Here is a 115,343-nt window from a genome sequence, read left to right on the forward strand (position 1 = left end):
AGGCATTAACCGGATCGCTGTGCTGCGCTTTTGCTTCACGCCACAGTTTGATCAGGCGTTTACGCATCAGGGGGTATTTCAGGCGGTTCGCACTATAGAGGTACCAGGAGTAGCTGGCGCCACGCGGGCAGCCACGCGGTTCGTGGTTCGGCATGTCCGGGCGGGTGCGTGGGTAGTCAGTCTGCTGGGTTTCCCAGGTGACCAGACCGTTCTTCACGAAGATCTGCCAGCTGCACGAGCCCGTGCAGTTTACGCCATGGGTAGAACGCACGATTTTGTCGTGCTGCCAGCGGTTACGGTATCCATCCTCCCAGTCCCGGTTGGTGTTTAAGAGCTGGCCGTGCCCATCGGCAAAGGTTTCGCCTTTCTGTTTGAAGTAGCGAAACCGGTCCAGGAATTTACTCATCGGGGGTTCTCCTGTTGGAGCCTGTCAGGCTCTCTTGGTAAATCGACATTGCTGCAATTGCGGCGAAGGTAACCCCCACAAAGACAAAGAGAATTGATGGTGATCAAGCTGCTCAAGCTTCGTTTCTGCACGCATCTGACGGAGTACCCACAAAGAGTTAGGGATTTCTATTTTTTAAGGCATTGATAAATAATGTTTTTATATGAACTCGCAGCGGCACAAGCAGATAATTCCGCGTTCCGGGGTATTAAGGGGTAGATGAACCTGCAAAGTGATGTCTGTCACAGAGGTTTCCGCAGCACGGCTGCAGTGATAATTTATAGTATGTTGTAACTAAGGTAGATGTAAAAAAAGCGCGGCTTTCACCGCGCAAGGATAATCAACATTTACTGAGTGTTATTGTTTTTTACGCCCGTATATCGCCCAGGTGATGACCACGCAGGCGATATAGAACACGAGAAACACTTTCATCGCGCCTGCCGGTGAGCCGGTCAACGCCAGTGAAGTGCCGAATGCTTTCGGAATAAAGAAACCGCCAATCGCGCCAATTGCCGAGATAAAGCCCAGCGCTGCGGCTGTTTCGGTGGCGGCTTCACGCATTGCTTCGCTTTCACTGCCGCCACGTTGTTGTACGCGTTCCATGGTTTTTTTACGGAAAATCACCGAAATCATCTGGAATGTCGAACCACTACCCAGCCCGGCCGTCAGGAACAGCACGAGGAAGACGCAGAAGAACGCGGTGAAATTGCCGCCAGTGCCGCCCGAAGGCAGGGTCAGGAACAGTAAGGCGCTGAAAATGGCCATCACCACGAAGTTCACCAGCGTTACGCGAGTTCCGCCCAGACGGTCAGAAATCGCACCGCCTGCGGAGCGTGCCAGTGCGCCCACCAGCGGGCCGAAGAAGGCGAAATGCAGGATCTGCACTTCCGGGAACTGGGTTTTCGACAGCATCGCAAAACCGGCAGAAAAGCCGATAAACGAGCCGAAAGTTGCCAGATAAAGGAAGCTCATGATCCACAGGTGCGAACGCTTGAGTACCGGAAGTTGCGCGCTAAGCGAGGCTTTAGAGGTCGCCAGCTCATTCATCCCGAACCAGGCAGCCAGGGTAAACACCGCCAGTAACGGTACCCATATCCAGGCGGCGTTTTCGAGGTACAACAACGAACCATCAGGTTGTGCAACACCGGTACCGCCAAAGGCGGCAAAAATGGAAAACGACACCGCCAGCGGTGCAATCAACTGCATCACACTCACGCCGAGGTTGCCAAAGCCACCGTTGATGCCGAGCGCGCCGCCCTGCTTCTGTTTCGGAAAAAAGAAGCTGATATTTGCCATGCTGGAAGCAAAGTTCGCACCCGCGAAACCGCACAGCAAAGAGATAATGATAAACGTGCTAAACGGCGTGCTCAGATCCTGTACGGCAAAACCCAACCACACACACGGAATGATTAAGATCCCGGTACTGAAAGCTGTCCAGCGACGACCGCCGAACACCGGCACCATAAAAGAGTACGGTACGCGTAACAGTGCGCCGGACACGGATGGCAACGCTGTCAGCATAAAGAGCTGGTCGGTGGTAAACTGAAAACCCACTTTCGGGAGATTGACGGCGACTGCGCTAAAAAGCATCCAGACGCAGAAAGCCAGAAGAAGACAAGGCACGGAGATCCACAAGTTGCGGCTCGCAATCTTATGGCCCTGCTGTTGCCAGAATGCCGGTTCTTCAGGACGCCAGTCGGTAATAACCCGCGCTGACGAACTTTTTTCCGGGATGGTTGAGTGCTGCATATACACCTCTGCTGATCGGTTTGATGCCTGCCACCTTAGTTTTTATAGCGGTAGTTAAGTTGATATAAATCAAAGGAAAAGCAGCCCATTTCACGAGCGAAAAATCACCATGCTCATTTATGAGTAGCGTTTACTGGCAAAAAAGGTGTGGTTTTTCACGGTTCTGACCTTCTCTACTCAGATTGTTCCCACTCTTGTCGGCTCGCTGGCAATAAAGGGGTAATCCTTTAGAGGTATGGGTATACCCCAGGCGATGGCTGACAATAGCACCATCCGCACCGCACGCGGCCGAGGAGCCTTAATCACGTATGCTAAAACGCCTTTTTTCACCGATCTCGCTGGTTAACCAACTGGCGTTGTTGATGCTGCTGTCGACCGCTATCGGTGTGACGGGCATGGCGATATCCGGCTGGCTGGTACAAGGCGTTCAGGGCAGCGCACATGCGATCAACAAAGCCGGTTCACTGCGTATGCAGAGCTACCGCTTGTTGTCCGCCATTCCGCTGCATGAAGACGAGCAATATTTGCTCGACGAAATGGAGTACACCGCATTCAGCCCGGAACTGGCGCAGGCGGCACAGCGCGACGGCCAGCAAGCGCAGCTCGCTGCCTTGCAAAACTACTGGCGCAGCGACGTCGTCCCGGCGATAAAACAGGCGCAACAACCAGCGCAAGCGGCGGAAATTATTGCGATTTTCGTTGGACGAATCGACCGGCTGGTGACCTCGTTTGACCGCAGCACCGAACACCGTATTGAACAAGTGGTGGTGATGCACCGGCTCATGGCGATAGTGATGGGCCTGTTATTGCTGTTTGCCGTGGTCTGGCTGCGGGCGCGTCTACTCCGTCCGTGGCAGCAATTACTGAGCATGGCGCGTGCGGTCAGTCAGCGTGATTTTACCCAGCGCGCGCGTATCAGCGGGCGTAACGAGATGGCGACACTTGGCGAGGCGTTAAATAACATGTCGGCCGAGCTGGGCGAGAGCTACGCGATACTGGAACGCCGCGTTCAGGAGAAAACCGCCGGGCTTGAGCAAAAAAACCAGATCCTGTCTTTTTTATGGCAGGCTAACCACCGGCTGCATTCGCGTATCCCGATGTGCGAGCGCCTGTCGCCGGTATTGAATGGTTTGCAGAATTTAACCCTGCTGCATGATATTGAGCTGCGGGTGTACGATCTGGAAGATGAGGAAAATCATCAGGATTTTACCTGTCAGTCAGATGCCAGTTGCGATGACAAAGGCTGCCATTTATGCCCGCGCAACGGTATTCTCACCGAATCCAGCGGTTTTGGCACCACGCTGAAATGGCGGCTGGCGGATGCGCACATGCAATATGGTTTGCTGCTGGCAACGCTGCCGCCGGGCCGCCATTTAAGTCATGACCAGCAGCAACTGGTCGACACGCTGGTGGAACAACTCACCGCGACGCTGGCGCTCGATCGCCATCAGGACAGGCAGCAGCAGTTGATGGTCATGGAAGAGCGCGCCACCATAGCCCGCGAATTACACGACTCCATCGCGCAGTCCCTCTCCTGCATGAAGATGCAGGTGAGTTGCCTGCAAATGCAGGGCGACGCGCTGCCGGAAAACAGCCAGCAGTTGCTGGGACAGATCCGCAACGAGCTGAATACCTCCTGGGCGCAGCTGCGCGAGTTGCTGACCACGTTTCGTTTACAATTAACCGAACCAGGGCTGCGCCCGGCGCTGGAGTCCAGTTGCCAGGAGTACAGCGGTCGTTTCGGTTTCCAGGTGCGTCTTGATTACCAGCTCCCGCCCCGGCTGGTGCCTGCACATCAGGCAATTCACCTGTTACAGATAGCCCGCGAGGCTCTGAGCAATGCATTAAAACACTCCGGCGCAACCGCGGTCAGCGTCGCAGTGCAACAGCAGGAAAACCGGGTAATATTGCGCATCACCGACAATGGTTGCGGCATCCCGGTCAATGCTGAAAGGACGAACCATTATGGATTGATAATTATGCGTGACCGCGCGCAAAGCCTGCGCGGCGATTGCCAGGTTCGCCCCGGAGCATCCGGCGGCACCGAGGTCGTCGTGACGTTTATACCAGAGACGTTTCTCTCATCCATGCAAGGAGATACCCATGAGTAATCAGGATCCGGCCACCATCCTCCTGATCGACGACCATCCAATGCTGCGAACCGGCGTGAAGCAGTTAATCAGCATGGCTCCCGACATCACCGTGGTCGGCGAAGCCAGCAACGGGGAGCAAGGCATTGAACTGGCGGAATCGCTGGACCCGGATTTGATTTTGCTGGATCTCAATATGCCAGGCATGAACGGGCTGGAAACGCTGGATAAGCTGCGGGAAAAAACCCTGTCAGGCCGCGTTGTCGTGTTTAGCGTTTCCAACCATGAAGAAGACGTGGTGACCGCATTAAAACGCGGCGCAGATGGCTACCTGCTGAAAGATATGGAGCCGGAAGATCTGCTGAAAGCGCTGCAACAAGCCGCAGCGGGCGAGATGGTACTCAGCGAAGCGCTCACCCCGGTGCTGGCCGCCAGCCTGCGCGCCAACCGCGCCACCACTGACCGCGATATCACCCAACTTACGCCACGCGAACGCGACATTCTCAAGCTGATTGCCCAGGGGCTGCCAAATAAAATGATTGCCCGTCGACTGGATATCACCGAAAGCACGGTTAAAGTTCACGTCAAACACATGCTGAAGAAAATGAAACTGAAATCCCGCGTCGAAGCCGCAGTTTGGGTGCATCAGGAACGTATTTTCTGACAGGTTACGGGTCTGGCAGCGTCCAGCCCGTGTTACTGTTTTCCGCTGGCGGGATCACCGGCTCCGTCAGCTGCAGTTCGATAGTGTTCGACTCAACGCGCTGCCCTTTCTCGTCTTCCACCAGTGCCGACAACGTCCAACGGTTAGTCGCACCTTCTGCGCTATCCCAGCGCGGCATAATCAGTGTCCAGCCATCGCCGCTGCGCCCATTGGTCGGCGGCGTGAGGCTTAACGCCTGGGTGTCGCCCTGCCAGGTTATCGAACGTACACCGTGCGTGCTGTTAATTTGCAGTTTCAGCGCCACCGTTTCACCCGGCTGCAAATCCCACGGCGGCGTGGCGAGAAATACCGACAGTGTTTTACGCTGGCGATATTCGAAAACCGGTGCATTGTTGCGCGTCGGGCTGTCGTAGCGGCTACCCCGTAGCGAACGGCTCTCTGCTACCTCGCTGGCAGAAAGTTGCTTCCACAGAGGTACACCAAAGCGATAATTCACTTTCAGGCCCAAATCGTTCTGGCTAACCCCACTCTCCCCTTGCCGGTGTTCGGCGGTCAGCGTCACCAGCGGGACCGGCGTGTAATTCACCCCCAGCTTCACCGCCACCGGGTTGTGATAGCCGGTGCCGGTGTCAAACAGATCAACGCTGTTGCCGAAATATTGCTCGACGCTGACGCTGGTATTGAGCTGCTGATAAAACGGCAATCGCGCCTGCGCCGTGACATCATAGCCCCGCGCCATACGCTGTTGCAGCGTGGCGGTCTGGTACTCCCAGCTGTTTACTGGCTGGTAGTAGTTTGCCGAAAAGCGTAAATATTCGCCCCAGGCCTCAGCGCCCAGCCCGGCGCGACCAAGATTGTCATCAAGTAGATTGTCGTAAAAAGTGTTGTAGCCCAGCAGCCAGTCGCCGGCGATCCAGCGCTGACCGACGCCAACATTTCCCACCAGCCCGGCGTCCTGCTGCGTCAGCCCAAGCTGGCTCCAACTGAGATAGCGATTATTATCCTGCAATGGCACAAACCAGTCGCCGTGGCTGCCGGTGAACCCGCCTTCATTATCCACTTTGAAATCCACGCTGGCGCTGCCCCACGGCGAAAGCCAGGACTCCACTTGCTGATTCACTTCGCCGCTAACGACATCGCGCAATTGTCCGAAAGCAAACTGCCGCGCCTGCTCACCGGTGGTCAGGCCGTTATCGTTCATACTGGCTTCGCCAAATGCTTTTGCCATCTCGGCGAAATGCTTTTCCTGCGCGCCATTTTCCGCAGCCATGCCAAGATCCGGCAAACCGTCGCCGTCATTATCGAAGGGGTTTTCTGCTTGCTGTACGAAGCTATTCTGCCGGGCACTGGCGACGCCGCTTATCAGTGACAGCATCAGAAGTGTAAGGAGAGGATAATTCATACCGTTAAGTTTAACGGTTTTGCCAGGGCTTTACAGCCGCAGACAAAATACCAGGAAAAACCTTATCCCGGCGCTGCGCTGCAGCTACAGTTAATGCACCCCTTACCGGAGAGCTGACATGAACACTAAGCATAAACTTTTGTGTGGTGCGATCCTGTTTTATGCCGCGCAGGCCAGTGCCAGCGAGCTGTTTACCCTGCAATCTTCCGCATTTGCTGATAACGCCTTAATGGAGAAAAAATTCGCCGGCAACGCCAGCAATAACCCGAACTGTACCGGCGAAAACCTGTCGCCGTCACTGGTGTGGAACAACCCGCCAGCCAATACACAGAGTTATGCGCTGGTGGTACACGATCCCGAAGGCGCGACCGGGCTGGGCGTAACGCACCTTGTGGCTTATAACATCGCCCCGTCCAGCACGGGCTTTGCACAAAACGATCTGCGCGATGGCAAAGGCTATACGGGCGGTAAGAACACGCCGGGGAATCTGCGCTGGCATGGCCCATGCCCTCCGCCAGGTAGCGGCGCGCATCATTACACCTTCACCCTCATCGCAACGTCGCTTAAGCCAACGCTTCCTGAAGGGCTTACGCGCGAAGAATTATTCGCGGAACTGAAAGGTCACACACTCGCCGCCACCGGCCTTATCGGTCGCTTTGGTCAGTAATTGTTGTTACTGCCTTTCGCCCGTTGTCCGGCCGCAGTAGCATAAGCGCCACAAGTCTATTTATCGAAGGAGTGAAGATGCAAAAGATTGTGATAATCGCCAATGGCGCGGCGTACGGCAGCGAGTCGCTGTTCAACAGCTTACGGCTGGCCATCGCGCTGCGTGAGCAGAATAGCGACACTGAACTGCGGCTGTTTTTGATGTCCGATGCGGTAACCGCCGGGTTGCGCGGGCAAAAACCTGCCGAGGGCTACAACATCCAGCAGATGCTGGAAATTCTGACGGCGCAAAACGTACCGGTGAAATTGTGTAAAACCTGCACCGACGGGCGTGGCATTACCGCGTTGCCGCTGATTGACGGCGTGGAGATCGGCACGCTGGTGGAACTGGCGCAGTGGACGCTGGCGGCCGATAAAGTGTTAACGTTTTAATATTGCGGCGAGTTTAATATTTTTTTCTTATGGGTGGCGTTACGTCATCAAGTTTGCCTGCTGTGTTGCCGATAGCCCTTTAAGACAACACAGCAGGTACTATAACTATGTTCAGATCGATTAAGTCCCGTATTATTGCAGCAACGGCGGGATGTCTCGCCGGCGCTTTGCTGCTTAACACCATCATTAACTATCAGGTAACCAGCCAGCACAGCCAACAAACCCAGCAGGATATTCTCTCCAGCACCAGCGCCAGTCACAGCATTGCGATTGCCGACTGGGTCGCCAGCAAGATGAACATGATTACCTCCTTGCAGAGCGTGGCGTTAACCGACGATCCCGTGCCGGTTTTCACGCAGATCGCGCGCGCCGGTGGGTTTATCAACGTTTATGTTGGTTACGCCACGAAAACGGCCAAATTCTCCGATCCGGGCGGCGTACCGGCAGATTACGACCCGACAATCCGCCCGTGGTATCAGCAAGTGGTAAAAGCCGACGCGCCTGTCGTTACTGCACCTTATGTTGACGCCAGCACCGGTGCGCTGGTGGTGACGTTCGCCGTTCCGGTCAAAGAGAACGGTATGTTAAAAGCCGTGGTTGCAGGCGATGTATCGATGGACAGCGTGGTGGCTAACGTGCGCGGTATCAGCCCAACACCGAACAGCACCGGTATGTTGCTGGCGAGTGACGGTTCAGTGATTGCCGCCGCCAACGACAAACTGACTATGAAGCCCTTTACTGAAGCCATTAGCGGCGTCAGCTTCGAACAGTTGCGGGCAGGAAAACGGGTGGCAGGTGTGTATGCCGGCGAAGATAAAGCGCTGCTGGCAAGCCCGGTCAAAGGCACAAACTGGTTGCTGGCGGTAGCGCTTGATAGCGCTGACTCGACCGCAGGACTGCGCGCGCAGCTTAAAGCCTCCGCACTGTCGTTGATTGTGCTGGTGCTGATTGCAGGCGCAGTGATGCACTGGATTGTCTCCACCCTGCTTAAACGTCTGCTGACGGTGCGCGATGCGATGAACGCCATCAGCAGCGGCACCAACGATCTCTCGCAGCGCTTACCAGTGGATGGACATGACGAGGTTTCGCAAATAGCTCATGCCTTTAACGCCTTCAGCGACAAGCTTTCCGTTGTGATGGTTAAACTGCGCGATTCCAGCAATTCGGTACAAGTGGCCGCGCAACAGATTGCCGCCGGCAACCAGGATCTCTCCGGTCGAACCGAACAAGCGGCCTCCAGCCTGCGCGAAACGGCCAGTGCAGTTGAGCAAATCACGGCGTCGGTGGCGCAGTCTACAGACGCGGCAGCACAGGCCAACGATCAAGCCCATGTGGCGTCACAAGCGGCATCGCGCGGCGGTCAGGTGGTGACGCAAGCGATCAATACGATGCAGTCGATTGAAGTGGCTTCGGCAAAAATTGGCGATATCACGAGCGTGATTGACGGTATTGCTTTCCAGACCAATATCCTGGCGCTCAACGCCTCGGTTGAAGCTGCCCGCGCGGGCGAACAAGGGCGCGGTTTCGCGGTGGTCGCAGGCGAAGTGCGCAATCTTGCCAGCCGAAGCGCACAAGCGGCGAAAGAGATCAAAACGCTGATCGACTCCACCACCGAAAGCGTGGCGACCGGTTCGCGTTTTGTCCGCCTGGCGGGTGACAGCATGACGGATATTGTCTCCAGTATCGACAGCGTGTCGGTGATCATGCGTGAAATTTCCGTCGCCACCAGCGAGCAGATGAAAGGGATTCAGGAAATTAACCATGCAGTGCTTGATCTTGACCGCATGGTGCAGCAAAACGCGGAACTGGTCGTTGAATCAACGGCCGCCGCTGGTGCGCTGCGCTCCCAGGCGACCGAGCTTGCTGAAACCGCCGGTCATTTCCGCATTTAATCTTTTATCGGCGCGTTTTAACCACGGTTTTACGCGCCGTCCTCTTCCCCTGCCGAATAATGTAATTTTTGTTTAATCGTTACGTCATTATTTGATCAAAATCAGCATTCGAACCCCCTCCGTTTGGTGTTATGCACTGAGTGAATTGTGAACAAAGTCACGCACGGGGATCCTTCCCGCACGGATCGCGTTGTTAAAAAACTACGGGGTTAAAAATGGCGGTGGTAAAAGCAAGTCTGAAGTTGTTTGGTGGGGATACAGTAGTTGTTCGTTGTTCCGAAAGTTGTCACATTCATTTGATGAGCGAGAAGAGCCGAACGCCGAACGCTCAAACAGATATTCTGAGTGTCCAGAATCGCGCAAGCGCCTATCTGGCTGTGCCGTACAGCGGCGTCTGGAGTGTGCTGATCGACAGCCACAGCCAGTCGCTGGAGCACTCAATCAGCTACGTCGCCGCTTAACGGCTGCGGTTAGCAGGCAAAACCAGGCTGCATCTCGGGGCCTGGTTTTTCTCCCTCCAGCAGCAAACGCACTTTCCCCACCAGATCGTTCAGGCAATCATCCTGCATGCCGAGCTTAATCAGCTCCTGTTCCAGTGAAAAAAGATACTGCGCATTCGTGCCGAGCGGGCCGCTGGCGGCGGCAATCAGCGGGGCAATGGTCTGCGCACGCGTATCGGATTCATACAGCGGATGGCGCGGATCCATAATAAACACCAGTGCATTCACCGTGCGGCCATCATCAAGCGCCAGTTTGCACCAGCTTGGCATGTAACAGCCGGTGATCATTTCGCGTTTCCACAGCAGCGTCAGCTCATCGTACAAGGTGTCGTCGGATAAACGGTACGCCACCCCCGTGGTGCGCCCGCCCTCTTTCAGGGCCAGCATGCGTCCCGGCTGGCAGGCGGTGCCGCGACCAGCGGTTAAGCGCAGGCAAAATGCGCGGTGCCAGCCCGTTAGTGTACCGGTGCAGGATTCATCAAACTCCAGCGCCGGGTTCCACATCAGCGAACCATAGCCAAAAATCCACACCGGGCCATCGTCTGGTCGACACGCCAGCGTCGCCGCCAGCGATGCCGCTCGCTGCTCCGCCGACCAAAGTAACGACTCGTCAATATCGCCGAATGCCGTTTTGCAATCTGCTGCTCGCAGAAAATCACGCGTTAACATCTTCTACCTCCGCCACTGCCTGCTTCCGTGCGACTGCTCAACTGCTGCCTTCCCGGCATATGCTGCTTTAAGCGCAGCTTACTACGACCTTATGCAATTCACAGGCCGCTGGCAATAGCGTCAATCCATCGAATAGAGCTATAAATGGCGAAAAGTAATTATTTCAGCGCGTTACTTCTTTTTATGCCATTTGTCATCGTCACCTTTCTGATAATCGTTTTTTACCGCCGCCCAGGCCACGCGGTGCGCCGTCTCCTCGCGGCTGGCGTCACCCTTGCGATCGTCTTTGTCTTTATATTGCTCCCAGGCGCTGTTAAAGGCCTCTTTATAAATTTCCTGCGCATGCGCTGGCAGGACATGTTGCACGCTCTCTGGGAGATCGGACTTCGCTTTATATGGCATTTCACGCTCCTTTTAGCTTAAAGAAGTAAGCCTGGACGACAAACACCGGGTACGCCAGCAGAGGGGATAAAATGCCAGACAGGAATACTTATCCCACTGTAAGATAAATAGAAATTAAACGAGAGTGGATATTTTATTTAGTTGATAACAAAACGAAGCGATGAGGGTAAAACTACGTAAAAAACCCCATAAAAACAGCGATTTTTGTTATTTTATGACCCGTTCTTTTTTTCTCTATAATTCGCAAACACCTGCACTGTGATGGAGCATCATAATGACAACAACGCATGAGGCGGTGAAAACCCGCCACAAGGAGACAACCCTTATTTTCCCGGTGCTGGCGCTGGCAGTGCTGCTTTTCTGGGGAGGTTCGCAGTCACTACCAGCGGTTATCGGCATTAATTTATTAGCACTGGTTGGTATCTTATCCAGCGCGTTTAGCGTGGTACGCCACGCCGACGTGCTTGCCCATCGGCTTGGCGAGCCCTATGGTTCACTGATCCTCAGCTTGTCGGTGGTTATCCTCGAAGTCAGTTTGATTTCCGCACTGATGGCAACGGGTGACGCCGCGCCGACACTAATGCGTGACACGCTCTATTCCATCATCATGATTGTCACCGGCGGTCTGGTGGGCTTTTCGCTGTTGCTGGGCGGGCGTAAGTTCGCCACGCAATATATGAATCTGTTTGGCATAAAACAGTATCTGATAGCGCTGTTTCCGCTGGCGATTATCGTGCTGGTGTTCCCGATGGCGCTGCCAGAAGCCAATTTTACCATTGGTCAGTCGCTGCTGGTGGCGTTGATCTCAGCTGCCATGTACGGCGTGTTTCTGCTTATCCAGACCAAAACGCACCAGAGCTTGTTCGTTTATGAGCATGAAGACGAAAGCGATGATGACGATCCGCACCACGGCAAACCGTCCGCGCACGGTAATCTGTGGCACACGCTGTGGCTGGTTATCCATCTGGTTGCGGTCATTGCCGTGACGAAGATGAATGCGACGCCGCTCGAAGCGCTGCTGACAGAAATGAATGCGCCGGTGGCATTTACCGGTTTCCTGGTGGCGCTGCTGATCCTCTCGCCGGAAGGGTTAGGTGCGTTAAAAGCGGTGCTGAACAATCAGGTACAGCGCGCAATGAACCTGTTCTTTGGCTCGGTACTGGCGACGATTTCCCTCACCGTCCCGGTTGTGACGCTCATTGCGTGGCTAACCGGTAATGACCTGGTATTCGGCCTTGGCGCGCCGGAAATGATTGTCATGGTCGCCTCGCTGCTGCTGTGTCAAATCTCGTTCTCTACCGGGCGAACCAATGTGCTTAATGGCGCGGCGCACCTGGCGCTGTTTGCCGCCTACCTGATGACGATATTTGCCTGACGGGCAGAAACAAAAAACCCCGCGTTCGCGGGGTTTTTTTATGCTTACTCGGTATCGAGTTCGCCGAAGCTTTTCACCAGATCGTCAATCGCTTTGATCTGTTTTAAGAACGGCTCCAGTTTATCCAGCGGCAGTGCGGACGGGCCGTCACATTTGGCGTTATCCGGATCCGGGTGCGCTTCAATAAACAGCCCTGCCAGGCCGGTTGCCATCCCGGCGCGCGCCAGTTCGGTAACCTGAGCACGACGACCGCCAGACGCCGCGCCGAACGGGTCGCGGCACTGTAATGCGTGGGTGACATCGAAAATCACCGGCGAGTTGTTGGAGACTTTCTTCATCACGCCGAAGCCCAGCATGTCGACCACCAGGTTGTCATAACCAAAGTTCGCGCCACGGTCGCAAAGGATCACTTTATCGTTACCCCCTTCGTGGAATTTATCCACGATGTTGCCCATCTGACCGGGGCTGACAAACTGCGGTTTTTTCACGTTGATGACCGCGCCTGTTTTCGCCATCGCTTCAACCAGATCGGTCTGACGCGCGAGGAACGCAGGAAGCTGGATCACATCCACCACATCAGCCACCGGCTGTGCCTGCGAGGCTTCGTGCACGTCGGTGATCACTTTCACGCCAAAGGTCTGTTTCAGTTCCTGAAAGATTTTCATCCCCTCTTCCAGACCCGGTCCACGGTAGGACTTGATGGAAGAACGGTTGGCTTTATCAAAAGAGGCTTTGAACACGTACGGGATACCCAGTTTCTGGGTCACGGTGACGTAGTGTTCGCAAATGCGCATTGCCAAATCGCGGGATTCCAGCACGTTCATACCACCAAACAGTACAAACGGCAGGTCGTTCGCGACGTTAATGTCGCCAATGCTGACCACTTTTTGTTTCATAAAATCGCCTTATCGAGTGTGAATCGGAACAAATCTTTAATGCAGGGTAATCTGCTTGTGCGCAATCGAATTGATTTGCGCACGGATCATTTCGCTTATCGGATCCTCAGGACACTGCTCTACAAAGTAGTTCAAATCATTCAGCGCCACATGGTCACAATCCAGCTGCGCGTAAATCAGACCGCGATCGCGGATCTCATACGGATCTTCGGGATTAAACTGCAACAGCGCTTCACTGGCGCGCAACGCCAGTTCCATCTGCTGCTCTTCCATCAGCGCCGACTTCAATGTATCCAGCAGCTTGCGGATCACTTCGGCGTTGTCGGCTTCATCAAGATCTTCATTAAACAGCTCGGCAACCGGGCTGATATTGCCTTTCAGCCACACTTCCAGCGTGTGTTCGTCCAGCGTGTCGCCGTTAAAAGGGTTAATCAGCCACATTTCGCCATCCAGCCATTCGGCGCGCAGGATGAGCTGAGTCGGGAAAATCACCGGCGTCAGGGGAATATCCAGCTGACCGGCGACCCACAGTAAAATCGCGCCCAGCGATACCGCGCTACCCTGACGGTTTTGCAGCACTTTATCCAGCCACAGCGCGTCAGATAAACGGTACACGCCGCGGGTATCTTTAAAACCCCATTCGCCGTAAAACAGCTCAACGAGTTTTTCCAGTTGCCAGTCCTGAGGCTTTGCCTGACCTATCTCCTCACGTGCCAGACTGAGCAACCGCTCCAGTTCGTCTTGCACATATTGTGAAGGAAAGTCATCGCGAATCAGCTCGGAAACAAGGATCATCCCGTCGCATAACGGCGCTTTGTTAAATTCGAAATCAGCTAACGATCTCATGTCTTACCCCAGTATCGGTACTTTTGTGGCGGCGAGTTTAATGATGATGTACAGCACCACCAGCCCCAGCAAAAAAGCGATAAAACCTGTTTGCTGGCCGCGCGGGCGATGTCGCCCCAGCGCAATAAAACCCAAAACGATGTAGATGATAACGCCAAACAGCTTTTCAGTCAGCCATGCGCCTTTAACCGTAAATGGCAAATAGCCTGTTACCCACATCAACCCTGCGCCGCTTAGCAGCAGCACGGTATCCACCGTGTGCGGCACCACCCGCACCCAGCGGGCGTTAATACGCGGATCACCCGACCAACGCCACCAGTAACGCAAAACAAACAGGCTAATGGTGAGCGCAACAGACGTCAAATGCAATGTAATCAGCAGCTTAAAAGCATTCATTGCCTGTTACTCCTGTAAAGGCCATTGCCCCAGCGTCAGGCGTTCGTTATCACCGTAATCCCGGCACGTTGCCACGTGCTGCCAGCCGTAACGTTCGAAGATAGCGCGAACATCTGCGCCCTGTTGCCAGCCGTGTTCGAGCAGCAGCCAGCCGCCGGGCAACACATGCTGGCGGGCATCGTCAATAAGGGTGTGTAAATCTGCCAGACCGTTGTCGGCCGCTACCAGCGCACTGAGCGGTTCAAAACGCACATCACCCTGCGCAAGATGCGGATCGTGCTCATCGATGTAAGGCGGATTGCTGACAATCATGGCAAATTGCTGCCCTTCAAGCGCGCTGAACCAGCGGCTTTGCAGGATCTCAATATTGGTGAGGTTCAGATGTGCGGCGTTGCGTTGTGCCAGCGCCACCGCATCCGGCATCAGATCGACCGCCGTGACATTGCAGTCCGGGCGCTCGCTCGCCAGCGCCAGCGCGATGGCGCCGCTGCCGGTGCCTAAATCGAGAATGCGACACGGTGAGGAAGGAAGGCGCGCCAGCGCCTGTTCTACCAGACACTCGGTGTCCGGGCGCGGAATAAGGGTTGCCGGAGAGACAAACAGCGGCAGTGACCAGAACTCACGTACGCCAATCAGGTGCGCCACTGGCTCGCCATTTACACGACGAGCCAGTAACGTCGCCAGCTGTTGCTGCTGCCCAGCGTCAAGCATGGTTTCACCAAACGCGAGAATAAACGTACGTGATTTGCCAGTGACAAACCCCAACAGGATCTCCGCATCACGGCGCGGGCTTTCGCTCGCGGCAAGCTCACGTATCGCCTGGCGCAACCACTGTTGATAATCCATTATTCCTGCTCGGAGAGTGCTGCCAGTTGGTCGGCCTGGTATTCCTGCACAATCGGTTCGATCAGCATATCCAGCTTGCCTTCCATCACTTCGTCGAGGCGATAAAGCGTGACGTTGATACGGTGATCGGTCACACGACCCTGCGGGAAGTTATAGGTGCGGTTACGGTCGCTGCGATCGCCGCTGCCCAGCAGGTTACGCCGTGTTGACGCTTCTGCCTGCTGGCGTTTTGCTGTTTCAGCGGCGCGAATGCGCGCACCGAGTACTGACAAGGCTTTCGCTTTGTTTTTATGCTGCGAGCGTTCATCCTGGCACTCGACCACAATCCCGGTCGGCAGGTGGGTAATACGGATCGCGGAATCGGTGGTGTTAACGTGCTGACCGCCCGCGCCGGAAGAGCGGAAGGTATCAATACGCAGATCGGCCGGATTGATATCCGGCATTTCGGCTTCCGGTAGCTCCGGCATTACGGCCACGGTACAGGCAGACGTGTGAATACGACCCTGCGATTCCGTTGCCGGAACGCGCTGGACGCGATGGCCGCCAGACTCAAATTTAAGACGCCCGTAAACGCCCTCACCGCTGATTTTGGCGATCACTTCTTTAAAGCCGCCGTGCTCACCGTCGTTAGCGTTCATGATCTCGACGCGCCAACGGCGGGATTCGGCATAACGGCTGTACATACGGAACAAATCGCCGGCAAACAGCGCCGCTTCGTCGCCACCGGTTCCGGCGCGAACTTCGACAAACGCATTACGCTCATCATCGGGATCTTTTGGCAGCAGCAACAGTTGCAATTGCTGCTCAAGTTGTTCGCCTTTTTCTTTTGCGTCGCGCAGTTCATCCTGCGCCAGGTCGCGCATTTCCGGGTCGTCGAGCATCATCTGCGCGGTTTCGATATCTTCCTGAACCTGTTGCCAGTCAGTAAAACAGCGCGATACATCGCTCAGTTGTGCGTATTCGCGCGACAGCGCACGGAATTTATCCTGGTCGGCGATGGTTTGAGCGTCACCGAGCAGCGCCTGAACTTCTTCATGGCGCTCATGCAGGGCTTCCAGTTTGGCAACGATAGAAGGCTTCATAGGCGTAAATGCACCTTTTAATAATAAGAGAGTGTTGTGCTAATCCAGCCCGAGGCTGTTGCGCAGAATATGCAGACGCTCATCGTCCCCGTCACGGGCGGCCTGCTGAAGAGATTTGGTTGGGGCGTGGATAAGGCGGTTGGTCAGTTTCCACGCCAGGTCTTGCATGATAGCTTGCGGGTCGCCGCCCTGCTCCAGCGCGGCAAGCGCTTTGGCGGTCAGCTCATCACGCGCCGTTTCAGACTGGCTGCGGTATTCGCGAATCGTCTCGCTGGCACTTTGCGCACGCAGCCAGGCCATAAATTCACTGGTTTCCTGGGCGACGATGGTTTCTGCCTGCACCGCAGCGGCTTTACGCTGCGCCAGGTTGTGCTGAATAATACTTTGCAGATCGTCGACGCTATAGAGATAGGCGTTCGCCACTTTGCCCACTTCCGGCTCAACATCGCGCGGCACAGCGATATCCACCAGCAAAACAGGCTGATTACGCCGCGCTTTCATCGCGCGCTCCATCATCCCTTTACCAATAATCGGCAGCGGGCTGGCGGTGGAGCTAATCACGATATCGGCATCTTTCAGGCGCTCATCAATGTCGCTTAAAGAGATGACTTCCGCACCGACTTCATCCGCCAGCACCTGCGCGCGTTCACGCGTGCGGTTGGCGATGATCATTTTCTGCACTTTATGCTCGCGCAGGTGGCGCGCAACCAGCTCAATGGTTTCGCCCGCGCCCACTAACAGCACGGTAACCGACGCAAGGGATTCGAAGATTTGCCGCGCCAGCGTACAGGCGGCGAAAGCGACCGATACCGCACTGGCGCCAATATCGGTTTCCGTGCGCACACGCTTGGCGACGGAGAATGATTTCTGGAACATGCGTTCCAGATCGCTGGCGTTGTCATGACCTCGTTGGGAATCGGCAAAGGCCTTTTTCACCTGGCCTAAGATTTGCGGCTCGCCGAGAACCAGCGAATCCAGCCCGCTCGCCACGCGCATTAAATGGCTGACGGCGTCATTATCCTGGTGCCAGTAGAGGCTCTGAAGCACTTCTTCTTCACGCAAATGGTGATAATCACACAACCAGCGCACCAGCGCTTCTTGCAGGTTATCCCGCTCTTCAACACTCAGATAGAGCTCGGTGCGGTTACAGGTTGACAGCACCACTCCGCCTTGCACCATCGGCTGCGACAGCAGGCTTTCTAAAGCCTGGTCAAGCGTTTCCGGCGAAAATGCAATGCGTTCTCGCAACGAAACGGGAGCCGTTTTGTGATTGATGCCAAGAGCTAAAAGGGTCATGAGCGCGGGAATAGTACCAACGTTGATAAGGTTAGACTGCACGCATCATACAGGATGAGTGAGGTCAATAAAAGAGACACTACCCTTTCGGAGTAATTGGTAATTTAATGATTTAAGACAACTTGAACGTAGACGCTGTTTCAGTGCGGCGCTAGCATTAAGCGTAATACTGCAACCTCGCAAGGATTTCCCCTCGTTATGACTCTGCCAGACTTTCGCTTTATTCGCCTGCTGCCGCTGGCAAGCCTCGTGTTAACCGCTTGTACGCTCAATGCGCCAAAAGGGCCGGGACAAAGCCCGGATTCGCCGCAGTGGCGCCAACATCAGCAACAGGTGCGCAGCTTAAATCAGTATCAAACGCGCGGCGCATTCGCTTATATCTCTGACGAACAAAAAGTGTATGCCCGCTTCTTCTGGCAGCAAACCGGTCAGGATCGCTATCGTCTGTTGCTGACCAACCCGCTGGGCAGCACTGAACTGGAACTGAACGCTCAGCCGGGTAACGTGCAACTGGTGGACAACAAAGGCAAACGCTACACCGCCGATGATGCCGAAGAGATGATTGGCAAACTGACCGGCATGCCGATTCCGCTTAACAGCCTGCGCCAGTGGATCCTTGGTCTGCCCGGCGATGCCACCGACTATAAACTTGATGCGCAATACCGCCTGAGCGAGCTGAATTACAACCAGGGCGGCAAAAACTGGAAAGTGGTATATGGCGGGTATGACAACAGCCAGCCTTCCCTGCCGGCCAATATGGAGTTGAGCGACGGCAAACAGCGCATCAAGCTGAAAATGGACAACTGGATTGCCAAATGACAACGTGGCCCGCTCCGGCGAAACTCAACCTGTTTTTATACATTACCGGCCAGCGCGCCGATGGCTACCACACGCTGCAGACCCTGTTTCAGTTTCTTGATTATGGCGACACGCTGACCATTGAACCGCGCAGCGATGGAGAGATCCGTCTGCTAACACCGGTCGCAGGCGTGCCGGACGAAGAGAATCTGATTGTACGCGCCGCACGTCTGCTTATGCAGCGCGCGGCAGAAAGCGGTCGTCTGCCTGCGGGTAGCGGCGCGGAGATCGCTATCGACAAACGCCTGCCAATGGGCGGCGGGCTCGGCGGCGGGTCGTCGAATGCAGCCACCGTGCTGGTCGCCCTCAACCACTTGTGGGGCTGCAGGCTGAGCGTCGATGAGTTAGCCGCACTCGGCCTGCAACTGGGTGCCGATGTGCCGGTGTTTGTGCGCGGTCACGCGGCTTTCGCCGAAGGGGTTGGCGAAATCCTCACCCCGGCCAATCCGCCGGAAAAATGGTATCTGGTGGCGCACCCAGGTGTGGGCATTCCCACGCCGGTGATTTTCAAGGATCCGGAACTGCCGAGAAATACGCCGCAAAGGTCAATTGATACGTTATTAAAATGTGAATTCGGCAACGATTGCGAGGTTATCGCAAGAAAACGTTTTCGCGAGGTTGATGCCGCGCTTTCCTGGCTGTTAGAATACGCGCCGTCGCGCCTGACTGGCACAGGAGCCTGTGTCTTTTCCGAATTTGACACCGAATCCGCCGCTCGTCAGGTGCTTGAGCAAGCCCCGGAATGGCTGCGCGGTTTTGTCGCGCGAGGCGTCAACCTCTCGCCGCTAGCGCAGACCATCGCCGGGCAAGCTGAGCTCCGGTGACAACGTCACACCTGTTCCAGACGTTGCATCGCGCTCTTTAATACACCGCATGGATAGAATTCAGCCCTGACCGCACATTTTGGCCGATTCTATCCACCACTGGACGCATGCCTGAGGTTCTTCTCGTGCCTGATATGAAGCTTTTTGCTGGTAACGCTACCCCGGAACTAGCACAACGTATTGCCAACCGCCTGTACACTTCTCTCGGCGACGCCGCCGTAGGCCGCTTTAGCGACGGCGAAGTCAGCGTACAAATCAATGAAAATGTACGCGGTGGTGATATTTTCATCATCCAGTCCACTTGTGCCCCTACCAACGACAACCTGATGGAATTGGTTGTGATGGTTGACGCCCTGCGCCGTGCTTCCGCAGGTCGTATCACCGCGGTCATTCCTTACTTTGGCTATGCCCGTCAGGATCGCCGCGTGCGCTCCGCCCGTGTACCGATTACCGCAAAAGTGGTTGCCGATTTCCTCTCAAGCGTCGGCGTTGACCGCGTACTGACCGTTGACCTGCATGCTGAACAGATTCAGGGCTTCTTTGATGTACCGGTAGATAACGTATTCGGTAGCCCGATCCTGCTCGAAGATATGCTGCAACTGAATCTGGACAACCCGATTGTGGTTTCCCCGGATATCGGCGGCGTCGTTCGCGCCCGTGCGATTGCCAAACTGCTGAACGATACAGATATGGCGATCATTGATAAACGCCGTCCGCGCGCTAACGTCTCCCAGGTGATGCACATCATCGGTGACGTGGCAAACCGCGACTGCGTTCTGGTTGACGATATGATCGATACCGGCGGTACTCTGTGCAAAGCAGCAGAAGCGCTGAAAGAGCGTGGTGCGAAACGCGTGTTCGCCTATGCCACTCACCCGATTTTCTCCGGTAATGCGGTAAATAACCTGCGCAACTCTGTGATCGACGAAGTGGTTGTCTGCGACACCATTCCGCTGAGCGATGAGATCAAAGCGCTGCCAAACGTACGTACGCTGACGCTGTCTGGCATGCTGGCTGAAGCTATCCGTCGTATCAGTAACGAAGAATCGATTTCCGCCATGTTCGAACATTAATCGTTGCTGTATAAAAAACCCGCTCAGGCGGGTTTTTTTAGCTTTAAATATTATTTGTATGATTTATTAATTAGTTATCGAATGATTTCCAAGGGACGCCAGACCATTGTGAACAGATTGTTCTCACCTCATGTCATGCCTTTTCGCGCGCTAATCGACGCGTGCTGGAAAGAAAAATACACCACCGCCCGTTTCACCCGGGATCTGATTGCCGGCATAACGGTAGGTATCATCGCCATCCCGCTGGCGATGGCGCTGGCGATCGGCAGCGGCGTGGCACCACAATACGGGCTTTATACCTCGGCGGTTGCCGGGATTGTTATCGCCCTGAGCGGCGGCTCGCGCTACAGCGTTTCCGGCCCGACGGCCGCCTTCGTAGTTATTCTGTATCCGGTGTCGCAGCAGTTTGGTCTGTCGGGCCTGCTGGTAGCAACGTTGATGTCCGGCGTGTTTCTGATCCTCTTCGGGCTGGCGCGCTTTGGACGGCTAATTGAATACATTCCGCTTTCTGTGACGCTCGGCTTCACTTCCGGGATCGGCATCACCATTGCCACCATGCAGATAAAAGATTTCCTCGGCCTGCAAATGCCGCACGTGCCGGAACACTATTTGCAAAAAGTCGGCGCGCTGGTAATGGCGCTGCCCACGGTCAATCCGGGTGATGCGGCGATTGGTATTGTCACCCTCGCCACGCTGGTGCTGTGGCCGCGCCTGCGTTTACGCCTGCCGGGACATTTGCCCGCGCTGCTGGCGGGCTGCGCGGTGATGCTGGTAGTCAATCTGCTCGGCGGTCACGTCGCGACCATCGGTTCACAATTTCACTACGTGCTGGCCGATGGTTCTCAGGGCAACGGCATCCCGCAGCTTCTGCCGCAACTGGTGCTGCCGTGGGATCTGCCCGGTTCTGAATTTACTCTGAGCTGGGATTCGCTGCGCGCGTTGCTGCCTGCGGCATTTTCTATGGCCATGCTCGGCGCTATCGAATCGCTGCTGTGCGCTGTCGTGCTGGACGGTATGACCGGCACTAAACATAAAGCCAACAGCGAGCTGATTGGCCAGGGGCTGGGCAATATCGCCGCGCCGTTCTTCGGTGGGATCACCGCGACCGCTGCAATTGCCCGTTCGGCAGCCAACGTCCGCGCCGGTGCGACATCACCCATTTCGGCAGTGATCCATTCCCTGTTGGTGATCATGGCGCTGCTGGCGCTGGCACCCCTGCTCTCCTGGCTGCCGCTGTCTGCCATGGCGGCGCTGCTGCTGATGGTGGCGTGGAATATGAGTGAAGCGCACAAAGTGATCGATCTGCTGCGCCGCGCGCCGGTGGATGACATTGTGGTGATGCTGATTTGTATGTCACTGACCGTGCTGTTCGATATGGTGATCGCCATCAGCGTGGGGATTGTGCTCGCGTCGCTGCTGTTTATGCGCCGTATCGCGCGGATGACTCGCCTGGCCGTGGTAAACGTCAGCGTACCGGATGATGTGCTGGTGCTGCGCGTGATTGGCCCGCTGTTTTTTGCTGCCGCAGAAAGTGTGTTCAGCGATCTGGAAACCCGTATCGTCGGGAAACGCATTGTGGTGCTGAAATGGGATGCGGTGCCGGTGCTGGATGCGGGCGGGCTTGATGCTTTCCGTCGCTTCGTCAACCGCCTGCCGCAGGGTACTGAGCTGCGCGTCAGCAACCTTGAGTTCCAGCCGCTGCGCACGCTGGCGCGCGCGGGTATACAGCCAATCCCTGGCCGTCTGTCGTTCTTCCCTAACCGCGATGCGGCCTTAGCCGACCTGTAATCATGATGCGCGGCGGCGCATCATCACCTCGATCGCCCGTTGTAGCCATTGCAGCACTTCGGGCGTCATCCAGGTTCCTTTCATCAGATGCGGCTCCTGCTGCATTGCACTGCGGAATTTTTGCTGCGTCCGGGGATCGGTTCCGGCGTAAGACTGGAACAGCTCCAGCCAGTTAGCGGCCAGCCCCTGCGCTTCGTCAGACTCTGGATCGACTGCCTGACGTTGAGCGGTATGCAGTTTCGCCACCAGCGGCGGCCACTCCATCATGCGGTCAAAATAGTGCGCTCGGGTAAACGCCATCTCTTGCGAAGACAAATAACGCTGCCAGATAGCGAGCTTACTTTCCGCAAAACTGCGGGTAATAAAATCGACCGCTTCCTGCGTAATGCCCGTTTGCTCACGCATTTGGGGTTCCACGCGGTGCATCTCATTTAAGCGGGTCAAAAACTCCGGTTTGTTGGCGGTATCCTGCTCCAGCCGCGTCATCCAGCGGGTTGCCAGATCCATCGCACGCGGATTATCCACCGGGCACTTCTGCGCTAAAAGGGTTTGTACTTCGCTCACCATTTGCGCCCAGAACCGTTCGCGAGCCTCATCGCGCGAGGCAAACGGTAATTCCTGTAACTCTTGCGGACTAAACCAACGATCATACATTTTCATCAACTCCAGGGTCTGTAGCCAGGACTCCAGATCAGGCTCCACGCCGCTGGTGAGACCATCACGCAACAGCGCAAGCTGTTCGCGCAGAGTGCCAATATTGCGCATTTGCTTGTCGAGCAGCGTGATTTGGTCATTCAGTAATTCCGCCAGCGGGCGCGTTTCCCGCGCCAGATAATCCCCGATTGCCGCCAGTTCCATGCCCGCTTTCGCCAGCGCCTGGATCATATGCAGGCGTTTGACATCAGCGAGCGCATAAAGCCGGTATCCGGCGGCGCTTCGGGCAGAAGGCAAAAGCAGACCGATTTGCTCATAGTGGTGCAACGTCCGCACACTGATCCCCGCACGTCGCGATAACTCTCCCACCTGAATCAACATAGCTGCTCCTTTCTTGCCCACAGACTGGACTATCGAGCCTCACGTTACGTGAGGGTCAAGAAAAAAGCCAAAAAAAACGGTTCCCGCAGGAACCGTTATCGAAACTGACTTTTTAACTATGATGTTGCCGGTCCCTGCGACAGCGTTTGTCATAATGACGCACCCACCAGTACTTATCGCACACCTGCTCATGACCACTTACGCGGGCGCCAGCGAGCCAGAGAACGGCTCCGAGGAAGATACTCAGCACAGCGCCATGGGCAAAAAACTGCGGCAGGTTAAGTTGCGGCAGCTGGTTTAAAATGGAATAACCAACGCCGACAACCATCACGACCAACCCCAACCCCATAAGCACATTACCGAGCAACGAAGCGTTTTTGCGTTTCATCTGTCACCTCCGGAACGACGGGTTGGATGGGATAACCCCAATCCTTGTGCGTAAAGTATAGACAGCCACCCTTTTAGCGGTTGCGGGCACGATCACAATTACACATCTATGACTAACACAAATTTACAAATAACCTACTGAACTACATGAAATTCGAATGGTTGATGTGAGCAATCATTATCATTTTTCGCGTTTCGCCGGGAGAATTTTGTCTTCGCGTCCCGCACAACGTAAACTACGCGCCGGACATTGATCTGGTCAGGAATAAAAAGTGACGATTAAACTGATTGTCGGGCTGGCGAACCCCGGCGCTGAGTATGCCGCGACGCGCCATAACGCAGGCGCCTGGTATGTTGATTTGTTGGCGGAGAGAGCCCGCGCGCCGCTGCGCGACGAGCCGAAGTTTTTCGGCTATACCTCGCGCATCAATCTGGCGGGTGAAGACGTGCGCCTGCTGGTTCCCACCACGTTTATGAACCTGAGCGGCAAAGCAGTCGCGGCAATGGCAACGTTTTACCGCATCAACCCGGACGAAATCCTTGTCGCCCACGATGAGCTGGATCTGCCGCCCGGCGTGGCAAAATTTAAGCTGGGGGGCGGCCACGGTGGCCACAATGGTCTGAAAGATATCATCAGTAAATTGGGCAATAACCCCAATTTTCACCGTTTACGCGTTGGAATTGGTCATCCGGGTGATAAAAACAAGGTTGTCGGTTTTGTGCTGGGCAAACCACCGGTTTCCGAGCAAAAGCTGATTGACGAAGCCGTAGACGAAGCGGCGCGTTGTACCGAGATCTGGCTGAAAGAAGGTTTAACCAAAGCCACCAATCGCCTGCACGCCTTTAAGGCGCAGTAAGCGGGTTGTGGCGGCATTTTTGCCACGCGTAACAGCGGTTACGTGTATAATAGCCAAAGTTATTCACTTTTCTACAATCTGTTTTTCGCAACAGGTTGATTATCAAGATATTAAGGTAATTACATCATGGGATTCAAATGCGGTATCGTTGGCCTGCCCAACGTAGGTAAATCCACCCTGTTCAATGCGCTCACCAAAGCAGGTATTGAAGCGGCGAACTTCCCGTTCTGTACTATTGAGCCGAACACCGGTGTCGTACCGATGCCCGATCCGCGTCTGGATAAACTTGCGGAAATCGTGAAACCGCAGCGCATTCTGCCGACCACCATGGAATTCGTCGACATCGCCGGTCTGGTAAAAGGCGCGTCCAAAGGCGAAGGTCTGGGCAACCAGTTTTTAACCAACATTCGCGAAACGGAAGCTATCGGCCACGTTGTGCGCTGCTTCGAGAACGACAATATCATCCACGTTGCGGGCAAAGTGAACCCGGCGGAAGATATTGACGTAATCAACACCGAGCTGGCACTTTCTGACCTGGATACCTGCGAGCGCGCTATCCATCGCGTGTCCAAAAAAGCGAAAGGCGGCGATAAAGACGCGAAAGTTGAGCTGGCTGCGCTGGAAAAATGCCTGCCGCAGCTGGAAAATGCCGGTATGCTGCGTGCGCTGGATCTGAGCAAAGAAGAGAAAGAAGCGATTCGTTACCTGAGCTTCCTGACGCTGAAGCCGACCATGTATATCGCTAACGTGAACGAAGACGGCTTCGAAAATAACCCGTACCTCGATCAGGTTCGCGCTATCGCAGAGCAAGAAGGCTCCGTCGTGGTGCCGGTGTGTGCCGCCGTTGAAGCAGATATTGCCGAGCTGGACGACGAAGAGCGAGACGAATTTATGGCCGAACTGGGTCTGGAAGAGCCGGGGCTGAACCGCGTTATCCGCGCCGGTTATTCCCTGCTGAACCTGCAAACTTACTTCACCGCCGGTGTGAAAGAAGTGCGTGCCTGGACCATCCCGGTTGGCGCAACCGCACCGCAAGCGGCGGGTAAAATCCATACCGACTTTGAAAAAGGCTTTATTCGCGCGCAAACCATCGCGTATGAAGATTTCATCGCTTACAAAGGCGAGCAAGGCGCGAAAGAAGCCGGCAAGATGCGTGCAGAAGGCAAAGAGTACATCGTGAAAGATGGCGATGTGATGAACTTCCTGTTCAACGTCTGAGTCTTTTCTGTTGCCTGGTGCGGTGTTATTAAATCGCATGCAGACTGGCAAACTCTATTAAATCCACGCAATTGCGTGGATTTTTCATTCCACATTGTCGCATGTGATCTCATGAAAGCGCAGTCTAAAATGAGTACATAGATGTTTAGGTGAGTACAATAACGGTATAAGAAATAGACAAGAGCCAACTATGCTCACTGATACGCAATGCAGCACTGCCAGGCCATAAGAAAAACTCTATCGTCTCAATGACTTCAACGGTCTCTACCTCGAAGTAAAACCCAATGGCAAAAAAGCATGGCGCTCACACAATTATGAATGTCCGCACCTCGCTCATAGCGGACATGCCACTCTACAGCCCCGTCTGGAACCAGGTGTGAACATTTATTCAGGAGCAGTGACTTTCCTCTCTTTTCCCCCGGAAATGCACATACAGAACAGGTGAAACTTCCCCGTTAACGTTCGCGTTTTTTAATCACCGCAAAGTAACTTAGCCACTGCCTGCCGGGAGCATTCTCCGCTGCATCAATGACCGTTTCGGCCTCAAACTCATGCAATGACTCAACAATAAAGCGTTCGCGGAAGGTGTCAAAAATCTCATCCGCGTTAACACCGCCATCGATCCCCGGTTCTTTTTTGCAGGCCAGAACATAAAGCCGGCCATCGTCGTTGAGTAATTGACTGACAATTTTCAGGTAAGCAGCCTTTCTCACTTCATCACCTGAAAAGATATGAAACAGCCCGCTGTCAATAATGGTCTGAAACTTACGATCCCAGTTGCCAAGAGTAAAAAAGTCCTGAACCATAAAATCAATGTTAAGACCGGCCGCCTTCGTCTTCGCGACAGCTCGCTCTACAGCCTCTTCGACAAAATCAATGCCGGTGACCTGCTCACCACGCCCTGCAAAATATATGGCAAGCGTACCCGTACCACAGCCAATATCCAGTATTGGCCCGCGTATATCAGAGGCGCGTTCAATGAAAGGTTTTTGCGGATGACCGATATCCCACACGGGTCTGGCATTATCAGCATAATGCTCCCTGAACCCTGCGTGATGAGCTTTACTGTCGATGGTGGCCATGATTATTTTCCTTCCTTATAGTCGCTGATATAGGCGTTCGCAGCTTCAGTTCGTGAAGCACGTTCGTCGGTATTGTTTTCCGCCCGGACGTCGTGCTCCCTTGCCTGGTTAGCCCGGTGAATTGCGCCATCTAACGCCCTGCGCAAAACGGCCCCCAAAGGAACATCTATCCCTAATTCGCCCTCTAATTTCTCCTTCCATTCTGTGAAAAATTTCATTTGTTCATCCGTTAACCTTACGGTGACGACATTACTTTTTCTGCTCATGTTTTCCTCAGCATCAATTCGCAATCAACGTATACAATGTATACATTGATTACAAAAGAGGCAATATCTCTTTTTTAGGATGCTCCACGGCTAACCCAGAAGGCATAAAACATGGTGGACGGAGGTGAGATCACGCAGATATGACCTCAGAAGGAGGCATCAACAGCTCGCTGAATGAGAGGATATTTCGACATCCGCTGTCGCTCATTGCGGACCGTATATCTCTGAATTTCATCATCTCCATACCACAAGTCGAGCTTTCTTACGCCCGGGAAGGAATCTGGGTTAGTAAGCCAAGACCTTATATTTTCTACTCTGGGTTATGAATTGACGTGCTCACGGCAATAAAGCCGTTTCCAGCCTGTGGGCGTAAGCCCGGTAAGTTTACGGAAGATCTGCCGAAAGTAACTGGTATCGTTAAATCCACACTGGCTAGCAACTTCGGTGAGCGACAGCGAATTATTGATCAGCAACTTTTCTGCCATCAGTATGCGCTGGCGATGAATGGCCTCCGTCAGCGTCTGGCGAAAAACACGGCGGTAGACGCGGCCAAGATAATCCGCGTTGCAGTGCAACTCCTTTGCCAGCGAAGAAGTGGTGATCTGCAAATGGAACTGGGTACGAATGATCTGGTTAGCCTTCCACGCCAGCGCCATTCCAGGGCTGTCATTTGCGCTTTCCTGCGAACCCGGGGCGGCAATCTGTTGCAAGATCAGCAGCAAAATACACTCAAGCGCCACATTCCGACGAATATTTTCCTGCTCGCTGAGAAACTGGCGAAACAAGGAAATAACATATTGCGGATCGTTCACCCGCGTATATTGGGGGATGCTCAGTAACGCCGCATGTAACCCCTCTTCGGCCACACCTTGCAGCCAGTCAAAATGCAGCCAGTAGAATTTAAGATCGGCTGGAAAAGCGCCCTCCCCTACATGGCGATGCCCCGGGCGCAGCAGTAAGCTCTCGCCCGCCTGTACGATAAACAGGTGATCCTCTTCGCGGATTTGCAGCTCTCCGCGTTCCACAAAAATGACTTCCCATGAAGTCAGCGTGCGTGCGGGATGGCTCCCTATCCCACGAGAAATAAACAATCCACCATTTTGTACACGAACCGGAAACGCTATGGATAATTCGAGCATCGATAATCAACATTCCGCTTTTTAAGTGATATAAATAGAGCTTTCTAACTGATTATTAACCATAAAATATCTTCCCACCCGATCCAGCTCACATTTTCTAAAACAGGTCGGAATCGCTCTCTTTTTATACTTTTCCCTTCTCTTGTTGAACACTGTATTCCGGGCAAAATAAATCCGTACCTGCAAATAAGCCCGTCCTGATACGGGCAATGGACTCTGACCCTGATGAGGAGTTTATTATGACTGCTAGCCCGATTACGCAAACCGAACTGACGCAGCAGGAGGCGAGCGATGCCCTTTCCCTGCGCGAGAAAATTGGTTACGGGCTGGGTGATGCCGGTGGTACGGTAATCACCTGCCTGATCATGAATTTCCTGACATTCTTCTATACCGATGTATTTGGCCTTACCCCGGCGCTGGTCGGAACGCTGTTTATGGCGTTGCGCGTATTTGACGCGGTGTCCGATCCAATTATGGGCATAGTGGCTGACCGCACGCAGAGTCGATGGGGACGTTTCCGTCCGTGGCAACTGTGGATTGCAGTGCCGATCGGCGTGATCGGCGTACTGACCTTTACCACGCCTGACGTCGGCATGAACCTGAAGATCGTCTGGGCGTTCGGCACTTATCTGTTGCTTTCCGTCAGCTATACCGCGATCAATGTGCCCTATTGCGCGCTTATCAACACCATGACCAGCCGCCACAGCGAAGTGATTGCCTGCCAGTCCTGGCGCTTTGTGCTATGCGGCGTGGCGGGTTTTCTGGTCTCGGTGGGCTTGCCCTGGCTGGTATCCGTACTGGGCAAAGGTAACACCGCGCAGGGTTATCAACTGGGGGTTGGGCTTCTGTGTAGCGTGGCGGTGGTGATGTTTCTGTGCTGTTTTTTCTGGGTACGCGAGCGCGTCTCACTCGACAGCCTGGGAAAATTTACCCTGCGAGAGCATTTCGCCGGGTTGCGCCAGAATGATCAGCTACTGCTGATGCTGCTGATGTCATTCCTGTTAATCAACGTGTTCAACATTCGGGGTGGTGGCTATATGTATTTCATCACCTATGTATTGCAGGGCAGTACGGCTTACACCTCGCTGTTTTTTACTATGGTGACGTTTGCCTCGATTCTTGGCTCGGTGCTGGTCAGCCCGCTGTCCAAACGCGTGGATACCGTCAGATTGTATTACTGGACCAACCTCGTCCTGGCCGCGCTGGCACTCTTGATGTGGTTTTTGCCTACAGGCCCGGCATGGCAAACTTTCTGGCTGGCAGCGATCTTTGGCAACGGTATTATTCTTGGCTTCACCCTGCCGCTGCATTTTGCGTTGATGGCCTTCGCCGATGACTATGGCGAGTGGAAAACCCGCGTGCGATCCTCGGGGATGAACTTCGCCTTTAATCTCTTCTGCATCAAACTGGCTTGGGCCTCAAGCGCCGGAATCATCAGCCTGGTGTTTATTTTCGTCGCTTATCACCCAGGCGCGGGGCACCAGACGCCGGCATCGCTGCATGGCATCACCAGTATGGAAACTCTGCTGCCTGCTTTATTCCACTTGCTGCTGGCGTTCACCATTCTCGCCTGCAAACTCAATAACCCACTCATGGCGCGCATCGCCAGCGAGCTGCGTATTCGCCATACTCCGGCCTGAGGAGAATAATATGTCTGTGATGGAAGTCGATCTGCATAAGCTGAAAATTAACGATCCCTTTCTGGGTCAGTACCAGCAACTGGTAAGGGATGTCGTGATCCCTTACCAATGGGATGCACTGAACGATCGGATCGCCGAGGCGGATCCGAGCCATGCGATTGAAAATTTTCGTATCGCCGCCGGGCTACAGCAGGGAGAATTTTACGGCATGGTGTTTCAGGACAGTGATGTGGCGAAGTGGCTGGAAGCCGTCGCCTGGTCGCTATGCCAAAATCCGGATGCGGAACTGGAAAAAACCGCCGATGAGGTGATTGAACTGGTGGCAGCCGCCCAGTGTGACGACGGCTATCTCAATACCTATTTCACCGTTAAAGCGCCCAGCGAGCGCTGGACTAACCTGGCGGAATGCCATGAGCTGTATTGCGCCGGACATATGATCGAGGCCGGCGTGGCCTTCTTTCAGGCCACCGGAAAACGCCGCTTGTTAGAGGTGGTGTGTAAACTTGCCGACCATATCGACAGCGTGTTCGGACCGGGTGAAACACAGTTGCACGGTTATCCAGGGCATCCAGAAATTGAGCTGGCGTTGATGCGCCTGCATGACGTAACGCAGGAACCACGTTATCTGGCGCTGGTGAATTACTTCATTGAGCAGCGCGGAACGCAGCCGCATTTTTACGATATCGAATATGAAAAGCGTGGCAGAACGTCTTACTGGAACACCTATGGCCCGGCATGGATGGTAAAAGACAAAGCCTACAGCCAGGCGCATCAACCCATTGCCGAACAGCAAACCGCTATCGGTCACGCGGTACGTTTTGTCTATCTGATGACCGGCGTGGCGCACCTCGCACGGCTCAGCAAGGATGAGGCAAAACGGCAAGACTGCCTGCGTTTATGGCATAACATGACCCAGCGTCAGCTTTATATTACGGGTGGTATCGGTTCGCAAAGCAGCGGTGAAGCGTTTAGTAGTGATTACAATTTGCCAAACGACAGTGTGTATGCCGAAAGCTGCGCGTCGATTGGCCTGATGATGTTCGCCCGACGTATGCTGGAAATGGAAGCAGACAGCCAGTATGCCGATGTGATGGAGCGAGCGCTGTATAACACCGTGCTGGGCGGCATGGCGCTGGACGGGAAACACTTCTTTTACGTTAACCCGCTGGAGGTTCACCCGAAAACGCTCCGCCTTAATCATATCTATGATCACGTTAAACCGGTGCGCCAGCGCTGGTTCGGTTGCGCCTGCTGCCCCCCTAATATCGCGCGTTTGCTGACATCGCTCGGCCATTATATTTATACCCCACGCCCGGATGCGCTCTATATCAACCTTTATGTGGGCAACAGCATTGAAGTCCCCGTCGGGGATAACGTGTTGCGGCTGCGCGTCAGCGGTAATTTCCCATGGCAGGAGAAAGTAGTAATTGCTATTGATTCGCCGTTACCGGTGCAGCATACCCTTGCTTTACGCATGCCTGACTGGTGCGATGCGCCGCAGGTCATGCTCAACGGCATAGAGGTAGAAAAATCGGTTCGCAAAGGTTACCTGCATATTCCCGGGGTCTGGCAGGAAGGCGATACCTTAACCCTGACTTTGCCTATGCCGGTGCGAAGAATCTACGGCAATCCGCTGGTACGCCACGTTGCCGGAAAGGTGGCGATTCAGCGCGGGCCTCTGGTGTATTGCCTTGAGCAGGCCGATAACGGTGCGGAGTTGCATAACCTGTGGTTACCGCAAAGCGCGACCTTCAAAACGTTCGAAGGCAAGGGCCTGTTCTCGCATAAAGTTTTAATTCAGGCCGAGGGTATTAAACGCACGTCGGCGAATCCTGAGCAACAATTGCTCTGGCACTATGACCATGCGCCATCAGCCAGGGAGTCGCAGATATTAACCTTTATCCCGTGGTTTTGCTGGGCCAACCGGGGAGAGGGTGAAATGCGGATTTGGGTTAACGAAGAGTAAGTCGTCTTTTCGTCGCCAGATGCTGCGCGATTAGCCTGGCGCGAACACAGGAATCGCAACACCTTTCCTGCACGACCAAAATCGAGACTTTATCCGGCGCCAGGCGCCTGAAAGATGCCATGTATGCCCGCGTTGCCCAACCCGGTGAAGAGAAAAACACCGCTTTCACCGGGTTGACCGCTGGCTTTTCCGGCCAAAGAAATCGCATTATCCCGCGCTTAGAATATGTACCGTTAAAGACGCCGTGAGTTTTTACCGACGCGAATAATCCACATCGTTAAGGCATCTTTTTTCCATTCGGGATAAACGAAAACGCGTCGTTCGACGATAAGGAAATTAAGAAAGCGTTTTGTGTTACGTTTTTTCGTGAATATTTAACGGCCCGCTGTGGATTTATCCCGCCAAAGAGTTAACCCATTACCTTTTCACCGTGATGATATAAACGAACGTTCCTGTGCGCACCGAGGAAATTTGCTCGGCATCCCAGGCTATTAGCGATAGCGCTGATACTTTCACTATATAACTATCTGGCGCTTGCACATGGTCATCGCGCTTCATTACTGAATAAAGCTCCTCTCTCCTTTCGCCAATACCAGACACATTCCGTTACTTCCCGGGCGGATATTTCACGCGTGATCGCGTGTTTTTTGATTAGTCTTTATTTACGCACCTTTACATTCGGGGCTTGTATGATAAAGAGCAAATGGTCATTTCTGACACTTTTTAGCGGCGTACTTGTTTGCCTGTGTGGCATAGCGTTCCTGACACTCGGCGGTTGGCTACTTATCGAAGGCGGAACGGCAGGGTATCTGCTCACAGGTGCCGGTTTTCTGGCGTCCGGTATTCTTATACTGCTCAAACGTCCCGCGGGTTTTCTGCTTTATCTGTTGACCTTTATCCTCTGCATCGTCCAGGCACTAAAAGAGGTGCACATGGATGGCTGGCAACTCATGCCCCGGTTGTTTGTCTTCGCCCTGATCGGCATCTGGCTCAGCCTGCCTTTTGTGCAAAAACCCACGGTCAGCGGTTCGCGCAGGATGATTTACGGACTGGCACCTGGGGTGCTTTATGTGCTGACCATCGCGGCTATCTTCTGGAGCGGCTGGCATATTACCGGGCAACGCTTCGTCATGCGCAACCCGTTTCCGGCGAATGACGTCCAGACAGAGGATAGTGCAACAAACAGCGACTGGCGCTACTACGGCAATAATGCGGCAGGTCAGCGCTACTCCCCTCTTACGCAAATCACCCCGGCGAACGTAAAGGAACTGAAGCTCGCGTGGCGTTACGACACAAAAGATGTAATGCGAAAGGGAGAAGACAAAGCAGGCCGGGAGTTCAGTTTTGAAGTGACGCCCATCAAGGTTGGAAACAGTCTCTATATCTGTACGCCGCACCGACAGATCATTGCCCTGGATGCCACTACGGGTCAGCAACGCTGGAAGTTTGATCCGCAGAGCGATACCTCAGCGAATGAGTATCTGGCTTGCCGCGGAGTGGCTTACAGTGAAGTCAAATCGGCTAACGACTGCCCTGAGAAAATCATCAGCACAACCGCGGATGCCCGTATGGTAGCGCTGGACGCGCGGACAGGAAAACTGTGCAAAAGCTTTGGTCATAACGGTTACGTCAGCCTTACCGATAATATGGGCGATGTCCCGCCCGGCTTTCATTTTATTACGTCCCAGCCCATGGTCATGGATGGCCGCATCGTTCTGGGTGGCTGGATTTATGATAATCAGGCTGAGGGGGAGCCGTCCGGCGTGGTTCGCGCTTACGATGAGACCACCGGTAAACTGGCGTGGGCATGGGATATGGGGCGACAACCGGCTAACGCCCCGCTCGGACAAGGTGAAACCTATACCCGCGGCACGCCCAACGGCTGGGGAACCTATACAGCTGATGCGAAGCTTGGTCTTATTTATATTCCTCTTGGCAATGCCACACCTGATTATTTTGGCGGCAACCGTCGCCCGTTTGATGAAAAATATTCCAGCGCCATTGTCGCGCTGGATATTCACTCAGGCGAAGAACGGTGGCATTTTCAGACTGTCCATCACGACGTATGGGACTTTGATGTGCCGATTGGCCCAACAATGGTGGATTTACCGGACAATAAGGGAAATATTATTCCTGCGTTGATACAGACGACCAAGATGGGGCAGCTCTTCTTACTCGATCGCCGTAACGGTAAACCGCTTGCAGATGTGCAGGAAAAGCCGGTGCCTGTAACACCTTCGCTGCCGGGCGATCATTTATCACGCACACAGCCCTTTTCCGTTGGTATGCCCGATCTCTCGCCGCCAGAACTGAAAGAGACGGATATGTGGGGCGCCACACCTTTCGATCAGCTTTGGTGTCGCATACAGTTTCACCGCTTCCGCTACCAGGGAAAATTTACCCCACCGGCAGCCGGAACTTCGATTGCTTATCCCGCCTTTGATGGCGTTATCGACTGGTACGGTGCTTCTGTGGATCCGCAGCACAAGGTGATGATCGCCAACGCCAGCTATATCCCATTTATCATGCAGATTATGGGCAGCCAGGAAGCGATTGATAAAGGACTCATGAAACCGTGGGCTGGCTGGCAGAGTGGGCAGCCTTATCCCAAGCCGAAGGAGTTCGCGGTTGGGCCACAGTACGGCACACCGTGGGTGGCAGTGGTGAAACCCTGGCTCTCCGCGCTGGACGCGCCCTGCAATGCGCCGCCGTGGGGAAAAATTTACGCCATTGATTTAAGTAGCCGTAAAATCATCTGGGAGCGTCCGGCGGGCACCACCCGCGACATGAATATCTTCGGCACTCATACCAATGCCCCTCTCCCCACCGGGATTTTCATGATGGGCGGAAATATTATTACCCGCAGCGGCCTGATTTTTATGGGAGCAACCGCGGATGATTACCTGCGGGCTTTTGATGAGCAAACCGGCAAAGAGCTGTGGCGCACCCGCCTGCCTGCTGGGGGACAGGCAACACCGGTAACCTATTCAGGCGATGACGGCAGACAATACGTTGTGATTGCGGCGGGTGGCCATGGCGGGCTTGGCACGCGATCCGGAGATTCGCTCATGGCGTATGCCTTGCCGAAACAGTGATACTCAATGATGCGTTTTCCACACCTCATCGGTACGCCGCCGGGGTGTGGAAGACGAAGCGCTCCGATATATCCTCACAAGCCTGAAGGCAAATCATTTGCGCCGCCCGGTTACTGCATTCGCCGGGTTTGGTCTGGCCAATACGTTGTATGCCAGACTCAAAGGCGTGCCTTGCCGGGCTGTTTATCGCCGCAGCGATTAGCTTTCCAAAGAAGTAACCCCTCCGCCTGCAAAAAAATATAAATGTTGGTCGTCTCGCCCTGAATATGCCTGTCTGTTTAACAGATTGAACTCAATAATATTTTGCATCTATCGACAAGCGTACCCGTATAAATTTTGCACTTCACACCGAGGTGTCGATATCACGAACGCCATGATTTCTTCGGAAAATAACCTTAACCCTTTGGCTAATTCATAGCAGAATTATCCTAACCTCACATTAGTACAAACTGTAACAATATTAATAAAGCACTCTTCAGGAAGGTTGCTATACATATTACCAGGATTGTAAAGACATATATTAAAAGGCAGGAAAATGAAAATAAAACTGACAGCGCGATTAATGGCCAGATTACATTTATTTCTGGCGTTGATCTGGGCAGTGCTGACAATTCCCACACTGTTATGGTGGAAAAACAGCATCCTCTGGGTTTCGCTGATGAGTATCTACGCCATCGTTATTTCGCATCTGGCCGCATATAGCGCTGCGCATGCGGAAAAAGCGGCCAGCCAGGCGCTTAATGAGAGCGACCAGGCGAATAAGAAAATATCAGCGAATACAAAAGAAATGCAAGGTCAGTAACATTTACTGCACGAGCCTCACCTGCGCAACAGGTGAGGCTGTCAACCCGTCGGGCCGTCTATACCGATTCGTATTGCATCACAATTCCTGTTCAAATATTGCACTCAAGCCCGGACAGAAGTATGCATAAAACAACTAACTGAGTTAACACATTGCACCTTAAATAATTTATTGCCGCGCATCCAAAGTGGCACTTACCTCAATATTAAAAAAGGCAAATTAAAAAAAGCAACGCTAGTTATATGATAATTATTTGGTTTTATTTTTAAATAATCCATCGTTATTCACACCAATCTTCCAAAGGAAAAAAACGTTGTTATCCTTCTCCAGCAACACATTATTCAATATCGTTTTAATTATTTATAGATAAGTAGGTTACATTAATCTCCGGTTCACCCCCTCACTGGCTTAATTACCCTGTTTAACACTGCTGTGCAAAACCCTGCCTTCATCAAACGTCAACACCGGAGGGACGAATGAGATATGGGAGAATGGCTGGTCGATTTCCTTTAAAGGGCGGTAGAGACAACTTATGGTAAACAGAAAAATAGTGTCATTGTCTCGTCAGAGCCTGAGTCTGTTTATTCCTGAGGAACGCCTCACGCAACCAGAATGTGCCGCAGCACAGTGCATCCGCTCAGCCTGCTCACCGAATACTTTAAGCAATGTCTGCCATTCGCTCATAGCAGGCCTAAACGCTGCTTACCCTGCGCCTTGTTCAGAAAGAGGATGGTCATAAAGGCATATATCCTGTCAACACACAGCCACAGGTTTAACGTTCAGGTTCAGCCGGTTAACTTAACATTACAGGTAAAAACTCGTATCTGAGAACACATCTCCGCCCCACTTTTTCAGCTGTCTTTATAGATGGCAAATTTTCCGGAATGATAGTTCCTGTAATTAAGGTTATTTCCCGGCCAGGGTGGGCAAGATGGTTACCAGGCAAACGCTGAGCCCGGGAAGCCAGAGAACGTCCGCAAAAGGCAGGCAGGATAACTTCTTCAGAAATCCGGTAGCCCCTAAAAAAGCGACCTCCCCCTTCTCGCAAATTATCAGTCCGACACGAATCTCATCTTCGAAAATAATATACGCATCGCCTGCTGAAATATAATCACTTAGTTCCTCGCCATCGACAGAGTACAGGCGGTCTTTTAAGGCAGGGACAGCTAACAATGAATACTGATAAGCCTCTGTCAAAGCCTGTCGACACCATTCAAAATCGGCGCATTCAGCGGGCCGCAGGGTTAATACCTCATCCGGATATTCAGGAGCACCAGACAGGCAGAATGCATATATCAGCTGGTCTGTAATACCCTGAACTTTAAGATGACCGGGCGAGAGAATACGAATGTACTGTGGCTGTAGTTGCACCCATTCGTGGCTAACAGATTTGAGTACAGAACAATCTATGCCGGAGTCTGAAGCGACGATATCAATGAAAGGGTTATTGATATCGCCCCCCCCGGTAACGCGGACCAGTAAGAAACTGCTGACCATTAATAGTGAGTTTTCGTTGTAAAAAGTACTCCTGTGGTAAGCCCGTTTCTTTCCACGGGAATCGTGCTGAAAAGGTACTGTCCACACACCATTTTTCCTGCTCAGAAATCCATTTTTCAAGCCAGCTATGAAGAGTTTCCTGTGGTACGGGCAGTTCAGCATACTGAGAGAGCATAAATTTTATCATCCTATCCATCTGACATCGCACCAGGTATCAGGTCGAATCGCCACGGGTTTAACAGACACCTCAGAGTCATTAAAGATGGCTTAAAGAGAGGTGCCCATGAGCGGTAAGTGTTATCCCGAAGAGTTTAAAATTGAAGCAGTCAAACAGGTTGTTGATCGTGGTTATTCTGTTTCCGGCATTGCGACACGTCTCGATATCACCACCCACAGCCTTTACGCCTGGATAAAGAAGTACGGTCCGGATTCTTCCATTAATAAAGAACCGTCAGATGCTCAGGCCGGGATCCGCCGTCTCCAGAAAGAGCTCAAGCGGGTTACCGACGAACGGGATATATTAAAAAAAGCCGCGGCGTACTTCACAAAGCTGTCCGACTGAGGTACGCCTTTATCCGTGACACCACCTGTTGCTGGCCTGTTCGCCTGCTCTGTCGGGTGCTGGATCATCATGCAGTGGATTGAAAAGAGCCTATTGATTTAACTATAAATTTTCTTATGGATGGAAATGGTAAAATCAACTGCAATACACAGTGATGCAAACCACTCCAGGCGACAACGTTAGCTATTGACGTGCTGTACGAGCGTGTGCGCCAGAGGCGTAGTGAGTTGCAAATTAGCAACGCGGCTAACTATGCGCATTAACCCTTTGGCCGCTGTCATCCTTTCTGATTAGGCAAGTGGATAAGTGTCGACTCCGACCAGGAATAATCTCAATCAGACATTCTCACTCATTCCCCGCTTGCCTGTAATCTGGCATGTAAAAGAATATAGACGCACTAATCCACACAGGAACAAAGGAAATGGCTTACATAGCGACAACGCCACGGGCTTATATTGGGCAATCTGTTGGCAGTGGTCAGTGTGTGGCGTTTACTCAAAAGGCAGCCAATATGCCGCGAACGGCAGCATGGCGACGCGGCGCACTGGTTAAAGGAAATACATCGATTACCCCGGGCACAGCAATAGCAACGTTTGATGTCGATGGACGATACGGAAATCATACCGATGGCAGATCCCACGCAGCAATTTATCTTGGACAGGATGAAAATGGGATTCAGGTTCTGGATCAGTGGATGGGACACAGTACCGATAGACGAGGTGAAAAAATAATAACACCTCACCCTGTCAGTCAGCGAACAATCCGATTCACTCACAACCACGCGCCGAAAACGTCGGAGGGAATTACTATGTCGTGGAGTAAAACATTAATTTTAGGTAGCGTGGCCTTGCTTTTTTCCAGTTCTGTTTTTGCCGAAAAAGTAAGCTGCCCGCCTGTTTTAAAAGAAGGCAACAAAACACACCGAATGAATTTAGTTGATGTTTTCGTCGGGCCGCCAGAAGAAAGGGCTTCATTATTGCCGGATACGGATGAAGAAATGGTATGGACACTTAAGGACTCACAGGATTATGCGAAGGAGCATAACACGTCCGTATTTCTTGTTTGCCAGTACAAGGGAACACATAAAACTGCCACTGTAAAGGTACCCACAACAGCACAGAAATGTTCTGCATGGTATGGAAACAGCAAAGAAGAGTTTTACGCCTCCTGCGAATAAATCCGTCTAATTGCCAGATATCGCCCTGCCGGTGTTTCTGGCAATTCCTTTCCCACAAAACGAGAAATGCGTAAATTACATGGCCACCATCACCGCCATGAAGAAGGATTATCTCCGGGGCGCAGGCTTGCTCCATCGATATTCCGGAGCGGCCATGCGCTGGCGGTGACGCTCCTTTGCGGCGAACGTTCCGGCCACGCGGCAACGTATCTCCAGCTTATCAGCGGCATTCAATTCATGGCTCTGCTGACGGGTCACCTCAATCAATACTGATTCGATATCTACCATGCTTTACCCCTATACCTGATGCGCGGGTCACCCATCTTCACTTTCAGCCTCAGCAACCTTACGGGCCATTTCATCATGTACGTCATCAATAATATTCTGGACACGTAACACTGCTGATGAACTGCTCCCCATTTATTAACACGCGTCATCAACTATGGGATAAATTACGAACTTCCGCAGTTCGCTCATAATGGCCATCGACTCTATATCAGTCCTGTCAGTAACATGAGAGACACATCGCGAATGTGTGTTGACCCTGAACCTGAATATGATCCAGCCGTAATCAGGGATAACTGGCTATGAGACAATCTCGAACTACCGCTTCTCGCACAAAGCGGACATGAATTTGTCAGTCCGCTTTGTGTGCAAAAGGAATTATTGTAAGTAACTAGCCCCTGATCTCTGTAGTCGATACATTTCATTATTTATATTGTGCTTGATTTATTAGCTTAAAACTGGCGTCTGTTCCCAGACGCCAAAACCCGGCGATTCAAAATGACTGCATAGCGCTGATGTTGCCTTGTTGCCAGTTACTTTCTGACTGGCGTAACGCCTTGCTTATATCGGTCAGGCGGTCAGATGGAAGTGTTTTGGGGAGCAAATCCAGTCCAACTGTAGAAAGTATTTGTCCATAGGTATTGCGGAGTTCTGCGTAGGCGAGATCCTGCCGAAGATTTGCATTTAGCGCATTAAGTTCTCCCTGAATTAATTGCAGTTCTCCAATATTGTTCGCTTTGTAACGGTTTCTCAGTTGTCCTGCTATCTGAGAATCAAGATCGTTCAGCTCCTCGCTCGTATTGTACTGGCGCAGGGCTTCGTTGAAGTTGGCGCGGGCAACGTACAGTTGCGCCATAATTGCCAAAGACATTGCCTGGCGCTGCACTTCCGATACAGTTTCATTAGCCTGTGCCGTTTTGTATGCCGCCGGTCCGGATAAAAGATTAAACAGGTTCCAGGTTACCTTCACGCCAACATCCGCCCAGCTCTGGTTTACCATATAGGAATTGCTGTCGTAATGTCCTCCGGCGCTTATCTCGAGCCCCGGCAACATGCGCAGCAACGCTTTGCGGGTTTCGGCCGCATGGATGCGCACCTGATAATCCTGCTCCCTTAGTTCTGGGCGACTTAACAGCGCGGTCTGCTCCAGGGTAGCGAAATCGACATTCAATTGAGGAGTCGACATCTCCTCTTTTGACGGCAAGGCAAGCGTATATTTAGTTTCCAGTGGCAAATTCATTAATGTCGCCAGCTCAGTCTTTGCCAGCGATAATGCCCGACGCTGTTCTTCCAGTTGACGCACGGCATCAATCAGCGTGCGACGATAACTCAGCACTTCGACAGGATCGCCGACCTGCTGTGCGCTCATATGCTCACTGGCTTCACGCGCCTGGTTAACCCGGTCGATCAGACTGTCGATGCGCCCCAGCAGACGTTCTGCCGCCACAGCCCGCCAGTAGGCAGAACGCACATCCTGAATGATGGTATGCACAACCTTGCGTTTGCGTTCATCAGCGATCCAGCGTTGATCGGCCCGTTGTTTAGCACTGACATAGCTGACACCAAAATCTAATACGTTCCAGACCATGGTCAGGTCGGCGACGTCACGGTTCTGATCCAGTGAAGTGGACGGTTCCAGCGATTGTCGCCCGGTTTCAACGCTTCGGCTGCTGGATGCGCTGGTGTTGCTGCGCCCAACGTAGCCTGCAGACATGGCAATTTGCGGCAACATGTCATAGCGCGCGAGTTCCAGTTGTTGCTGCGATAACGCCTGCTCCATCACTTTAAGACGGGCTTCCAGGTTGTATTTAAGCGCCCTCGCCATCGCATCATAAAGTGTTATTGGCGCTGTCACTGGCTCCTGGTTGCTGAACATGGCGATCTTGTCCTGCTGGATCCGCTGTTCACCTTCCGCTTTGGAAACCGGCTTGCTGTTGACAGCACAGCCGCTCATAGCGACCACGATGAGACTCAGACTGAAAAGTTTCCGACCCTTTAACACGATTCCACCCCTGCTGACTCTTGTTGTTATTGTCACCCACGCCTAACCCTGAGGCGCATTTATGTACGTTGTCTGTCTTCGGTGATTTGACCGACATCCTTCAACGCCTGCTCAATGGCTACCAGCCGCTGTTGCGCATCGTCCCCAATACGGTGTAATTGCCACTCCAGATCGGGAGCGAAATGCATCAGTGCAGCAATCGGTGTCCCGGTGTCATCACTGGCGTTAATATTGCGCCAGCTCCCGCCCGAGAATACTGCCATCGGCGACAGAGAAGGCAGGCTGCTTCCCGTAAACATCCCCGCCAGCGAAGAGGTTCCCCCCAGTGCTCCGCCGCTGTTAAAGCTGGGGAACGAGCCAAGGGAGCTTTCGAACAGGCTGGCGCTGCTGGAGGCGGTACCCTGCGCAAACGTGCCCGCAACCTGGCTGACCGGCGTGTTGTTGTCTGGCGTTGTCCGCTGGGATGACTGGAAAATCGTCGACGTGACCGTCGCGGCATCTGCTGTTCCTGCGGTAGTCAGTGCGCCGAGCGACGGCGGTGAGAACAATGCACCTAACGTTACGGGCGCATTGGTGACTATCGTGATCATGGGTGCCTGAGGTGTCGCTGGCGGTTGGGTACCGCCGGGATTCATGCGGAATTCAGGGTCGCCGCCGCTAGTGCTGCTGGATGCAATTGACAGAGTAAAAGCTGTACTGACCGATACGTTGCTGCTGTCGGTGGCGGTAATGCGGATGGATAAACTTCCGGCATCACCAGTCCCAGGTGTACCGGAGAAGGTTCGGGTCGCCGGGTTAAAGCTCAGCCAGGCGGGCAGCGCTGAACCGTCTGCCAGCGTCGCGCGCAGTGTCAGCGTGTCGCCCACATCCGGATCGGTGAAAAGATTTGCCGGAACGGTAAAGCTGAAACCGCTGTTTTGTGTCGCAGTTTGGGCATTCAGCGTACCGGACAGCACCGGGGCATCGTTAACATTGGTGACGTTCAGCGCGAAGGTGGTGCTGACGGAGGCACTGGCGCTGTCGGTAGCGGTTACGCGAATCGCCAGATTACCGACATTGCCATTCGCCGGTGTGCCGGAAAAAGTGCGGGTCGCCGGGTCAAAGCTCAGCCAGGCGGGCAGCGCTGAACCGTCGGCCAGCGTCGCGCGCAGTGTCAGCGTGTCGCCCACATCCGGATCGGTGAAGATATCTGCCGGAACGGTAAAGCTGAAACCGCTGTTTTGTGTCGCAGTTTGGGCATTCAGCGTACCGGACAGAACCGGGGCATCGTTAACATTGGTGACGTTCAGCGCGAAGGTGGTGCTGACGGAGGCACTGGCGCTGTCGGTAGCGGTTACGCGAATCGCCAGATTACCGACATCGCCATTCGCCGGTGTGCCGGAAAAAGTGCGGGTCGCCGGGTCAAAGCTCAGCCAGGCGGGCAGCGCTGAACCGTCTGCCAGCGTCGCACGCAGTGTCAAAATTTCGCCCGCGTCCGGATCGGTGAAAGTGCCCGCCGGCACGGTAAAACTGAAGCTGCCGCCTTGTGCAACAGCCTGATCGGCAACAGGTGTGGCAACAACCGGCGGCAAGTTACTGTTATTGACGGTTAGGCCGAACGTGGTGCTGACCGTGGCACTGCTGCTATCCGTTGCGGTGACCCGAATGCTCAGGTTACCCACATCACTTCTGGCAGGCGTCCCCGAAAAAGTGCGCGTTGACGGGTTAAAACTCAGCCAGGCGGGCAGCGGCGAACCATCGACCAGCGTGGCGGTAAGGGTGAGCGAGTCACCGGTATCAACGTCAACAAATGCCCCATTGGGAACGGCGAAGCTGAATGCGGTGTCTTTTGTTGCGCTTTGGCTGCCGATAGCACTACCGACAGTGGGGGCGTCATTGACACTGGTAATTGTCATAGCGGCCTGCGCATTGGTATTTGAGAATGCGCTACTGCCCCCGGAGGTGGAGGTATCGGCAAAGCCAGTGCTGGCTCCCGCTGTGGCAGAACCACTGGTTTGATCCCACGCTTTGAAAGCAATCGTCGCGGTTTCGCCATTGGCTCCGTCAGGCACATAACGAACCTGTGCAGTTGATGCCAGCAACAGCGATGACGAACCGGACACCGTACCGATATTGAACCAGTTGGCGCCGTTGTCGGTGGAGTATTGCCAGTGTCCGTTACCCGAGGTCAGGGTAATGGCAATGCCGCTGGCCGCCCCGCTGTCGACGTCACCGTAGCCCGCATTGCTGAGTAATGAGGAAACCGTTGTGGCTGAGGAGGTACTGTCTTCGTTGGTCGTGGTCAGCGTGACGGTCACACCGCTAGATAACGTTGGTGCATCGTTTACTGCCGTGACGTTCAGGGTCATGGTGCCGACGTTCGCCGATGACGCGGTACCATCGCTGACGGTCCAGGTAAAGGCCGCGTAACCTGCCCCACTGGCATTCGCCGCCGGGCGGAAGGTCAGTTTGCCGAGGTTAGCCGCGCTGACCACCGCGCCGTTGCCAAGCAACGTATCCCCCACACCGCGCACGCCATCGCCGTTGGCATCGATAAACAGCTCACCCGCGCCAGGCGCGCTGACAATGGTGATGGACTGCAGGGTATCACCGCTGTCCACATCGCTGAAGCCGAAATCCGCGGCGGTAAAGGTCTGGGCGCTGTCTTCATTGAAAGTCTTGCTGACAGCCGTGTTGCTGATCACTGGCGCATCGTTTACTGCTGCAACGTTCAGGGTCATGGTGCCGACGTTCGCCGATGACGCGGTACCATCGCTGACGGTCCAGGTAAAGGCCGCGTAACCTGCCCCATTGGCATTCGCCGCCGGTCGGAAGGCCAGTTTACCGATATTGGCTGCGCTGACCACCGCGCCGTTGCCAAGCAACGTATCCCCCACGCCGCGCACGCCATCACCGTTGGCATCGATAAACAGCTCACCCGCGCCCGGCGCGCTGACAATGGTGATGGACTGCAGGGTATCACCGCTGTCCACATCGCTGAAGCCGAAATCCGCAGCAGTAAAGGTCTGGGTGCTGTCTTCATTGAAAGTCTTGCTGACAGCCGTGTTGCTGATCACCGGCGCATCATTCACTGGTGTAATGCTCAATACCGCCTGATTACTGCCGCTGCTATTAATCGATCCGTCATTAAAGGTCCAGCCCAGTGTTACGCTGCTGGGCGGATCGTCAGAACTGTTGGCATAGGTAAGCGACTGCAACACCGCATCCACCATGGCGGAGGTGGCGTTGCTGTTGAATGTCAGTTTCAGCGTACCACCAGAATTGGTGGTGACACTGCCTATCATTGTACCGTTATAGGTGAAATTTTGCCCCTGGGTAAGCGTGCCCAGTAATCCGCTATTGCCAAAGATATCGTTGCTGCTGGCCCCACCGTTGCGGGCGACAGTGATCGACGCGCCGTTATAGTTCCCCAGCCCGCTGTTAAGGGCATCCAGTTCGGTGTCGGCGACGGTAACATCGCTGTCGATGACCACGGCGCTACCGTTTTCGGTATAGGTTGCGCCGCCGTTCAGATTGCTGAAGACCGGTGCGGAATTGGTTGTGGATGTGATCGACGAACTGTTAATCGCCGTCAAACTGCCTGATGTAGCCCGTAACGCCAGCGTGTTGCTGCTGCCACTGTTGGTATACATGATCATGAGGCCGCTATACGTGGCGATGCCTCCCGACGGCGTCAGCGTTACCGTGGTACTGCTGGCGTCCTGATCGCCAGAGGTGACCGTAAAGCTGTTAACCGTGCCATCCACCGTTCCGTCGTTCGGGTCAGTGACCGAAAGCACGATATTGGTGGTGTAATCCTGGTCCACCATTCCATTGGCATCGACTGCCTGGACGACCGGTACAGTGGTAAAACTGGTACTTTGCCCATTCTGGATGGCAGTGGGAACGGGCTGTGTGGTGAAGACCAGCTTAGTGGCAACCACATCCGGGTTTATGGAGGCAGACGTGGCGCTCACCAGGCTGCCGGCAGCGGCGGTGAGAACAAAGTTGGCATCGGCATCGCTGGCTGAAGTGTATTTCACACCGCTAAAAGTGGCGATACCGTTTGAAGCTGTGACGGAAGTGGTGCCGGTGAGTGAACCACTGCCATTCTCGCTCAGCATGACCGAACCACTGAAATCGGTGTCAATGTTGCCACGATCGTCAACGGCGATAACCACGGGCTGGGTGGTGAAATTCATACCGCTAACCACTGAGGTCGATGGCGACTGGCTGTAAATCAGTTTGGTCGCGGCAATATCAATACTGGCACCGCTGCCGTTGGTGACGCTGGCCTGACTGCTGGCGAAAGTTGAACCGCCGGAGACCGAGGTAAAGTTGCTGGCGTTCACGGACAGCACCACGGTGTGGTGATCGGTGAGATCGTTACTGCTGGTATTGTCGTTGTAATAGGCCTTAATGGTATAGGTTTCGCTACCGCCATCGGCAACCGACAGGTTCAGCCCGGAGAAGGTGATTCTTCCAGTGCTGCTGTCGTACGTACCGACCGCGTTGGTGGCGTCCGGCCCGTTGAGTAAGAACGTCATCTTCGCCAGTTCCGCCGAAGTGGCCGTTCCACTGACTGTTGCGTAAAAAGCACTGACGTTGGTGGCGAGCCCATCGGATGTACCAGGATCAGCTATCGTGAAGTCCATCAGCGAGGTGGCGCTGGCAGCCGATGTTGCGGTGGTTGAGAACGCAGTCGCTTCACCTGAGGGGCCGGCTGTGACGGTGGAGGTGGCGTTTGACAGCACAATGGCCTTGACGTCGGAAATATCAAAGTTGTTGGTGCCAAAGTCGAACCCGCCCGTTCCGTTCGCACTGGAAATCACCACTTTGATGACGTCGTTTGCGGAAGAGGCCAGGGGATTATTTGAGGCGTCGCGGAACAGCGTGAAATTCGAAAGCGTGATAGTGGCATTGGCGGTGGCGATCAGCGTTCCGGTGACGGTGGTGTTGTTGGCATAGGTAAAGGTGACCGTAATGGTGTCATTTAACGAGGTGTAGTAACTGAAGCTGGTAAGGTCGAAGGTATAACCCGAGGCCACCGCAATCGTCAGTTTGGTCGCGTCGCCTGTTGGATTTCCGGCGCTATCCGGGAAAACGTTGTAATTGGTGCCGTAGTTATTGGAAAACGAATACCCGTCCGGGCCGGTAAAGGTGAACCCTACGGAACTGACCGTTTTGTTGAAGACCCCACTACCACTATTCAGGTCATTGTTATCAAACGCGACGATGGTTAACAATTCATTGTAATCATTGAATGCCAGCGCATCCGCCTGGATCCCATCACTGCCAACGCTTTTTTCCAGTGACCAGTTGCCGCCTTTCGCCACACTCCCGGTGAGATCGCTGGAGGCGGCCACATCTGCGCCGGTCGCGCTGGCAAATCTACTGATAAAATTCGATCCTTCACCTGATGCTACCGAACAACCATACAGCAGAATATCGCCGTTGTCGGTTAATGCTGCACCAAGCGTACTCAAATCACTCTGGCGCGATGCGAGCGTGGTGCTGTCCAGCGTCAAATCCCCGAGATAGAGACGGCCTTCCGCGCCGTGGCTGATGATGTGGATGGCCTCATAGCCGCTGTGCGTTTGTGCCCATTCAGCCATCTGCGACAGGCCGTCTTTGCCGCTATCCAGCAAAACCACATCGACTCCGCCAGGCATCTGGTTGAGCAGTGTCTGGTAATTCGCCACAGATGTATCAACAAACACCACTTCTTTGTGGGGCTGGGTGTCATCGCCCGCAACGGCGACTTTCGTGTTATCGGTGTTAGCGTCCTGACTGACAGCCTGGGTCTGGCTGTCGCTGTTCTGCGCGTGGCTATCATCGGCATGCGGTGCTGAATCTGGGGTTGCGGTCGGTGTGGCTTCCGGCGTAGCGGCGGTTTGATCGACCGTTGCGGCAATGGCACCGTCAAACATCATCCTGGGTTCCAGTGCATACCCCAGCGGGACGGGCTGCGTCATCTCAACGGGACGGGGAGAGAGGTTGCGTTGTTGACGGGCAACGCGACGATTACTGAACAGATCACGCCATAACATAGAGATACCCCAGCAGACGAATAGCATTCCGGTCATCATTTCCGCATGCCATGGACTTCGCGATGTCAGGCTGCGAGTGATCATTTCAATTTGTTTCAGAAATAGAATTTATGTCTTAATTATGTAAATGAATAGATATATTTGCCTTTTGTACTGGTTCCACCAGGAGCATGTGACGGGCAGCAAAAAACTGCCCATCACGTGATGGAGAATCAGCCCGGATTGACCGGATAAAGCCCTGTCACTGCAATGCAGGCGGTCATGGGCAGAGACGGATCGCGCACCGGCACCGATACCGACACGGGCATCGTTACCGGATTAGGCGTTGTGACGTTGGCGCCCACATTGACCGTACCGCTTATCGGCAGGGTGACCGTACCTGTTGCCGATCCTGATAACTGACCGCCGCTGGCTGTTCCGGCGACGGAACCACTGGCGGTTCCTGTTACGCTGCCATCCGGCCCCAGTTGCCTGTCATTGGCCGCCCCTGCTGGTGCGTACAGCAGCGCTGCGGGGCCGCTAACGGTCGTTAACAGGCTTTTATCCGCCAGGTTAACCGTGCGCCCGCTGGTGGTTGATGAGCCAATTTTGGCAATGCCGGTCACGTCGAGGCTGGCAACGGCATTAAACGGCAGGTTCGTAATGCTGCCGGTAAGGGGTAACGTGACTGATGTGCTGTTTCCGCTTAGTGAAAGCGTCGCCGGGTGGGTATGGGGCGGAATTTGCGCAGCGTTGAGAATAACGGAACTGCTGCCACTGCCAACGGCAGTTTCCTGACCGATGGCTTTCCCGAGCGTATATGTAACGTTACCTGACGGTGTCGCTACCGTTCCCGTACCGATTGCGGTTTTGCCGCGCAGGTCGGGCAAGGTGAAAGTCGTTGGCGCTGTCCCGCCATAGATATTGCCAATCAGCGAATAAAGCGCCTGGTAACCATTTACGTTCAGCGTCCTGCCGTCAGCAGGTAAATAGCCCTCCGGACAATACCGGATAGCCATATAACAAATACTACCGATGAATTCGTCACCCGCCCCGTTGCAGGCGAAAGCCGACTGCGGCAGCGAAAAAACGATTCCCAGGGTCGCGGCAATGGTGGTTTTTGTAAGCAAATGTTGAGCGCGTTTCATAAAGATCTCTCCTTGCCAGAAAGCGGCTTCACGGCACAGCTAAGCCCATCGGATAACAGTCATCATGCTATTCAGCCCCAGAGGAAGGGCGGTTACGGGTGTGTCGTGGCTGAGCGATTTGTATTGGAATGTCCGGCCACGATCAAAACATAGCCAGACAAATGAGATTTGTCTTATAGATTCAAGAATATATTCTTACTCTTTGATTTTGTCGGCACCACACAGCGGTTTCGTCTGTTTGACGCGATCAGAATCCACTCTCGCGGATCCCAAGCGCTGCGATCCGTCGCCATACAGCCCCCAGGATTGACTCTTTTTCCCCTTCCAGAAGGACGCTGCCCCGAAGCGGCTGTTGCGGCGGCTGGAATTGATCATCCAGCACCCCAAAGCGGACGCGATACTGCGCCTGTACCGGTTGTGGGTTACGATCGCGGTCGCGGCGAACGGCAATAGGGCCATGGCGATCGGACGCCAGCATCTCTTGCTGTAACCAGGCCGTGCCGGTGGGAGCAATTTCGTTTAAGCGGACCGCAATACGCGGGTAGGCTGGATCATCAGCAATAAACTCCCCTGTCATGCCGGTTTTAGCACGCGTGAGGGTATCTTCGGGCAAATAACCCTGTACTTTGCCTGCGCCTTGCACAACCACCCGCAGCAGGGGTAAATCGGTGGGCAACCAGCGTCCTTGCGTCATATCCCGCGCCACGTCTCTGACCTGACCCGCCTGCGGTGCAGTGATCGATAACCGCTGACGCTGCGCATCCAGCCCGCGGTAACGGGCCAGCGACTCCGCCAGTTGTCGGTCAAGCACCTGGGTTTCGCTGGCGGTCTCCTGCCGCCCTGCCCCCCGCTGACGCTGTTGTTGCAGGACGCGGATCTGCTGGCGTTCAATGGCAAGGCGATAATCCAGATCCGACGAGGTCAGCTCCAGTAATACCTCACCCGCCTTAACTTGCTGGCCGTCACGAACATGCAAGGTGCGCACCTGGGCGGCCCCCGGGGCGTAAAGCACGCTGACGTTTTCCGCTTCAAGCACCGCCGGAATACGGATAGTGCCGCGCCACGGTAACAGCAGGACAGCAAGGAGCGCCAACAGGATCAGGCCCGAACGCAGCAGCCTGGCAGGGTGAGCAATTTTACGCATAGACCACCAGATAGAGGCTTCTTTCAACACCGGAAGAGCAATAAACCAGCCAATCTCTACCAGCATCAACATGATGCCGATGACCTTAATGAAAAAGTGATACACCAACAGCGCAATGCCAAAAAACAGGAAAAAGCGCCATATCCACGAGGCATAGCCCCACAGAAGAAGTTTGCGCTGTAACGTCGGTGACCAGGTGTGCGGCGGCGGGTGACCGTAAGCAAACAAGATTTCACGCAAATGCCAGCGGCATAAGGCATAGGCGCGATCCTGTAAATTTTCTACTCGCCAGAAATCGCTCAGTAAAAAATATCCATCAAAACGCATTAGCGGGTTGAGGTTAATCACAAGCGTCGTAACCCAGGTGGCGCTGGAGAGCATAAACACTGCTGTACGCAACGGGCCATCGGGCAGCAACGCCCATGTCAGCAACGCAATAGAGGCGAGGATTAGCTCCGCCATAATGCCGCCTGCACTGATCAGCAATCGGGCGCGCCGATCCTTCAGTTTCCAGGCATCGCTCACGTCGGTATAAAACAGGGGGAACAGCACAATAAACGCCACTCCCATAGTTTGTACCCGGCAGCCCGCGCGTTTCGCCATAAACGCATGACCCAGCTCATGGAAAAATTTGGCGAAGACCAGCGCTATGCCGAAAACCGCCATGCCTTGCAGACTGAACATATGCGGAAACGTCTGGGTATAGCGAACCCAGTCACGGCTGACGAGAAAGCCCCCCAGCAGCAATATACACGGTAATACAACGCGCAGCGTGGGTAAGCCGTAACGTTGCAACATCGGCCAGCAACGGCTGAGTAGCGGATCCGGACGCCATAACGGAATGCGAAAAAAGAGATACTGGTGCAGGAGTGTTTTCCACAAACTGATCCGTTGCGCTGCGGCTTTAATGGCATAGCCCTGGCGTTGCTGCGGGTCGCTGGCGGCAATCAGATCATGACTGCGCAGAAAGTGCAGCAACTGTTCCAGCTCTTTCTCCTGCAGGGGTAAACCTGGTTCCTGGTTGGCTGCCTCCAGTACTTTGCTGGGTTGGCGCAAAGGCCAGTGCCGCAGCAGACGGATCGCTGAGGGCGTCAGTGTGAAATAACGCCCTGTCACGGGATCGGCCAGCACCCATTGTGGTGCGCCATCCAGCCCTTTCGCTGACTCCACCAGTTGCAGATCGCGCCGCAGTGCGGGCAGGATCCGGTTCATTACCGGCGTTGTCATAAACCAACCGACTGGCGTAATACTGCAAGCGGGCGGCGGAACAGATATACCGCCAGGGGCACGTACTGGCCCGATACTTTAGCCGTACCACGTAAACCAATGCGCGGCGGCTCGCCGGTGAAACGGGCATCAAGCCGGTACGCCAGATTGCCAGCAGGCGTTTGTTCTGATTCGTAAGCAACCCGATCAAGCAACGCGCCATGTGGTGTCAGCGGATCGCTATCGAGAAAGAGAGTAATGGGTGCATCCGGTTTAAGACGGATAGCATCACCAACATCAAGTTCGATACGCAAAGATACCGAGGCAGGATCGGCCAGGTCCAGCAAGCGTTCGCCAGTACGGACGGGTTTACCCACCCAACGAGCAGCATCAGCAAAAACAGCAATACCATCCCGCTCGGCATGGATTTCAGTACGACTCAGTAAAGCATTGGCATAATCACGCTCAGCACGCTTTTGCTCGACCTGTGCGGCAAGAAAATCCAGTCGCGCTTTGGAGTCGGTATCCTGAAAAGCCCGTTGTGCGCTGGCACGGTATTCCGCTTCCGCCACGTTTAACGCTCGTTCGGCCACGTCCGCCTGCGCTTTTAACGTTGTATCGTCAAAACGAACCAGCAGATCACCTTTGTGTACGCTCTGATTAGGCTGTACGGCGAAAGCCTGAATCACCCCATCAAGCGGGGCCGCAACAACGCGCCCATTCAGTGGGACCACTTCTGCCGGCGCAAGCACCGACTGGTGGACAGGAATAAACAGACAGCCGACCAGAAGCACACAGGGGACCATCAGCTTCCAGCGCCAGCGCGGGCGTCGCCAGACCGGTTGCGGTTCCAGCGCCAGCCAGGCATGACTAAAGGCATGTGCCAGCTGTTCCACCAGCAACGTTTCAGCATCTTGCCAGGGTTGCTCACGCGCATACCATATCCCGCCAAACACTCTGCCCTTGCGATCTTTTAGCGGCGCCCACAGCACTTCAGGAGCAGAAAGCGCAAGCCAGTCCTTACGGCTTTGCTGATCGAGAGACGCAGCTTGCACAACGGCACATTGAGCCTGTTGTGAATGACGCTGTAACTGTGCGCTGGCCCGCTCAATAAACGCCACGAACGGCGCATGAGGCGCCGGTTGCGTGACACCGGTTACCGCCCGTACCGTGCCATTGATTACCAGGGCGGCATGACGAAATCCGAACAGCGGTTGGCTGTCGTTAACAATGCAGTAAGCCAGTGCTTCACTTGTGTCTGCCGAACGTGCCTGACGTTCAATATCCAGAAATTGCGCGAAGACGCGTTCGCCGGAAAGAGGAGGCGTATTGCTCACGGTTTCTCCTGGAAATGCGCAGTACCGCTCATGCCCGCCATCAAGGTGTTGTCACTGGTATCGATAACCCCTGTCAGGCTCAGTGTCTGGCTGCTTTCATCAATACGCGCGCCCAGGCGGGACACGCTGGCGCGCAACGGCTTGCCTGTTTCATCAGGCGTAAAGGTGAAGGACAGCCCCGGTTTGAGCATTGATAACCAGCGGGATGGCACCAGCAGATCAATCTCCAGACGACGATTACTGACGATATCAAGTACAGGAGCTCCCGCCGCTACACTTTCATAAGCCTGGGCGCGCCGCTTAACTACCTGGCCATCGAACGGTGCCAGTATGCGGCAACGGGTCACCTGAATTTGATACACCTGACTTTCCGCCTGCGCCTGCGCCAGGCGAGCAGCCGATAAGGAGACGGCATATTTGCCGACTGATTTCATTTGCGCAAGCTGCTGATTTTGATTGAGTTCGGCTTCAGCTGCTCGCGTGGCGGCCTGAGAAGCTGCCAGTTGAGACTGATAGATAGCGCAGTCAAAGCGCGCAAGCAGATCACCTTTCTTAAAAGGCTCACCTTCCCTATAAGGCATTTCTACTATACGTCCGGCAAGGTCACTGGAAATCGTCGCCTGCTCGACGGCCACCAGCATTCCGCGTGCCGACTTATCAGATAACTCTTCCATTTGAGGTTTATGCGCAGGGCTATCCAGGAGCGGGTCAACGGCCATCGCCTGTATATGAAAAAAACAGAAAAAAAGTACCGCCAGTCCAGGCGTCTTTTGAAAAACAACCTTCTTAAAATTATCCACACTAGCCTGCCTTCATTCCGCCGGGTGAATATGAAACAGAGGCGCCAGAAACAGCCTTCTGCATCTTCACCAAATAATCGCCCATAACGGGTCGATTATAGTAAATCTTCAATAGTAGCAAGCTGATATAGAAAAATATTAATAATGGGATTTATTCGAATAATCTCCGTAATTGCTGCATATATCACAATATCGCGCCATTATTTTTTTAGTAAATAGCCAGCCTACACATAAAAAAGCCTGTGAGAGTTAGGCGACAATATTGTCGCCTTCTTCATAGGTGATCCCTTCCCAATATCGATGCCAGGTTAAATCAGAGATCCAGATCGTTTTGCTGACTCCGAATAAACTCCTCCAGCTTCTGGTTATTTAATAATGAATGGGGACGTTGCTGATTAGTTTGAACTACGCGGCAGGCTCGTCAGCAGATAATCCCCACCGACAAGCGTTTTTCAGCGCAACATAATGGATGTTTTTAACGCCCTGTTACTGATTCACCCACACCAGTTGATCAACCCGGAAACCAAGACCTCGCGCGGTATTCAGGTAATCTTGTTTCACCGCCTCGGGCAACGTTGGCGTGCGCGACAGGATCCACAAATAGTCACGGTTCGGGCCGCTCACCAGCGCGTACTGGTAATTATCGTCAAGTTTAATGACGTTATAGCCGCCGTAAAACGGGCCAAAGAAAGAGACTTTCAGCGCGGCTGTCGAAGGCTTGCCGGTGAAATAAGCTTTCCCTTCGCTCTCGCTCCATTTTTGCTTTTGCGGATCGTAGCCGCGGTTGAGGACGCTGATGCCCCCGTCGCTGCGCTTGCCGTAGGTTGCGGTCACCTGTTCCAGCCCGCGTTCAAAACGGTTCTCCAGGCGGGCGACTTCATACCATTTGCCCAGATAACGGCTGGCGTCAAAGCCGGTGATCGGCTGAACCCCTTTTGGCGGCGTCGGGGATTTACAGGCAACCAGTGTCAGGGCAATAGCAACACCGGTCACCACAGGCCATAGCTTCATGAGAACTCCTTTCATCGTCGCGGTTGGGAGTAAAGTGTAGTGCAAACGCTCCGCTCTTCATTCAACCCATTAGTATTCGTAGTATATTGAGAGCATTCTCTATTATCAGGTTTCCCTCATGTCTTACTCCATCGGCGAATTTGCTCAACTTTGCGGGATCACCCCGACAACGCTGCGCGCGTGGCAGCGTCGTTACGGCCTGCTTAAGCCGATACGCACCAGTGGCGGTCACCGACTGTACAGCGATGATGATGTCCAGCAGGCATTGAAAATCCTCGACTGGATGAAAAAAGGGGTTCCGGTAAGCCAGGTGAAACCCTTGCTGGCGCGTCCGGAAACGCACAGGACAAACAACTGGCTCACCCTGCAGGAGAGCATGTTGCAGCGGCTGAAGGAGGGAAAAATCGAATCCCTGCGCCAGCTGATTTACGATTCAGGCCGCGAATACCCGCGCCCGGAACTGGTCACCGAAGTGCTGCGCCCGCTGCGCAGTAAAATTTCAGCCAATATCCCGACCATGATGACCCTGCGCGAAGTTCTGGATGGCATCATCCTCTCCTACACCTCGTTTTGCCTCGAAGGGGACAAAAAAGCGCCGGGCGATAACTATCTCATCACCGGATGGCACCTTACCGACCCGTGCGAAATCTGGCTAGAAGCGCTAAAACGTACCGGCCAGGGACACCGTATCGACGTGCTTCCGGTGCCGCCCGCCACGCTGGCTCCGGAGATTTTCCCGCAGCGAAAGTGGCTACTGGTCACTACGGGCAAACTTTCCGCCGCGCGGAAAAAGCAGATCGCGCTCTGGCAGGCCGCTGTCGTTTCCCTCGAGGTTATCTCTCTCTGAATCCGTTCCTCACTACTCACCCGCTTCGCGACACAACAGTGAAACGTTGCGGGTCTGCCACTCGCATTAAAAGCGCATAACAACGGCATTGGCAACTTATTGAAGTTATTACTAAATGAAAAATACTTCCAGTAAAACTTGGACAAATAAATTTAATTGTGTAAGTTTGAAGTATGCCGTTACTCCCCGATTTTTAACGCAGGCGAAAAGGTGCATAAGTGCCAACGCTAATAAATCAGCGAGTCAGCAGCAGGCGGGTGAAAGGCAACGGCAGCAGTCAAAGGATGGTTTTGCAGGGCGGCACGCATTGAGGTAATACAACCGGGATGAAGAAATCCGCCATGCCATTTGCAGAGCGACACTTTTCTTCATCCATAACGCGCAGCAAGAGGATAACCTGATGAACACGCAACCCATCATTGGTATTAGCGGATGTTTAACCGGCTCGGCGGTGCGCTTTGACGGCGGGCATAAACGCATGGGTTTTGTGATGGATGAATTAGCACAGTGGGTAACGTTCAAACCAGTGTGCCCTGAAATGTCTATCGGCCTGCCTGTACCTCGCCCGGCGCTGCGTCTGGTTCAGAGCAGCGATTCAGCGATCCTCATGCGTTTCAGCCATGCCCCGCATGACGATGTGACGCAGAAAATGGCCGACTTCACCAAAGCGTATCTTCCGCAAGTGGCCGCGTTATCCGGCTTTATCGTCTGCGCGAAATCGCCGAGCTGCGGCATGGAGCGCGTGCGGCTGTATGATGAAAAAGGCAATCGCGGGCGTAAAGAGGGTGTGGGCCTCTTTACCGGCGCATTGCTGGAGCATTACCCGTGGTTACCGGTTGAAGAAGATGGTCGTTTGCACGATCCGCTTTTGCGGGAAAACTTTGTCGAGCGCGTTTTCGCTCTACATGAACTCAATACGCTCAAGGCTAACGGCCTGACCCGCCGCGCGCTGCTGGATTATCACAGCCGCTACAAACTCCAGTTGCTGGCGCACGACCAGGCCGGTTACCGGGAGATTGGCCCCTTCGTCGCCTCGCTGCACGAATGGGAAGATCTGGACGCCTTCTTTGTGGCATATCGCGAAAAGCTGATGGCGATCCTGAAAAAAACCGCGTCGCGGAAAAATCATACCAACGTGCTGATGCACATTCAGGGCTACTTCCGTGAACATTTGGACAGCCGCCAGCGGGGTGAATTGCGCGATGTGATCCTCCATTATCGCAACGGGCTGCTGCCGATCCTCGCGCCCATAACGCTGCTGAAGCACTATCTGGCCGAATACCCGGATCGCTACCTGTTAAAACAAAATTACTTTGCCCCCTACCCGGACGTGCTTGGGCTGCGTCTGACCGTCAACTGAATACCATGACAAGAAAGCTCGAATGACCCTGATACGGGCTCCTCTCGTTCCACGTTTAGACGACATCTCTTGTCGTCTTTTTTTTGCTGCGCGTAGCGCGACGGCCAGCGGTTCGCGCACGCCATGATTGATATTTCGCTTTAGCACGTCGCGGCAAATCACTACCCGCAGGTCAGTGCGCTGAGCAGACTATGGTCGCATGATCCCACCACGGGTTAGCATTAACGCGGCTTGCCAGCACGGTAAATCGCGCTTTCTGCAGCTCCTCCATTAAGTCCGGGAGGGGTTTTAACGTGCGCCAGGGTTGACCCTCTCTGAGCAAATAATGGTGTTCGGTATCGTAATTCTCCCTGTCTTCCTGATAACGCGGCATCCCGCACATCGAACTGACAATGAAATGTCCTGCGGGTTTGAGCAATCGTCGCACCTCAGCAAAACAGCGTTGCCTTGCCTCGCCGATCAGGCAGTGCAAACAACTGCCATCAATGATCAGATCAAACGTTGCCGCTTTGCACTGAGGAAGATGGCAGACATCACCGACCCAAAAGTGCGCGCGCAGACCTGCTTGCGTAAAACGTTCTTCAGCCCAACGGATCGCGGTTTGCGCGAAATCCACGCCCCACACATCGTCACCCCGCCGGGCAAAATATTCCGCAGCCATCGCGCCATTGCCACACCCCAACTCAAGGACTGTTGCACCGGGTTGCGGGAGGTACTGATGCTGCCCAAGCCATGAAAAAACCTGCTCCTGTTGCGCCTTCGCCCTGAGATAACCCTCTCCGGCCCAGGCGGCTTCTCCGTTCGCTATTCGTTTCTGATACTGTGTTTCGTAGATGTTCATTATTAACCGCTACCTTGCTCAAGCCTGTCGTCAGTCATATTGTCGATGGGGCAAAACGCGATGAAGCGCGAAAAACAACATAATCCTCATCGTGCTCGCTGCGCCAGCCGCCGCGATTATCTATACTCCACGTCACCTGCCCTTTTCCAGTAAGGTTTCCTGTGTTAGCTACTGTTCTCGTTGCGATTGTCGCCGCCATTCATCTGTACATTCTGGTGCTCGAAATGTTTTTGTGGGACACCAGAACAGGCCGCAAAGCCTTTAATCTTAGCGCAGAGTTTGCGCGCGACACCCGCGTGCTGGCTGCGAACCAGGGGCTGTATAACGGCTTTCTGGCGGCGGGGCTATGTTGGGGATTATGGCTGGGTGCAAGCGGCGTGCCGGTTACCCTCTTTTTCCTGATCTGTGTGCTGATTGCCGGGATTTTCGGTGCCGTAACAGCCAGCCGGAAAATACTCTTTGTGCAGGCACTTCCGGCACTGCTCGCATTCATTGCCGTGCTGATGCAGTGAATGTTGCCTTTGTCTGTCAATGGCTGGGCTAATGTCGCGCCCAGGCATCAACAACGGTTATTCACGCTTGCAGGTTACGGTGTTTTTCGTTCGGCAAAGTAGTGTGCTGGCGTGCTGCCCATCGTTTTTCTGAACATGGTGATAAACGCATTCACGGATTCATAGCCAAGTTTTGTCGCCACGTTTTGCACGGATTCGCCGCTGGCTAACGCCTGCAGCGCAATAATCAAATGAAGTTGCTGACGCCATCGCCCAAAGGTCAGCCCCGTCTCGCGCAACATCAAACGCGCCAGGGAGCGTTCACTGAGCGCAAGACGCTTCGCCCACTCTTTAAACGTACTGCGATCTTCCGGGTGGCTCACCAGCGTATCGGCCATGGCGCGAATTTTGGCATGCGCAGAAACCGGTAAACTGAAGTTCTGCTGCGGCATGGTGACCAGCTCATCAAGCGTGACCCGGGTTAGCCTCGCGGCATGGCTATCTGGCGGGTAATCGACGTTCTCACGGGTTAAGCGTTCAACTAACTCTTTAATCAGCTGAGAAATGGCCAGCGTGCAGCAGCGATTCGGCAGTGCTGCGGCACCGGGTTCAATAAAAAGATAATTCAGATGCGCGTTCCAGGTGGCGCTGGCGCTGTGGGGTACTCCGCCGGGGATCCATACCGCGCAGTGCGGCGGCACAATCCAGATCTCGTTTTCCGCACGACAAGTCACCGCGCCATACAACGCAATGATTAATTGCCCTTTGCGGTGCGTATGAACCGGCACCTCGGCTTCGTAATCCACGAAATCAAGACGACGGGCAACTGCCGGGCTGTGTGTGTCATCGGGATCAAACACGGTTGTAGCGTAGTTAGGCTGCATACGATTGGCAACATTTAGGTATTTTTTGACAGAATAGAGTATTTAATGGCATGCGCAAGCCGGTAATACTTCCCGGCATGAACAAAATCGATTTCTCCCCCAGCCATTTGTTGTGCGATTTATCTGCCCTGCTTCGTCGTACAGGCAGAATGTTTGGTTCAGTCGCATTAACGGGCGATGCCAACGCGTTACTTTATTCCGCCAAGAGCTTTGCAGCGGCGATGCTCGCTTATTACATCGCCCTATCAATCGGCCTTGAAAAACCCTCGTGGGCGATCATTACCGTTTATATTGTGTCGCAAACTTCTGTTGGCGCGTCGCTGAGCAGAAGTGTCTACCGCTTAGCCGGTACGATAGTGGGTGCCGGCGCGACGGTGTTGATTGTGCCCACTTTCGTGAACACGCCGATTTTTTGTAGCGTGATACTCACCGGCTGGATCACTTTTTGCCTCTATTTATCGCTGCTTGAGCGCACACCCCGCGCCTACGCCTTTGTGCTGGCCGGTTACACGGCGAGTCTGATTGGTTTTCCGGCGGTATTTCACCCCGGCGAGATTTTTGATACCGCCATTGTGCGTGTGCAGGAGATCGGCATTGGCATCTTCTGCGCGGCGCTGATTCACCGTTATGTGTTGCCAAAACGGATCTCCGGCCTGTTCAACAGCAAAATCGCGCAAACACTGAATTCTGCACGTCAGATGCTGGCAGACACGTTGGCGGGAAGTACCAACGAAGCGGCCGCTAATCTGAAACTGGCGCTGGCGTTACAGTTTCTGCAAGGCCTGAGCCACCATATCCCTTACGACTTTGCCTTCTCAGCACCGGTGCGTCATGCGCGAAAGGCGTTGCATGACAAGCTGGCGCGCTTGTTGATCGTCAGCGGTGAATTACACGATCGCCTGTTGATGGTCACTGCGCTGCCCGCCGATATTCAGACGCTGCTGGAAGCGGTGCAAAGCTGGCTCGCCGGGGAAAATAGCGCAAAACGGAAAATCACCGGGCAAGCGCTGGCAGAACGCAGTGCGACGCTAACCGAACGACTCGCCGCCGCAGAGGTGCTGACCTTTGAAACGGCGCTTCAGATGAACCTTGTCCGTCATCTCCATGAGGCCATTATCCTGTTGCTGCAATGCGAGCGGCTCGCGGACGCACTCGCGCAGGCAAAACCGGCGCAACTGCCGGCAGAAGATAAACCGGCGAAAGGCTATGTATTCCACCGCGATAGCCTCTCTGCGGCGCGCACTGCGCTGGGTGCTTTCGTCATTATCCTGAGTGGTTGTCTTATCTGGATTGACACAGCCTGGCCCGATGGCGCGACGGCAGTTTCTATCCTCGGGGTCTGCTGCACGCTGTTTGGCAGTTTCGATACCCCGGCGCCGCACATTGTGAAATATATGGTGGGTTCCGCCTGGGGCGTAATGATAAGCCTGCTCTACAGCTTTGCCCTGCTGCCTGCGGTGACTGAGTTTTCGGTGCTGGTGGCGGTGCTCGCCCCGGCTTATCTGCTGGCGGGATCGTTGCAGGCCCGACCAGCCACCACCTTCATGGCCATGGGGATCACCCTGACACTGCCTATTTTGTGCGAGTTGGGTGCCCACTACAGCGGAGATTTCGCCGTGGCCGTCAATACCGCCATCGCGCTCTTTGCCGCCACCGGCTTTGCGGTGGTCAGTATGAGCTTGCTACAAACCGTGCAGGCTGACGCCGCCATTGAACGCTTGCTACGCACCTGCCGACGCGACGTTCGACGCAGCGTGAAAGGCGTATTCAAACCCGATGAAACCCACTGGACCAATCTGATGATAGACCGGACCGCATTGTTACTGCCGCGCTTGCAGCGAAGCGGGCACTCCGCAGAGCAAACGCTCAACCAGATGTTGCACGCGTTGCGCATTGGCCTTTCCGTGATGCACTTGCGCCGCTTTCAGGCGCAGAAAGAGCGCAAAAAAGCCCATGAAATTAGCGAGATCCTCTCTCTGCTTGCCCGCGATACAGCAACCAGTGCGTTACGTCAGCGGATCCGGGCCATGATTGGCCCCGCATCCCTGCAACCCCATCAACAGTCGCGCCAGCTCGTTAACTGTCTGGTCGATCTGCACTGCGCATTACGCGAACCGTACACGGAGCGCGCCCATGATTAATGACATTAATCTCGGTGGTGTTTACGTCCCGGGGCTGCTGGTCATCGCCCTGGCAGCCCTTTTCTGCACGCTGTTATGGTTGCCTCTTTTCGCTTTCAGCAGGCGCTATCGCCGTTTGCCCTTGCGTCCGCTGATGAGTTTTTCCACTTACATTGTTACTTTTTTCCTGCTTATGCAGGGGCTGAACGCGCTGGGGTTAGTCGCATGAAATCCTTTTTTTCTCTTTTAAGCCGTTATGCACTGACGTTAAGCGCTGTGCTGGTGGCAACCCTCCTCGCTTACCTGATGTGGAAACATTACGCGCAGCGTCCCTGGACCCGTGATGGCCGGGTGCGTGCTGATGTGGTGCAGATAGCGCCGGATGTTTCCGGGCCGGTGGCAAATGTCGCCGTTCGCGATAACCAGTGGGTTAATCAAGGCGATGTGCTCTATTCAATCGATCCGCACTGGCTGAAGCTGGCGGTGGCCAGCGCGCAGGCGGATGTCGAGGCGAAACGCCATGAGATGTTAATGCGCCAGGATGCGGCAACAAGGCGGTCACAGATAAAAGGCGTGATCTCCAGCGAAGACTTACAACAAACAGGCAGTGCGGCCAGCATCGCGGCGGCAAATTATCACGGCGCGCTGGCGGCGCTGGAACTGGCACAGCTTAATTTAGCGCATGCCACGGTGCGCGCGCCGGTCGCGGGCTATGTCACGCATCTCCGGCTGCGCCCGGGCGACTACGCCACCGCCGGGGAAACCAAAGTGGCCATCATTGATGCGAACAGTTTCTGGGTTGTGGGCTATTTTGAGGAGACAAAACTGCGGCATATTCATGTCGGAAATCGCGCACGCATCGCGCTGATGGGGTTTGAGCCCGTCATCACCGGTTACGTTGAGAGCATCGGGCACGGCATCGGCGACAGCAATGACGAAACGGGCGGTCTTGGCCTGCCGGACGTTAACCCCACCTTTAACTGGGTGCGCCTTGCGCAGCGCGTACCGGTCCGTATTCATATCGACACGCTGCCCGCAGGCGTGGAGTTAGTGGCGGGTTTATCCGCCAGCGTGTCGGTGGAGCCTGCCGGACAGAAAACGTCCCCGTCGTTACTCACACGAATAACCGATGAATAACCAAAGCGTTAAATGTTGTCTTGATTTTGTCCGCTGGCAGTCTGTTCAGCGCCAGCGGACGAGACTGCAACGTCTTATCTAAACAGTTTCTGCACAAACTCGGCATAGGCGGGACGCCAGACATCCATTTCGTGTCCCAGGCCGGGATACTCTTTATAGCTAAACGTGATGCCTTTTTGCTCCAGTTCTTTTTTAAGCCCGGCAATATCCTTCCCGGTGACGGTATCTTTTTCGCCAACCACCACCGTGAAGTTATGCAACTGCCTATTCACTTCCTGCGGTTTATTGAGCTGCGCCGTCACACCGGCATCCGGCACGGTGGCGGTGGTGACGCCACTGAATGTCGCCAGCCAGCCAAAACTGTCCAGATGGTTCATCCCGGAAACGAGAGCCTGAAAGCCCCCTTGTGAGAGCCCGGCCAGCGCACGTCCACCAGCATCCTTGCGCACATTAAAGCGGGCATCGACCAGCGGAATGATGTCATGCATCAGTTCGCGGTCTGCCGCTTTGGCATTAAGCGGATAGAACATTTTGCGCCGCTCTTTCGGCGGGTAATTTTCAGGAATCGCTTGCAGAATATCCGTTTCCGTATCCGGCACCACCACCAGCATGGGTTTGATTTTCCCCTCGGCCAACAGGTTGTCCATTATTTGCGGCAACCGCCCTTGATCAATGGCGGAAAGGCCGGTATCGCCAAAGCCATGGTAGAAATAGAGCACCGGCAGAGGTTCGCCTTTACCGCTGTAACCCGGCGGCGTCCAGATATACATGCGACGCTCTGAACGCAGTTCGTTTGCGTGATAAGTCACCGTTAACAGATCGCCATGGGGCACAGCGCGATCGTCGAGAATACTACCCGGCACCAGAATCAGGCTGGTATTGACCTGGCGCTGCGGTTTCTGAAACCGGCTTCCTGTATCCACCGAACGAAAACCATCGACATCAAAGTAATATTCGTAAAGATTCGCAGCCAGCGCGGCGCTTTTCCACGACCATATGCCGCTCTCATCTTTTTGCATATCGTGTGAGACAACGCTGTCCGGGGTAGAACCGGTCACCACCGATACCCGTTTTGCGCCCGGCGCGAAAAGGCGAAAGGTAATACTTTTATCGGCGTTAACCTGGGTCACATACTGGCTAACCGGCACAGATAAATCCGGCGTCGCCGGTAATGGCGCGGCAACAGCAGGAAGCGTCGCGCCCGCAACAAGCGCGCTGACGGTAAGCGCCAGCCAGGTGATGTTTGTTTTCATATTCCACTCCCTCATTGTATTTGTTGTTAAGGCAGAACGTGTTAGCGCATTCCCCCCACGCTTTAACCTGACGCCAGCACGTGTATCTGATAAATGTCACCCACAAAGGCTGGCAGCAAAAGTTTGCGTATTGAGCGGATTTTTAAAAACCTGTTTCTGTGCGTTTTGCGATATATGTTGCGTAAATCAGCGATTTTTAACCGCTTTGAACGGGGTTACGAAAGAGAGAACGTTCTCTGAACATCACGCTGAGTTTCTGCGGGGCGAGCTTTTCGACATGGCTCAGTGGCGCGCGTGTTGAAGGTGAAACAGGCGAAACGTGACCGGCGCGTTTCGCACAGGGTATGGAAAATGCAGATCACCCGTCGATGCAGGGTTTTAGAGAACCTCAACCACCGCGAACTCTTCCGCGACAAGTTCCATCTCTTCAGAGAAAAATCCCGCGCGGGTAAAAAAGGCTTTGTGCTCTTTGCGCCAGTATTCAAGGCTTAAATCGCCCTCGCCCTCTTTTCTGGCAAACTCTTCCGTCACATCGCAAAAACGCACCAGGCGCATCGATAGCATTCTGATGACACATACCGGGGAATTTTGCCCGTCGAGAATAATATGGTAACTGCCGATTTTGGGTGCCGGCTCTTCAGTCAGGTAGGAGGCAAGCGAGCCGCAGGAGGCCGTTTTTCTGCCACTCACCACTAAGCCTGCAAGCGCGTTTCCCATCTCCGGGTTATCGCCAAATGACCATGCCTGTGCGCCGGGATACGCGGTTTTTAATTCATCAATTCTCTTCATCCTGAACCTTTTATCGGCGTAACTACGCGGCAATTCGCGTTTGTGTGAACAGTGCGCGGCCTCGTTCCCTATCAATTAACGTAACCGGCAGCGCTTTCAATTTTCAATCACTGCTCTTTTTTGCGCACAAGAGACGTAATAATCGCCGTCAATCCGCCGATAAGCGGCATTGGCCCCGCGCCTGCGAGGAAGTTTTCACGATCGATTTGGTTATCACGGCGAATATCCGCAAAGCGGGCAAGCGCGTTTTTTTCACTGGTCGCGCTGATCTCTTCAAACTGTTTTTCGAAGCCCTGTGCCACCAGTTGAGAAGCGGCATCCACTTCCGCGCTTTTCAGCACAACGATTTGCTTACCTTTTTGATAAAAACTGTAATCCGTCATTTCTCACTCCCTCATAGAAAAGATTACCTGACAGATAATATATCTGGCTTAAGCGAATTCTGAACCTGTTTTCTGCGTAATTTGTTAACACGGTAAGAAATGCCTTTTTCTTTCTCTGCCCTGCGCCTTCCTGCAAGGATAATTCGCGTTTCTCCTCCCTTACTCCAGCCGCTTTTTTGAGTGGTTAACACGGCGATAGCCGTATTCAGGTTTAGCTTAAGTGCCAGTTATTGATCGTTTCCCTTCGATAAGCATTAGCTGTCCAGCGCGTTTAAGGATGCGTTGCCGATAGCCACTCCATCGACACTCCATATTAGCGGCAATATAAATCAATAAATCCTCTGCAGAATGTTCATTGTCCGCAGGAGGGAAAAATGAACAACTTTAAATATTTCATGAAATACACCGAGTATCTGGGTCGAAAACTTTTAACCGGTATGGTTCAGGATCAACAATTTCACAGCAAAAGATTAAAAAGGCTCACGGGCAGAACCCCCGATCTGGTTAATCCGGTGACGCTGAGCGAAAAAATATGCTACCGAATGATGTATGACCATAACCCGCTTTACACGCGGCTGGCAGATAAACTGGCGGTGCGCGATTACGTTTCTGCGCGTACGCAAAGAGTACAATTACCCACGTTACTTTGCGTCTATGACAACGTGCAAAGCATCAATTTCAGCCAATTACCGGACAAATTTGTGCTGAAGTGTAATCACGACAGCGGTAGTGCAGTAATATGCACCAACAAGGAAAAGCTCAATATTCCACGCGCGTTGCAGAAGCTGGGTTTTGCCCTGCGAAAAAATATGTATTACACCACCCGGGAATGGCAGTATAAAAACATCAAACCGCTTATATTGTGTGAAAAATACATTGATTTATTTTCCGACAGAGACAAAAGCCAAACGCCTGAAATGCTGAGAATACACTGTTTTCATGGCATCGCGGGTTTTATCGAAGCGGATTTTACCGATGCTTCCGGTCATGGTTTTATTAATGTCTACAATCGGTGCTGGCAATTACAGCCCTTTCAGATGGAATATCCCAATACCCCAGGGGCGATCCCCGAGCCGGAATTATTGCACAAAGCGATAACCGCTGCGCAGGAGCTCTCCACCGGGATCGATTATTGCCGAATTGATCTTATGCTGCAGCATGATGTCATTTATTTCAGTGAAATCACCCTCAGCCCCCGGCGCGGCAAGTTACAAATCTCACCGCCAGAGTGGGATACCCGGCTGGGTGAGATGTGGAAAATGACCGCGAGACAAACCAACCCGCAGTTGCATACACAGAAAGCGTAATCACTATTTTTTGCGCAAGGGCCATGAGAGGCGAAAAATGGAATGGCCCTGATCGGTTAACGTGTAAGTTACGTCGCCCTGATGAGCAAGCATGATGGCTTTCAGCACTGATAATCCCAGCCCGCAACCACCCGGATTGGTGTCCCTTGCGCTGGCGCCGCGCTGAAAGGGGTGAAACATAAATTTGTGAAACGCCTCCGGGATCCCCGGCCCCCTATCTTCGATGACGATAAAGTTCTCGTGTTCACTGGCGCCGTGGCTGACAACCATGCTTTTAGAAGTGGCGTATTTTATCGCGTTATCGAAAAGGACGGTCAGGCACTGAATAATTCGCAGCGGATCGCACTGGCATAGCTGGGGATGTAATTCGGTCGCGACGGTAAAATGGCTGCGTTTAAATTCCAGCGCAAAGGAGTCCACCGCGCTCTGAATAATCTCCTGCAAATCCACATCCGCAAGCGTTAACGTAAATTCGGCCCCACCGGATGAACTCACCACCCGCAGATCTTCTATCAGGCTGGATAAACCCTCGGTTTGTTTAAGCAGATTGTTAAACAAGGTTGGATTTGGCTCGAACACGCCATCCACCAGCCCCTGTAAGCGGCCTCGCAGAATGGTAACGGGCGTGCGAAGTTCATGGGCGATGGCGGCGTTCCAGGATCTGCGCTGCGCATCCATGGTCTGTAGTTTTTCAGCCATATCGTTGAAATCATTAACAAGATTATTAAGCTCGCCCAGATGGGAACTCGCGCAAAACGCCCGCGCGCCCAGATCGCCCTGCGCTATCCTGCGCAGGCTGGTCGCAACGGAGCTTAACGGGGTCAATATTCTTGCCGACAGTTTTACGGTAAAAAAAAGCGAGATCGATAAACTTATCGCGGAGGCAATCAGGATCCATAACCAGTCCAGATAGGTCATCTGGTCCTCATTCCCGGCCATTGCCCCGCCGGGAATGTAATAAATGATAAAGGTATAAAACAGGTAGGAGCCGATAACCGAGACAGCAATAACCGTCAGCGTCAGCGAAATCATAAACGCCAGAACCTGGCGGCTTAACGGATGGCCTCTGTTCATTTGTTTTCACCTAACCGGTAACCCATGCCGCGAATACTTTCCGGCATCCCTTTCAACCCGCAGTTTTCCAGTTTTTTGCGCAGCTTGCTCATATGGCTGTCCACCGTGCGATCAAGGGTATCGCCTTCCGGCAGGCAGGCATTAAGCAACTCTTCACGCGAGCAGACTTTGCGCGGATTCCGCGCCAGGTAAGCCAGCAGTTTGAATTCGGTCGTGGTCAGGATGGGAGAGATAACCTCGCCACTACCATTGATCTCCACATAAAAGTCTTGCGGATACACCGTTAAACAGGATGTACGGATAGGCTTATTGTGGAGTTGTTCATGACTACCCTTTGCCCTGCGCAGCACGGCTTCGATACGTGCAACCACCTCAGAGGGATTGAAGGGTTTAACGACATAATCGTCCGCGCCAAGCCGCAGCCCCATCAGTTTGTCGATGTCCTGATCCAGTGCCGTAACCATGATGACCGGAATATTGCTCTCTTTTCGCAGCGAGGAAAGGACAGTCCAGCCATCGAACACCGGCAGTTGAATATCGAGTAACACCAAATCGGGCTTTTTCAGCCGGCAGGTATCTATTGCTTGCTCACCGTCCGCCGCGCGCAGGGTGCGCATTCCTGAACGCTGAATATAACTGGTCAGAATATCCGCTATTTCATCATCATCTTCAGCAACAAGAATAAGATAATTATCGTTCATGATTTCTCCACTCACCCCTGATATGGCAGGCATTCTGTGACCTGGCTTGCGCGAAAGCATACACCGATGTTTTCGCTTCAGTTAATACACTCATACAAATGCGGTTTTTCTAAGCTGTTTCTGAAACCTGGCAATAACGCGCAGCTCATCAGCGAACATGAGACCTGCTTGTGCGACGAAAGTTGCATCCACATAAACGCGCTGGCGTCTTATTTTTTCTCAATGTCTGACGGCAACATCCGCAAGCGAATATTTATCAGGCTGGCATACACACTCGCTCCACATTCGGGTAATCAAATTTCCATAGTCCTGGATAACAATAGAAAGTAAGGTATATAAAATAACGCGTTACTGGAAAACGATGACATAAATAAACACGGTAAAAACATGTCATTTCATTACTGGTAGCGCGCTTTCTCGGAGTAGAAATATCAATGAAGTACCTACGGAAACTCACCGTTGAAAAAATCAGTTCATTGATGATATTTTCTTTATGGTTATGGGGAATGTTCTATGTATGGCTTATTTTGATGCACAACGTTGAGGAGAAAGTGGGCGCGACGCTACTTTCATCGCCGTTTATCTATGCGGCATTAAGCGTTTCTCTAATATTGTTTTTGCTACAAGAAAAAGCGGGCGTACTGAAAGAGCTGGCTATCGTAACCTTCTTTTTGGTTATCATTTTTCTCCATCTTATTCTTATCTTTAACATTCTCTTACTCAGGTTCCCTGATATTTATGACGTTAGTTTTTATTATGAGTGTTTTTTGATTATTTTCCTCGGCGTCACGCCGATGTATCTTTTATTAAGAATCATCTGAATCTTATTGAATGTGAAGCGGTGAACTTTTCCGATGCGCGTGGTGACAGGGAGTCAGAAAATCCTGCATCGTAACAACTCCAGGGAATTAGCCGCCTCCATATAACCTCCATAAAACATGCATTCTGCGTAAACATCAAAACGATAGAGTGCATCAACGCAGTGTAATCCAGGTGCATATCTTAATCGGCTCACAATGAACGAGCATGGGTGATTAAGCATAAAGGCAGGCCAGGATTGTTCATCCATACCGTGCAGATAATTTTTTATAATGACGTCGATAAATAAAAACCCACCGTCCTCTACTGAAAATGTGAAAAGGACATTAAAACATCTGGCCGTAAAAAACTGGAAAAAGCTCTCAGTGACTTTTTTCCTGGTTATCGCGGAAAATGTGACCTATTTGTTGTATCCCGTGCTGGCAGGTATCGCTATCAATGCGATTCTGGCGGGGAATGCTCTCACAGCCGCGCTGTATGGACTGATGATCCTCTTTATCTGGATCCTCGGTGCAACCCGACGCAGTATCGATACGCGTACGTTTGCACGCATTTATGCCGGCCTTGCCGTATCGGTTATTGTTGCTCAGCGTAAATATCAGCTAAATCACTCAACCATCGCCGCGCGGGTGGTGTTATCCCGTGAATTTGTTGATTTCTTTGAGATGCATCTGCCCATGCTGATGACCTCGATTATTTCCCTTTTCGGCGCCGCCATTATGCTGCTTATTATTGAGTTTCACGCCGGGGCGATGTGTGTGGTTATCGTCATTATTCTGTCGTGCTTTCTTAAAGGTTATACCCGTAAAAATGAGTTGCTGTTTAACCGGCTGAATAACCGACTGGAAAAGGAAGTGGATTATGTGCATAAAGCCACCACGCTCTCGCTTAATCGCCATTATTCATCCCTTGCCCGCTTGCGAATTAGCCTTTCCGATCGTGAAGCGCTGGGATACCTTGCAATCGGCGCCCTGATCGCCCTGCTCTTTACCCTGACCATCATAGTAATGACCTCAACCCAGGGCGTGAACGCCGGGCATATTTACTCAGTAATGACCTATATGTGGATGTTTGCCACCAGCCTTGATGATGCTCCGCAGCTTCTGGAGAAGTTTTCACAACTTAAAGACATAGGTAAACGCGTCAAGACAGATGATGTTGATACCGGGACATTATCGCCGCAGCAGAAACCTTGATTTTAATGATCTCGCCTTAATTGTTCGGAAATTAATTCATGCCACAGTTTTTTATTGACCGGCCTATTTTTGCCTGGGTTGTTGCACTGTTCATTATCTTGAGTGGGTGTTTATCCATCCCGCATCTTCCGGTCGCGCAATACCCGTCGGTTGCGCCGCCGAGTATTATTATTTCGGTCAGTTTTCCTGGCGCGTCGCCTGACATGATGAATTCCTCGGTGGTTTCACTTATTGAGCGCGAGATCACGGGCGTAGACAATTTGCTCTATTTCGAGTCCACCAGCGACACTACCGGGATGGCGTCCATCACCGTGACCTTTAAACCCGGAACGGACAGCAAACTCGCGCAGATGGATTTGCAAAATAAGATAAAAACGGTGGAGCCGCGTCTGCCTCAGGCGGTGAGACAAAACGGCGTCAGCGTTGAAGCAGCCGAGTCTGGTTTTCTGCTGATGGTCGGTCTGAAATCCGATACGGGCGCCTATCAGGAGGCTGATCTGAGTGATTATTTCGCCAGGAATATCAGCGATGCGCTTCGCCGCGTGCCGGGCGTGGGTAAGGTTCAGCTGTTCGGGGGTGAAAAAGCCATGCGCATCTGGCTTGACCCGGTCAAAATGCACCATTACCAGCTTTCGGCCAGCGACGTTATAAGCGCGGTTAGCCAACAGAATGTGCTGGTTTCACCCGGCAGATCGGGAGACGAACCGGCGCTGCCAGGCCAGGACGTCACTTATCCATTAATCGTGAAAGGGCAACTCACCTCTGTTGCGGAATTTAAAAATATCACGCTTAAAGCGACCACGAACGGTGCGCGTCTGACGCTCGGCGATATCGCGCGCGTGGAGTCAGGGTTACAGAGTTACACCTACGGCATCCGGGAAAATGGCGTTCCGGCGACGGCAGCAGCGATTCAGCTTTCGCCAGGCGCGAATGCCATTAGCACTGCCGCCGGGATTCATCAGCGGCTGGCCGAACTGAGCACCGCGCTGCCGCAGGGCATGGCGTTTACCGTTCCGTTCGACACCGCCCCTTTTGTAAAAGTGTCGATCATGAAAGTGGTACAAACGTTAGCCGAAGCTATGGTGCTGGTTTTTCTGGTGATGCTGATATTTCTGCACAACATCCGTTGCACGCTCATCCCGGCGATTGTTGTCCCGGTGGCGCTTCTCGGCACATTCACCGTGATGCTTTTAAGCGGCTATTCCATCAATATCCTCACCATGTTTGGCATGGTGTTAGCCATTGGCATCATCGTCGATGACGCGATTGTCGTCGTCGAGAATGTTGAGCGCCTGATGGCAGAAAAAGGCCTTTCTCCGCGCGAGGCAACCCGCGAAGCGATGCGGGAAATCACACCGGCGATTATTGGCATCACGCTGGTGCTCACCGCCGTATTTATCCCAATGGCCTTTGCCAGTGGTTCGGTCGGGGTGATTTACCGCCAGTTCACGGTTTCGATGGCGGTATCGATCCTGTTCTCCGCTTTTTTAGCCTTAACGCTGACGCCCTCGCTCTGCGCCACCCTGCTGAAGCCGCATCAGAAAAATGCGACTTCAGCGGGAAGATTTGCCGCCTGGTTTAACCGTCATTTTCACCTGCTCACTTCGCGCTATACCTCGGGGCTGGGGTATGTCGTAAAGCGAACCGGGCGGATGATGCTGCTCTATGCCGCGCTGTGCGCGGCCCTGCTGATGGGGTTAATCAAGTTGCCATCCTCTTTTTTGCCCGAAGAGGATCAGGGATATTTTATGTCCTCCATTCAGCTCCCTTCCGAGGCCACGATGCAGCGCACTCTCGCGGTGGTGAAACGCTATGAAGATGAGGTAGCCGCACGGCAAGCCATTGAAAGCAATATTATGATCCTCGGTTTCGGTTTTTCAGGCTCGGGACAAAACTCCGCGCTGGCCTTTACAACATTAAAAGAGTGGTCATCCCGCAAGGGTATCGCAGCCCAGGATGAAGCCGATCTCATCCAGTCAAAAATGCAGTCCGAACCCGACGCGGTCACCATGAGCCTGTTGCCGCCCGCTATCTCCGATATGGGCACCTCTTCCGGCTTCACCTTTTATGTTGAAGACCGGGCGGGCAAAGGCTACGAGGCGCTGAAACAGGCCGCAGACACGCTGGTTTTACAGGCGAACCAGAGCGCGAATCTTGCGGATGTCTATATCGATGGATTACCCGAGGGCGCGTCTATTTCCCTGAACATTGACCGGGAGAAAGCGCAAGCGTTAGGCGTATCGTTTGAGGAGATCAATCAGGCTATTTCTGTCACCTCGGGTTCAAACTATGTCAACGACTACACCAATGCTGGTCGTGTCCAGCAGGTCATTGTGCAGGCCGATGCGGCCTACCGAATGCAGCCTGAAACACTGTTAAAGATATCCGTAAAAAACAGACTCGGGGAAATGGTGCCGCTTTCAGCGTTTGTCACCTCGTCATGGCACCAGGCCCCGCAGCAACTCAATCGTTATCAAGGATACCCGGCCATTCGCATTACCGGCAGCGCTGCTCAGGGCCACGCCAGTGGTGATGCGATGAAAACCATGGAGCAGCTGGCAAAGACATTACCGTCAGGATTTACCGGCGAGTGGGCGGGCAGTTCGTTGCAGGAGAAAGCCTCGGCTTCTCAGTTGCCAGGATTAATTCTCCTTTCTGTGCTGGTGGTATTTCTGGTGCTGGCGGCACTGTATGAAAGCTGGTCAATTCCCGTTTCCGTGATGCTGGCCGTACCGTTGGGGCTTATCGGCGCGCTGATTGCTGTCAGCGCGGCCAGTATGACTAACGATGTGTTTTTCAAAGTGGGCTTGATTACCCTGATTGGTCTTTCAGCCAAAAACGCTATTTTGATTGTCGAATTTGCCCGGCAGCTACGCAGTCAGGGTATGAGCACTCTGGAGGCAACGTTACTGGCGTCACGACAACGGCTGCGTCCGATTTTGATGACCTCGTTAGCCTTCACACTGGGCGTTGTTCCCCTGATACTCGCCACTGGTGCCAGCGCCAGCACGCAGAATGCCATTGGTATTGGGGTCTTCGGGGGCATGATCAGCGGCACCGTATTCGCAATTTTCTTTGTGCCGGTATTTTTTATCGTGGTGACCACCTTTTTTGACAGGCGTTTGCGTTCCTTAAATGGACGAAAAGCCTGACGCATAAACAGGCCGGTAATCCAATCAGTGTTTGTTTAACAATGCCAAAACGGACTGGATAAAATTTGCTTGTGGCATAAAGGGAACGGGCAACGCGGGTGCCCGTTCCCGCATATCTCCCGCCGTCATGCTTTAGTCAATAATATGGACATGACATTGACTGTTGTTATTCCAGGCAAAAAGCACCAGATGCCAGAGCCCGGGCGCTTTACGGGAAGGGTCAATTAAGCCATTAAAGCCGAGTGATTCCAGACGATTACGCACACCCCATGAACCGGGAACACCGCCCTCCTTCACCATGTTTTGCCATGGCGCAAGTGCATCGTGAAGGTCAATGCCTGCAGCCAGCACCGCATCTGCATTCCTCAGGTCAAAAATTTTATTCGCGATAACCCTGACTTTGACGATTTCAAGGCTGTCACTTCTGTTGCCACGGTGGGATTGCATGGCTGCCTCTACGCCTGCAGGCGATGAACTCAGGTACAGCGTCGGTTGATGGCGGTCAGAATAACGCCCTGGCGCTCTGGAGCCTGCTAATGCAAAGTGCCGGTAAGCCGGATCAACTGCGCGATAAAAGACCCCATCAACCTCTGTAAAATGCGTGGTCAGATCCATAAAGCCCTCCATTCTGTTCTGAGAAAATAAATCTGCCACGTAGCAGCGTTGATTCAGCTTCGTTTAATGACCCGCTTTGCGGTCTGATGACCGGATCCAGGCTGATTCGACGGGCGGCTGCATGCTGGGCTGATACGAGGATAAACTTGATATTGCTCAATATGTAGTCCGATCCGCGTTGCAAGGCAAACAAGCGAGGCGTATCACCGTCGATGGCACTTTTGCCATTCTTTGGGGACGGAAACATGGCTGACAGAAGACCACTTAATCCAGACGTCGTCGTACCTAAACCTGGTGGTGGTAAACAACCTCGCGATCGCAACAATGACGGAAGGGTTCGTGAGAAACGCTCGGACGCGGGTAAACCGAGAAAATGACGATCGGGGCCACCTTGCGGTGGCCTTTTTGTTTGTCCGATAAGCGAATTGGGAGCGCAGTCTTGCTAAGACTTTGCGAAATAACAGGCTTAAGAAAGTACTTACAGGCGAGCAAAACAGACAGCCATGCAGCCATCCGGGTGTGTAAGTGGTTAAAATAAAAAAACATAAACATTGCCAAATCGAACTCGCTATGCCTTAATAGCGCCATCGGTTTGGAATACAGACCTTATGAAAGCAGTTTTAGTAAAGCAGTCCTCAGTTCAAGAGTTATCCAAAGATACCCTTCTTCGTGAGCCTCCTCCTAAGTGCCAAATAAGTCACTCTATAATCACAGGCCATTATCGCCGCGCTTCGTGGCTCATTAATTAAGGAAATATCAATGTCTAATAAAATGACTGGTTTAGTAAAATGGTTCAACTCTGACAAAGGTTTTGGCTTTATCACTCCGGACGACGGCAGCAAAGATGTGTTTGTTCACTTCTCTGCAATCCAGAGCGACAACTACAAAACCCTGGATGAAGGTCAGAAAGTCTCCTTCACCATCGAAAGCGGCGCGAAAGGCCCGGCAGCTGGTAACGTTACCGCGCTGTAAGCCCTGCCCTTTATCAGCAGTGCTTACCACAGCGATGACGGCAAACAGCCTGAGCAGTTAAGCACGACTGAGAATAAAAACCCGCCTGGTGCGGGTTTTTTGTTGCCTGCATATCGGGAAAACTGACAGCACTGCTGCAAAACAGGCATGGTGCTGTTCTGGCAGAGCAGAAAACCAGAAAAGCAACATTGAGAAATATCCTGCCAGGCTAATAAATATTGCGAGCCCGCCCACATTTAATTCACCGCTATCACCAAAAAACATAGAGCACTAATTAAAACCAGGCTAACCGGTAATTTTACATGCCCGGCAATATGAGTAATGGCACATATAATATATTCCCTCTTAATTTTCCCAATGCCAATAAAACCTTTGCTGACTCATGATTACAACGGTTATCGAATAAAAAAATACTACTTTTTTATATCCATAACGCAATGTTCTTCATTTACTTAAAATATATTCCTCACCTGTAATTTTTTCTTTTTTTTCATTAAACAAAGCGCAGCAATTGTCGATAAGTAATTTGATAAGCCCTATCTCAAGCGTCCTCTTAAGAAGTGAAGACACCTGCAACCTGATAAGAAGTGAAAATGAAACCGTCTTTTGAATATTAAGAATTAATATTGAGGATACCTCTATGACAAAGCTGTTACCGTCAATAAAAAACCTGCCTGTCGCTGCCAAGCTGTTTGGTGGGTTTGCAGTTTTGATAATTATCATTGTTCTGTCTTCACTTATCAGCATTCAGCAATCAAGCAATATCCGTGACCACGCGTTAAAAGGTAAATTAATTAATGAAATCAGCGCTGATCTAAACACTGCGCGGCGTAACCGTTTGACGTATCAATTAAACCACGATGAAAAATCTCTTGAGGCGAACAAAGTCGCCATTGAAAAAATGGACCAGAAAGCGATTACTGGCCTGGACTACACCTGGGATGATGACGCCCGAGTTTTGTTTGAGGAACTGCGCAACACTATCCCTGATTACGCCACGCACCGGGACACGTTTGTTAAACTGGAAAAAGTGACCGTCGCACAGTCACAGAGCCTGACATCAGCGGATATGAAAACCCAGCTCAATCAATTTAATACCCGCCTTGAGCAGCAGGAAACCACCTCCAAAAACGAGATAGCGTTGCTGAATCGCCTCAATAACATTTGGGCAACGGCGTATGAAATCCAGTCATCTGTCGGTAAGCAAGGGATAGATGCTTTTGCCAGCCAATACGATGAAGCGATGAAAATGCTTCATGCAGAAAATGCAGCGTTTAGCGCTGAAGACAAAGAGATGGCGCAGGCATTTCTCAGCGGTATGCAAGGACACGTTGCTGCATATGCCGCTGCATTAAAAGAGTCGCAGAAGGCGGCAGCGGAATTGACGACCGTTGCAGAAAAAATCAATACCGTGACGTCGGATTTGGTGGTCAGCCAGACGCAGAAAAATATCGATATTATTCAGCGGGTGATGATCATTATGGGCGTGGTTGCCCTTTGCGCCGTACTGACGGGGTTACTGGTCGCCTGGCTGCTTACACGGCAGATGACGCGGCAGATAAAACACAATCTGACGCTGGCAGAACGTATTGCCGAAGGTGACCTGACCGCAACCATTGAACCGCAGTCCAAAGATGAACTGGGTCGCCTGACGCTGGCCATGGGCGTGATGAACGATAAGCTTCGCGAAATGATCACCCAGATAAAAGAGTCGGTGGTGCATGTTGCGAATGCCTCATCGGACATTTCAGCAGGCAATACGGATCTGGCCTCCCGCACAGAGCAGCAGTCTGCCGCCGTGGTTGAAACGGCGGCAAGCATGGAAGAGTTGACCTCAACGGTTAAGCGTAATGCCGACAACGCGCGCGAAGCCAGTCAGCTCGCCGTGCTGGCGGCGGAACATGCGCGTTCCGGTGGGAAAATTGTCTGGGATGTCGTCAGCACAATGGAGACCATCACCGAAAGCTCAAACAAGATCACGGATATTATCAGCGTCATCAATGGCATCTCTTTCCAGACCAATATCCTTGCGCTTAACGCAGCCGTTGAGGCGGCGCGTGCAGGTGAACAGGGTCGCGGTTTTGCCGTGGTGGCAGGAGAAGTAAGAAGCCTTGCATCGCGCAGCGCCCAGGCTGCCAAAGAGATCGAAAGCCTGATCAAAGAGTCTGTACAACGCGTGGTAACCGGTTCAGAAATGGCCAATAAAGCCGGGACGACGATGGAGCAGATTGTCTCTTCTGTCACCAATGTGAGTGGCATCATGAACGAAATCTCAAGCGCGTCGGAAGAACAGAGCAGAGGTATCGATCAGATTGGTAAAGCGGTCACCGAGCTGGATTCAACGACACAGCAGAATGCCGCATTGGTTCAGGAGTCGTCTGCGGCTTCATCATCACTTGAGCAACAGGCTGAACAGCTGGCACAGCTGGTTTCGGTGTTCAAACTGCGTTCAGATACCGCGAAACCCAAATACACCGTAGCGGCGAAGCACCGCAAGGCTGATCTGAAGCCCGCGACGTCGACAGGTCATAGTGCTGACTGGGAATCGTTCTGACGATTACTCTTTCCAGTAAGTGCCCTCCTTATTAGGAGGGCACGGTTCGCGGCCTGATCATAAACAGGTGGCTGTCTATTGCCTGTCTGACAGATACGGTTCGACGATGGATGCCTTGTGATTGTCAAAATCAATGGTGAGTGTTGAACCAAGAGGCAATGTCAGCATCGGATGCGTGTGGCAACAATCGAAACCATCAACGATCGGAACGTTTTCGTCCCCTAAAACTTCTCGTAATACATCGTAAGGCGTCCGCCCACTTCCTGCGTTATCGAATAATTCATGTTTGCCAAGAAGGATCGCACGCACTTTTTTAAAGACGCCATTAAGTTTCAGCATGGCGAATGAACGTTCAACGGTGGCAATGTCTTTTAAACTATCTTCAATGAACAGAATGTCACCGGATCGTATTTCAGGCATCCATTCGCTACCCCAGATACCCGATAAAGTATTAAGGTTACCGCCAATAACGCGCCCTGTTTGTAACCCCTGCCCTATAAACCGGCAGTTATTCGCATACAATGTTTTAGCTCGTACCGGCTCGGCATCATCCCAGTTAAGCCGTTCATCGGTCCATTTCTCCGGTAAAACATAGTCGTAGTGACCGTTATTTTTTCCGCAGAGTATTTCAATAAAAGCGTGATATGTGGCATCAACCAGTGGAGGAAATTCACCAAATGAAGCAACCAACGCCGGGCCATAAAAAGTTATTAACCCTGTTCGCGCATAAATTCCCGCCAGTAAGGCGGTGGTATCTGAATAACCGATGATGATTTTCGGGTCTGCTTGCAGGGCGTCATAATCAATATAAGGCAGCAAGGCGTTACTATTATTTCCCCCGATTGTCGACATCACACAGCGAATGTGCGGATCGCGAATAAGTTCGTTGAACTCCTGCGCTCGCTCAGCAATCGTGCCGGAGCGATAGAAATCAGACTTGCCGGTCAGGCGACCGGCTTTAAGACGAAACCCTTTCTCCTCCAGGAAGCGTTTTCCACGGCTAAACCGATTTGGAGCCGTGGTTGTTACCGGCGCAGATGAAGAGAAAAAACCAATGGTGTCTCCGACCTGAAGAGGCGGCGCCAGAAGAGGCTTGCTGAAGTTAATCATTGGGATCCTTGTCTGTACTTACCTGCCAGCTTGCGGGCAAAACCTGTTTAGCGCTCTTACTTAACGCCACGACTGACAACATGTTACCGACCTGCACCGCACTGATTTTGTGGGCAGAAACGAACGTTGCTGGCGCTATTTCTTCTTATTGAGCATCGATTTTAAATCGGCAAAGGGATTATACGTTGCGGCTCCAACATCTTTTTGCGCGTCTTCACCCGCCACCACGGTCGTGCCGTACTGATCGGCTTCCGTGTACTTCGCGTGTTCGTGGTCATGGCAAAACAGACACAACAGCTCCCAGTTACTGCCATCTTCCGGGTTATTGGTATGGTCGTGATCGATATGGTGAACCGTTAATTCTCGCAGATTAGAATAGACAAACTCGCGGGAACAGCGCCCGCACACCCACGGATAAATTTTAAGAGCTTTCTCACGATAACCGCTTTCCAGCCGCGCGTAGTTTTTTGGGATCAAAGCCATTGCCAGTGCCACCTGATATAAAAAGATAATTTTCTACTATATCCCAAAAGAGACGCACTGGCGTAACCTGCGGCGGTGACTTTGCTCAACGCACCGCAGATGGCCTGATTTTTAACCAGATAAACGCACAGCCGTTTTACCTCGCTTAAGCAACCGTGCGCTGACAGCCGCTTTATTGCCGCTGCATCGCGGTTCGACACCCGGCAAAGATATCCAGTGCGGGTTGATAAATACGGCTTTGCACAGTGAACAGCCCAAGAATCGAGTGATAGAGATTGTCATGGCTATAGTTGTTGCTATCGGCATTGCTGCGCATACAGGAGAGACTGAGCCCGGCATGCTGTGCAAACGCGGGCGAAAGCCACATCACCAGCGGGACATGAGTTTGCTCCTCGGGCGCAATAATGTACGGCGTACCGTGCAGGTACATCCCCCGCTCGCCCAAAGACTCACCGTGGTCGGAAACATAAATCATCGCCACGTCGCGCTGTGCTGAATAGCCCTGCAATACCGCAATGGTTTTATCCAGCATCCGGTCGGTGTTGACCAGCGTATTGTCGTACGTATTGAGCAGCGCCTCGTTACTGCACTTCTCAATCTGATTGCTGTCACAGGTAGGGCTGAATACTTTGGCCTGCGCCGGATAACGTTCGAAGTACGTTGGCCCATGGCTGCCAATCTGGTGCAGCACAATTAATGCATCCCCCGCCATCGCATCAATGCGCGCTGTGAGTTGGTGCAACAGCACTTCGTCATAGCAGGTGCCATCTTTATTGACACAGAGGCCACCAACGTTCTGCGCGGGCATATCATCGGTGGGTACGCGCGCGCAGATACCTTTGCAGCCGCCGTTGTTATTGTTACGCCAGAGAATATGGATGCCGGTGCGTTGCAGGACGTCGAGCAGGTTCTCTTCCGTCGCGGCGCGCACGTCGTTGTATTGCGAACGGGTCATGCGCGAAAACATGCACGGCAGCGAAATGGCCGTCGCCGTGCCACAGGATGAGACATGTTTGAAACTGATGATATCCTCGCGCTGCGACAGCGTTGGGTTGGTCGGGCGCGCATACCCATTAAGCTGGAAGTTCTGCGCCCGTGCGGTTTCCCCGACCACAACAATCACCAGTTTTGGCCGCTCCGCAGCCGTACGCGTGACATCTTCCGCCACCGTGCGTAAAGGCTGCGATTTCACGCTGTACTTGCGTTTCAGGTAGCCATTGGTATTGCGGACAACGTTAAACGGCAGCGCCTGATCTTTTATCTGCATATTGTTGCGCAGCAGCGAAGCGTAATCCTTGTAGAACGCCAGCGTCACGGCGGCAAAAAGGGTTAACGTCACAACAATTTGGCATAGCCACCAGAACAGGTGTTGTACGGGACGGCTGATATTTTTACCGGGCAGCAACACCATCGCCGCCGCCGGCACCACGCCCAGAGAAAGCAGCGTCAGCACCAGCGGAACAGAAAGGTAAGAAGTGAGCTCAGCCTGATTCGTTTCAAAGAAATTCTGCACCATGCTGCGGTCGATCAACACGTTGTAGCGCAGCATAAAATAGCTGCAACAGGCGCTGATAATGACCAGCGCCGCCAGCAGCGGTTTACGCAAGTACGGCAGCATCATTACCGGTGTCAGCAACACGTTAAAAAAACAGAACAGGAAAACCGGCAGGCTGATAACAAACAGCAAATTGTGCAGACTGTTGATCTCAACTTTGGACCACAGCGTTTGCCACAGCGCAATATTGCCAAAGGTGGTAAAGAACAGAGCGGCGACCCAGGTCAGTTGCACCGGGTTGAGCCGAAACGACGACAGACGTTGAAACATGCGCAATTCTCAGTGGGTTAGAAATGTGCGCAGTATCAACGCCCCGGTGTCAGGAAGTTGTTAAGGTAGCCGGCTCTTTTTCCAAATGCCGGTTTTCTATGACTCGCCTGCTCATTATCGAAGATAACCCTGAGTTGGTGGCCAACCTGTACGACTTCTTTGAGCCGCTGGACTACGTGCTGGATGATGCACGTGATGGCGCCACCGGACTGCGTATGGCCACGCAGAATGACTACGATGCCATCCTGTTGGATCTAATGCTGCCGCGCCTGGACGGCATGACGCTGTGCAGCAAACTTCGCCGCGAATATCAAAACCCGGTGCCGGTACTGATGCTGACCGCGCGCGATCCGGTCGATGACCGCGTGCAGGGTTTTGCGCTGGGCGCGGACGATTACCTGGTAAAACCCTTTTCACTCAAAGAGCTGGACGCACGTATCCAGGCGCTGGTGCGCCGCGCCCAGGGGCGGCAGGTGCAAGGCACGCTAAGCTGGGAAGATCTGCTGGTAGATACCCGCGCACCGCAGGCATGGCGGCAAGGCCAGACCATCAATTTGACGCCGACCACCCACAAATTGCTACTGAGTCTGATGCGCGCCGCACCCGGCGTCGTCAAAAAGCAGGAGATGGAATACCTGCTGTGGGGCGACGAGCCGCCGGAAAGCGGCGCACTGCGCACACATATTCATGACCTGCGCCAGCGAGTTGACAAAAACTTCACATCTGCACTGATAGAAACGGTACATGGCATCGGTTTACGTCTGCACAAGTCCGGGGAGGCTTGCGCAGAATAATCATCAGAGGCAGAGCATCCATCATGAAATCCCTTTACCAGCAGATGACGCTCAATACGCGCATTACTGTTTCATTTGTGCTGCTGATGGTCGCGGTGATGGCATTTGTGGTCGTGGCCGAGCAGCTCGACTACGACGAACTCCGCGCCTGGGCGATGGCGGAAAGCCTGCGCGACGAAGCCCCCCGGCTGGAAGAGGAGATTGCCAGCGGCATCCTCCCCGCCATGCCGCAAGGCAGCGAGCTCTACAACGCGCAGACCGCGCCCGATGCGCTGCGCCAGTACACGCCAGGTTACCACCGGTTGAAAGTACCCGACGAACAGCACTTGCTGGTATTCACGCTGCATAACCAGCGCTACTACCTGCTGCAGAATGGCAATCGTTATGCCTGGCTGGAGTGGATGATTGACGGTTTCGCGCCGCTTATCATTCTGTTGTGCGTGCTGTGCGCCTTCTGGATTGGCCGCTTAACATCGGCGCGCGTTACCGTTCCCATTACACGGCTGGCCAACGCCGTCGCGCGCAATCAAAAGCCGTTACCTTTCCAGGACGCGAGTGATGAGATCGGCGTGCTGGCGCGCGCGTTTGCCCGACACAGCGAGGAACTGGAGCGGTTTCTCCAGCGTGAGCGCTGCTTTGTCGGCGATGCCAGTCATGAATTGCGCACCCCGCTGGCGATCATTGGCGGTGCGGCGGAAACTATCATGCACCAGTTACCTGCCAACAGCCATCTGCTGCCAGGCGCGGAGCGGATCGTGCGCACCACCCAGGAGATGCAACGCCAGTTGACGTGTCTGCTGCTGCTTTCACGCGATCCGCAAACCCTGCCCCGCAGCGAGGTTGCGCTTCGTCCTGTGCTCGAAGAGTGCATCGCGCGCTGCCAGCCCTGGCTGGCAAAAAAGCCCGTCGCGCTGATACTGGATGCCGCGGAGCAGACCCACATACAGACCAATGCTGAGCTGGCGCGCAGCGTTTTCTGGAACCTGCTGCGCAATGCCTGCCAGTACACCGCAGCGGGAGAGATCCGCCTGGCGCTGCACGGCGCAACCCTGACCATTTCGGACACCGGCCCTGGCCTGCCGTCGAGTATCGATCCGCGCCATTTTCAGCGCTTTCAGTCCGGCACGCAGCAAAATGGCGAGGGGCTTGGTTTATCGATTGTGCAGCGCATTGTGGAGCATCTTGGCTGGCGCATGACGGTTGAAAGCTCAGATCAAGGCTGCCGCTTTACGCTGGATATGCAGCGCACGCGCTAACCACGGTTGTTTATTGCCTGGTTTCTGTTTCCGATATGGTTTTGACAATTTCCTGACATCTCGTTTTGCATACTGCGCGTTCAAACCTTTCGTCAGGAGATGCACATGCAATCGTCAGGCCCCAGCGCAACAGGCAAATATTCTCACGGCAAAACCGGCATCGCGCGGATCGTCAGTACGCTTATCTTTTCGCGCGACGGTTTTCTTACCGCCGTGTATGGCGAGGCGGCGTTCCGCCAGCTGCTGGTTTTACATAGCGTATTGATGATTACTGCTTTGGTTGTCAACGTCAGCGGGGTTGAGCGCGCGCTGCTGCTGGCCGTGTGCTTTATCAGCCTGTTAGTAGAGCTGCTAAATTCTGCCATCGAGGCGGTGGTCGATCGCATTTCACTGGAACGCCACCCGCTTTCAAAAAACGCCAAAGATATGGGCAGTGCCGCCCAAACGACTGCGCTGCTGATGGTCGCCGTTGTCTGGGGTGTGATTTTGCTGGCATAGCCGTTACATATCGTCTGCATCGTCAGTCGCTTTGACGATGCAGATTTATCACACGTTTGTAGTCGACCGCCTTTCACACTCCCCTTCGCCAGCACGACAGAATGTTACATTTATGTATCATATGATTGACGTGAAAGCCGATTATTATCCCTTCTCACAGGTGTGCGATAAGGCATCTGTTTTGTCTGCCAGCCGCCGAAAGGGATAACAATACGCTTTCAGGATGCGGAACCCACCGATACTTCAGGAACGCTGCACCATGGACACAAAAAAGGCTTCTATGCCGTTACGATCGCTGCAGGCACTCTGTTTAGTGAACTTTTTCATGGCGGATGTCAGAGACGGTCTTGGCCCTTTTTTGGGGATCTTTCTCACGGAACATCACTGGCAAGCAGACAACATTGGCTGGATGATGACAGCCGGTGGTCTGGCGGGTCTGGTGGCGACCATGCCTTCCGGGCTGGTCGCTGACGCCACGCGGCATAAGCGCGGCATTCTCGTCGCCTGCTGTTTGCTGATCACTGCCGCCACACTGCTGCTCTGGGCGTTTCCGACTCTTTTTGTCGTTGGTTTTTCACAACTTGTCACCGGCGTATCCGCCGCGTTTATTGCGCCGCTGTTAATGGGCATTACGCTTGGCTTAACCGGCTCGTCAGGGTTTAACCATCAGATGGGCAGGAACGAGGCGTTTAATCACGGCGGAAATATGAGCGCCGCGATGCTGGCCGGCATACTGGTGTGGTACTTCGGTACTGATGCCGTTTTTATTCTGATGACCGGCATGGCGATATGCGCAACGTTCGCGGTGTTTGCTATTCGCAATAACGACATTGATAACCGCGCCGCACGGGGTCTCGGTCACAATGAAGATCCGGCGGTCGTCCCCAGACTTTCCGCGATTATCACTCACCCCGCCCTTATCGCGACCGGCGTGACGCTGATGCTGTTTCATCTGGCTAACGCGGCGCTGCTGCCGATGCTCAGTATGCGGGTGGCCTCCGCGCCAGGCGGGGAAATGAGCGCCGGTGTGTATGCGGCGGCGACCGTCATTATTTCGCAACTGGTGATGATTCCCGTCGCCTTATTCGCCGCCGCCAGAGCGGGAAAATATGGTTACCCGTTGCTGATTACGGCAGCGCTACTGGTTTTGCCGCTGCGCGCGGCGCTTGCCTGCATCTCGGCCGGGCCGCTTTTTATGATCCCGGTTCAGATACTGGATGGCGTGGCCGCAGGGCTACTGGGCGTGGCGGTACCCGGTTATATCGTTAAATTGCTGGAAGGCAGCGGGCACACCAACGCCGGGCAGAGCTTTATCATGCTGTTACAAGGTGTCGGGGCCGCATTCAGCCCGGCGATGGCGGGAACAATAGCGGCGAAATACTCCTACAGCGTGGCGTTTGCCGTGCTGGGCGCAATAGCCCTGCTGGCGCTGGTTATCTGGTGGCTACGCCGTCTTTTTTCCGGCGTTCGCAAAGCGCGGCAGTATGATTGACGGCCGGCTGAAAAAGCGCGGCAGGCGGTTAATTAATAGCGCGTTGGCGGCACGCCGAACATGGCGCGAAACGCAAAGGTAAACGAGGCCGGGCTTGAATAGCCAAGCTCAAGCGCCACCTGAGTTACGCTGCGCTTGTTTTTTAACATCACTACGGATTCCAGCAAACGCACCCGTTTTTTCCATTCGCTGAACGCGACGCCGGTCTCCTTTTTGAAACGACGTGAAAACGTGCGCACTGACATACCGCTACAGGAGGCCCACTGTTCAATGCTGTGCGCGTCGCCGGGCGTTTTCTGGATCTGGCTGCAAACTTTCGTCAGCAAAGGTGATACCGGCCAGGAGACCGATAATCCGGCATCGGGTAACCCTCTGAGCAATGAAATCAACACCTGTACTAACTGCGCATCATCGCCTGCAGCATCATACTTTTCCGGCACGTTTTGCGTGGCGTAGTGAATATACTCACGCACAAAATCACTCACCACCACCACCTTACTGCCGCTAAAGGGGATAGTGGCGAAATCGGCTTCCACATACAGGCTTTCCAGCAATACGTCGCTGCCGGCAAGAAGACGGTGCGGCACACGCGCCGGGATCCAGACCCCATAAAGCACAGGCACCACCAGCGTCTTGCCTTCAATTTCCACCCGCATACTTCCCTCACGCGCATAGAGAAATTCCGCGAATGGATGCTCGTGCATGTCCACGCCCGTATCGCCGCGTAAAGGGTAACTGCGAAAGTACACCGGGCGCGGCAAGGCCATCAGCACCGGCGCGGGCTGGCCACTAATGGGCTGACGAGGCGGCAACACAAGCTTAGAGCACATAACAACCTGACCTCTATTCGATGAAGTTTGTCTTGATAGCACAGCGCAGGCAAAACGGGTTTCCTGAATAATGAGCGGGTCATAAATATATTTCACCCGTTGTGAACAATTTACCAGCCAGCTGCCTGAGCGATAAGCCCTTTTCGCACTGACGGGCAGTGAATGACGGGGAAATTACCGGCTGAGCGCACGCTACGTTGAAGGAAAGATGATGGCTAACGAATGTACCGTCGATGTGATCAGTAAACCCGGCCACTGGCTGCGGATCGTCCAGGAACTGCTGTCTCAGGCAGGTATCAGGATTAATGGCCCCGAACCCTGGGATATCCGCGTGCATGACACGCGTTTTTTCAGGCGCGTGTTGCAGCAGGGTTCACTCGGGCTCGGTGAAAGTTATATGGAGGGCTGGTGGGATTGCAAACAGCTTGATGCGTTTTTTGACAAGCTATTGCGCGCCCGGCTTGATGAGCAGCGCCCGGCGCGTTTCGCCGATCTGATGCGCATCGCTGCGGCGCGCATCGTCAACCCTCAGTCCCGTCGCCGCGCCTGGCAAGTGGGCGAAGTGCATTACGATCTGGGTAACGATCTGTTTAACCGTATGCTCGATCCGCATATGCAGTACTCGTGCGGTTACTGGAAAAACGCCGATGAACTCTGTGCGGCGCAGGAAGATAAGCTCGCGCTGATCTGTGAAAAACTGCAGCTTAAACCGGGCATGACGCTGCTGGATATCGGCTGCGGCTGGGGCGGTTTAGCACAATACGCAGCGCGCCATTATGGCGTCAGCGTGGAAGGCATCACCATTTCAGCAGAGCAAAAAGCCTACGCCGAAAGCCACAGCGAGGGGCTGGATATTCGCATCCTGTTGCAGGATTACCGCGATCTGGATAAACGCTACGACCGCATCGTCTCCGTCGGCATGTTCGAACATGTCGGCCCGAAAAACTATGCGACCTATTTTAGCGCCGTCGATCGCTGCCTGAAGCCGGATGGTCTGTTTTTACTGCACTCCATTGGGTCGAATAAAACCCTGCATAATGTCGATCCCTGGATCAATAAATACATTTTTCCGAATGGCTGCCTACCCTCCTTAAAACAGATTACTGAAGCCAGCGAGCCCTATTTTGTTATCGAAGATGTGCATAATTTCGGCGCCGATTACGACAAAACATTAATGGCCTGGCATCGCCGTTTTAATCAGGCCTGGCCGCAAATAGCAGGCAATTACTCCACGCAATTTCACCGCATGTTTAATTATTACCTCACTGCCTGCGCGGGCGCATTTCGCGCCAGAAATATCCAGCTCTGGCAAATCGTATTAAGCCGCGGCGTCACCGGCGGGCTGCGCGTGGCGCGCTAAAGAGACGCGTAAACAGGTAAGCGCAAACGCCCTCGCCGCCTGCCTGAAATGAAAAATAACGTTATGCCGTTATCTTCGCTGGAAGCTAAATAATATGAACGTAAATTTTTTTGTTACCTGCATTGGGGACGCACTTAAATCGCGCATGGCGCGAAACAGTGTCCTGCTACTCGAACAGTTAGGCTGCCATGTCCAGTTTCCTGAAAAACAGGGCTGCTGCGGTCAACCGGCAATTAATAGCGGCTACATTCGTGACGCCTTGCCGGGCATGAAAGCGCAGATTGCGGCGCTGGAAATCAACGACTACCCGATTATCTCGCCTGCCGGTTCCTGCATGAACGCGATCCGCCACTATGCGGACTGGCTCGTCGAAGAACCTGAGTGGGCGATGCGTGCCGCAAAGGTTGCCAGCCGCATGGTTGATCTGACCTCCTTTATCGTTAACCAGCTTGGCGTAACCGACGTCGGCGCGCGCCTGCCGGGGCGGGCGGTCTACCACCCCTCGTGCAGCCTGTTTCGTAAGCTCGGCGTGCGTGATGAACCGCTAATACTGCTGCGCGAGGTGCGTGAGCTGGAAATTGTGCCGTTTAGCGCCCAGGAAACCTGCTGCGGATTTGGCGGCACTTTTTCGGTCAAAATGGCCGAAATTTCCGGCGAAATGGTGAAAGAAAAGGTCGCGCATATCATGCAAGCCAGGCCGGATTACCTGATTGGCGCGGATGCCAGTTGCCTGCTGAATATTGGCGGGCGTTTACAGCGTGAAGGCCAAAACGTACGTGTGTTGCATATCGCTGATGTGCTGATGAGCCGCTAAGGAAACGCCATGTCGCTAAAAACCAGCAATGTCCCTTTTTATGACCGGGTACAACAACAAATTGACGATCCGGTAATGCGCCATGCCGTGGCGAACGCGCAGGATCGGATTGGCATTAATCGGCAGAAAATGGTCGATGAACTGGAAAACTGGCCCGACTGGCGCTCGCGCGCCGCTGAAATTCGCGCCCATGTTCTCGATAATCTGGATGCCTATCTCTACCAGTTAAGCGAAAAGGTCAGCGCCAACGGCGGTCACGTCTTTTTTGCTGATACGCGTGAAGATGCCACCCGCTATATTTTGCAGATTGCCCGGGAAAAGCAGGCGCGCAAAATCGTTAAATCGAAGTCGATGGTGACCGAAGAGATCGGCATGAACGCCGCGCTTGAAGCGGCTAGTATTGAGGTCGTGGAAACGGATCTGGGCGAGTATATTCTGCAACTCGCCAAAGATGCCCCCTCGCACGTGGTGGTCCCGGCTATTCATAAAGATCGTCATCAAATTCAGCACGTGTTGCGCGAAAAGCTGGGTTATAACGGCCCCGAAACCCCAGAAGCCATGACGCGCTTTATTCGCCAGAAGATCCGCGAGGACTTCCTCAGCGCCGACATCGGCATTACCGGGTGCAACTTTGCGGTTGCGGAAACCGGCACGCTCAGCCTGGTGAGCAATGAAGGCAATGCCCGGCTCTGTACCACCGTGCCAAAAACGCATATTGCCGTAATGGGCATGGAGCGCGTGGTGCCGACATTCGCTGAGCTGGATATTATCCTGACGATGCTGGCGCGCAGCGCGGTTGGCGCCCGTCTTACGGGATATAACACCTGGCTTACCGGCGCGAAAGGCGGCATGGAGAGCGACGGACCGGAATCGTTCCATCTGGTTATTGTCGACAATGGTCGCTCACAAATGCTGGGCTCGCCTTTCCAGGACATTCTGCGCTGCATCCGCTGCGGGGCCTGCATGAATACCTGCCCCGCTTACCGTCATATTGGCGGACACGGTTACGGCTCGATTTATCCCGGCCCGGTTGGCGCGGTGCTCACGCCGTTGCTCGGCGGTTATGATGATTTCAAAAACCTGCCCTATGCCTGCTCGTTATGCACCGCCTGCGATGATGTCTGCCCGGTGCGCATTCCGCTGTCGTCACTGATCCTTGAGCACCGCCGCACGCTGGCGGAAAGCGGAAGAACGCCAGCGATGGAAAGACACACCGTTCACCTGTTCAATTACGCCAACCGTCACCCCCGGCTGTGGAAAGTAGGCATGGTCGCTGGCGCACGCGCCGCCCAACTGATGATCCGCAACGGCAAAATGCCCTTTACCATCTCAGCCATCGGCAAGTGGACGGAGGCCCGCGATCTGCCCGCTGCCGATGGCGAGAGTTTCCGCAGTTGGTTTAAAAAACACCAAAAACAGCATAAAAACGGGGAGCAAGCCTGATGGAAAACCGTGATGCATTTATACAAAAAATTGCCGGACGGCTTGGTCGCGAACCGCGTCAGATACCGCAGCCGCTGGAGTTTGCCGGGCACGCTCCGCTGACAAGCCGCTATGCCGGACAGATCCAGCAGCACCCCTGCGACAGTTTTATCGAATACGCGACAACGGTTATGCAGGCCCACTGCGAAGTGGCTCCGCTGGCGAAAATCCCCCAGCTTGCCGAACGGATCTGTAACCAGTACGGCGGTGGCCCGCTGCTGATTAGCGGCGACGCCCGGCTGGCAAACGTCGGTATCACGGCGCATTTGCAGAATACGTTTCCAGCACATTGCTGGGATTCAGCGGGCGGAGAAGAGAACCTGCGTCGCGCCGCACAAGCCAGTATTGGCGTGGTCTACGCCGAATATGGTCTGTGCGAAACCGGCGGTGTGGTGCTCTTTTCCTCCCCGCTACAGGGGCGCGCTATCAGCCTGCTGCCCACCACCACCGTGTTCGTTATCTATAAGAGCAGATTGCTGTACGGCGTCACGCAACTGGCGCACGTTTTGCGCCAGCGGGTGCAGGAAGGCGAAACGCTTCCCTCGTGTATCAATCTTATCGCCGGGCCAAGTTCGACGGCCGATATTGAGCTGATTAAAGTCGTCGGCGTCCACGGGCCGCTGAATGCCGTCTACTTAATTATTGAAGATTGCTGATGCGGATAATCTGACGGGCAGAAATATATCATCCGCCCGCGAATACAGTGCCGTGATTACTCGTTTGCGTTTGGGGAGGAAATATTGATGGCTTCCCCAAACGCTGCGCATTAACAGCAGGTATTGATATGAGAAAACAGTCCTCGTTATATCTGATGAGCTTAACCATCCAGGATATTCTCCAGTGGATCGAGAGCAATATTGCCGAACCGTTACCGCTTGGCGTGTTAGCGAAAAAATCCGGTTACTCTGCCTGGCATTTCCAGCGCGGTTTTAAACAAATCGCCGGCATGTCGCCTGGCGTGTATATCCGCTATCGCCGCATGGTGATCGCAAAAGCGCTACTGAGCGAAACGCATCGCTCTATTACGGATATTGCGCTGCAGCTGGGTTATCAGCAGCAATCGACATTCTGCCGCGCCTTTCGCGAACAGTATCAATTAACGCCAAGACAGTATCGCCTGCATGTTCAGGAGCAGGCGACGCAGGAGTAAACCGCTCTTCGCGTCGCCACCATCCAGGCTACACTGAAACGCTCGACCAGCGCGCAAAGGAAAAGGGATGACAGCTCAGGATTTATCAAAAATGGGCGCCGCCAAGGTGGCGCTTTTTGTTGATGAGCACGGCCAGCGCGTCATTGAAAAATATCCCGTCAGTGAGGTCGAGTATGCGTTCTATCAACATGCGGCGCACCGGCTCAACGCAGCAAAGATTGCCTCGCCAGAGTTGTTATTCGCCGATCCGGCGCGACAGTTAGTAAGGCTTGAGTATATTCCCCATCCGGTTTCTCAGGATGCCGTGGCCAGCGATGAGGCGTTAGCCATGCTGGCTCGCTTGCATCGCGTTGCGCCAGACGCGGCATGGCGCTATCACACTCACAGCTGGTCAGTTTCCGCGCTGGAAAAATCGCTGGCGCTGCTGGCGTTGCCGGAACAGGCTTCGCAACAACTGCGCCGTTTTCAGCAGTGTAGCGAGGTGCTCTTTCGCCATCCGGGGTTAATATCCGGCGACAGCAATGCGGGTAACTGGGGACGACGGGATAACGGCGAGCTGGTGCTTTTCGACTGGGAGCGATTTGCCACGGGAAGCCCGGCGATTGACCTCGCCCCTCTGATAAAAGGGATGGGCGCCACACACGCCTTTCAGGCGCTTGCCGAGCGCTATTGTCGTATTTCGGATCATGCAACACCGCGCGAACTCAGCCGGGAGATTGCCATTGCCAAAGCGTGGATTGTCACCGAAGTGGTCACGCTGCTTGCTGAGCGGCAAAAAACCGATCTTCAGCGCTATCTCGACTGGTATCGGCAACATCTTCCGGGCTGGTTAGACAGCACCGTTACCCTGCTCTGATTGGTGGCAGCTTACTGTTCTGTTCGCATAGCTTTCCCCACGGTTTCGGCATAGGGTGTTATGAGCATTAGCTCATTAACAGGAACCGTATAATGCGTGATCTTCCCCCCACTGCGACACTGCGCGCATTTGAAGTAGCGACCCGCCACACCACCTTTACCGCGGCGGCAGAAGAGCTGTGTATTACGCAAAGTGCCGTCAGCCATCAGCTAAAAAACCTCGAGGAAATCTGGGGATTGCCGCTGTTTCAGCGCGGAAAGACTCTCAGCCTGACACCCGCCGGTGCCGCGCTCGCACCGCTGGTGCGTGAATTTTTCAGCAAACTGGAAACCACGCTGGCGGATTTGCGTGAGCAAAAAGGCCGGGTGCGACTGCGCGTCAACACCACCTACTCTTTCGCACTGAAATGGTTGCTCCCGCGCTTGCCGGGACTGACGCGCTTACACCCGGAAATTCTGGTGACGCTGGAAAGCACCGACCAGGCCATTAACTTCGCCAGCACCGATGCCGACGTGGCGATCCGCTTTGGTCACGGGAATTATCCGGCGCTGCACACGGAATTTATGTTCCGCGAACAGCTTTTCCCGGTCGCCAGTCCGGCGCTTTTGCAGCGTTTTGGCACGCCGGATGAACCTGCCGAACTGCTGCGCTACCCGCTGCTGACGCGCGATGGCGCCGATCTGGTTCCCAAATGGGACGCCTGGTTTAAGCAGGTTGGCGTGAATACCGATGTGCTGCATGAGAACGTACGTTTCGCCGATACCAATATGACCATTGAAGCGGCGCTGCTGGGTCAGGGAATTGCGCTGGCGCGCAGTGGGCACGTTGAAAAAGAGATAGCCGATGGCTCGCTGGTGCGGCTTTTTGACGTCCCTTTTCCGTCGCCCGCCGCCTATTATTTTGTCTGCCCGCAGGGGATCGAAACGCAGCCGCACATTGTGACTTTCCGCAGCTGGCTGTTGGCAGAATCACAACAGGCACAGCTTAACTATCGCTAAGCATGAGTATTTACTCATGGTTGAATGACGACACTTCACTTTTCATCCGGGCATGTGCTGATTAGCATCGATACATGCCCACTTACCTTGTTTTGCTGACATTATTCGCCGCGCTGCTGCATGCCAGCTGGAATACGCTCTTACGCGGCGGCACGGATCGGTTATGGTCGATGACCATCATGTGCGCGACGATAGCCCTCACCTGCGTTGTCGCCGCGCCATTTTTACCCTTACCGGCTTATGCCAGCTGGAAATACGCGCTGCTGTCAGCGCTGCTGCATGTCGGCTATAACCTGTGTCTGGTACGGAGTTATCAGAGCGGGGATCTCGGGCAAACCTACCCGATTGCGCGGGGTTCTTCACCGCTGATGGTGACGTTGGGGGCGGCGCTGTTTGCCGGGGAAAAGGTAGCCGTGAACGCGCTGGCTGGCATTGGGTTGATTTCCGGCGGTATTCTGCTGCTTGCCCTGCAACACCGCCGTCTGGCGATGCCGGGTCTGAAATATTCACTGGCCACTGGCGCGTTTATCGCCGCGTACAGCGTGGTGGATGGCATTGGCGTGCGCATCGCCGGTGACGCGATCGCCTATACCATGTGGATGAGCGCGTTATGGGGCGTGCTGATGCCAGCGCTCTATATCGCGCTTCGCGGCGCAAAAAATTTACTGCGCTGGCGTCCCGAGGTATTGCTTGCCGCTACAGGCGGACTGGTTTCGCTGCTGGCTTACGGCATCATTATTTATGCGATGGCGACCGCGCCAATGGGGGCGGTTTCAGCGCTGCGTGAAACCAGCGTTCTGTTTGCCGCGCTACTGGGTTATCTGTTTCTCGGCGAAACCTTAACGCTAAGAAAAGTGCTGGCGTGTACGGTGATCGCGACCGGCACAGTAATGATTGGTTAACCACATCAGGAGAACTCACCATGTCTGATTTTCCGACAATTGCGCTGCTTGGCCCCGGGGCTATCGGCACCACTATCGCGGCGGCGCTGCATGAAGTGGGTCGCACACCCGTTTTGTGCGGGCGAACCGCCCACCCGCAGTTAATTCTGCGCCACGATGAGGGGGAAATTGTGGTGCCCGGCCCGGTATTGAGCGATCCAGCAGCGCTTAGTCAGCCGTTCGATCTGGTATTTGTGGCGGTAAAAACCACCCAGGTTGCGGACAGCGCCGGCTGGCTGGCGACGTTATGCGATGAAAACACGGTTGTGTGCGCGCTGCAAAACGGCGTCGAGCAGAAAAACCAGTTGGCCCCGCTGGTCAACGGCGCAAGCGTGCTGCCGTCCGTCGTCTGGTTCCCGGCGCAGCGAGAGCCGGATGCGTCTGTCTGGTTGCGCGCCAGACCGCGTCTGACGCTGCCGGATGTGCCGCAGGCAAAACGGGTGGTGAAAGCGCTCAGCGGTACACGTTGCGCGGTTGAGTTGTCTGCGGATTTTGCGTCGATCGCCTGGCGCAAGCTGTTGCAAAATGCGGTCGCCGGTCTGATGGTGCTCGCCAATCGCCGCGCCGGCATGTTCTCGCGCGAGGATATTACCGCGCTGGCGCTGGCGTACCTGCGCGAATGCCTGACGGTTGCGCGGGCGGAAGGTGCGGTGCTCAGCGATAACGTGGCCCAGGAGATTGTTGACGGTTTTCATCGTGCGCCGGCGGATTTAGGCACATCCATTCTCGCCGACCGCCAGGCCAACCGTCCGCTGGAGTGGGATATCCGTAACGGCGTGGTGCAGCGCTATGGTCGCACACATGGCATTGCCACGCCCATCAGCGATGTGGTGGTTCCGCTGCTGGCCGCTGGCAGTGAAGGACCCGGTTGATCGTCCGGCTTTGCGCGGAAAAGGGAGCGTGAATCTGTTCATTTCGTCATCAGAAAACACGGTGTGCCAGGCTTAAAGGGAAATTTGTTCGCCTGTAAGGGCAACGCCTGGTTTACCTTCTGACGACGCGAGGAAAGCATGACACAGATATCGTCTCTCTCTGACCACGAAATTCAGTTGCTTGATCGCTACTGGCGCGCGGCCAATTATCTCTCTGTCGGGCAAATCTACCTGATGGATAACCCGCTACTGCGCGAGCCGCTCAGGCCAGAACATATCAAACCGCGCCTGCTGGGCCACTGGGGAACCACGCCGGGGTTGAATTTTATCTATGTTCATCTCAACCGCGCCATTCGCCAGCGCGATCTCGATATGATTTATATTTGCGGCCCCGGTCATGGCGGGCCAGGCATGGTGGCCAACACCTGGCTTGAGGGAAGCTACAGCGAAATTTACCCGCAGATAAGCCAGAACGCCGGGGGCATGAAGAAGCTGTTCCGCCAGTTTTCCTTCCCCGGCGGCATTCCCAGCCACGCCGCACCCGAAACGCCGGGCTCGATTAATGAAGGCGGCGAGCTGGGTTACTCACTCTCTCATGCGTTTGGCGCGGTGTTCGATAACCCGTCCCTTATCGCCGCCTGCGTCATTGGCGATGGCGAAGCGGAAACCGGCCCGCTGGCTTCCAGCTGGCACGGCATAAAATTTCTTAACGCCGCCCGCGACGGCGCGGTGCTGCCGATCCTGCACCTGAACGGGTACAAAATTGCCAACCCTACGCTTCTCGGGCGCACCAGCGATGAGGATTTACACCAGCTCTTTCGCGGCTACGGTTACGAACCGCTGTTTGTCAGCGGCCATGAACCCGCCAGGATGCACCGCCAGATGGCGGAAACGCTTGAGCAGGCGCTGAACAGCATCCGTGACTATCAGCAACAGGCGCGAAGCGGCAACGCGCAGACCACCGTGCCGCGCTGGCCGATGATCATTTTGCGCAGCCCCAAAGGCTGGACAGGCCCGCAAACTGTCGATGGTAAGAAAGTGGAGGATTTCTGGCGCGCGCACCAGGTTCCGGTCTCGTCATGCCGTGAAAACGATGAACACCGGCAACTGCTGGAAGACTGGATGCGCAGCTATCAGCCCGACGATCTTTTCGACGCATCGGGGCAACTCAAAATAGAACTACAAGCACTGGCCCCGGTAGGCGACAAACGCATGGGCGCGTCGCCGTGGGCCAACGGTGGCCGCTTACGCCGGGAGCTGGTGACGCCAGAGTTGCACCACTACGCCGTCGAAGTAAGCTCACCGGGCGAGACGCAGGCGGAATCTACTGCCGCACTGGGCGCGTATCTGGCCGCTATTTTCGAACACAACCGCGACAATTTCCGGCTGTTTGGCCCCGACGAAACGGCTTCAAACCGGTTGAGCAAAGTGTTCGACGTAACGAATCGCACCTGGCAGGAGCCGCTTAAACCCTATGATGAACAACTGGCACGCGATGGCCGGGTGATGGAGATCCTGAGCGAACATCAATGCCAGGGCTGGCTTGAGGGCTATTTACTGACCGGGCGTCACGGGCTGTTCAACTGTTATGAGGCATTTATTCATATTGTCGACTCGATGTTTAACCAGCATGCAAAATGGTTAAAAGTGACGCGCAACCTGCCCTGGCGCGCGCCGATATCGTCGCTCAATTACCTGCTCTCTTCGCATGTCTGGCGCCAGGATCACAATGGTTACAGCCATCAGGACCCCGGTTTTATCGATCATGTCGCCAATAAAAAAGCGGATATTGTGCGCATTTACCTGCCGCCCGATGCCAACACGCTGTTGTGTGTTGCCGACCACTGCCTGAAAACCTGGGATCGCATTAATGTCATCGTGGCGGGGAAACAGCCTGCGCCTCAGTGGCTAAACCTCGACGACGCGGCAAAACACTGCGCAGCTGGAATGGGCATCTGGCCCTGGGCCGGAAACGTACTGCAAGGCGAAACCCCGGATGTGGTGATGGCGTGCGCCGGCGATGTACCGACTATGGAAACCCTCGCGGCGGTCGATCTGCTGCGTCATTACCTGCCGGATCTGCGTATTCAGGTGGTGAACGTCGTGGATTTAATGGCGCTGCAAACCCAGGAGCAACATCCGCATGGCCTTAGCGAAGAGGCTTTCGAAGCGATTTTTACTGCTGATAAGCCGGTGATTTTTGCCTTCCACGGCTACCCGAGTCTGATTCACCGTCTCACTTATCAGCGCACTAATCACCGCCATTTTCACGTTCACGGCTTTATGGAAGAAGGCACCACGACCACGCCATTTGATATGACCGTGCTCAACGAGCTGGATCGTTTTCACCTGGCGCAGGAGGCGATTTTGCGCGTGCCGTCGTTGCAGGGCAAAGCGGATGACATCCTGGAGGATCTGGCGCAAAAAATTGCCGCGCACCATCAGTATGTCCGTGAATATGGCGAAGATTTGCCTGAAGTGCAGAACTGGAAATGGCCATCGCAGCAAGGAGAAGGCAACGTACCGGAGTAAACAGGCGTGCAACCTGCACGCGCATTTCCCGATGTATTAATCAACCAACACGCCGTTTACGAAGAGCGGCGTGTTGGTGTCGGGAAGCGCTCTGCTGGCACATCGTTTGGTAGCAGCTATACCTGTTAAGAAGATGATTTTGTTCGGGAGCTGTATGGAATATCTGGCCTGGACCGCTGCGGCGGGTTGTTTGTTGTTGTTTATGTCTCTCTCTTACGGCTGGATAAGCCGTGTCCCGGTGCCCATTTTTGGCCTCTATCTGCTGGTGGGCATCGCCTGCGGACCGTGGATGTTGGGGCTGATTGGCATTGATATTGTTCGCCACGCCCCGCTCACCAGCCGGATAACTGAAATGGCAATGGCGGCGTCGCTTTTTATCACCGGGCTGAAAATCCGCCTGCCGCTCACCTCGCCTTACTGGCGAATGGGCATCATGCTGGCGCTGCCCGCGATGCTGCTGACCATTGCCGGGATTATGCTCGCCGCCCATTTTATGGCCGATCTCTCGTGGCCATTATCGCTGGCGTTGGCGGCCATTCTCGCCCCTACCGATCCGGTGCTGGCAAGCCTGGTGGCTATCAACGATGCGCAGGATGATGACCGCCTGCGCATCGCGCTCTCCAGTGAAGCGGGTCTCAATGATGGCACCGCGCTGCCCTTTTTGATGCTGGCGCTGGTCTGGCAAAAAGCCGGTGGCGCAATCAGCGCCGATGAATGGTTTCACTGGTTGAGTGTCGACCTGCTCTGGGCGCTGGTCGGCGGGTTGGGTATCGGTTTTGTTCTCGGACGCTTAATTGGCCTGGTCGCCACACGCTCACGCCACGCGCAGGGGGAAGTGGCACCCAGCGATTTTATTGCGCTGGCGCTGATTTGCCTGAGCTTTTCGCTGGCGATGATGCTCAGCGCATCCGGTTTTCTCGCGGCGTTCGCTGCCGGTATCGGCCTGCGCAGTGCGGAGATGAGCGTACAAAAACGCCATACCAGCGAGGATGATCACGACCTGCCCGCCGAGATGCAGGTGAATCCGCATACCCGGCACGGGCTCGAAGAGCATAACCCGATCAAATCCGTGGGTCTGGTGGTGGGCGATGCGCTCTCCTTTGGCGATACCGTTGAGCGGCTGCTGGCCGCCGGGCTGGTGATTGTGCTTGGTGTGACACTGTCACGCCACTGGGATGCCAACGCGCTGCTGCTGGCCTTCACCGTGTTTATCATCATCCGGCCCCTCGCCGTCTGGTTGCTGACCTGGCGTTCGGGTGAATCCGTGCTGCATCGGTTAAGCCTTGGCTGGTTGGGCATTCGCGGGATCGGCAGTCTTAATTATATCGCCTATGCCTGGACGCATGGCCTTCAGAACGCGGGAGCGATAACCGATATCGCCATCACCATCGTGACGTTAAGCGTGCTGGTACATGGGATTTCGGTCACACCGTTACTCACCCTACGGCGAAAACAGGAACAGCGCTGAACGTCGTCGCGAACCATCATACGCAGACGTAGCGTCGCTGAGCTTGCGGCGTAGTAATGATCACCCTGACCTAAAAACAGGAGGCAACGATGAAAGCCGCACTCTATTTTCAGCCGGGGAAACCCGAGGTTTTACGTTATACCGACGTCGCCGAACCGGTCTGTGGTCCTGATGATGTGCTGATCCGCGTAGAAGCCATTGCTCTTGAGGGCGGCGATGTGATTAATCGCGCCACTGCCTTCCCCGGCGCGCAGGGCGGCATTCCCGGTTATTCTGCTGCGGGCACGATTATTGAAGTCGGTGAACAGGTAAAAGATCGCCTCCCAGGGCAACGCGTAGCCACGCTCGCGCTGGCGGGTTCTCATGCCCAGTACCGCGTTACGCCCGCGCAATGGTCATGGGTCATTCCCGACGGGCTGGATGTCGTTTCCGCGTCCGTTATCCCGGTAAGTTTTGGCACGGCGGCCTGGGCGCTCTCTTCACGCTTAAAGCTCAAAGCAGGCGATAGCGTGCTTATTCAGGGCGGCGCAGGCGGCGTTGGGGTTGCCGCCATTCAGCTTGCGAAGGCACAAGGTGCGCGCGTGTTCGCTACGCTTTCCGGTGATGCCCGCGTGAGCCAACTGACCACACTCGGTCTTGATGTCGCGCTGGATTACCGCCAGCAGGATATTGTCGCCGAGGTGAAACGGCTGACAAACGCAACCGGCGTGGATGGTGTACTTGATCTGGTTGGGTCGACACTGGAGCAATCGATCGCCTGTCTGCGTGAATGGGGAACCGTGGTACTGGCCGGTAACGCCGGGGGAAATGCCCACGCCGATCTGGCGGCATTGCAGCAAGCCAATCAAACAGTGAGTGGGCTTTTCTGGGGGCGCGAACTTGCCCACCAGCAGGCAAGAGATTCCGTCGATACGCTGCTGATGGATGCCAGGGATAAAAAATTCAGCGTGATCATCGACAGAGAATTTTCCCTGCAAGAGGTGGTGCAAGCCCATCGCTACGCAGAGGAAAACAGCGTGCTGGGGCGCATTATTCTGCGCCCCTGACGGCTGGCGGGTGGCGAAAAGCTTCAATGCACGCGGCGATATCACGCTTATCGCTGCACGCAATGTGTCGGTTTATCTGCGTCATCATCCACGGGAAAAACGGGTTGGAACTGGCGCGCATCAGCGTATCAAGACTTACCGCCAGCGTGTTGGTTTCGCCGCGTAGCGAAAAGGTGCCGAGGCTTATTCCGTATTGGTTGTTCTCGGCCGGATAAAGGCCGTACAGGGAGTCATTCAGTGGAAACGGCAGCGCAATGTGCGACAACGAAAACATCCCCGGCGGCCATGCGATGTGTAAATCCTCCTGCGTCTCCTGCATCGCTTGCGCGGGCGTCGTGCGGGCAACCGTATCAAAACTGTTGGCGGCGGCATTGGCAATGACGATTGTCGTGTAGCGACGTGGCGGCGCGGGCAGCAGCGTGTTCACTGCCTGCCAGGATGACGGGCGAAACAGCGCACCGGCATTGGCCGCCTGGTTAATATCAAATAGTACTAACTCGCTGCCGTTTGACGGCAAATAGCGGTACAGCGCGTCGACCACCGCGCGGGCACTGACCGTGGAATCCATCACCGACTGGAACGTCAGCACTGGCGGCAAGTCTTTTATCTGTCCGCTGCGCGCGGCCTGCTGGATCTGCTGCTGTAACGCCTGCGTTAACAACCATGATTGCCGGGCGGCGTTAACCGGAAACGAATTGTATTTATACGGATTGAATTCGGGCACCACATTAAGCCACGCCGCTTTAGCAAACGCCGGAAACGCCGCGGGCCAACCAGCAAGCCCGGCAAAACGCGCGTAGGACGGAACGCCGATCATCGGCGATAACAGAATGATTTGTTGCGGTCGGCGCAGCGCGGTGTTGCCAAGGCTATCCAGCGCATACTGAATCGCCAGCGCGCCCCCGTTCGAGTAGCCGACGAGATGCAGCGGTACAGACGATCCCGCAAGCCTTGTGGCTTCTCGCACAGCCAGGCGCGTGGTCGCCAGCCATTGGTCCCGATCCACTTTTGCCAGCGCGCCCGGTGCGGTGCCGTGACCTGGCATGCGCGGCACCACCACCACAAACCCCTGCTGCTGCCAGGCCTGCGCCAGGTAGCGCATACTGTAGGGCGAATCCGTCAGCCCGTGCAGCAACACCGCCGCGCCGCGAATAGTGCCTTGCGGCATCAATACCTGCGAACGGTTCCAGTTGGGTTGAAAACGTGCGGGGTAAACCCGGCTTTGCGCGTAAAACCGGTTAAGCGGTGTTTTCTCATCGTCGCTAAGCGCATCCGTCAGCTGCGTTTTCATGTCGCGGAATAGCGTGTCTTCGCGCGCCAGATAGTCGGCAAAACTGGCGTGGTCGATCGCTTCGGCAGACATTTCATCGGCAGACCAGCGGTGCCATGACTGCAACGAAGGGCCTTTTTCTGATTGATAAACGCGGCCAATAAAAAAAACGATGCCGAGCACAAGCAGCCCAACGGCTAGCTTTCTGGCAAGTGGGATGAGTTTAAAACCTGACATTGTGGCCCTTTATCGCCACAAAACGCGGCGATGCCGTTACGAAACTGTGCACAGAGGATAGTGCCACTTTTCAGATCGCGGCAAATCACAAAGCCAGCAGGCAAGCGTAAAAAAACCCTGGTGTGGCAGGTGTTGGCAAAGAGGTGTTTTCAACAAGTGGAGCCAGTAGAAGCCAATAAAGGAAGGCAAAAAACCACTATTGGCAGATTATTGCCACCGCATGGTTTTGTGGGCGGTGACAATAATCCCTCGTTCCTGAGGTCAGATATCATCCGTCGTATGGTGTACAACAATTTCCAGCGTATTGCGGATAATGTCGCTTCGTACCACATCATCCGTGCTTTCGATCATCCGGATTAACTCCAGAATTAACGCCTTATGGGTTATCCGTTCATCGGCTGCGACTATGCGTCTGATGGCGACACCAAGAATGGCGGATTCCTCTGCTAGTTTTTCACCACCGCTGCGAAAATATTCCATGAGAGAAAGATCAGAAAGATTTTCGTACCCATCAGAACTTTCAAGCATAGCCTGGCTCATTTCATTACCCCATGTTGAGTGCATGCTTATCAGCACTTAAGTCAGTGTTTTTTACTACTGCCCGGCTGCTTGTTGCCAAACAGTGGATAAATGTTATCCCTGCGATCCTCATTCCATTCCATGCCTACCGCATCTGCGCCACGCCGCATTTCGCCAAGGGTGTTATTGCTAATTTCGGCAATAATGCGCCCCAGCATCTTGCGCCGTTGGTTGTCAGGCTCACTACTCTCCATCGAACGTAGCCGGGCTATCAGAGCCGGGGTGCTGATAGGAGAGTTGTCTTTCAGGAGCGACAACACGGCCACTCCGATAAGTTCATCTGTCAGTTGCTCTATTTCACTACTGTTCATAACTGCATCTCGGGTTGCCGCCCGTTGCCAAAGTGCAATTGCGGCATGAAGCCAATTCTCATGTGGTAGCGTTCTGCCACAGCTTCTGGCGTCCCGTGAGAATTGACTCAAATAACCAGGTGATTTATCGCGATTGGTCTTTTCATCTTAACGATCAAACAGCAAACCAATCAGCGTGTGATAGTGGCTCTCCTCTTCCGGGCCAGATGCTTTTTCAAGCCGCGACAACAATTTGGTACAAATAGCCTTACGGTTCAGATTGCGGCCTTCGGTCAGGATCTCGACAGCAATGCGTCCTAATGTTTCTTGCTGTGTTGGCAGCGTCGCTTTATCAAAATAGCGCGTAACCGCATTCGCTGTGTTCGGAAGGAAACCATTCTGTTGCATCTGTCACTCCTCTAAAATCCATGAGTCAGTTAAGTACAATTAAAGTTATACAAAGATTGCCAATATGTACATAGAAATTGTACAAAATAGTTAGCCGCCTATAGAAACACCAAATAAATTTATATTTATCATTAACTTATACGAATAACACAAATCTATAAGCGCACCAGATTTGTACAAATTACCTGTATCGGTGCCTGCTTTGTTGTTAACTTTTCTGCATAATTGCCCGCTGAGATACGCGAACTATTTGAAAACAAATGGAATAGCGCCGCGACGACCCGGGCATCCTCTGCTAAGGTAAATATTCCTAAATATCCCGCCGGAACTCCTATGCTTACCACCATCATTTACCGCAGCCACCTGCATGACCATGTCTCGTTTACGCTGCTTGAAGAGATGGTCGCAGCCGCCAATATCAAAAATGGTCAGGCCAGCGTGACGGGGATCCTGCTGTTCAATGGCACTCATTTCTTTCAACTCCTTGAAGGGCCTGAAGAAAACGTTTCAGCTATTTATCAGGACATCTGTAACGATGACCGCCATTACAATCTGGTCGAAGTGCTCAGAGACTACGCACCGTCAAGACGCTTCGGTAAAACGGGCATGGAACTGTTCGACTTGCGCGAGCACGACCGCGAAGCGGTATTGCAGACCGTGTTTGATAAAGGCACAACGCGATACCAACTGACCTACGGCGATCGCGCATTGCAGTTCTTTCAGACCTTCGTTGAAGACAGCGAGAAAGAGTTCTACTACGAAATTCCACCGGGTGATGCCTGGGAGTTTATTGCCGATGGCAACGCGATCCCCCTGCCGCCAGGCGTCCCGGACAGCCGTGCCGGTTGCCATTTTGCTTTCCAGCCCATTGTTGACCCTTTTGCCCGCCAGATTGTCTCTGTCGAAGCCCTGCTGCGCACCCGCGTAGGCGGCTCGCCGCAGGACTGGTTCGACGATATGGCCGGGGATGATATTTACACCGCCGATTTACAAAGCAAGTGTGTCGCTTTTGCGATGGCCGCGGCGTTAAAGCTGGGTGCGCAGACGCTCTCGGTAAATTTGCTGCCCATGACGCTGGTCAAGGTTCCAGGTGCCGCTGAATTTATCGTGCAGGCAATTAAAGAGTACGGGCTGGTTCCTGAACAGGTCATCGTCGAATTTAACGAAAGCGCCGTGTTTTCATGCATTGATGCGTTTACCCAGGCAGTGAAAATGCTAAAAGGTGCCGGTATTCGCGTAGCAATCGATCACTTCGGTGCCGGATTTGGCGGGCTGGTATTGCTGACGCAATTCCAGCCGGACAGGATCAAAATTAACCGCGCCCTGATTGCGGACGTGCACAAAAGTGGCTCCCGCCAGGCCATTGTCCAGGCGATTATCAAATGCTGTACCTCGCTGGAAATTGCTATTTCCGCCGTCGGCGTCGAGAAAGCGGAAGAGTGGATGTGGCTTGAGTCCGCGGGTATTTCTCAGTTCCAGGGACATCTTTTCGCGCGCCCGGATTTAAACGGTATTCCGGCTGTAGCCTGGCCAGAAAAAAGAGATGAGATGGTATAAGCTGTGCAGCGAAGTTGTACAAAAAAGGATTTGTACAACTTTGCAAAGTTAACTTAGTCTGTGAAAAGAGCACACTGGCGTTAAAGAGTACGAGGGAGCTATGGCTTTTTATAGTATCGGCGAGGTTGCCGAACGCTGCGGGATAAACCCGGTCACACTACGCGCATGGCAGCGTCGCTATGGGCTGTTAAAACCGCAGCGCAGTGAAGGCGGTCATCGTCAGTTTGATGAGTCGGATATTCAGCGCATTGTGGAGATCAAGCGCTGGATCGATAACGGCATTTCCGTAAGCAAAGTTAAGGCCTTGCTTGACGACAACAAATTCGCCGGGGAAACAAGCTGGGCATCACTGCAGGAAGAGTTGATGTCCATGTTGCGACAAGTGAATCCCTCCCGGCTACGCGCAACCCTTCACGCGTTGAGTCAGACACACGCGGCGGATGTACTTATCGACGATATTCTGGTGCCGGTACGCCAGCGGCTCAGTCGCGATAAAAATACCGCGCGCGTGGTGTTAAGCCTGCTGGACGGTGTGTTAGTGGAGTTCGCCGCATCAGGCATCGCCATCGCGCGTGAGCAGGCAGCAAAAACGGCGCTGCTGATTGCCTGGGGAAATGAGGACCGCACCCATTTATGGCTCGAAGCATGGCGCTTGTCACAGCTGGGCTGGCGTATCGATGTTCTCGCCGAACCGCTCGACTCGCCTCACCCGGAATTTTTTCCCGGCCAGCATCTGTTTGTCTGGACCGGTAAACCGCTCACGCGCAGCCAGGCGCAGCAGCTTACCCACTGGCGCGAACAGGGGTTTGCTATCACTCACCATAGCGGCAAAGCAGCAAGCGTCTGAGACAGGCGTTCAATTGAGTCTTGCTTCTCTGCCGCTGACGCTTTGCAGAACGTGTTTTGCCCTCACGACTCCTGATGATCGCGCAGATCATCAGCACTGGTTATAATCGCCTCGCCAGTTTGCACAGAAAATAATATTAATAAGGGGAGCATTGTGACGGAAAAAGCATCAGATTCAGGCTTGAAGGAACAGATAACGGGTTTTGCCAGTAATATTATTTCCAGCCGATTAAAAGGGCCAGTGTATATCTATTTATTGTGTTCACTGGTCGCGTTTAACTGGAAGCACATATTACTTATCACCATGTCGGATGAGAAAATAGAAACCCTTCTTAAAAACATCACCAGCACTTACCATTTCTCCCACAACTATTTTTACTGGCCGCTGGTGGTGGGTTTTGGAATGTCATTAGCTATGCCGGTACTGGATTTTATTGTTAATTTCTTCTCCTCGTTTGTACGCATTGGTGTTAACTGGTCAGATCGCGTCGCAAATGCCGTATGGCAATGGATTCTGCAACGTATAAACGCAGGCAGAGCAAAGACATTGAGAAAAACTCAGGCGCTCGAAGTTGATCTTGCAAAAGCCCAATTTCAACTTGATAACGCCCAAAAATCACTCAGCAATACCCGACAACTCTCCTCCTCTGTTCGCCAGGAAATTATTTCGCTTGCCGCGCGGCTGGCTGTCATTTCCGGGAATATAAGCACTAACCTGGCAGAATTAAATGACCCTGATAAGATTCTGAACACCATTCATAAATTTTTCGATTTTGAAGAATATAACTCAGCGCGTGCGCTGGCGGAGAAAATCTATATTTCGAATGGTTCCGCAGAATTTATAGAGGCATTGTCACGCGCAACACACCCGCTGGCTGAAGATGAAATCGCTAAGATAATGGCGTTTTTGAATCTTCCCACCGCCACTGACGTAGAGAACGAACCCGCTACTGCTCAGGGTTAACCATCCTGCCAGGCATTATTTCCCCTGAACAGAGCCCGGTGTAAACCGGGCTGATTACGCTACCCCATATCACTTTCCAGCCGCTGGCGGTGACGTAAGCCGGGGAACCACTTCATCCAGAGGGCTACCACAATCAACGTGCCGACACCGCCAATCGCCGCTGCAGGCACCGCGCCGAGCCACGCCGCCAGCATGCCGGATTCAAACTCGCCGAGCTGGTTAGAGGTGTTGATAAAAATGGAGTTAACCGCGTTAACCCGCCCGCGCATCTCGTCTGGCGTATCAAGTTGCACCAGCGAACCGCGGATCACCATGCTCACCATGTCGAAACCGCCGAGCGCGAACAGCGCCAGCAGCGACAGCCACATCCAGCTTGAGAAGGCGAACACCAGCGTCGCCACGCCAAACCCCGCCACGCACATAAACATGATCATGCCGACATTGCGCGTCAGCGCGCGGTGGCTTAACCAGAAACCCACCAGCAGTGCGCCAACGGCCGGCGCGCTGCGCAGCAAACCCAGACCAAGCGGCCCGGTATGCAGCACATCATGGGCGAAAATAGGCAGCAGTGCGGTCGCGCCGCCGAGCAGTACGGCAAACAGGTCGAGCGAAATCACCCCCAGCACATCCGGGCGATTACGGATAAACCCAACGCCGGCAAACAGCGAGGATAACGTCGCCGGCGTGCGCGGCGGCTGCGCCTGTTCATAACGCAGGGTCATCACCAGCAGCAGCGACACCAGATAAAGCCCGGCGGTAACGCTGTACACCACATCGGCTCCCGCCGCGTAGAGAAAACCGCCCAGCGCCGGACCGACAATCTGCGCCGCCTGGCCGGAAACCGCATTCGCAGCCGTTGCACGCGGCAAAATAGAGAGCGGCACCAGCGCCGGCAACATCGAAACCATCGATGGCGACTCAATGGTTTTGGCGCAGGAGATAACAAAGATAAGCGACAAAATCACCCACACGCTGGCATCGCCCTGCCACGTTAACCACGCCAGCGCGGCAATAGCCAGCCACTCGAAAACCTGCGCCAGCAGCACCACGCGACGGCGGTCAAACTGGTCGGCGATATGCCCGGCAGGCAGCGCCAGCATCAACGAAGGAATAAACTGCACCAGACCAATCATCCCCAGCCAGAACGCGCTCTGTGTCTGGGAGTAAATCTGCCACCCGACGATGATAGATAACATCTGAAAACCGAAGCTGGAGCTGGTTCGCGCCAGCCAGAAGGCGACAAACGAACGATGCTGCAATAAACGACCATCACTGCCTGGTAACACCGGAGCCATACGTTATTCCATTTTTGTTATTAGTGTCCTGCCGACGGCGCGCCCGGCGCACCGGAACGCACAAACGGCGGGCGGGCAAACCAAATCACCACAACCAGCGCCATAAAACCCCAGCCCAACAGCCAGAAATAGTCGATAGTCGACAGCATATACGCCTGTTGCTCAATAGTTTTATCCACCGCCGCCAGGTGTTGCTGCGTCACGCCGCCCATTTTATGCAGGTAGTCAGTAGCCGCCGGGTTATACACGGAGACGCTTTCCGTCAGGTTGGCATGATGGTAAACCTCACGCCGCGACCAGATCCAGGTGGTGAGCGAGGAAGCAAACGAGCCGCCCAGCACGCGGAAAAAGGTCGCCAGCCCGGAGCCTTCCGCCACTTCGGCACCGTGCAGATTCGACAGCACAATGGTGGTTATCGGCATAAAGAAAAACGCCACGCCGATCCCCATAAACATCTGCACTTCCGCCACGGTGCGAAAATCGACACTGGTATTAAACTGCGCGCGGATAAGGCAGGATGCGCCCATCGTCAGAAATGACAACGACGCCAGCAGGCGCAGATCCACTTTATGGGCATAACGGCCGATAAACGGTGTTAACAGCAGCGGTAAAAAGCCCATCGGCGCGGCGGCAAGTCCGGCCCAGATGGCGGTATAACCCATCTGGGTTTGCAGCCACTGCGGCAAAATAATGTTAATGGCGAAAAAAGCCGCGTAGCCAAGCGTCAGCGTCGCGGTGCCGATGGCGAAGTTGCGATCTTTAAACAGCCGCAGGTTCACAATCGGGTGCTGCTCCCCCAGTTCCCAGATGACAAACGACACCAGCGCAATGGCGGAAAGCACCGACATGACAATGATTTCCGTGGCGTTGAACCAGTCCATGTCGTTGCCTTTGTCCAGCACCACCTGCAACAAGCCCACGCCGAGCACCAGCAGCGCAATGCCGATGTAATCAACTGGCGAGTGGGAAGTGGTCTCTTCGCGCTCGCGCAACTGTGTCCAGACCACGATGGCGGCAAAAATTCCAATCGGTACGTTGATATAGAAGATCCACGGCCACGAGTAATTGTCGGTGATCCAGCCGCCGGTAATCGGCCCGACAATCGGTGCAACCACGGTCACCATCGACAGTAACGCCAGCGCCATGCTGCGTTTGCTGGTCGGAAAAATTACCAGCAACAGCGTCTGGCACATCGGGAACATCGGCCCGGCAAAAAAGCCCTGCAGCGCGCGGAAGATAATCAGCTCAGTCATGCTGTGGGCAAACCCGCACAGAAACGATGTCAGGGTAAACAGCGCTACCGAACCGACAAACAGCTTGAGCTGACCAAACCGGCGGGTAAACCAGCCGGTCAGCGGCAGCGCGATGGCATTACACACGGCGAACGAGGTAATCACCCAAGTGCCCTGATCCGAGCTGACGCCAAGGTTACCGGCGATGGTCGGCAGCGCAACGTTCGCGATGGTGGTATCCAGCACCTGCATAAAGGTCGCCAGCGACAGCGCAATCGTCGCCAGCAACAGGCTGGGTGGCGTAAACGCCGACTTATCTTGCATAACGTCTCTCTTAGCGGGCGTTTGACGCTACCGCCTGGCTGTTGTCATGAAGAATTTTCGCCACCAGCTGATCGGCATTGTCCAGTGCATTCTGGTAAACGTCGGTGGTGAAGCGCGGCGCGGCAACCGTTTTCGGCGGCAGCAGATCGCCATCGGGGTTACGAATATCCACGCGGGCGAACATTGACAGCCCCACGCGCAGCGGGTGTTTTTGCATGTCATGCGGGTCAAGCGTGATGCGCACCGGCAAACGCTGGATGATCTTGATCCAGTTCCCGCTGGCGTTTTGCGCCGGCAGCAACGAAAACGCACTACCGGTGCCGATACCCAGGCTCTCGATGGTGCCGTGGTATTCCACATCATCACCATAGAGATCGGCAGTCAGCGTCACTTTCTGCCCCAGACGCATGGTATTCATCTGGCTCTCTTTAAAGTTGGCGTCCACCCAGACCTGATCCAGCGGCACAATCGACATCAACGTGGTGCCGGAATCGACGCGCATCCCCAGTTGCACCGCGCGTTTCGCGACAAAGCCGCTGACCGGCGCAACAATGGTGCTGCGCGCGTTGTCGAGGTAACGCTGGCGCAAAGTGGCAATGGCGCTTTTGATTTCCGGGTGGCTGTCGATAACCGTGTCATCGGTCATCGCCAGGTTAGTGCTTAACGCCTGTTGCGCCGCCGCCAGATCGCTTTTCGCCGTGGCCACCGCATCGCGGTAGTGCGCTAAATCCTCCACGGAAATCGCGCCGCTGGTGGCGATTTTTTGCCGACGCGCATAGTCGTTCTGCGCGGTTTGCAGCGCGGTTTGTTTCGCCGCGACCTGCGCACGGTAGTTATCGACCGTGCTGTACAAGCCACGCACCTGGCGCACGGTGCTGGCGAGGTTCGCTTCTGCCTGTTGCAGGGCAATTTCGGTATCACTCGGATCCAGCAACACCAGCGGTTGCCCTTTTTCGACATAATCGCCTTCATCAACGGAAACCTGCGTCACCGTCCCGCCGATTTGCGGCGTTAAGGTCACCAGATTGGCGTTGACATACGCATCGTCGGTGCTTTCGTAATAACGGGCATATAACAGATACCAGGCCAGACAGCCTGCGGCGATAAGCAGCAAAACAACGAACAGGATAGCGAAGTTGCGCTTGCGTTTGCTCGGCGCGCGTTCGGGTTGTGCAGATGAAGTTTGCATCTTGATACCTTTTCAGGACAGCTTAGCGATGTGGGCGGGTTGCCTCGTCCGGCAACATTTTTATCAGCAGTTCAACCAGCAGCCGCGACTCATCGGCGGTCAGGCGGCTGGTCAGCGTACTGAGAATCGAGGCCAGCGCCTCATTCTGAAAACGATCACAAATCACTCGCCCTTTGGCGGTCAGTTCGAGAATGACCTGGCGTTTATCTTCCGGGTTGGTGGTGCGCACAATCAGATCGCGCCTGACCATGCGTTCAAGCATCCGGCTCATCGCTCCGGCGTCCATCAGCAGATTTTTGCTCACTTCAACCGGGCTATTAAAGCCTTTATAGATACTTATCAATACCTTGAACTGCGCGGCGGTGATATCCGCAGCGGAAAAGTACTGGCTAATAAGCTGGTCTTTGAACTGGTTTGCCAGATGAATCAACAAACCGAGATGAAGTTTAGGGTTGGGAATATCCGCAGCGTTGGTCATGATATTTGCCTGGTCAATAATTACAAATGAAATTACTGACCAGGCAGTTAACTGTCAATGAATTGTCAAGATAAGCGCACATTTTGTCAGTTCTCACTGCTGCGCTTAGTTACCTTGCCCATTCTCCCTTGCCGCTAGCGCAGTGGGATAAAAACCGCTTCCCAACGTTCGCTTTTTGTGGCGCGTTCTATTGCGGGTTTAACGATCTATTTTCGCCTCTTTCCCTTTTTGGACGCCCCATCGCGCTGAGATAGTTCTTAAACTCACTGGATATAACGATATGAGCCGCTTGCCAAACGTAAAGAAATGTCAAAAAAAGCCGTTAAAAAGCCAGCAATACCTGCCAAAAATGAGTGATAGTGACGTACGTTATTAATGAAAACGAAAGCACATTCCGTTAACTTATTAATCTTAAGGGAAATTTATTTTTATAAAAAAAATAACAAGCGAAGCGGTGTGTCGAAAATATATTCAACCGAACCTGTTTACGCCTCGGTTTGACTAAATGTGGTCAGTGTCTAAATTTAATATCAAGCGATACACGTTAGCATGAAAATATAAAGCAGTAAGGATATCAGGATTATTATTTATCTATTTTATTTACCTCGCGTTAATAAACGCCGCATAACTTCCCCTGATATTTCTTATTAATTGTATAACTGCTGATTACAGCGGCAGTGCCATTTTTTCTTATCCACTCAACCCTGAAAGGATTAGATATGACGCCTCAAGAAAATTATCACGACTGGTTACGCGATGCACACGCAATGGAAAAACAAGCTGAATCAATGCTTAATGCCATGAGTAGCCGCATCGATAATTACCCCGATTTGCGCGCAAGAATTGAGCAGCATTTAACGGAAACACAAGGGCAAATAAAATTGCTGGAAACGGTGATGGATCGAAATGATATTAACCGTTCATTAATGAAAGATGCCACCAGTAAAATGGCAGCGATGGGTCAATCGTTTGGCGGCATGTTTGCACCGGATGAAATCGTTAAAGGCGCAATCAGTAGCTACGTCTTCGAGCAATTTGAAATTGCCTGTTATACCTCGCTTATTGCCGCGGCTGAAAAAGCCGGTGACAGCGCCAGCATCGATATATTCAAACAGATCCTGGATCAAGAACAAGCGATGGCCGAATGGGCGATTAATCATATTCCGGATGTGACAGAACAATTTTTGCTGCGTAGCGCAGCGGAAGGCGTGGAAGCTAAAAAATAATAATTTTGACTTTTCAGGAGGCAAGCAATGTTTCGTCATGTAAAACAACTGCAATACACCGTGCGCGTCAGTGAACCGAACCCAGGGCTGGCCAACCTGCTGCTTGAACAGTTTGGCGGCCCGCAAGGGGAACTGGCGGCGGCATGCCGCTATTTCACTCAGGGGCTGGGTGATGAAGACGCCGGTCGCAAAGAGATGTTGATGGACATCGCGACAGAAGAATTGAGCCATCTGGAAATTATCGGTTCATTGGTAGGCATGCTTAATAAAGGCGCGAAAGGTGAGCTGGCAGAGGGCACCGAAAGTGAAGCGGAGCTGTACCGTTCGTTAACCGAAAACGGTAACGACAGCCATATTACCTCGCTGCTTTACGGTGGTGGCCCCGCGCTGACCAATTCCGCCGGTGTCCCGTGGACCGCCGCTTATATTGATACCATTGGCGAAGTGACCGCCGATTTGCGTTCGAATATCGCCGCCGAAGCGCGCGCGAAAATCATTTATGAGCGCTTAATCAATGTCACCGACGATCCGGGGGTTAAAGATGCGTTAGGTTTCCTGATGACGCGTGAAGCCGCGCATATGCTCTCTTTTGAAAAGGCGCTCTACTCGATTCGCAATAATTTCCCGCCAGGAAAATTACCGCCAATCGAACAGTACACCAACGTCTACTACAACATGTCGGAAGGTGACGATCCGCGCGGTAGCTGGAACAGCGATGAGAACTTTGAGTATGTCGCCGATCCACAACCGGCTGTCGACGGTGGCGACGGCTCTGCTACCACCACGCTCAGCCCGGAACAACTGGCGCTGGTAAAAGCGATGGCAGAACGCACCAAATCCGATCCGAATGTTGATCCGCTCACCGGTGCCGAACTCGGCTACGGTGAACCACAGCCGAAATAAACTCCCCGAAAGCATCTGCCCTGCAGATGCTTTTTTTTATCTATTTTGTAAGGCTCGCAACTCCTGCGCATCGTGGCTGCAAAACAGCCGCACATCTTCTCCATGCGTTAACGCCAGTTCACGCAGACGTTGCTGGTTGACCCTCCTGGCACCGTTATCCATCGCCATCATCCATTGATAAAAACGCAGCCCTGGCGTGCAGTGGCGTTCCTGCTGCCCGATTTCCCCCCGGTAAAACCATGCATCGCCGCCGTGCAGTAACCAGCCATCGGAATGCTGAATGGCGACCCCGGCATGCCCCAACGTGTGACCTGCGAGCGGAATGAGCAAAATCTCCGGCGGCAGCCCATGCAGGGCCGTCACGGCATCAAAGCCGAACCATTTTTCGCCTTGTGCCGCATACCCCTGCCAGCCAGAAACGCCCTGCCACTGGCCAGGCCGATAGCGCTCGCGTGTCAGCCAGCTGTGCCGCTGCTGCGCAGTGTCGATCTCGCGCTGTAAGAGATGGATTTGCGCCTGCGGGAAATCGGTCAGGCCGCCGGCATGGTCAAAATCCAGATGGGTTAACACAATATGCCGCACATCTTCAGCCTGAAATCCCAACGCTTTAACCTGTGCCAGCGCCGTTAAGCTTTCCCGGTGCTGGATGTTGTTCAACAAGCGAAAAAAAGCCGGGATATTTCGCCGGGGCTGGCGCATATCGATGGTGCCGAACCCGGTATCCACCAGCACCAGACCGTGGCTTTGCGTTTCCAGCAGCAGGCAGTGACACGCCAGATGCGCATGCACACCTTTGCTGAAACCGTCATACAGCGCGCCGCCGAGTGGGCACATACAGCCGCAATTAAGATGATGAATAATCACGTTTGCCCTCCGCGAGCGTTATTCATGTGCATGCGTACCTTCAGAAAGATTAACGGGCTTGATTTGAATCACCTGCCCCTGTTCCCAGGCATCCGCGCCCTGCGCCACCGGATGCGCTGGCAGGTCTTTGCGCTGCTGCCTGATAGCCGACGTGTTCACATCAAAACGGCGATCGCGGTCGGTAAGCAGCGCCTGATTAAGTTGCCCATCCTGGGTAAATCCCATCATTAACGCTGGCACGCCAAGCGGCAGCGTCTGGTCACGCTCCGTGTGCCAGGTATGCCAGGTCTTGCCGTAGGTATTAACGATATTGCTCATCAGCGCTTTTTCCGCGACAGCCGGTAAACCCGGCGCAATCAGCGAGCCGGATTTCACTTCATAGCGGTGGCTATGCCAGAGTTTTTTCTCCTCGGGCGGCAGTGTTTTAAAAAGCCGTTCACTGATAATGTATTCCACGCCCATCAGTCGTGCATTCGCGGTATTACCGTCATAAATCACCGCCTGCATAACATCATTATTTAACACGGTGACATAGTGATGGGCTTCCATTTGTCCTTGCCGATCGCCGTTATAAAAATGAAAGCCATCCAGGTAGGCACTTATTGCCTCAATCGGCGGGCGAGATTGTATTAGCGCTGCGCCTGTTTCGAGGGTTTTCATTTTCCCTGAGGTTTTCTCGCCAGGTATAGCCGTTTGCGGCGCGCTATTATTGGCACCACAGCCAACAAGCAGCAGGGGAATAATCAAATGTAAAGCCAGACGCATTGATCTTTTTCCTTAAAGTCAGGTGGAATAATCAGGTTAGCGTATGCTGCGTATTCGGCCAGTTATATTACGATTATGTCTGGCTACATCGTTATTAGCGAAACGGTAAAAAATATCATACTGCGGATAAGATTATCCGCAACTCCGGCTCGACAACGACAAATAAAAGCGTTGCCTTAATGTATTGCTTATTGAGTAAACGCAACGAAAGGCATTTGCGACATCACATGTTTATTAGCAATTCCATATCGGTCGATTAAATTACCATTGCGCAGATAAAACATCGGCGAATTATTCCGGGCGAAGTTATGGATATATTTCAATAAAATCTCAGCGTTTAATTTCAACGTAAGAAATACACACTTTTTTGTGTACCCTTCCAGGCAGCGCCTGCTGTGCCGGGGTTACGTCGTCACAAAAAATGCGCTACGCCCTGAAAAAAACCGTAACGGTAGTAATGGAATTGCTAAGGTTTATGAGTGGGTAGCGCAGTTAAGCGATTTGCGTCAAGTTTTTACCATTTTAAAGAAAGGTATTAGCTATCAAATCTGTAGATTCATTCAAATACCTTTATCAGGAAGCAGTGTATATCGTAACGACAGAACACAAGCAAATGGAGCCCGATATGAGCACGTCAGACGATCAATCCCTCTCGGCATCCGTCGAGAAATGCCCCTTTCATAACAAAAGCAGCGAAAAAAGTGCAGGCCCGGTAACCGGTAACCGCGACTGGTGGCCTAACCAGTTGCGCGTTGATTTGCTAAACCAACACTCCAACCGTTCTAACCCACTGGGTGAAAACTTTAACTACCGTGAAGAGTTCAAAAAGCTCGATTACTCCGCCCTGAAAGCTGACATTCGTGGTGTGCTGACCGACTCCCAGGAGTGGTGGCCAGCAGACTGGGGCAGCTATATCGGCTTGTTCATTCGCATGGCCTGGCACAGCGCGGGCACCTATCGCACCGTTGATGGACGTGGGGGTTCTGGCCGTGGCCAGCAGCGCTTCGCGCCGCTCAACTCGTGGCCGGATAACGTTAGCCTTGATAAAGCACGTCGTCTGCTGTGGCCGGTGAAACAGAAATATGGTCAACAAATCTCCTGGGGCGATCTGATTATTCTGGCGGGCAACGTGGCGCTGGAAAATGCCGGCTTCCGCACTTTCGGTTTTGGTGCCGGGCGTGAAGATGTCTGGGAACCAGATATGGATATCGACTGGGGTAATGAAAAAGAGTGGTTAAGCCACCGCCACCCGGAAAGCCTGGCGCAGGCCGCCATTGGCGCCACCGAGATGGGGCTGATTTACGTAAACCCGGAAGGCCCGAACGCCAGCGGCGAGCCGGTTTCTGCCGCCTCTGCCATTCGCGCCACCTTCGGCAATATGGGCATGAACGATGAAGAGACCGTCGCGCTGATCGCCGGTGGCCATACGCTGGGCAAAACCCACGGTGCCTCCACGCCGGATAACCATGTCGGGCCAGAGCCGGAAGCCGCACCGCTGGAAGCGCAGGGTCTGGGCTGGATGAGCAGCTACGGTAGCGGTGCTGGCGCCGATGCCATCACTTCCGGTCTGGAAGTGGCATGGACGCAAACACCGACCCAGTGGAGTAACTACTTCTTCGAAAACCTGTTCAAATACGAGTGGGTGCAAACCCGCAGCCCGGCGGGTGCTATCCAGTTTGAAGCGAAAGACGCGCCGGAAGTTATTCCGGATCCGTTCGACCTGGAGAAAAAACGCAAACCCACCATGCTGGTGACCGATTTGACGCTGCGTTTCGACCCGGAATTCGAAAAAATTTCGCGCCGTTTCCTCAACGATCCACAAGCGTTTAATGAAGCCTTTGCCCGCGCATGGTTCAAACTGACCCACCGCGATATGGGGCCAAAATCACGCTACATCGGCCCGGAAGTGCCAAAAGAAGATCTGATTTGGCAGGATCCGCTGCCTGTGGCGGTTCATCAGCCGAACGGTGCGGATATCGCTAACCTGAAAGCGGCGATTGCCGAATCTGGCTTGTCGGTGAGCGAACTGATTTCGGTCGCCTGGGCGTCTGCCTCCACCTTCCGTGGCGGCGATAAACGCGGCGGTGCGAACGGTGCGCGTCTGGCGCTGGCGCCGCAGAACGGCTGGGAAGTGAACGCCATCGCCGCGAAGGCCCTGCCCGCGTTGCAAAGCATTCAGAAAACGCTGGCGAAAGCCTCGCTGGCAGATGTGATTGTGCTGGCGGGCGTGGTTGGCGTTGAAAAAGCAGCGGCAGCGGCCGGTGTGCAGGTTAATGTGCCGTTTACGCCGGGGCGTGTCGATGCGCGTCAGGATCAAACGGATGTGGACTCCTTTGCACTGATGGAGCCGCTGGCCGATGGTTTCCGCAACTATCGCCGCGTGTGGGATGGCATCAGCACCGAAACGCTGCTGATTGATAAAGCGCAGCAACTGACGCTCACCGCCCCGGAAATGACCGCGCTGGTTGGCGGCCTGCGTGTACTGGGTGCGAACTATGACGGCAGTAAGCACGGCGTCTTTACCGACCAGCCTGGCGTGCTGAGCACCGATTTCTTCGTTAACCTGCTGGATATGCGCACCGCATGGAAAGCCGCCGACGAGAAATCAGAGCTGTTTGAAGGCCGCGATCGCAAAAGCGGTGAGGTGAAATACACCGCCACGCGCGCCGACCTGGTGTTTGGCTCCAACTCGGTACTGCGCGCGCTGGCCGAAGTTTACGCCAGCGCCGACGGCAAACAGAAATTCGTCACCGACTTTG

At 53.9% G+C, this 115,343-nt stretch carries 98 protein-coding genes and 3 pseudogenes (2 of these 101 cut by a window edge); 54 read left to right on the forward strand and 47 right to left on the reverse strand.

Translation table 11 applies throughout. From position 1 onward, the window contains the following. On the reverse strand, positions 1–406 hold the beginning of the coding sequence (locus tag ACFX4U_RS03515) for a nitrate reductase subunit alpha (RefSeq protein WP_305735907.1). 3,338 nt of this gene lie to the left of the window's left edge; the window shows 406 of its 3,744 coding nt (coding positions 1–406); the start codon lies at positions 404–406; its stop codon lies off the left edge, out of view. A 396-nt stretch (positions 407–802) separates the two neighbouring features. Next, on the reverse strand, positions 803–2,194 hold the full coding sequence (locus ACFX4U_RS03520; RefSeq protein WP_313507563.1) for a NarK family nitrate/nitrite MFS transporter: 1,392 nt from the start codon (positions 2,192–2,194) through the stop codon (positions 803–805). Between the two features lie 308 nt (positions 2,195–2,502). On the opposite strand from ACFX4U_RS03520, the gene narX reads away from it, so the two are divergent. Then, positions 2,503–4,305 (forward strand): nitrate/nitrite two-component system sensor histidine kinase NarX, encoded by a 1,803-nt coding sequence (narX, locus tag ACFX4U_RS03525; protein WP_305735905.1) that lies wholly within the window; start codon positions 2,503–2,505, stop codon positions 4,303–4,305. Beyond that, a complete protein-coding gene (gene narL, locus ACFX4U_RS03530; protein WP_016495820.1) occupies positions 4,298–4,948 on the forward strand; it encodes a two-component system response regulator NarL in 651 nt (216 codons plus the stop codon). Before narX ends, narL begins: the two co-directional genes overlap by 8 nt. Positions 4,949–4,952: 4 nt before the next feature. Here the strand turns inward: narL and ACFX4U_RS03535 are convergent, their stop codons facing one another. After that, positions 4,953–6,323 carry a YchO/YchP family invasin gene (locus ACFX4U_RS03535; protein ID WP_313507561.1) on the reverse strand — a complete coding sequence of 457 codons (1,371 nt, stop codon included), beginning with the start codon at positions 6,321–6,323 and terminating at the stop codon, positions 4,953–4,955. Positions 6,324–6,468: 145 nt separating this feature from the next. Here ACFX4U_RS03535 and ACFX4U_RS03540 point away from each other — a divergent pair, with 145 nt between their 5' ends. The 4 genes from ACFX4U_RS03540 to ACFX4U_RS03555 all read left to right on the forward strand — a co-directional run bounded on the left by ACFX4U_RS03540 (position 6,469) and on the right by ACFX4U_RS03555 (position 9,801). Further along, positions 6,469–7,017 carry a YbhB/YbcL family Raf kinase inhibitor-like protein gene (locus tag ACFX4U_RS03540; RefSeq protein WP_313507559.1) on the forward strand — a complete coding sequence of 183 codons (549 nt, stop codon included), beginning with the start codon at positions 6,469–6,471 and terminating at the stop codon, positions 7,015–7,017. A 77-nt stretch (positions 7,018–7,094) separates the two neighbouring features. Beyond that, the gene (locus ACFX4U_RS03545) at positions 7,095–7,448 is read left to right on the forward strand and encodes a DsrE/DsrF/TusD sulfur relay family protein (RefSeq protein WP_305735902.1); all 354 of its coding nucleotides are present in this window, start codon (positions 7,095–7,097) and stop codon (positions 7,446–7,448) included. Between the two features lie 107 nt (positions 7,449–7,555). Next, positions 7,556–9,340: a methyl-accepting chemotaxis protein gene (locus ACFX4U_RS03550; protein ID WP_313507556.1), complete on the forward strand. Its 1,785-nt coding sequence runs from the start codon at positions 7,556–7,558 to the stop codon at positions 9,338–9,340. Positions 9,341–9,555: 215 nt separating this feature from the next. Next, on the forward strand, positions 9,556–9,801 hold the full coding sequence (locus ACFX4U_RS03555) for a DUF1883 domain-containing protein (protein ID WP_016495815.1): 246 nt from the start codon (positions 9,556–9,558) through the stop codon (positions 9,799–9,801). Between the two features lie 9 nt (positions 9,802–9,810). Here ACFX4U_RS03555 and ACFX4U_RS03560 read toward each other — a convergent pair whose 3' ends face one another. After that, positions 9,811–10,509: a gamma-glutamylcyclotransferase gene (locus tag ACFX4U_RS03560; protein ID WP_305735900.1), complete on the reverse strand. Its 699-nt coding sequence runs from the start codon at positions 10,507–10,509 to the stop codon at positions 9,811–9,813. Positions 10,510–10,680: 171 nt separating this feature from the next. Then, positions 10,681–10,911, reverse strand: coding sequence for a putative cation transport regulator ChaB (gene chaB / locus ACFX4U_RS03565; protein ID WP_016495813.1), 231 nt, complete (start codon positions 10,909–10,911; stop codon positions 10,681–10,683). Between the two features lie 274 nt (positions 10,912–11,185). Between chaB and chaA the strand changes: the two genes are divergently transcribed. Beyond that, positions 11,186–12,286 (forward strand): sodium-potassium/proton antiporter ChaA, encoded by a 1,101-nt coding sequence (gene chaA / locus ACFX4U_RS03570; protein ID WP_313507554.1) that lies wholly within the window; start codon positions 11,186–11,188, stop codon positions 12,284–12,286. A gap of 44 nt (positions 12,287–12,330) precedes the next feature. Here the strand turns inward: chaA and kdsA are convergent, their stop codons facing one another. Genes kdsA through hemA form a run of 6 tightly spaced genes read right to left on the reverse strand, consistent with a single transcriptional unit; the run spans position 12,331 to position 17,648 of the window. Continuing rightward, positions 12,331–13,182: a 3-deoxy-8-phosphooctulonate synthase gene (kdsA, locus tag ACFX4U_RS03575; RefSeq protein ID WP_200550802.1), complete on the reverse strand. Its 852-nt coding sequence runs from the start codon at positions 13,180–13,182 to the stop codon at positions 12,331–12,333. A gap of 36 nt (positions 13,183–13,218) precedes the next feature. After that, positions 13,219–14,028 (reverse strand): invasion regulator SirB1, encoded by an 810-nt coding sequence (gene sirB1 / locus ACFX4U_RS03580; RefSeq protein ID WP_016495810.1) that lies wholly within the window; start codon positions 14,026–14,028, stop codon positions 13,219–13,221. A 3-nt stretch (positions 14,029–14,031) separates the two neighbouring features. After that, on the reverse strand, positions 14,032–14,424 hold the full coding sequence (sirB2, locus tag ACFX4U_RS03585) for an invasion regulator SirB2 (protein ID WP_313507551.1): 393 nt from the start codon (positions 14,422–14,424) through the stop codon (positions 14,032–14,034). A gap of 6 nt (positions 14,425–14,430) precedes the next feature. Next, positions 14,431–15,270 carry a peptide chain release factor N(5)-glutamine methyltransferase gene (prmC, locus tag ACFX4U_RS03590; protein ID WP_305735897.1) on the reverse strand — a complete coding sequence of 280 codons (840 nt, stop codon included), beginning with the start codon at positions 15,268–15,270 and terminating at the stop codon, positions 14,431–14,433. Next, positions 15,270–16,352: a peptide chain release factor 1 gene (gene prfA, locus ACFX4U_RS03595; RefSeq protein ID WP_313507548.1), complete on the reverse strand. Its 1,083-nt coding sequence runs from the start codon at positions 16,350–16,352 to the stop codon at positions 15,270–15,272. The genes prmC and prfA overlap by 1 nt, the downstream gene beginning before the upstream one ends. A gap of 39 nt (positions 16,353–16,391) precedes the next feature. Next, positions 16,392–17,648, reverse strand: a complete 1,257-nt coding sequence (gene hemA, locus ACFX4U_RS03600) for a glutamyl-tRNA reductase (RefSeq protein WP_305735895.1) — start codon at positions 17,646–17,648, stop codon at positions 16,392–16,394. A 198-nt stretch (positions 17,649–17,846) separates the two neighbouring features. Between hemA and lolB the strand changes: the two genes are divergently transcribed. The 4 genes from lolB to dauA all read left to right on the forward strand — a co-directional run bounded on the left by lolB (position 17,847) and on the right by dauA (position 22,191). Next, complete coding sequence (gene lolB, locus ACFX4U_RS03605) at positions 17,847–18,467, forward strand: lipoprotein insertase outer membrane protein LolB (protein WP_313507546.1); 621 nt, start codon at positions 17,847–17,849, stop codon at positions 18,465–18,467. Beyond that, complete coding sequence (gene ispE, locus ACFX4U_RS03610) at positions 18,464–19,330, forward strand: 4-(cytidine 5'-diphospho)-2-C-methyl-D-erythritol kinase (RefSeq protein WP_313507544.1); 867 nt, start codon at positions 18,464–18,466, stop codon at positions 19,328–19,330. Before lolB ends, ispE begins: the two co-directional genes overlap by 4 nt. 125 nt (positions 19,331–19,455) lie before the next feature. Beyond that, complete coding sequence (gene prs / locus ACFX4U_RS03615; RefSeq protein WP_017457137.1) at positions 19,456–20,403, forward strand: ribose-phosphate diphosphokinase; 948 nt, start codon at positions 19,456–19,458, stop codon at positions 20,401–20,403. Positions 20,404–20,511: 108 nt separating this feature from the next. Continuing rightward, complete coding sequence (gene dauA, locus ACFX4U_RS03620; RefSeq protein ID WP_313507542.1) at positions 20,512–22,191, forward strand: C4-dicarboxylic acid transporter DauA; 1,680 nt, start codon at positions 20,512–20,514, stop codon at positions 22,189–22,191. On the opposite strand, the gene ACFX4U_RS03625 is transcribed toward dauA, so the two are convergent. Together ACFX4U_RS03625 and ychH are read right to left on the reverse strand one after the other, a co-directional pair. Next, the gene (locus ACFX4U_RS03625; protein ID WP_313507541.1) at positions 22,192–23,226 is read right to left on the reverse strand and encodes a MerR family transcriptional regulator; all 1,035 of its coding nucleotides are present in this window, start codon (positions 23,224–23,226) and stop codon (positions 22,192–22,194) included. It abuts the gene before it with no gap. Between the two features lie 112 nt (positions 23,227–23,338). Next, positions 23,339–23,614, reverse strand: a complete 276-nt coding sequence (gene ychH, locus ACFX4U_RS03630) for a stress-induced protein YchH (protein WP_016495800.1) — start codon at positions 23,612–23,614, stop codon at positions 23,339–23,341. A gap of 271 nt (positions 23,615–23,885) precedes the next feature. Between ychH and pth the strand changes: the two genes are divergently transcribed. From pth to ACFX4U_RS03645, 3 genes and pseudogenes are all read left to right on the forward strand, one after another. Beyond that, the gene (pth, locus tag ACFX4U_RS03635; RefSeq protein WP_017457134.1) at positions 23,886–24,470 is read left to right on the forward strand and encodes an aminoacyl-tRNA hydrolase; all 585 of its coding nucleotides are present in this window, start codon (positions 23,886–23,888) and stop codon (positions 24,468–24,470) included. Positions 24,471–24,596: 126 nt separating this feature from the next. Then, positions 24,597–25,688: a redox-regulated ATPase YchF gene (gene ychF, locus ACFX4U_RS03640; RefSeq protein ID WP_017457133.1), complete on the forward strand. Its 1,092-nt coding sequence runs from the start codon at positions 24,597–24,599 to the stop codon at positions 25,686–25,688. 190 nt (positions 25,689–25,878) lie between these two features. Next, positions 25,879–25,992: pseudogene (locus tag ACFX4U_RS03645) on the forward strand (Arm DNA-binding domain-containing protein); the annotation flags it as partial. A gap of 151 nt (positions 25,993–26,143) precedes the next feature. Here the strand turns inward: ACFX4U_RS03645 and ACFX4U_RS03650 are convergent. The 3 genes from ACFX4U_RS03650 to ACFX4U_RS03660 form a co-directional block, all read right to left on the reverse strand. After that, positions 26,144–26,770 carry a bifunctional 2-polyprenyl-6-hydroxyphenol methylase/3-demethylubiquinol 3-O-methyltransferase UbiG gene (locus tag ACFX4U_RS03650; protein ID WP_305735890.1) on the reverse strand — a complete coding sequence of 209 codons (627 nt, stop codon included), beginning with the start codon at positions 26,768–26,770 and terminating at the stop codon, positions 26,144–26,146. A gap of 2 nt (positions 26,771–26,772) precedes the next feature. After that, the gene (locus tag ACFX4U_RS03655) at positions 26,773–27,036 is read right to left on the reverse strand and encodes a hypothetical protein (protein WP_305735889.1); all 264 of its coding nucleotides are present in this window, start codon (positions 27,034–27,036) and stop codon (positions 26,773–26,775) included. Positions 27,037–27,356: 320 nt separating this feature from the next. Beyond that, the gene (locus ACFX4U_RS03660) at positions 27,357–28,175 is read right to left on the reverse strand and encodes an AraC family transcriptional regulator (protein ID WP_305735888.1); all 819 of its coding nucleotides are present in this window, start codon (positions 28,173–28,175) and stop codon (positions 27,357–27,359) included. Positions 28,176–28,414: 239 nt separating this feature from the next. Between ACFX4U_RS03660 and ACFX4U_RS03665 the strand changes: the two genes are divergently transcribed. From ACFX4U_RS03665 to ACFX4U_RS03680, 4 genes are all read left to right on the forward strand, one after another. Further along, complete coding sequence (locus ACFX4U_RS03665; RefSeq protein ID WP_313507538.1) at positions 28,415–29,815, forward strand: MFS transporter; 1,401 nt, start codon at positions 28,415–28,417, stop codon at positions 29,813–29,815. Positions 29,816–29,825: 10 nt separating this feature from the next. Continuing rightward, positions 29,826–31,781, forward strand: a complete 1,956-nt coding sequence (locus ACFX4U_RS03670; protein ID WP_313507535.1) for a glycoside hydrolase family 127 protein — start codon at positions 29,826–29,828, stop codon at positions 31,779–31,781. A 689-nt stretch (positions 31,782–32,470) separates the two neighbouring features. Then, positions 32,471–34,876, forward strand: a complete 2,406-nt coding sequence (locus ACFX4U_RS03675; protein ID WP_313507531.1) for a membrane-bound PQQ-dependent dehydrogenase, glucose/quinate/shikimate family — start codon at positions 32,471–32,473, stop codon at positions 34,874–34,876. A 541-nt stretch (positions 34,877–35,417) separates the two neighbouring features. Continuing rightward, on the forward strand, positions 35,418–35,678 hold the full coding sequence (locus ACFX4U_RS03680) for a monooxygenase (protein WP_313507582.1): 261 nt from the start codon (positions 35,418–35,420) through the stop codon (positions 35,676–35,678). A gap of 793 nt (positions 35,679–36,471) precedes the next feature. On the opposite strand, the pseudogene ACFX4U_RS03685 reads toward ACFX4U_RS03680, so the two are convergent. Continuing rightward, positions 36,472–37,362 (reverse strand): annotated as a pseudogene (locus ACFX4U_RS03685) (hypothetical protein). Between the two features lie 96 nt (positions 37,363–37,458). Here ACFX4U_RS03685 and ACFX4U_RS03690 point away from each other — a divergent pair. Further along, positions 37,459–37,808: pseudogene (locus ACFX4U_RS03690) on the forward strand (transposase); the annotation flags it as partial. A gap of 350 nt (positions 37,809–38,158) precedes the next feature. Beyond that, on the forward strand, positions 38,159–38,914 hold the full coding sequence (locus ACFX4U_RS03695; RefSeq protein ID WP_313507530.1) for a BPSL0067 family protein: 756 nt from the start codon (positions 38,159–38,161) through the stop codon (positions 38,912–38,914). 108 nt (positions 38,915–39,022) lie between these two features. On the opposite strand, the gene ACFX4U_RS03700 is transcribed toward ACFX4U_RS03695, so the two are convergent. The 8 genes from ACFX4U_RS03700 to ACFX4U_RS03735 all read right to left on the reverse strand — a co-directional run bounded on the left by ACFX4U_RS03700 (position 39,023) and on the right by ACFX4U_RS03735 (position 53,855). Beyond that, positions 39,023–39,202, reverse strand: coding sequence for a hypothetical protein (locus ACFX4U_RS03700; protein ID WP_313507529.1), 180 nt, complete (start codon positions 39,200–39,202; stop codon positions 39,023–39,025). A 490-nt stretch (positions 39,203–39,692) separates the two neighbouring features. Beyond that, positions 39,693–41,201, reverse strand: a complete 1,509-nt coding sequence (locus ACFX4U_RS03705) for a TolC family protein (RefSeq protein ID WP_313507527.1) — start codon at positions 41,199–41,201, stop codon at positions 39,693–39,695. Between the two features lie 59 nt (positions 41,202–41,260). Next, the gene (locus ACFX4U_RS03710; RefSeq protein WP_349350564.1) at positions 41,261–47,230 is read right to left on the reverse strand and encodes a putative Ig domain-containing protein; all 5,970 of its coding nucleotides are present in this window, start codon (positions 47,228–47,230) and stop codon (positions 41,261–41,263) included. 212 nt (positions 47,231–47,442) lie between these two features. After that, the gene (locus ACFX4U_RS03715; RefSeq protein ID WP_305735878.1) at positions 47,443–48,357 is read right to left on the reverse strand and encodes a phage tail protein; all 915 of its coding nucleotides are present in this window, start codon (positions 48,355–48,357) and stop codon (positions 47,443–47,445) included. A gap of 247 nt (positions 48,358–48,604) precedes the next feature. Further along, complete coding sequence (locus tag ACFX4U_RS03720; RefSeq protein ID WP_313507581.1) at positions 48,605–50,713, reverse strand: HlyD family efflux transporter periplasmic adaptor subunit; 2,109 nt, start codon at positions 50,711–50,713, stop codon at positions 48,605–48,607. An 11-nt stretch (positions 50,714–50,724) separates the two neighbouring features. Then, a complete protein-coding gene (locus ACFX4U_RS03725; RefSeq protein WP_313507523.1) occupies positions 50,725–52,044 on the reverse strand; it encodes an HlyD family efflux transporter periplasmic adaptor subunit in 1,320 nt (439 codons plus the stop codon). Next, positions 52,041–52,802: an efflux RND transporter periplasmic adaptor subunit gene (locus ACFX4U_RS03730; RefSeq protein WP_380218341.1), complete on the reverse strand. Its 762-nt coding sequence runs from the start codon at positions 52,800–52,802 to the stop codon at positions 52,041–52,043. Before ACFX4U_RS03730 ends, ACFX4U_RS03725 begins: the two co-directional genes overlap by 4 nt. Before the next feature lie 528 nt (positions 52,803–53,330). Then, positions 53,331–53,855 carry a lipocalin family protein gene (locus ACFX4U_RS03735; protein WP_017457132.1) on the reverse strand — a complete coding sequence of 175 codons (525 nt, stop codon included), beginning with the start codon at positions 53,853–53,855 and terminating at the stop codon, positions 53,331–53,333. Between the two features lie 118 nt (positions 53,856–53,973). On the opposite strand from ACFX4U_RS03735, the gene ACFX4U_RS03740 reads away from it, so the two are divergent. Next, positions 53,974–54,702 carry a MerR family transcriptional regulator gene (locus tag ACFX4U_RS03740; protein ID WP_305735875.1) on the forward strand — a complete coding sequence of 243 codons (729 nt, stop codon included), beginning with the start codon at positions 53,974–53,976 and terminating at the stop codon, positions 54,700–54,702. Between the two features lie 400 nt (positions 54,703–55,102). Continuing rightward, entirely contained in the window at positions 55,103–56,062 is a 960-nt protein-coding gene (locus ACFX4U_RS03745; RefSeq protein ID WP_313507520.1) for a DUF523 and DUF1722 domain-containing protein, read from the forward strand. Positions 56,063–56,234: 172 nt separating this feature from the next. Here ACFX4U_RS03745 and ACFX4U_RS03750 read toward each other — a convergent pair whose 3' ends face one another. Further along, positions 56,235–56,903 carry a class I SAM-dependent methyltransferase gene (locus ACFX4U_RS03750; protein ID WP_313507519.1) on the reverse strand — a complete coding sequence of 223 codons (669 nt, stop codon included), beginning with the start codon at positions 56,901–56,903 and terminating at the stop codon, positions 56,235–56,237. Between the two features lie 161 nt (positions 56,904–57,064). Here ACFX4U_RS03750 and ACFX4U_RS03755 point away from each other — a divergent pair, with 161 nt between their 5' ends. After that, a complete protein-coding gene (locus tag ACFX4U_RS03755; RefSeq protein ID WP_200550790.1) occupies positions 57,065–57,415 on the forward strand; it encodes a DUF1304 domain-containing protein in 351 nt (116 codons plus the stop codon). Between the two features lie 74 nt (positions 57,416–57,489). Here the strand turns inward: ACFX4U_RS03755 and ACFX4U_RS03760 are convergent, their stop codons facing one another. Further along, on the reverse strand, positions 57,490–58,278 hold the full coding sequence (locus tag ACFX4U_RS03760) for a helix-turn-helix transcriptional regulator (protein ID WP_313507517.1): 789 nt from the start codon (positions 58,276–58,278) through the stop codon (positions 57,490–57,492). 77 nt (positions 58,279–58,355) lie between these two features. On the opposite strand from ACFX4U_RS03760, the gene ACFX4U_RS03765 reads away from it, so the two are divergent. From ACFX4U_RS03765 to ACFX4U_RS03775, 3 genes are read left to right on the forward strand one after another with little or no spacing between them, the layout of a single operon-like run. Next, a complete protein-coding gene (locus ACFX4U_RS03765) occupies positions 58,356–60,419 on the forward strand; it encodes an FUSC family protein (RefSeq protein WP_380218339.1) in 2,064 nt (687 codons plus the stop codon). Beyond that, on the forward strand, positions 60,412–60,627 hold the full coding sequence (locus ACFX4U_RS03770) for a DUF1656 domain-containing protein (protein ID WP_065368362.1): 216 nt from the start codon (positions 60,412–60,414) through the stop codon (positions 60,625–60,627). The genes ACFX4U_RS03765 and ACFX4U_RS03770 overlap by 8 nt, the downstream gene beginning before the upstream one ends. After that, a complete protein-coding gene (locus ACFX4U_RS03775) occupies positions 60,624–61,535 on the forward strand; it encodes an HlyD family secretion protein (protein ID WP_313507514.1) in 912 nt (303 codons plus the stop codon). Before ACFX4U_RS03770 ends, ACFX4U_RS03775 begins: the two co-directional genes overlap by 4 nt. Before the next feature lie 74 nt (positions 61,536–61,609). On the opposite strand, the gene ACFX4U_RS03780 is transcribed toward ACFX4U_RS03775, so the two are convergent. The 3 genes from ACFX4U_RS03780 to ACFX4U_RS03790 form a co-directional block, all read right to left on the reverse strand. Further along, on the reverse strand, positions 61,610–62,788 hold the full coding sequence (locus ACFX4U_RS03780; protein WP_313507511.1) for an alpha/beta hydrolase-fold protein: 1,179 nt from the start codon (positions 62,786–62,788) through the stop codon (positions 61,610–61,612). 378 nt (positions 62,789–63,166) lie between these two features. Further along, a complete protein-coding gene (locus ACFX4U_RS03785; protein ID WP_313507510.1) occupies positions 63,167–63,577 on the reverse strand; it encodes an ASCH domain-containing protein in 411 nt (136 codons plus the stop codon). A gap of 107 nt (positions 63,578–63,684) precedes the next feature. Next, complete coding sequence (locus ACFX4U_RS03790; protein WP_017457120.1) at positions 63,685–63,960, reverse strand: hypothetical protein; 276 nt, start codon at positions 63,958–63,960, stop codon at positions 63,685–63,687. A gap of 374 nt (positions 63,961–64,334) precedes the next feature. Here ACFX4U_RS03790 and ACFX4U_RS03795 point away from each other — a divergent pair, with 374 nt between their 5' ends. Then, positions 64,335–65,267 (forward strand): ATP-grasp fold amidoligase family protein, encoded by a 933-nt coding sequence (locus tag ACFX4U_RS03795; protein ID WP_313507509.1) that lies wholly within the window; start codon positions 64,335–64,337, stop codon positions 65,265–65,267. Between the two features lie 3 nt (positions 65,268–65,270). Here ACFX4U_RS03795 and ACFX4U_RS03800 read toward each other — a convergent pair whose 3' ends face one another. Continuing rightward, on the reverse strand, positions 65,271–66,341 hold the full coding sequence (locus ACFX4U_RS03800) for an ATP-binding protein (RefSeq protein ID WP_313507508.1): 1,071 nt from the start codon (positions 66,339–66,341) through the stop codon (positions 65,271–65,273). Further along, on the reverse strand, positions 66,338–67,042 hold the full coding sequence (locus ACFX4U_RS03805; RefSeq protein ID WP_313507507.1) for a response regulator: 705 nt from the start codon (positions 67,040–67,042) through the stop codon (positions 66,338–66,340). Before ACFX4U_RS03805 ends, ACFX4U_RS03800 begins: the two co-directional genes overlap by 4 nt. A 434-nt stretch (positions 67,043–67,476) precedes the next feature. Here ACFX4U_RS03805 and ACFX4U_RS03810 point away from each other — a divergent pair, with 434 nt between their 5' ends. From ACFX4U_RS03810 to ACFX4U_RS03820, 3 genes are all read left to right on the forward strand, one after another. Then, a complete protein-coding gene (locus ACFX4U_RS03810) occupies positions 67,477–67,863 on the forward strand; it encodes a transporter (protein ID WP_313507506.1) in 387 nt (128 codons plus the stop codon). 270 nt (positions 67,864–68,133) lie between these two features. Continuing rightward, positions 68,134–69,057: an ABC transporter six-transmembrane domain-containing protein gene (locus ACFX4U_RS03815; RefSeq protein WP_313507505.1), complete on the forward strand. Its 924-nt coding sequence runs from the start codon at positions 68,134–68,136 to the stop codon at positions 69,055–69,057. 38 nt (positions 69,058–69,095) lie between these two features. Then, positions 69,096–72,209 (forward strand): multidrug efflux RND transporter permease subunit, encoded by a 3,114-nt coding sequence (locus ACFX4U_RS03820; protein ID WP_313507504.1) that lies wholly within the window; start codon positions 69,096–69,098, stop codon positions 72,207–72,209. A gap of 132 nt (positions 72,210–72,341) precedes the next feature. Here ACFX4U_RS03820 and ACFX4U_RS03825 read toward each other — a convergent pair whose 3' ends face one another. Next, entirely contained in the window at positions 72,342–72,824 is a 483-nt protein-coding gene (locus ACFX4U_RS03825; protein ID WP_313507503.1) for an RES domain-containing protein, read from the reverse strand. A 759-nt stretch (positions 72,825–73,583) separates the two neighbouring features. Between ACFX4U_RS03825 and cspA the strand changes: the two genes are divergently transcribed. Together cspA and ACFX4U_RS03835 are read left to right on the forward strand one after the other, a co-directional pair. Next, the gene (gene cspA, locus ACFX4U_RS03830; RefSeq protein WP_086874224.1) at positions 73,584–73,796 is read left to right on the forward strand and encodes an RNA chaperone/antiterminator CspA; all 213 of its coding nucleotides are present in this window, start codon (positions 73,584–73,586) and stop codon (positions 73,794–73,796) included. A 640-nt stretch (positions 73,797–74,436) separates the two neighbouring features. Then, the gene (locus ACFX4U_RS03835; RefSeq protein WP_313507501.1) at positions 74,437–76,350 is read left to right on the forward strand and encodes a methyl-accepting chemotaxis protein; all 1,914 of its coding nucleotides are present in this window, start codon (positions 74,437–74,439) and stop codon (positions 76,348–76,350) included. 75 nt (positions 76,351–76,425) lie between these two features. Here ACFX4U_RS03835 and ACFX4U_RS03840 read toward each other — a convergent pair whose 3' ends face one another. The 3 genes from ACFX4U_RS03840 to ACFX4U_RS03850 form a co-directional block, all read right to left on the reverse strand. Beyond that, positions 76,426–77,460 (reverse strand): LD-carboxypeptidase, encoded by a 1,035-nt coding sequence (locus ACFX4U_RS03840; protein ID WP_313507500.1) that lies wholly within the window; start codon positions 77,458–77,460, stop codon positions 76,426–76,428. A gap of 135 nt (positions 77,461–77,595) precedes the next feature. After that, the gene (gene yajD / locus ACFX4U_RS03845; RefSeq protein WP_313507499.1) at positions 77,596–77,943 is read right to left on the reverse strand and encodes an HNH nuclease YajD; all 348 of its coding nucleotides are present in this window, start codon (positions 77,941–77,943) and stop codon (positions 77,596–77,598) included. A gap of 172 nt (positions 77,944–78,115) precedes the next feature. After that, positions 78,116–79,768: a phosphoethanolamine--lipid A transferase gene (locus ACFX4U_RS03850; RefSeq protein ID WP_313507498.1), complete on the reverse strand. Its 1,653-nt coding sequence runs from the start codon at positions 79,766–79,768 to the stop codon at positions 78,116–78,118. Between the two features lie 98 nt (positions 79,769–79,866). Here ACFX4U_RS03850 and ACFX4U_RS03855 point away from each other — a divergent pair, with 98 nt between their 5' ends. The 4 genes from ACFX4U_RS03855 to ACFX4U_RS03870 all read left to right on the forward strand — a co-directional run bounded on the left by ACFX4U_RS03855 (position 79,867) and on the right by ACFX4U_RS03870 (position 83,808). Next, entirely contained in the window at positions 79,867–80,562 is a 696-nt protein-coding gene (locus ACFX4U_RS03855; protein ID WP_313507497.1) for a response regulator transcription factor, read from the forward strand. A 23-nt stretch (positions 80,563–80,585) separates the two neighbouring features. Further along, a complete protein-coding gene (locus ACFX4U_RS03860; RefSeq protein ID WP_313507495.1) occupies positions 80,586–81,818 on the forward strand; it encodes a HAMP domain-containing sensor histidine kinase in 1,233 nt (410 codons plus the stop codon). 105 nt (positions 81,819–81,923) lie between these two features. Then, positions 81,924–82,316 (forward strand): diacylglycerol kinase, encoded by a 393-nt coding sequence (locus ACFX4U_RS03865; protein ID WP_313507493.1) that lies wholly within the window; start codon positions 81,924–81,926, stop codon positions 82,314–82,316. A 280-nt stretch (positions 82,317–82,596) separates the two neighbouring features. Then, on the forward strand, positions 82,597–83,808 hold the full coding sequence (locus ACFX4U_RS03870) for an MFS transporter (RefSeq protein WP_313507579.1): 1,212 nt from the start codon (positions 82,597–82,599) through the stop codon (positions 83,806–83,808). A 32-nt stretch (positions 83,809–83,840) separates the two neighbouring features. On the opposite strand, the gene ACFX4U_RS03875 is transcribed toward ACFX4U_RS03870, so the two are convergent. Further along, positions 83,841–84,638 carry an AraC family transcriptional regulator gene (locus ACFX4U_RS03875; RefSeq protein ID WP_305735857.1) on the reverse strand — a complete coding sequence of 266 codons (798 nt, stop codon included), beginning with the start codon at positions 84,636–84,638 and terminating at the stop codon, positions 83,841–83,843. A 211-nt stretch (positions 84,639–84,849) separates the two neighbouring features. Between ACFX4U_RS03875 and cfa the strand changes: the two genes are divergently transcribed. The 12 genes from cfa to ACFX4U_RS03935 all read left to right on the forward strand — a co-directional run bounded on the left by cfa (position 84,850) and on the right by ACFX4U_RS03935 (position 98,157). Next, positions 84,850–85,998 (forward strand): cyclopropane fatty acyl phospholipid synthase, encoded by a 1,149-nt coding sequence (gene cfa / locus ACFX4U_RS03880; RefSeq protein WP_313507491.1) that lies wholly within the window; start codon positions 84,850–84,852, stop codon positions 85,996–85,998. Positions 85,999–86,092: 94 nt separating this feature from the next. Then, positions 86,093–86,812 carry a (Fe-S)-binding protein gene (locus tag ACFX4U_RS03885; RefSeq protein ID WP_313507489.1) on the forward strand — a complete coding sequence of 240 codons (720 nt, stop codon included), beginning with the start codon at positions 86,093–86,095 and terminating at the stop codon, positions 86,810–86,812. 9 nt (positions 86,813–86,821) lie between these two features. Beyond that, positions 86,822–88,255, forward strand: a complete 1,434-nt coding sequence (locus ACFX4U_RS03890) for a LutB/LldF family L-lactate oxidation iron-sulfur protein (protein ID WP_313507487.1) — start codon at positions 86,822–86,824, stop codon at positions 88,253–88,255. Then, positions 88,255–88,950, forward strand: coding sequence for a lactate utilization protein C (locus ACFX4U_RS03895; protein WP_313507486.1), 696 nt, complete (start codon positions 88,255–88,257; stop codon positions 88,948–88,950). Before ACFX4U_RS03890 ends, ACFX4U_RS03895 begins: the two co-directional genes overlap by 1 nt. 128 nt (positions 88,951–89,078) lie before the next feature. Then, positions 89,079–89,444: a helix-turn-helix transcriptional regulator gene (locus ACFX4U_RS03900; protein ID WP_313507484.1), complete on the forward strand. Its 366-nt coding sequence runs from the start codon at positions 89,079–89,081 to the stop codon at positions 89,442–89,444. Between the two features lie 67 nt (positions 89,445–89,511). After that, positions 89,512–90,300: a phosphotransferase gene (locus ACFX4U_RS03905; RefSeq protein ID WP_313507483.1), complete on the forward strand. Its 789-nt coding sequence runs from the start codon at positions 89,512–89,514 to the stop codon at positions 90,298–90,300. 92 nt (positions 90,301–90,392) lie between these two features. After that, a complete protein-coding gene (gcvA, locus tag ACFX4U_RS03910; protein WP_313507482.1) occupies positions 90,393–91,298 on the forward strand; it encodes a transcriptional regulator GcvA in 906 nt (301 codons plus the stop codon). Between the two features lie 74 nt (positions 91,299–91,372). Further along, the gene (locus ACFX4U_RS03915) at positions 91,373–92,200 is read left to right on the forward strand and encodes a DMT family transporter (RefSeq protein ID WP_313507481.1); all 828 of its coding nucleotides are present in this window, start codon (positions 91,373–91,375) and stop codon (positions 92,198–92,200) included. Positions 92,201–92,220: 20 nt separating this feature from the next. Continuing rightward, entirely contained in the window at positions 92,221–93,111 is an 891-nt protein-coding gene (locus ACFX4U_RS03920) for an oxidoreductase (RefSeq protein ID WP_313507480.1), read from the forward strand. A gap of 138 nt (positions 93,112–93,249) precedes the next feature. After that, positions 93,250–95,643, forward strand: coding sequence for a phosphoketolase family protein (locus ACFX4U_RS03925; RefSeq protein ID WP_313507479.1), 2,394 nt, complete (start codon positions 93,250–93,252; stop codon positions 95,641–95,643). 154 nt (positions 95,644–95,797) lie between these two features. Next, positions 95,798–97,111 carry a cation:proton antiporter gene (locus ACFX4U_RS03930; protein WP_313507478.1) on the forward strand — a complete coding sequence of 438 codons (1,314 nt, stop codon included), beginning with the start codon at positions 95,798–95,800 and terminating at the stop codon, positions 97,109–97,111. 89 nt (positions 97,112–97,200) lie between these two features. Beyond that, positions 97,201–98,157, forward strand: coding sequence for a zinc-binding alcohol dehydrogenase family protein (locus ACFX4U_RS03935; RefSeq protein WP_313507477.1), 957 nt, complete (start codon positions 97,201–97,203; stop codon positions 98,155–98,157). Here ACFX4U_RS03935 and ACFX4U_RS03940 read toward each other — a convergent pair. From ACFX4U_RS03940 to ycgZ, 4 genes are all read right to left on the reverse strand, one after another. After that, positions 98,141–99,664: an alpha/beta fold hydrolase gene (locus ACFX4U_RS03940; RefSeq protein WP_313507476.1), complete on the reverse strand. Its 1,524-nt coding sequence runs from the start codon at positions 99,662–99,664 to the stop codon at positions 98,141–98,143. The two genes, ACFX4U_RS03935 and ACFX4U_RS03940, sit on opposite strands and share 17 nt — an antisense overlap. A gap of 261 nt (positions 99,665–99,925) precedes the next feature. After that, positions 99,926–100,204: a biofilm development regulator YmgB/AriR family protein gene (locus tag ACFX4U_RS03945; RefSeq protein ID WP_249881660.1), complete on the reverse strand. Its 279-nt coding sequence runs from the start codon at positions 100,202–100,204 to the stop codon at positions 99,926–99,928. A gap of 41 nt (positions 100,205–100,245) precedes the next feature. Further along, entirely contained in the window at positions 100,246–100,554 is a 309-nt protein-coding gene (locus ACFX4U_RS03950; protein WP_305735842.1) for a hypothetical protein, read from the reverse strand. A gap of 147 nt (positions 100,555–100,701) precedes the next feature. Then, positions 100,702–100,941 carry a regulatory protein YcgZ gene (gene ycgZ / locus ACFX4U_RS03955; RefSeq protein WP_016495733.1) on the reverse strand — a complete coding sequence of 80 codons (240 nt, stop codon included), beginning with the start codon at positions 100,939–100,941 and terminating at the stop codon, positions 100,702–100,704. A 333-nt stretch (positions 100,942–101,274) separates the two neighbouring features. Here ycgZ and ACFX4U_RS03960 point away from each other — a divergent pair, with 333 nt between their 5' ends. The 3 genes from ACFX4U_RS03960 to ACFX4U_RS03970 all read left to right on the forward strand — a co-directional run bounded on the left by ACFX4U_RS03960 (position 101,275) and on the right by ACFX4U_RS03970 (position 104,308). After that, on the forward strand, positions 101,275–102,498 hold the full coding sequence (locus ACFX4U_RS03960; RefSeq protein ID WP_313507475.1) for a diguanylate phosphodiesterase: 1,224 nt from the start codon (positions 101,275–101,277) through the stop codon (positions 102,496–102,498). A 100-nt stretch (positions 102,499–102,598) separates the two neighbouring features. Continuing rightward, the gene (locus ACFX4U_RS03965; RefSeq protein WP_313507474.1) at positions 102,599–103,345 is read left to right on the forward strand and encodes a MerR family transcriptional regulator; all 747 of its coding nucleotides are present in this window, start codon (positions 102,599–102,601) and stop codon (positions 103,343–103,345) included. 153 nt (positions 103,346–103,498) lie between these two features. Beyond that, complete coding sequence (locus tag ACFX4U_RS03970; protein ID WP_313507473.1) at positions 103,499–104,308, forward strand: hypothetical protein; 810 nt, start codon at positions 103,499–103,501, stop codon at positions 104,306–104,308. Positions 104,309–104,367: 59 nt separating this feature from the next. On the opposite strand, the gene ACFX4U_RS03975 is transcribed toward ACFX4U_RS03970, so the two are convergent. From ACFX4U_RS03975 to ACFX4U_RS03990, 4 genes are read right to left on the reverse strand one after another with little or no spacing between them, the layout of a single operon-like run. Further along, positions 104,368–105,603: an MFS transporter gene (locus tag ACFX4U_RS03975; protein WP_313507472.1), complete on the reverse strand. Its 1,236-nt coding sequence runs from the start codon at positions 105,601–105,603 to the stop codon at positions 104,368–104,370. Between the two features lie 20 nt (positions 105,604–105,623). Next, a complete protein-coding gene (locus tag ACFX4U_RS03980) occupies positions 105,624–107,159 on the reverse strand; it encodes a DHA2 family efflux MFS transporter permease subunit (RefSeq protein ID WP_305735837.1) in 1,536 nt (511 codons plus the stop codon). A 10-nt stretch (positions 107,160–107,169) separates the two neighbouring features. Continuing rightward, entirely contained in the window at positions 107,170–108,348 is a 1,179-nt protein-coding gene (locus tag ACFX4U_RS03985) for an efflux RND transporter periplasmic adaptor subunit (RefSeq protein ID WP_017457082.1), read from the reverse strand. A gap of 22 nt (positions 108,349–108,370) precedes the next feature. Next, the gene (locus tag ACFX4U_RS03990) at positions 108,371–108,826 is read right to left on the reverse strand and encodes a MarR family transcriptional regulator (protein ID WP_305735835.1); all 456 of its coding nucleotides are present in this window, start codon (positions 108,824–108,826) and stop codon (positions 108,371–108,373) included. Positions 108,827–109,545: 719 nt separating this feature from the next. Here ACFX4U_RS03990 and ACFX4U_RS03995 point away from each other — a divergent pair. Beyond that, positions 109,546–110,052: a DUF892 family protein gene (locus tag ACFX4U_RS03995; protein ID WP_313507469.1), complete on the forward strand. Its 507-nt coding sequence runs from the start codon at positions 109,546–109,548 to the stop codon at positions 110,050–110,052. A gap of 27 nt (positions 110,053–110,079) precedes the next feature. Continuing rightward, a complete protein-coding gene (locus tag ACFX4U_RS04000; RefSeq protein WP_313507468.1) occupies positions 110,080–110,955 on the forward strand; it encodes a manganese catalase family protein in 876 nt (291 codons plus the stop codon). A 36-nt stretch (positions 110,956–110,991) separates the two neighbouring features. On the opposite strand, the gene ACFX4U_RS04005 is transcribed toward ACFX4U_RS04000, so the two are convergent. After that, positions 110,992–111,819 (reverse strand): MBL fold metallo-hydrolase, encoded by an 828-nt coding sequence (locus ACFX4U_RS04005; protein WP_313507466.1) that lies wholly within the window; start codon positions 111,817–111,819, stop codon positions 110,992–110,994. Positions 111,820–111,837: 18 nt separating this feature from the next. Beyond that, on the reverse strand, positions 111,838–112,584 hold the full coding sequence (locus ACFX4U_RS04010) for an OBAP family protein (protein ID WP_313507465.1): 747 nt from the start codon (positions 112,582–112,584) through the stop codon (positions 111,838–111,840). A gap of 625 nt (positions 112,585–113,209) precedes the next feature. On the opposite strand from ACFX4U_RS04010, the gene katG reads away from it, so the two are divergent. Next, positions 113,210–115,343: the 5' portion of a catalase/peroxidase HPI gene (gene katG, locus ACFX4U_RS04015; RefSeq protein ID WP_313507464.1), read on the forward strand. 50 nt of this gene lie beyond the right edge of the window; the window shows 2,134 of its 2,184 coding nt (coding positions 1–2,134); its start codon is at positions 113,210–113,212; its stop codon lies off the right edge, out of view.

The sequence above is a fragment of the Kosakonia sp. YIM B13588 genome, assembly GCF_042788165.1.
Classification (GTDB): domain Bacteria; phylum Pseudomonadota; class Gammaproteobacteria; order Enterobacterales; family Enterobacteriaceae; genus Kosakonia; species Kosakonia sacchari.

Coding starts and splice junctions, on each gene's coding strand:
- ACFX4U_RS03520 (WP_313507563.1), bottom strand. CDS start 2,194: ATGCAGCACTCAACCATCCCGGAAAAAAGTTCGTCAGCGCGGGTTATT.
- narX (WP_305735905.1), top strand. CDS start 2,503: ATGCTAAAACGCCTTTTTTCACCGATCTCGCTGGTTAACCAACTGGCG.
- narL (WP_016495820.1), top strand. CDS start 4,298: ATGAGTAATCAGGATCCGGCCACCATCCTCCTGATCGACGACCATCCA.
- ACFX4U_RS03535 (WP_313507561.1), bottom strand. CDS start 6,323: ATGCTGTCACTGATAAGCGGCGTCGCCAGTGCCCGGCAGAATAGCTTC.
- ACFX4U_RS03540 (WP_313507559.1), top strand. CDS start 6,469: ATGAACACTAAGCATAAACTTTTGTGTGGTGCGATCCTGTTTTATGCC.
- ACFX4U_RS03545 (WP_305735902.1), top strand. CDS start 7,095: ATGCAAAAGATTGTGATAATCGCCAATGGCGCGGCGTACGGCAGCGAG.
- ACFX4U_RS03550 (WP_313507556.1), top strand. CDS start 7,556: ATGTTCAGATCGATTAAGTCCCGTATTATTGCAGCAACGGCGGGATGT.
- ACFX4U_RS03555 (WP_016495815.1), top strand. CDS start 9,556: ATGGCGGTGGTAAAAGCAAGTCTGAAGTTGTTTGGTGGGGATACAGTA.
- ACFX4U_RS03560 (WP_305735900.1), bottom strand. CDS start 10,509: ATGTTAACGCGTGATTTTCTGCGAGCAGCAGATTGCAAAACGGCATTC.
- chaB (WP_016495813.1), bottom strand. CDS start 10,911: ATGCCATATAAAGCGAAGTCCGATCTCCCAGAGAGCGTGCAACATGTC.
- chaA (WP_313507554.1), top strand. CDS start 11,186: ATGACAACAACGCATGAGGCGGTGAAAACCCGCCACAAGGAGACAACC.
- kdsA (WP_200550802.1), bottom strand. CDS start 13,182: ATGAAACAAAAAGTGGTCAGCATTGGCGACATTAACGTCGCGAACGAC.
- sirB1 (WP_016495810.1), bottom strand. CDS start 14,028: ATGAGATCGTTAGCTGATTTCGAATTTAACAAAGCGCCGTTATGCGAC.
- sirB2 (WP_313507551.1), bottom strand. CDS start 14,424: ATGAATGCTTTTAAGCTGCTGATTACATTGCATTTGACGTCTGTTGCG.
- prmC (WP_305735897.1), bottom strand. CDS start 15,270: ATGGATTATCAACAGTGGTTGCGCCAGGCGATACGTGAGCTTGCCGCG.
- prfA (WP_313507548.1), bottom strand. CDS start 16,352: ATGAAGCCTTCTATCGTTGCCAAACTGGAAGCCCTGCATGAGCGCCAT.
- hemA (WP_305735895.1), bottom strand. CDS start 17,648: ATGACCCTTTTAGCTCTTGGCATCAATCACAAAACGGCTCCCGTTTCG.
- lolB (WP_313507546.1), top strand. CDS start 17,847: ATGACTCTGCCAGACTTTCGCTTTATTCGCCTGCTGCCGCTGGCAAGC.
- ispE (WP_313507544.1), top strand. CDS start 18,464: ATGACAACGTGGCCCGCTCCGGCGAAACTCAACCTGTTTTTATACATT.
- ACFX4U_RS03625 (WP_313507541.1), bottom strand. CDS start 23,226: ATGTTGATTCAGGTGGGAGAGTTATCGCGACGTGCGGGGATCAGTGTG.
- ychH (WP_016495800.1), bottom strand. CDS start 23,614: ATGAAACGCAAAAACGCTTCGTTGCTCGGTAATGTGCTTATGGGGTTG.
- ychF (WP_017457133.1), top strand. CDS start 24,597: ATGGGATTCAAATGCGGTATCGTTGGCCTGCCCAACGTAGGTAAATCC.
- ACFX4U_RS03650 (WP_305735890.1), bottom strand. CDS start 26,770: ATGGCCACCATCGACAGTAAAGCTCATCACGCAGGGTTCAGGGAGCAT.
- ACFX4U_RS03655 (WP_305735889.1), bottom strand. CDS start 27,036: ATGAGCAGAAAAAGTAATGTCGTCACCGTAAGGTTAACGGATGAACAA.
- ACFX4U_RS03660 (WP_305735888.1), bottom strand. CDS start 28,175: ATGCTCGAATTATCCATAGCGTTTCCGGTTCGTGTACAAAATGGTGGA.
- ACFX4U_RS03665 (WP_313507538.1), top strand. CDS start 28,415: ATGACTGCTAGCCCGATTACGCAAACCGAACTGACGCAGCAGGAGGCG.
- ACFX4U_RS03670 (WP_313507535.1), top strand. CDS start 29,826: ATGTCTGTGATGGAAGTCGATCTGCATAAGCTGAAAATTAACGATCCC.
- ACFX4U_RS03675 (WP_313507531.1), top strand. CDS start 32,471: ATGATAAAGAGCAAATGGTCATTTCTGACACTTTTTAGCGGCGTACTT.
- ACFX4U_RS03695 (WP_313507530.1), top strand. CDS start 38,159: ATGGCTTACATAGCGACAACGCCACGGGCTTATATTGGGCAATCTGTT.
- ACFX4U_RS03700 (WP_313507529.1), bottom strand. CDS start 39,202: ATGGTAGATATCGAATCAGTATTGATTGAGGTGACCCGTCAGCAGAGC.
- ACFX4U_RS03710 (WP_349350564.1), bottom strand. CDS start 47,230: ATGTTATGGCGTGATCTGTTCAGTAATCGTCGCGTTGCCCGTCAACAA.
- ACFX4U_RS03715 (WP_305735878.1), bottom strand. CDS start 48,357: ATGAAACGCGCTCAACATTTGCTTACAAAAACCACCATTGCCGCGACC.
- ACFX4U_RS03720 (WP_313507581.1), bottom strand. CDS start 50,713: ATGAACCGGATCCTGCCCGCACTGCGGCGCGATCTGCAACTGGTGGAG.
- ACFX4U_RS03735 (WP_017457132.1), bottom strand. CDS start 53,855: ATGAAGCTATGGCCTGTGGTGACCGGTGTTGCTATTGCCCTGACACTG.
- ACFX4U_RS03740 (WP_305735875.1), top strand. CDS start 53,974: ATGTCTTACTCCATCGGCGAATTTGCTCAACTTTGCGGGATCACCCCG.
- ACFX4U_RS03745 (WP_313507520.1), top strand. CDS start 55,103: ATGAACACGCAACCCATCATTGGTATTAGCGGATGTTTAACCGGCTCG.
- ACFX4U_RS03750 (WP_313507519.1), bottom strand. CDS start 56,903: ATGAACATCTACGAAACACAGTATCAGAAACGAATAGCGAACGGAGAA.
- ACFX4U_RS03760 (WP_313507517.1), bottom strand. CDS start 58,278: ATGCAGCCTAACTACGCTACAACCGTGTTTGATCCCGATGACACACAC.
- ACFX4U_RS03765 (WP_380218339.1), top strand. CDS start 58,356: ATGAACAAAATCGATTTCTCCCCCAGCCATTTGTTGTGCGATTTATCT.
- ACFX4U_RS03770 (WP_065368362.1), top strand. CDS start 60,412: ATGATTAATGACATTAATCTCGGTGGTGTTTACGTCCCGGGGCTGCTG.
- ACFX4U_RS03775 (WP_313507514.1), top strand. CDS start 60,624: ATGAAATCCTTTTTTTCTCTTTTAAGCCGTTATGCACTGACGTTAAGC.
- ACFX4U_RS03780 (WP_313507511.1), bottom strand. CDS start 62,788: ATGAAAACAAACATCACCTGGCTGGCGCTTACCGTCAGCGCGCTTGTT.
- ACFX4U_RS03785 (WP_313507510.1), bottom strand. CDS start 63,577: ATGAAGAGAATTGATGAATTAAAAACCGCGTATCCCGGCGCACAGGCA.
- ACFX4U_RS03790 (WP_017457120.1), bottom strand. CDS start 63,960: ATGACGGATTACAGTTTTTATCAAAAAGGTAAGCAAATCGTTGTGCTG.
- ACFX4U_RS03795 (WP_313507509.1), top strand. CDS start 64,335: ATGAACAACTTTAAATATTTCATGAAATACACCGAGTATCTGGGTCGA.
- ACFX4U_RS03800 (WP_313507508.1), bottom strand. CDS start 66,341: ATGAACAGAGGCCATCCGTTAAGCCGCCAGGTTCTGGCGTTTATGATT.
- ACFX4U_RS03805 (WP_313507507.1), bottom strand. CDS start 67,042: ATGAACGATAATTATCTTATTCTTGTTGCTGAAGATGATGATGAAATA.
- ACFX4U_RS03810 (WP_313507506.1), top strand. CDS start 67,477: ATGAAGTACCTACGGAAACTCACCGTTGAAAAAATCAGTTCATTGATG.
- ACFX4U_RS03815 (WP_313507505.1), top strand. CDS start 68,134: ATGACGTCGATAAATAAAAACCCACCGTCCTCTACTGAAAATGTGAAA.
- ACFX4U_RS03820 (WP_313507504.1), top strand. CDS start 69,096: ATGCCACAGTTTTTTATTGACCGGCCTATTTTTGCCTGGGTTGTTGCA.
- ACFX4U_RS03825 (WP_313507503.1), bottom strand. CDS start 72,824: ATGGATCTGACCACGCATTTTACAGAGGTTGATGGGGTCTTTTATCGC.
- cspA (WP_086874224.1), top strand. CDS start 73,584: ATGTCTAATAAAATGACTGGTTTAGTAAAATGGTTCAACTCTGACAAA.
- ACFX4U_RS03835 (WP_313507501.1), top strand. CDS start 74,437: ATGACAAAGCTGTTACCGTCAATAAAAAACCTGCCTGTCGCTGCCAAG.
- ACFX4U_RS03840 (WP_313507500.1), bottom strand. CDS start 77,460: ATGATTAACTTCAGCAAGCCTCTTCTGGCGCCGCCTCTTCAGGTCGGA.
- yajD (WP_313507499.1), bottom strand. CDS start 77,943: ATGGCTTTGATCCCAAAAAACTACGCGCGGCTGGAAAGCGGTTATCGT.
- ACFX4U_RS03850 (WP_313507498.1), bottom strand. CDS start 79,768: ATGTTTCAACGTCTGTCGTCGTTTCGGCTCAACCCGGTGCAACTGACC.
- ACFX4U_RS03855 (WP_313507497.1), top strand. CDS start 79,867: ATGACTCGCCTGCTCATTATCGAAGATAACCCTGAGTTGGTGGCCAAC.
- ACFX4U_RS03860 (WP_313507495.1), top strand. CDS start 80,586: ATGAAATCCCTTTACCAGCAGATGACGCTCAATACGCGCATTACTGTT.
- ACFX4U_RS03865 (WP_313507493.1), top strand. CDS start 81,924: ATGCAATCGTCAGGCCCCAGCGCAACAGGCAAATATTCTCACGGCAAA.
- ACFX4U_RS03870 (WP_313507579.1), top strand. CDS start 82,597: ATGCCGTTACGATCGCTGCAGGCACTCTGTTTAGTGAACTTTTTCATG.
- ACFX4U_RS03875 (WP_305735857.1), bottom strand. CDS start 84,638: ATGTGCTCTAAGCTTGTGTTGCCGCCTCGTCAGCCCATTAGTGGCCAG.
- cfa (WP_313507491.1), top strand. CDS start 84,850: ATGGCTAACGAATGTACCGTCGATGTGATCAGTAAACCCGGCCACTGG.
- ACFX4U_RS03885 (WP_313507489.1), top strand. CDS start 86,093: ATGAACGTAAATTTTTTTGTTACCTGCATTGGGGACGCACTTAAATCG.
- ACFX4U_RS03890 (WP_313507487.1), top strand. CDS start 86,822: ATGTCGCTAAAAACCAGCAATGTCCCTTTTTATGACCGGGTACAACAA.
- ACFX4U_RS03895 (WP_313507486.1), top strand. CDS start 88,255: ATGGAAAACCGTGATGCATTTATACAAAAAATTGCCGGACGGCTTGGT.
- ACFX4U_RS03900 (WP_313507484.1), top strand. CDS start 89,079: ATGAGAAAACAGTCCTCGTTATATCTGATGAGCTTAACCATCCAGGAT.
- ACFX4U_RS03905 (WP_313507483.1), top strand. CDS start 89,512: ATGACAGCTCAGGATTTATCAAAAATGGGCGCCGCCAAGGTGGCGCTT.
- gcvA (WP_313507482.1), top strand. CDS start 90,393: ATGCGTGATCTTCCCCCCACTGCGACACTGCGCGCATTTGAAGTAGCG.
- ACFX4U_RS03915 (WP_313507481.1), top strand. CDS start 91,373: ATGCCCACTTACCTTGTTTTGCTGACATTATTCGCCGCGCTGCTGCAT.
- ACFX4U_RS03920 (WP_313507480.1), top strand. CDS start 92,221: ATGTCTGATTTTCCGACAATTGCGCTGCTTGGCCCCGGGGCTATCGGC.
- ACFX4U_RS03925 (WP_313507479.1), top strand. CDS start 93,250: ATGACACAGATATCGTCTCTCTCTGACCACGAAATTCAGTTGCTTGAT.
- ACFX4U_RS03930 (WP_313507478.1), top strand. CDS start 95,798: ATGGAATATCTGGCCTGGACCGCTGCGGCGGGTTGTTTGTTGTTGTTT.
- ACFX4U_RS03935 (WP_313507477.1), top strand. CDS start 97,201: ATGAAAGCCGCACTCTATTTTCAGCCGGGGAAACCCGAGGTTTTACGT.
- ACFX4U_RS03940 (WP_313507476.1), bottom strand. CDS start 99,664: ATGTCAGGTTTTAAACTCATCCCACTTGCCAGAAAGCTAGCCGTTGGG.
- ACFX4U_RS03945 (WP_249881660.1), bottom strand. CDS start 100,204: ATGAGCCAGGCTATGCTTGAAAGTTCTGATGGGTACGAAAATCTTTCT.
- ACFX4U_RS03950 (WP_305735842.1), bottom strand. CDS start 100,554: ATGAACAGTAGTGAAATAGAGCAACTGACAGATGAACTTATCGGAGTG.
- ycgZ (WP_016495733.1), bottom strand. CDS start 100,941: ATGCAACAGAATGGTTTCCTTCCGAACACAGCGAATGCGGTTACGCGC.
- ACFX4U_RS03960 (WP_313507475.1), top strand. CDS start 101,275: ATGCTTACCACCATCATTTACCGCAGCCACCTGCATGACCATGTCTCG.
- ACFX4U_RS03965 (WP_313507474.1), top strand. CDS start 102,599: ATGGCTTTTTATAGTATCGGCGAGGTTGCCGAACGCTGCGGGATAAAC.
- ACFX4U_RS03975 (WP_313507472.1), bottom strand. CDS start 105,603: ATGGCTCCGGTGTTACCAGGCAGTGATGGTCGTTTATTGCAGCATCGT.
- ACFX4U_RS03980 (WP_305735837.1), bottom strand. CDS start 107,159: ATGCAAGATAAGTCGGCGTTTACGCCACCCAGCCTGTTGCTGGCGACG.
- ACFX4U_RS03985 (WP_017457082.1), bottom strand. CDS start 108,348: ATGCAAACTTCATCTGCACAACCCGAACGCGCGCCGAGCAAACGCAAG.
- ACFX4U_RS03990 (WP_305735835.1), bottom strand. CDS start 108,826: ATGACCAACGCTGCGGATATTCCCAACCCTAAACTTCATCTCGGTTTG.
- ACFX4U_RS03995 (WP_313507469.1), top strand. CDS start 109,546: ATGACGCCTCAAGAAAATTATCACGACTGGTTACGCGATGCACACGCA.
- ACFX4U_RS04000 (WP_313507468.1), top strand. CDS start 110,080: ATGTTTCGTCATGTAAAACAACTGCAATACACCGTGCGCGTCAGTGAA.
- ACFX4U_RS04010 (WP_313507465.1), bottom strand. CDS start 112,584: ATGCGTCTGGCTTTACATTTGATTATTCCCCTGCTGCTTGTTGGCTGT.